Annotated in this window: 101 protein-coding genes and 1 pseudogene (1 of these 102 running past the window's edge); 26 read left to right on the top strand and 76 right to left on the bottom strand. The window is 51.2% G+C overall.

Translation table 11 applies throughout. From position 1 onward, the window contains the following. The 13 genes from mpl to P1U47_RS02535 form a co-directional block, all read right to left on the bottom strand. On the bottom strand, positions 1-474 hold the beginning of the coding sequence (mpl, locus tag P1U47_RS02595) for a UDP-N-acetylmuramate:L-alanyl-gamma-D-glutamyl-meso-diaminopimelate ligase (protein WP_301026987.1). 909 nt of this gene lie to the left of the window's left edge; only the first 474 of its 1383 coding nucleotides appear in the window; the start codon lies at positions 472-474; its stop codon lies beyond the left edge, outside the window. An 88-nt stretch (positions 475-562) separates the two neighbouring features. After that, on the bottom strand, positions 563-1816 hold the full coding sequence (locus P1U47_RS02590) for an alginate export family protein (RefSeq protein ID WP_301026986.1): 1254 nt from the start codon (positions 1814-1816) through the stop codon (positions 563-565). A 523-nt stretch (positions 1817-2339) separates the two neighbouring features. Next, on the bottom strand, positions 2340-2927 hold the full coding sequence (locus tag P1U47_RS02585; RefSeq protein ID WP_301026985.1) for a hypothetical protein: 588 nt from the start codon (positions 2925-2927) through the stop codon (positions 2340-2342). Further along, the gene (locus tag P1U47_RS02580) at positions 2927-3376 is read right to left on the bottom strand and encodes a hypothetical protein (RefSeq protein WP_301026984.1); all 450 of its coding nucleotides are present in this window, start codon (positions 3374-3376) and stop codon (positions 2927-2929) included. Before P1U47_RS02580 ends, P1U47_RS02585 begins: the two co-directional genes overlap by 1 nt. Continuing rightward, positions 3373-3903: a biopolymer transporter ExbD gene (locus P1U47_RS02575; RefSeq protein ID WP_301026983.1), complete on the bottom strand. Its 531-nt coding sequence runs from the start codon at positions 3901-3903 to the stop codon at positions 3373-3375. Before P1U47_RS02575 ends, P1U47_RS02580 begins: the two co-directional genes overlap by 4 nt. After that, positions 3900-4472 (bottom strand): biopolymer transporter ExbD, encoded by a 573-nt coding sequence (locus P1U47_RS02570; protein WP_301026982.1) that lies wholly within the window; start codon positions 4470-4472, stop codon positions 3900-3902. The genes P1U47_RS02575 and P1U47_RS02570 overlap by 4 nt, the downstream gene beginning before the upstream one ends. An 18-nt stretch (positions 4473-4490) precedes the next feature. Continuing rightward, positions 4491-5135, bottom strand: coding sequence for a MotA/TolQ/ExbB proton channel family protein (locus P1U47_RS02565; protein ID WP_301026980.1), 645 nt, complete (start codon positions 5133-5135; stop codon positions 4491-4493). A 64-nt stretch (positions 5136-5199) separates the two neighbouring features. Continuing rightward, a complete protein-coding gene (locus P1U47_RS02560; RefSeq protein WP_301026979.1) occupies positions 5200-5514 on the bottom strand; it encodes a hypothetical protein in 315 nt (104 codons plus the stop codon). Continuing rightward, complete coding sequence (locus tag P1U47_RS02555) at positions 5514-6110, bottom strand: tetratricopeptide repeat protein (protein WP_301026978.1); 597 nt, start codon at positions 6108-6110, stop codon at positions 5514-5516. The genes P1U47_RS02560 and P1U47_RS02555 overlap by 1 nt, the downstream gene beginning before the upstream one ends. Continuing rightward, positions 6094-8985 (bottom strand): tetratricopeptide repeat protein, encoded by a 2892-nt coding sequence (locus P1U47_RS02550; RefSeq protein WP_301026977.1) that lies wholly within the window; start codon positions 8983-8985, stop codon positions 6094-6096. Before P1U47_RS02550 ends, P1U47_RS02555 begins: the two co-directional genes overlap by 17 nt. Beyond that, positions 8982-10862, bottom strand: coding sequence for a hypothetical protein (locus P1U47_RS02545; RefSeq protein WP_301026976.1), 1881 nt, complete (start codon positions 10860-10862; stop codon positions 8982-8984). The genes P1U47_RS02550 and P1U47_RS02545 overlap by 4 nt, the downstream gene beginning before the upstream one ends. A gap of 348 nt (positions 10863-11210) precedes the next feature. Then, positions 11211-12935, bottom strand: coding sequence for a bifunctional protein-serine/threonine kinase/phosphatase (locus tag P1U47_RS02540; RefSeq protein ID WP_301026975.1), 1725 nt, complete (start codon positions 12933-12935; stop codon positions 11211-11213). Positions 12936-12987: 52 nt separating this feature from the next. Beyond that, entirely contained in the window at positions 12988-14460 is a 1473-nt protein-coding gene (locus P1U47_RS02535; protein ID WP_301026974.1) for a NarK family nitrate/nitrite MFS transporter, read from the bottom strand. A gap of 417 nt (positions 14461-14877) precedes the next feature. On the opposite strand from P1U47_RS02535, the gene nirB reads away from it, so the two are divergent. The 3 genes from nirB (at position 14878) to ppa (ending at position 18505) form a co-directional block, all read left to right on the top strand. After that, positions 14878-17427, top strand: a complete 2550-nt coding sequence (gene nirB, locus P1U47_RS02530; protein ID WP_301026972.1) for a nitrite reductase large subunit NirB — start codon at positions 14878-14880, stop codon at positions 17425-17427. Positions 17428-17493: 66 nt separating this feature from the next. Further along, positions 17494-17817 carry a nitrite reductase small subunit NirD gene (nirD, locus tag P1U47_RS02525; protein WP_301026971.1) on the top strand — a complete coding sequence of 108 codons (324 nt, stop codon included), beginning with the start codon at positions 17494-17496 and terminating at the stop codon, positions 17815-17817. Positions 17818-17977: 160 nt separating this feature from the next. Continuing rightward, on the top strand, positions 17978-18505 hold the full coding sequence (ppa, locus tag P1U47_RS02520) for an inorganic diphosphatase (RefSeq protein WP_008251782.1): 528 nt from the start codon (positions 17978-17980) through the stop codon (positions 18503-18505). A 170-nt stretch (positions 18506-18675) separates the two neighbouring features. On the opposite strand, the gene P1U47_RS02515 is transcribed toward ppa, so the two are convergent. The 3 genes from P1U47_RS02515 to P1U47_RS02505 all read right to left on the bottom strand — a co-directional run bounded on the left by P1U47_RS02515 (position 18676) and on the right by P1U47_RS02505 (position 20771). Further along, positions 18676-19152, bottom strand: coding sequence for a hypothetical protein (locus tag P1U47_RS02515; RefSeq protein ID WP_301026970.1), 477 nt, complete (start codon positions 19150-19152; stop codon positions 18676-18678). An 87-nt stretch (positions 19153-19239) separates the two neighbouring features. Further along, positions 19240-20034 carry a serine O-acetyltransferase gene (gene cysE, locus P1U47_RS02510; RefSeq protein WP_301026969.1) on the bottom strand — a complete coding sequence of 265 codons (795 nt, stop codon included), beginning with the start codon at positions 20032-20034 and terminating at the stop codon, positions 19240-19242. Then, positions 20031-20771 (bottom strand): M15 family metallopeptidase, encoded by a 741-nt coding sequence (locus P1U47_RS02505; protein ID WP_301026968.1) that lies wholly within the window; start codon positions 20769-20771, stop codon positions 20031-20033. The genes cysE and P1U47_RS02505 overlap by 4 nt, the downstream gene beginning before the upstream one ends. A gap of 94 nt (positions 20772-20865) precedes the next feature. Here P1U47_RS02505 and P1U47_RS02500 point away from each other — a divergent pair, with 94 nt between their 5' ends. Together P1U47_RS02500 and P1U47_RS02495 are read left to right on the top strand one after the other, a co-directional pair. Next, positions 20866-21906, top strand: coding sequence for a patatin-like phospholipase family protein (locus tag P1U47_RS02500; protein ID WP_301026967.1), 1041 nt, complete (start codon positions 20866-20868; stop codon positions 21904-21906). Positions 21907-21988: 82 nt separating this feature from the next. Beyond that, the gene (locus tag P1U47_RS02495) at positions 21989-22318 is read left to right on the top strand and encodes a Rieske 2Fe-2S domain-containing protein (RefSeq protein WP_301026966.1); all 330 of its coding nucleotides are present in this window, start codon (positions 21989-21991) and stop codon (positions 22316-22318) included. 5 nt (positions 22319-22323) lie between these two features. Here P1U47_RS02495 and sfsA read toward each other — a convergent pair whose 3' ends face one another. Continuing rightward, positions 22324-23031 carry a DNA/RNA nuclease SfsA gene (sfsA, locus tag P1U47_RS02490; RefSeq protein ID WP_301026965.1) on the bottom strand — a complete coding sequence of 236 codons (708 nt, stop codon included), beginning with the start codon at positions 23029-23031 and terminating at the stop codon, positions 22324-22326. Between the two features lie 125 nt (positions 23032-23156). Between sfsA and P1U47_RS02485 the strand changes: the two genes are divergently transcribed. Next, positions 23157-25781 carry an AsmA family protein gene (locus P1U47_RS02485; RefSeq protein WP_301026964.1) on the top strand — a complete coding sequence of 875 codons (2625 nt, stop codon included), beginning with the start codon at positions 23157-23159 and terminating at the stop codon, positions 25779-25781. Between the two features lie 41 nt (positions 25782-25822). On the opposite strand, the gene P1U47_RS02480 is transcribed toward P1U47_RS02485, so the two are convergent. Together P1U47_RS02480 and P1U47_RS02475 are read right to left on the bottom strand one after the other, a co-directional pair. Then, positions 25823-26884: a methyltransferase gene (locus tag P1U47_RS02480; RefSeq protein WP_301026963.1), complete on the bottom strand. Its 1062-nt coding sequence runs from the start codon at positions 26882-26884 to the stop codon at positions 25823-25825. Positions 26885-26931: 47 nt separating this feature from the next. Beyond that, the gene (locus P1U47_RS02475; protein WP_301026962.1) at positions 26932-27651 is read right to left on the bottom strand and encodes a pseudouridine synthase; all 720 of its coding nucleotides are present in this window, start codon (positions 27649-27651) and stop codon (positions 26932-26934) included. A gap of 420 nt (positions 27652-28071) precedes the next feature. Between P1U47_RS02475 and P1U47_RS02470 the strand changes: the two genes are divergently transcribed. Beyond that, a complete protein-coding gene (locus tag P1U47_RS02470; RefSeq protein WP_301026961.1) occupies positions 28072-28554 on the top strand; it encodes a hypothetical protein in 483 nt (160 codons plus the stop codon). 193 nt (positions 28555-28747) lie between these two features. On the opposite strand, the gene P1U47_RS02465 is transcribed toward P1U47_RS02470, so the two are convergent. Both P1U47_RS02465 and P1U47_RS02460 read right to left on the bottom strand, forming a co-directional pair. Beyond that, a complete protein-coding gene (locus tag P1U47_RS02465; protein ID WP_301026960.1) occupies positions 28748-29245 on the bottom strand; it encodes a hypothetical protein in 498 nt (165 codons plus the stop codon). Between the two features lie 164 nt (positions 29246-29409). Beyond that, positions 29410-30996 (bottom strand): peptide chain release factor 3, encoded by a 1587-nt coding sequence (locus P1U47_RS02460; protein WP_301026959.1) that lies wholly within the window; start codon positions 30994-30996, stop codon positions 29410-29412. Between the two features lie 310 nt (positions 30997-31306). On the opposite strand from P1U47_RS02460, the gene P1U47_RS02455 reads away from it, so the two are divergent. Further along, positions 31307-32605, top strand: a complete 1299-nt coding sequence (locus P1U47_RS02455) for a DEAD/DEAH box helicase (RefSeq protein WP_301026958.1) — start codon at positions 31307-31309, stop codon at positions 32603-32605. Positions 32606-32760: 155 nt separating this feature from the next. On the opposite strand, the gene P1U47_RS02450 is transcribed toward P1U47_RS02455, so the two are convergent. The 3 genes from P1U47_RS02450 to P1U47_RS02440 form a co-directional block, all read right to left on the bottom strand. After that, on the bottom strand, positions 32761-33747 hold the full coding sequence (locus P1U47_RS02450; protein ID WP_301026956.1) for a putative metalloprotease CJM1_0395 family protein: 987 nt from the start codon (positions 33745-33747) through the stop codon (positions 32761-32763). Between the two features lie 217 nt (positions 33748-33964). After that, a complete protein-coding gene (locus P1U47_RS02445; RefSeq protein ID WP_301026955.1) occupies positions 33965-34330 on the bottom strand; it encodes a YajD family HNH nuclease in 366 nt (121 codons plus the stop codon). 319 nt (positions 34331-34649) lie between these two features. Next, positions 34650-35501, bottom strand: coding sequence for a transglutaminase family protein (locus P1U47_RS02440; protein WP_301026954.1), 852 nt, complete (start codon positions 35499-35501; stop codon positions 34650-34652). Positions 35502-36225: 724 nt separating this feature from the next. Here P1U47_RS02440 and P1U47_RS02435 point away from each other — a divergent pair. The 4 genes and pseudogenes from P1U47_RS02435 to P1U47_RS02420 all read left to right on the top strand — a co-directional run bounded on the left by P1U47_RS02435 (position 36226) and on the right by P1U47_RS02420 (position 38546). Beyond that, a complete protein-coding gene (locus tag P1U47_RS02435) occupies positions 36226-36567 on the top strand; it encodes a helix-turn-helix domain-containing protein (protein WP_301026953.1) in 342 nt (113 codons plus the stop codon). After that, positions 36557-37801, top strand: coding sequence for a type II toxin-antitoxin system HipA family toxin (locus P1U47_RS02430; RefSeq protein ID WP_301026952.1), 1245 nt, complete (start codon positions 36557-36559; stop codon positions 37799-37801). Before P1U47_RS02435 ends, P1U47_RS02430 begins: the two co-directional genes overlap by 11 nt. Before the next feature lie 84 nt (positions 37802-37885). Continuing rightward, a pseudogene (locus tag P1U47_RS02425) lies at positions 37886-38071 on the top strand (EF-hand domain-containing protein); the annotation flags it as partial. Between the two features lie 169 nt (positions 38072-38240). Next, positions 38241-38546, top strand: coding sequence for a hypothetical protein (locus P1U47_RS02420; protein ID WP_301026951.1), 306 nt, complete (start codon positions 38241-38243; stop codon positions 38544-38546). A 337-nt stretch (positions 38547-38883) separates the two neighbouring features. Here P1U47_RS02420 and P1U47_RS02415 read toward each other — a convergent pair whose 3' ends face one another. The 3 genes from P1U47_RS02415 to P1U47_RS02405 all read right to left on the bottom strand — a co-directional run bounded on the left by P1U47_RS02415 (position 38884) and on the right by P1U47_RS02405 (position 43285). Beyond that, positions 38884-40755, bottom strand: coding sequence for a hypothetical protein (locus P1U47_RS02415; RefSeq protein WP_301026950.1), 1872 nt, complete (start codon positions 40753-40755; stop codon positions 38884-38886). 285 nt (positions 40756-41040) lie between these two features. Then, entirely contained in the window at positions 41041-41532 is a 492-nt protein-coding gene (ilvN, locus tag P1U47_RS02410; RefSeq protein ID WP_008251432.1) for an acetolactate synthase small subunit, read from the bottom strand. 4 nt (positions 41533-41536) lie between these two features. Beyond that, complete coding sequence (locus P1U47_RS02405; RefSeq protein ID WP_301026949.1) at positions 41537-43285, bottom strand: acetolactate synthase 3 large subunit; 1749 nt, start codon at positions 43283-43285, stop codon at positions 41537-41539. Positions 43286-43804: 519 nt separating this feature from the next. Here P1U47_RS02405 and P1U47_RS02400 point away from each other — a divergent pair. Then, on the top strand, positions 43805-44260 hold the full coding sequence (locus P1U47_RS02400; RefSeq protein ID WP_301026948.1) for a DUF4124 domain-containing protein: 456 nt from the start codon (positions 43805-43807) through the stop codon (positions 44258-44260). A gap of 9 nt (positions 44261-44269) precedes the next feature. Here P1U47_RS02400 and P1U47_RS02395 read toward each other — a convergent pair whose 3' ends face one another. The 7 genes from P1U47_RS02395 to rluD form a co-directional block, all read right to left on the bottom strand. Further along, a complete protein-coding gene (locus tag P1U47_RS02395) occupies positions 44270-45376 on the bottom strand; it encodes a HupE/UreJ family protein (protein WP_301026947.1) in 1107 nt (368 codons plus the stop codon). Continuing rightward, positions 45373-46488 carry a hypothetical protein gene (locus tag P1U47_RS02390; protein WP_301026946.1) on the bottom strand — a complete coding sequence of 372 codons (1116 nt, stop codon included), beginning with the start codon at positions 46486-46488 and terminating at the stop codon, positions 45373-45375. Before P1U47_RS02390 ends, P1U47_RS02395 begins: the two co-directional genes overlap by 4 nt. Positions 46489-46510: 22 nt before the next feature. Then, complete coding sequence (locus P1U47_RS02385) at positions 46511-46756, bottom strand: hypothetical protein (protein WP_301026945.1); 246 nt, start codon at positions 46754-46756, stop codon at positions 46511-46513. 12 nt (positions 46757-46768) lie between these two features. Further along, positions 46769-48349 (bottom strand): DUF4331 domain-containing protein, encoded by a 1581-nt coding sequence (locus P1U47_RS02380; RefSeq protein ID WP_301026944.1) that lies wholly within the window; start codon positions 48347-48349, stop codon positions 46769-46771. A 147-nt stretch (positions 48350-48496) separates the two neighbouring features. Continuing rightward, positions 48497-51085 carry an ATP-dependent chaperone ClpB gene (clpB, locus tag P1U47_RS02375; RefSeq protein WP_301026943.1) on the bottom strand — a complete coding sequence of 863 codons (2589 nt, stop codon included), beginning with the start codon at positions 51083-51085 and terminating at the stop codon, positions 48497-48499. 128 nt (positions 51086-51213) lie between these two features. Beyond that, positions 51214-51981: a peptidoglycan editing factor PgeF gene (gene pgeF / locus P1U47_RS02370; protein WP_301026942.1), complete on the bottom strand. Its 768-nt coding sequence runs from the start codon at positions 51979-51981 to the stop codon at positions 51214-51216. Then, positions 51982-52938 (bottom strand): 23S rRNA pseudouridine(1911/1915/1917) synthase RluD, encoded by a 957-nt coding sequence (rluD, locus tag P1U47_RS02365; protein WP_301026941.1) that lies wholly within the window; start codon positions 52936-52938, stop codon positions 51982-51984. A 97-nt stretch (positions 52939-53035) separates the two neighbouring features. On the opposite strand from rluD, the gene P1U47_RS02360 reads away from it, so the two are divergent. Further along, positions 53036-53908 (top strand): outer membrane protein assembly factor BamD, encoded by an 873-nt coding sequence (locus P1U47_RS02360; protein ID WP_301026940.1) that lies wholly within the window; start codon positions 53036-53038, stop codon positions 53906-53908. A gap of 208 nt (positions 53909-54116) precedes the next feature. On the opposite strand, the gene P1U47_RS02355 is transcribed toward P1U47_RS02360, so the two are convergent. Together P1U47_RS02355 and P1U47_RS02350 are read right to left on the bottom strand one after the other, a co-directional pair. Beyond that, entirely contained in the window at positions 54117-55724 is a 1608-nt protein-coding gene (locus tag P1U47_RS02355) for an FAD-dependent oxidoreductase (protein WP_301026939.1), read from the bottom strand. A gap of 103 nt (positions 55725-55827) precedes the next feature. Further along, positions 55828-57456 carry an NAD+ synthase gene (locus P1U47_RS02350; protein ID WP_301026938.1) on the bottom strand — a complete coding sequence of 543 codons (1629 nt, stop codon included), beginning with the start codon at positions 57454-57456 and terminating at the stop codon, positions 55828-55830. A gap of 158 nt (positions 57457-57614) precedes the next feature. On the opposite strand from P1U47_RS02350, the gene P1U47_RS02345 reads away from it, so the two are divergent. Both P1U47_RS02345 and P1U47_RS02340 read left to right on the top strand, forming a co-directional pair. Next, positions 57615-59204 carry an ATP-binding protein gene (locus P1U47_RS02345; RefSeq protein ID WP_301026937.1) on the top strand — a complete coding sequence of 530 codons (1590 nt, stop codon included), beginning with the start codon at positions 57615-57617 and terminating at the stop codon, positions 59202-59204. Positions 59205-59263: 59 nt separating this feature from the next. Continuing rightward, complete coding sequence (locus P1U47_RS02340) at positions 59264-60634, top strand: sigma-54 dependent transcriptional regulator (RefSeq protein WP_301026936.1); 1371 nt, start codon at positions 59264-59266, stop codon at positions 60632-60634. A 42-nt stretch (positions 60635-60676) separates the two neighbouring features. Here P1U47_RS02340 and P1U47_RS02335 read toward each other — a convergent pair whose 3' ends face one another. The 12 genes from P1U47_RS02335 to P1U47_RS02280 all read right to left on the bottom strand — a co-directional run bounded on the left by P1U47_RS02335 (position 60677) and on the right by P1U47_RS02280 (position 74702). Further along, on the bottom strand, positions 60677-64591 hold the full coding sequence (locus tag P1U47_RS02335; RefSeq protein ID WP_301026935.1) for a PilC/PilY family type IV pilus protein: 3915 nt from the start codon (positions 64589-64591) through the stop codon (positions 60677-60679). 40 nt (positions 64592-64631) lie between these two features. Beyond that, on the bottom strand, positions 64632-65195 hold the full coding sequence (locus P1U47_RS02330; protein WP_301026934.1) for a PilX N-terminal domain-containing pilus assembly protein: 564 nt from the start codon (positions 65193-65195) through the stop codon (positions 64632-64634). Next, the gene (locus P1U47_RS02325) at positions 65188-66219 is read right to left on the bottom strand and encodes a PilW family protein (RefSeq protein WP_301026933.1); all 1032 of its coding nucleotides are present in this window, start codon (positions 66217-66219) and stop codon (positions 65188-65190) included. Before P1U47_RS02325 ends, P1U47_RS02330 begins: the two co-directional genes overlap by 8 nt. Positions 66220-66227: 8 nt before the next feature. Then, complete coding sequence (pilV, locus tag P1U47_RS02320; protein WP_301026932.1) at positions 66228-66803, bottom strand: type IV pilus modification protein PilV; 576 nt, start codon at positions 66801-66803, stop codon at positions 66228-66230. Continuing rightward, positions 66803-67270 (bottom strand): GspH/FimT family pseudopilin, encoded by a 468-nt coding sequence (locus P1U47_RS02315; protein ID WP_301026931.1) that lies wholly within the window; start codon positions 67268-67270, stop codon positions 66803-66805. The genes pilV (P1U47_RS02320) and P1U47_RS02315 overlap by 1 nt, the downstream gene beginning before the upstream one ends. Continuing rightward, the gene (locus tag P1U47_RS02310) at positions 67258-67677 is read right to left on the bottom strand and encodes a type IV pilin protein (protein ID WP_301026930.1); all 420 of its coding nucleotides are present in this window, start codon (positions 67675-67677) and stop codon (positions 67258-67260) included. Before P1U47_RS02310 ends, P1U47_RS02315 begins: the two co-directional genes overlap by 13 nt. Positions 67678-67844: 167 nt before the next feature. Then, on the bottom strand, positions 67845-68297 hold the full coding sequence (locus P1U47_RS02305) for a type IV pilin protein (RefSeq protein WP_301026928.1): 453 nt from the start codon (positions 68295-68297) through the stop codon (positions 67845-67847). Then, on the bottom strand, positions 68294-72109 hold the full coding sequence (locus P1U47_RS02300; RefSeq protein WP_301026926.1) for a PilC/PilY family type IV pilus protein: 3816 nt from the start codon (positions 72107-72109) through the stop codon (positions 68294-68296). The genes P1U47_RS02305 and P1U47_RS02300 overlap by 4 nt, the downstream gene beginning before the upstream one ends. 58 nt (positions 72110-72167) lie before the next feature. Further along, the gene (locus P1U47_RS02295) at positions 72168-72716 is read right to left on the bottom strand and encodes a PilX N-terminal domain-containing pilus assembly protein (RefSeq protein ID WP_301026925.1); all 549 of its coding nucleotides are present in this window, start codon (positions 72714-72716) and stop codon (positions 72168-72170) included. Beyond that, entirely contained in the window at positions 72713-73750 is a 1038-nt protein-coding gene (locus P1U47_RS02290; protein WP_301026924.1) for a PilW family protein, read from the bottom strand. Before P1U47_RS02290 ends, P1U47_RS02295 begins: the two co-directional genes overlap by 4 nt. A 2-nt stretch (positions 73751-73752) precedes the next feature. Further along, positions 73753-74193: a type IV pilus modification protein PilV gene (gene pilV / locus P1U47_RS02285; RefSeq protein ID WP_301026923.1), complete on the bottom strand. Its 441-nt coding sequence runs from the start codon at positions 74191-74193 to the stop codon at positions 73753-73755. Further along, positions 74190-74702, bottom strand: a complete 513-nt coding sequence (locus P1U47_RS02280; RefSeq protein ID WP_301026921.1) for a GspH/FimT family pseudopilin — start codon at positions 74700-74702, stop codon at positions 74190-74192. Before P1U47_RS02280 ends, pilV (P1U47_RS02285) begins: the two co-directional genes overlap by 4 nt. 169 nt (positions 74703-74871) lie before the next feature. Between P1U47_RS02280 and P1U47_RS02275 the strand changes: the two genes are divergently transcribed. Beyond that, positions 74872-75378: a GspH/FimT family pseudopilin gene (locus P1U47_RS02275; protein ID WP_301026920.1), complete on the top strand. Its 507-nt coding sequence runs from the start codon at positions 74872-74874 to the stop codon at positions 75376-75378. Between the two features lie 32 nt (positions 75379-75410). Here the strand turns inward: P1U47_RS02275 and ispH are convergent, their stop codons facing one another. The 13 genes from ispH to P1U47_RS02210 form a co-directional block, all read right to left on the bottom strand. Further along, on the bottom strand, positions 75411-76358 hold the full coding sequence (gene ispH, locus P1U47_RS02270; RefSeq protein ID WP_301026919.1) for a 4-hydroxy-3-methylbut-2-enyl diphosphate reductase: 948 nt from the start codon (positions 76356-76358) through the stop codon (positions 75411-75413). 46 nt (positions 76359-76404) lie between these two features. Then, positions 76405-76857 (bottom strand): FKBP-type peptidyl-prolyl cis-trans isomerase, encoded by a 453-nt coding sequence (fkpB, locus tag P1U47_RS02265; RefSeq protein WP_301026918.1) that lies wholly within the window; start codon positions 76855-76857, stop codon positions 76405-76407. A 21-nt stretch (positions 76858-76878) separates the two neighbouring features. After that, positions 76879-77400 carry a signal peptidase II gene (lspA, locus tag P1U47_RS02260; RefSeq protein WP_301027297.1) on the bottom strand — a complete coding sequence of 174 codons (522 nt, stop codon included), beginning with the start codon at positions 77398-77400 and terminating at the stop codon, positions 76879-76881. After that, complete coding sequence (ileS, locus tag P1U47_RS02255; protein ID WP_301026916.1) at positions 77393-80215, bottom strand: isoleucine--tRNA ligase; 2823 nt, start codon at positions 80213-80215, stop codon at positions 77393-77395. Before ileS ends, lspA begins: the two co-directional genes overlap by 8 nt. 26 nt (positions 80216-80241) lie before the next feature. Then, positions 80242-81171 carry a bifunctional riboflavin kinase/FAD synthetase gene (gene ribF, locus P1U47_RS02250; protein WP_301026915.1) on the bottom strand — a complete coding sequence of 310 codons (930 nt, stop codon included), beginning with the start codon at positions 81169-81171 and terminating at the stop codon, positions 80242-80244. Positions 81172-81291: 120 nt separating this feature from the next. After that, entirely contained in the window at positions 81292-82887 is a 1596-nt protein-coding gene (murJ, locus tag P1U47_RS02245; RefSeq protein ID WP_301026914.1) for a murein biosynthesis integral membrane protein MurJ, read from the bottom strand. Further along, the gene (locus P1U47_RS02240; protein ID WP_301026913.1) at positions 82884-83498 is read right to left on the bottom strand and encodes an NUDIX domain-containing protein; all 615 of its coding nucleotides are present in this window, start codon (positions 83496-83498) and stop codon (positions 82884-82886) included. The genes murJ and P1U47_RS02240 overlap by 4 nt, the downstream gene beginning before the upstream one ends. A gap of 18 nt (positions 83499-83516) precedes the next feature. After that, positions 83517-84533 carry an aspartate carbamoyltransferase gene (locus tag P1U47_RS02235; RefSeq protein WP_301026912.1) on the bottom strand — a complete coding sequence of 339 codons (1017 nt, stop codon included), beginning with the start codon at positions 84531-84533 and terminating at the stop codon, positions 83517-83519. Positions 84534-84551: 18 nt separating this feature from the next. Beyond that, a complete protein-coding gene (locus P1U47_RS02230) occupies positions 84552-86357 on the bottom strand; it encodes an ABC transporter transmembrane domain-containing protein (protein ID WP_301026911.1) in 1806 nt (601 codons plus the stop codon). 38 nt (positions 86358-86395) lie between these two features. Continuing rightward, positions 86396-86677: a GIY-YIG nuclease family protein gene (locus P1U47_RS02225; RefSeq protein ID WP_301026910.1), complete on the bottom strand. Its 282-nt coding sequence runs from the start codon at positions 86675-86677 to the stop codon at positions 86396-86398. Further along, a complete protein-coding gene (gene sbcB, locus P1U47_RS02220) occupies positions 86674-88113 on the bottom strand; it encodes an exodeoxyribonuclease I (RefSeq protein WP_301026909.1) in 1440 nt (479 codons plus the stop codon). Before sbcB ends, P1U47_RS02225 begins: the two co-directional genes overlap by 4 nt. A 98-nt stretch (positions 88114-88211) precedes the next feature. Further along, positions 88212-89726, bottom strand: coding sequence for a fumarate hydratase (locus tag P1U47_RS02215; RefSeq protein WP_301026908.1), 1515 nt, complete (start codon positions 89724-89726; stop codon positions 88212-88214). Positions 89727-89845: 119 nt separating this feature from the next. Continuing rightward, complete coding sequence (locus P1U47_RS02210; protein WP_301026907.1) at positions 89846-90637, bottom strand: hypothetical protein; 792 nt, start codon at positions 90635-90637, stop codon at positions 89846-89848. Positions 90638-90870: 233 nt separating this feature from the next. Between P1U47_RS02210 and P1U47_RS02205 the strand changes: the two genes are divergently transcribed. Continuing rightward, positions 90871-91524 carry a urate hydroxylase PuuD gene (locus tag P1U47_RS02205; RefSeq protein ID WP_301026906.1) on the top strand — a complete coding sequence of 218 codons (654 nt, stop codon included), beginning with the start codon at positions 90871-90873 and terminating at the stop codon, positions 91522-91524. Positions 91525-91600: 76 nt separating this feature from the next. On the opposite strand, the gene P1U47_RS02200 is transcribed toward P1U47_RS02205, so the two are convergent. The 5 genes from P1U47_RS02200 to P1U47_RS02180 all read right to left on the bottom strand — a co-directional run bounded on the left by P1U47_RS02200 (position 91601) and on the right by P1U47_RS02180 (position 97030). Next, complete coding sequence (locus P1U47_RS02200) at positions 91601-91993, bottom strand: CoA-binding protein (RefSeq protein WP_301026905.1); 393 nt, start codon at positions 91991-91993, stop codon at positions 91601-91603. Positions 91994-92060: 67 nt separating this feature from the next. After that, on the bottom strand, positions 92061-92606 hold the full coding sequence (locus P1U47_RS02195; protein WP_301026904.1) for a hypothetical protein: 546 nt from the start codon (positions 92604-92606) through the stop codon (positions 92061-92063). Positions 92607-92809: 203 nt separating this feature from the next. After that, positions 92810-93709: a D-hexose-6-phosphate mutarotase gene (locus P1U47_RS02190; RefSeq protein ID WP_301026903.1), complete on the bottom strand. Its 900-nt coding sequence runs from the start codon at positions 93707-93709 to the stop codon at positions 92810-92812. Positions 93710-93760: 51 nt separating this feature from the next. Next, the gene (locus P1U47_RS02185) at positions 93761-94459 is read right to left on the bottom strand and encodes a class I SAM-dependent methyltransferase (RefSeq protein ID WP_301026902.1); all 699 of its coding nucleotides are present in this window, start codon (positions 94457-94459) and stop codon (positions 93761-93763) included. Positions 94460-94681: 222 nt separating this feature from the next. Then, the gene (locus P1U47_RS02180; protein WP_301026901.1) at positions 94682-97030 is read right to left on the bottom strand and encodes a thrombospondin type 3 repeat-containing protein; all 2349 of its coding nucleotides are present in this window, start codon (positions 97028-97030) and stop codon (positions 94682-94684) included. Positions 97031-97285: 255 nt separating this feature from the next. Between P1U47_RS02180 and P1U47_RS02175 the strand changes: the two genes are divergently transcribed. Continuing rightward, entirely contained in the window at positions 97286-98008 is a 723-nt protein-coding gene (locus P1U47_RS02175) for a DapH/DapD/GlmU-related protein (protein WP_301026900.1), read from the top strand. A gap of 98 nt (positions 98009-98106) precedes the next feature. On the opposite strand, the gene groL is transcribed toward P1U47_RS02175, so the two are convergent. The 3 genes from groL to P1U47_RS02160 all read right to left on the bottom strand — a co-directional run bounded on the left by groL (position 98107) and on the right by P1U47_RS02160 (position 100822). After that, positions 98107-99756 carry a chaperonin GroEL gene (gene groL, locus P1U47_RS02170; RefSeq protein ID WP_301026899.1) on the bottom strand — a complete coding sequence of 550 codons (1650 nt, stop codon included), beginning with the start codon at positions 99754-99756 and terminating at the stop codon, positions 98107-98109. Positions 99757-99811: 55 nt separating this feature from the next. Continuing rightward, positions 99812-100102, bottom strand: coding sequence for a co-chaperone GroES (locus P1U47_RS02165; protein ID WP_301026897.1), 291 nt, complete (start codon positions 100100-100102; stop codon positions 99812-99814). A gap of 222 nt (positions 100103-100324) precedes the next feature. Next, positions 100325-100822: an FxsA family protein gene (locus tag P1U47_RS02160; protein WP_301026895.1), complete on the bottom strand. Its 498-nt coding sequence runs from the start codon at positions 100820-100822 to the stop codon at positions 100325-100327. Positions 100823-100983: 161 nt separating this feature from the next. On the opposite strand from P1U47_RS02160, the gene P1U47_RS02155 reads away from it, so the two are divergent. From P1U47_RS02155 to P1U47_RS02145, 3 genes are read left to right on the top strand one after another with little or no spacing between them, the layout of a single operon-like run. Beyond that, entirely contained in the window at positions 100984-102003 is a 1020-nt protein-coding gene (locus P1U47_RS02155; RefSeq protein WP_301026894.1) for a phospholipase A, read from the top strand. A gap of 27 nt (positions 102004-102030) precedes the next feature. Next, the gene (locus P1U47_RS02150) at positions 102031-102681 is read left to right on the top strand and encodes a carbonic anhydrase (protein ID WP_301026893.1); all 651 of its coding nucleotides are present in this window, start codon (positions 102031-102033) and stop codon (positions 102679-102681) included. Further along, positions 102678-102980, top strand: a complete 303-nt coding sequence (locus P1U47_RS02145) for an MGMT family protein (protein WP_301026892.1) — start codon at positions 102678-102680, stop codon at positions 102978-102980. Before P1U47_RS02150 ends, P1U47_RS02145 begins: the two co-directional genes overlap by 4 nt. 204 nt (positions 102981-103184) lie before the next feature. On the opposite strand, the gene P1U47_RS02140 is transcribed toward P1U47_RS02145, so the two are convergent. Beyond that, positions 103185-104498, bottom strand: a complete 1314-nt coding sequence (locus tag P1U47_RS02140) for an NADH:flavin oxidoreductase/NADH oxidase family protein (protein WP_301026891.1) — start codon at positions 104496-104498, stop codon at positions 103185-103187. Positions 104499-104504: 6 nt separating this feature from the next. After that, positions 104505-104906, bottom strand: coding sequence for a nuclear transport factor 2 family protein (locus P1U47_RS02135; RefSeq protein WP_301026890.1), 402 nt, complete (start codon positions 104904-104906; stop codon positions 104505-104507). Positions 104907-105151: 245 nt separating this feature from the next. On the opposite strand from P1U47_RS02135, the gene P1U47_RS02130 reads away from it, so the two are divergent. Next, positions 105152-106120, top strand: a complete 969-nt coding sequence (locus P1U47_RS02130) for an IS30 family transposase (protein WP_301026889.1) — start codon at positions 105152-105154, stop codon at positions 106118-106120. A 103-nt stretch (positions 106121-106223) separates the two neighbouring features. Here the strand turns inward: P1U47_RS02130 and P1U47_RS02125 are convergent, their stop codons facing one another. Further along, positions 106224-107150 (bottom strand): AraC family transcriptional regulator, encoded by a 927-nt coding sequence (locus P1U47_RS02125; RefSeq protein WP_301026888.1) that lies wholly within the window; start codon positions 107148-107150, stop codon positions 106224-106226. A 184-nt stretch (positions 107151-107334) separates the two neighbouring features. On the opposite strand from P1U47_RS02125, the gene P1U47_RS02120 reads away from it, so the two are divergent. The 3 genes from P1U47_RS02120 to P1U47_RS02110 are packed head-to-tail and all read left to right on the top strand — an operon-like array spanning position 107335 to position 110533. Next, positions 107335-108528, top strand: coding sequence for a sulfotransferase (locus P1U47_RS02120; protein ID WP_301026887.1), 1194 nt, complete (start codon positions 107335-107337; stop codon positions 108526-108528). A 27-nt stretch (positions 108529-108555) separates the two neighbouring features. After that, complete coding sequence (locus tag P1U47_RS02115; RefSeq protein ID WP_301026885.1) at positions 108556-109743, top strand: DUF1214 domain-containing protein; 1188 nt, start codon at positions 108556-108558, stop codon at positions 109741-109743. A 13-nt stretch (positions 109744-109756) separates the two neighbouring features. After that, the gene (locus P1U47_RS02110; protein WP_301026883.1) at positions 109757-110533 is read left to right on the top strand and encodes an SDR family oxidoreductase; all 777 of its coding nucleotides are present in this window, start codon (positions 109757-109759) and stop codon (positions 110531-110533) included. Between the two features lie 316 nt (positions 110534-110849). Here the strand turns inward: P1U47_RS02110 and P1U47_RS02105 are convergent, their stop codons facing one another. The 4 genes from P1U47_RS02105 to P1U47_RS02090 all read right to left on the bottom strand — a co-directional run bounded on the left by P1U47_RS02105 (position 110850) and on the right by P1U47_RS02090 (position 115031). Beyond that, on the bottom strand, positions 110850-111767 hold the full coding sequence (locus tag P1U47_RS02105) for an SDR family NAD(P)-dependent oxidoreductase (protein WP_301026882.1): 918 nt from the start codon (positions 111765-111767) through the stop codon (positions 110850-110852). Between the two features lie 10 nt (positions 111768-111777). Beyond that, positions 111778-112239, bottom strand: a complete 462-nt coding sequence (locus tag P1U47_RS02100) for a MaoC family dehydratase (protein ID WP_301026881.1) — start codon at positions 112237-112239, stop codon at positions 111778-111780. 30 nt (positions 112240-112269) lie between these two features. Further along, positions 112270-114075: an acyl-CoA dehydrogenase gene (locus P1U47_RS02095; protein WP_301026880.1), complete on the bottom strand. Its 1806-nt coding sequence runs from the start codon at positions 114073-114075 to the stop codon at positions 112270-112272. Positions 114076-114197: 122 nt separating this feature from the next. Further along, positions 114198-115031 (bottom strand): helix-turn-helix transcriptional regulator, encoded by an 834-nt coding sequence (locus P1U47_RS02090; RefSeq protein WP_301026879.1) that lies wholly within the window; start codon positions 115029-115031, stop codon positions 114198-114200. Between the last annotated feature and the right edge of the window lie 312 nt (positions 115032-115343).

Raw genomic sequence — 115343 nt, 5'->3', positions numbered from 1 at the left:
TTCTATTACAAAGAAATCTGACGCTCCCAGCCGCGCCGACAAGCCAAAATCAGCGGGCACGCCGCCAATTAAGAAACCAGGCTGGTAACCGCAATCTTCTAAAACCCACGCCAACATACTACTGGTGGTGGTTTTACCGTGAGTGCCCGCACAGGCCAGTACCCAGCGACTTTGCAGCACATGATCGCTCAACCACTGGGGACCTGATGTGTAGGGAATACCGCGATTCAATACGTGTTCAACCGCGGGATTGCCTCGCGACATGGCATTGCCAATAATCACAAGGTCTGGCTCGGGCGACAGGTGCGCAGCCTCATAGCCTTCCATCAAGGTAATCCCTTGGGATTCCAGCTGAGTGCTCATTGGCGGGTAAACATTGGCATCAGAGCCGGTCACGGTATGGCCAAGCTCGCGGGCAAGAATGGCCAAGCCACCCATAAAGGTGCCGCAAATACCTAATATATGAAGGTGCATAAATATACAAACGCCACGCAGAAAAGTCTGTGTGGCATGGTATCACTGCTATGGCGCCAGCTCTACGCTGGCGCACCGCTTTGCGCGATTAGAAGTTAGCGCTTAAGGTCAGCCACACTTTTTCAGTGTCCATCAAGCTCAAGCCGCCACCATTAAAGCCTGTGCTATCGCCCGCACTGTAACTGGCGTAACGCAACTCTGCAGAATAAGGTCCCCAGCTTTTGGTGACCATACCGCCGAGCTCCGAACCGAGGTCGCTATCACCAGCGCTATTATCTTGCTCTGATTCAAAGTTGTGATAGGCCAGCAACCAATTCACGCCCAATGCCGCCCCACCAACTGTGAAGTAAGTGTCGTTAATGCCATCGCTGATATTACCCAAACCTTTGTTTAAGAACATATCGGTCCAGCCTTGAAATTTAAACAAGGTGGCCAGCGGCGTAATAAAGAAACCGTCTTTGTCGGCGCCCAGCGCTTCGTAGCCAAGACCAAGCGTTACTGGTGCGAGCTTATAAGTCGCCTCAGCAAGCATGTAGTCTGAGCTGTAATCGGCGGGATTTTTACCGGCACTGTCCTGCGTGGCATATTCAAGATTATACGCCAAGTCACCCGCCACGCCCTGCCAGCGAATACCGTAGGTATCGGTATCCATACGTTTAAAACCGGCGAAATTATCATCGGTCTCGAGCAAATAGGCGTAACCCGTCACAGTACCTGCTGGCAGAGTGTAACTCGCGTTCAATAAGTGGGAATCCATCTCGGTGTCGCCCACCGCGCTGGCTTCACCAAAAATACGGTTTACATTAGAAATGTGCGCGTAGTTCAGCTTAAGATTTTCGACACTGCTATTGGCGGCGGTAAACGCATCGTAAGTCTGCTCATTTTGACGCCAGCCAACGTGACCAACAAAGCGATGATTATCGTAGGTTAAGCGCTGACGACCATATTTAAATTCGCTACTCCAATTGCTATAGGCAATAAAAGCTTGGTTTACTTCGGTGCCTGCCGGATCGGCAATCAGTGAATCAGCAACATTGCCATTAACACTGTCATTTGAGTCACCCGCAAAATTACTCACGTCATCTAATTCCACAAAACCACTAAAGCCCTTAAGGCTATCCGTTTTGTAGTTCAACCGCGTTTTCAAGGTGAGGGCGTCACCCGTTTTGTTGCCACCCGCAGCCACGTCCTCAGCAACAGACTCATAACGCATACGCAAATTTAAGTGGGCTTCGCCCTTACTGAGGGCTTCGGTAATATTCTCTGCAGCAAATGTTGTTTGCGCCGCAGCACCTAGTAGGCCGATAGAAATAGCTAAGGGAAGTGCTTTCATTTTCAACATGAGGTCTCTCTTTTGGTAGGTATCGATAAGGTAAAGCAACAACACCGCAAACAGTGTTCCTTGCAAAGGAATTGCGATAACCAGCAAAAGCAAAACATAAGCCAAAAATGATAAATCAATTGACCAAATAAAAAAAAGCTTATTATTCATAAAGTTAAAAATAAATTAAAATCTGGAAATTATTGGAATTACACCGTCACACCAAATAGTGACATGAAATATTTCTGCAACAAATCTAAAATGATGCAATATTGCACCATGATGAAACCAAGCATTACAGCTCCGAAAAACTTATGCCCTAAATAGATGCGACAAGCAGTAATATTGATATGCGCAGATACGCCACCAATATTCGGCCAGCAGTTTAATAAAAGGAAAGCGTAACGACGAGGGCGTCGTAAATACGTGACAGTGATAATGTGGCGACGCAAGCACAGGGGTGCTAAAACCGAGGAAATATCTTAGTTCGCCACGCCTAGCTACCTATGCGAGCGAAACCGATATAGCCCATACTGAAAAATCGCTAAGGCATATAACTAATGGGGTAGTTAGGATAGGTGTAACGGGGAACAGCCTTCGCCTCAAACTTAAGCATAGCAATGCGCTGCAATAGTTTTTCTTTTAAATCCGGATTAAAAAAGCTCGACGAAACAATTTTACTGCCACTTACCGAACCGTCTGGTTCAATCGTTAAACTTACCACCACGGTGCCAGCTCGAATCGTGGTGTCTTTGCGCGCAGCCCGACTAAAAATGGCGTAGAACGCTGTTTTACTGCGATCAAAGGCAAGCTGAATTTCTTCCAAACTGCGCGATGGTTTAGCACCGCCCGCCGCTGCGCCGCCACTCCCGCCGACGGCCGCCGAGCGCGCCGCAATCGCGGCTAGCTTGGCTGTACTATGGCTACCAACTACCGTGCTGCTCTGTTCGCCACTAACACTGTGTGTACCGTAGTCGCCATGACCAGCACTTAACTTACTTGCCGAAAGCGAGTCGGTACTGGGCGCCGCAAGCTCACTTTTTACCGCGCCACGTTCTCTAAGATTCTTTTCACTGATCACCACATCGCTACTGGTATCACGCAATTGCGCTAATTGTTCACTAAAGGCCATTACCCCAGCTTAGCGGCCGCGGCTTTTGCTGCAGCTTGGCGCTGCGCGGCAGCCGCGGCTGCGGCCTGAGCCCGCTCTTGGGCACTTACGGAAGGAGTCGGTTTTGCCGGTCTAGGTTGGGGCATTACTTTTTTAACCACCGTTTTCGGCTTACTCACGGCGACAGGCTTTGACACCGCCGCGGCTTTAAGCACCGGCTTTGGCTTTGCAACCTCTTTTGGTAGAGGCTTTGCTTTTGGTACGGGCAAGAGTTCAAGAGCGTAACTGGTCGCAGGCTCTATTGGCGGCGCCTCGGGAACATCAAGTACCCAGAAGGGGGCAGCAACAAGCAGTAATAGCAGCAAGCTCACTACATTGAGCAAGATGCGCTTAAAATGCCGGTCGGCGGCTAAGGTAATTCCCCAGTAATCGCTTCCCAATGTGGCTTGGGCTAGTAGCGCACTATTCATGCTCCACCTCCCTGAGTAATTTCCCGCACGGCGAGGGAAACATGATCAAAGTTCGCATCAACACAGGTTGCGAGAATTTTCTTGAGCAAACGGTAGGGCGTATCGCGATCTGCAACTATATTCACATCTTTGCCGCTGCCCAATTTTTTCGAATCGGGCTCGCTTTTACCGCCGAACTCGTCAGCGCCAGCCACCGCAATGAGGGGCGCCAGCGCTGCCGCCAATAATGCCAATACCCGCTGCTCTGATTGCAGGGCGTCTTCAACACTCATTATGCGCTGTTCTTCCAGCAGTATATCGCTGGCACTTACCGCAACCGTTACGGTGCGTTGCGCCTTTTCACTGGCTAGCGAAGTGGGCAATTTTAAATTCTGATATTCTGGAATCACTTCTACTACTACGGCATTCACCAGCAAGTAAAAAACCAAAATAGCAAATATATCAATAAGCGAAACCACATTAATAGCAACATCGCGGCCAGCTCGCTTTACCTCGCGATTAAGTTTTCGCTCCTGACGTTTGCTCATGGTTTTGACTCCACTTCAGCGCTGTCTTGCGGTGCATCACCCATGGAAATTAACGGGAACAGCGCAGCGCTGCCATTAACACCCGCACTACCCGCTGGGTACTCTCGGCTGCTGTCCATAACCGCGACAATATCTTCGTAGGCAATATCTTCTGCAATAAACAAACTAATACTAGATTCGTCTGGATGGTCTTCTTTCAGGGCCACCAGCAGCTCAGCTAGCGCTTTAGTGTCGTATTTGCCGGATACTTTCGGCATAGCCTTGTCTAAACCCTCGCTATTGCTAATTTCTAAATGATCTTCAAATAGGCTGATTGCTAAATGCAATGCTGGCTTGTCATTCACCACCTGCTCAGCGTTAATCGAGGGCAAATTTAATTTTAGCGCATGTAATTTACTGGCCGAAATCGACGAACCAACCAATAAGAAAAAAACCAGTACTGCAAACACATCGATCATCGAGACAATATTCAGCTCGCCATCGGGGCGATGGCGCAACTTCCGTTTAAGACGACGTATTCGTCTTGAGCTGCGCGGCCCCTCATCGACATCTGGCTCTATATCAAACATGGCGCTCATCTTTAGACCTCAGTGCTGCAGCGCTTTACTGCGATTTATTACTGTTACAAACCGCGAGCAGGCCGACTCCAGCGTATCAACTAACTCCCCTGCCTGACTTTGCAAATAGGCATGTGCAAAGAGTGAGGGAATCGCCACCATCAAGCCAAATGCGGTACAGCTCATGGCCTCGGAAATACCCGCCGACAGCAAATTTGCTTTTTCAACAGGGTCGGCAGTCCCCAGCGCGCCAAAGGCGCCAATCAAACCCAACACCGTTCCGAGCAAGCCCAGCAAGGTCGCGGCGTTAGAAAACGTCGCTAAATAATGGGTCCGACGCTCAATGGCTGGCAGCAGTGCCATTAGGCCATCTTCAGTCGCAATTTCTACGTCGCTGCGGCGACTGTCGATTCGCGCTTGCTCAAGCCCACAATTCAAAATATGCGCAACGGCGAGCTTTGATTTACCAATTAACGCTTCGGCTTCGCTGATTTCGCCTGCGCTCAGCATTGGCCAAATCTTGGCCCAGAAGCGGCGGTTATCGCTAAGGGATTTAGTTAAAAAAACAAAGCGCTCAATGCTAATAGCGATGGCAAAAGCGAGCACCAGCGCTATTGGATACATAAAGTGGCCGCCGTTATTAAAAAACGTAATGAACGTCGAAATGGCTTCCATAATTCACCTCAAAAAATATCAAATTAAATTTCGTTATACGTTGGTATTGCCGCCAAAATTTTAACTACCAGTTATTGCGCTGCAGACGCCAATAACGATACGAGCGGTGCGCCTGATACCATTCGGCATAACGCTGAAACTCCTCAGCATTAACAGTTTGCGGGCCTTCGTCTATTAATTGCGGCGGGCGATCTAAATCACTCATTGGCTCTTCACCCCAAGGCATTAAGTACAAACCGACCGCCGCCTCGTCACTGCCGTGGATGGTTACGCCCATTGCTGGCTCGGCACTGGTCTCGACGCCATCCGCCAACTCTGCGCTAGCGGGCAGAGCCAGCCCCAAAGAAAACCCCAAAACAATAAGCAATAATGATTTCATTAGTTCACCTGCGACACATTCACCGCCACGTAGTCCGCGCTGGATTCCAAATTGTGGATCCAAGCGCTAACTAAAATATTGTCACCGCCGGTAAGCGCCTGATAGCGGCGGTAGTGCGTTAGCGCCTGGGCGCTTTGTTTAAACGCCGTCTCATAGAGAATACCCATATTCAAATGTGCCGGAGCGTAGTCATCGCGAACCGCCAGCGCCTTGCTATACCAGCCTAAGGCGGCGTCGAAACTGCCATTTTTGCTGGTGATATAACCCATCCAGTTAAGCGCTGCGACGTTCTTAGGTTCCCGCTGTAGCGCGGCTAAAAAATACTTGGCCGCTAATTCATACTGTTGTTGCCGCGCTGCAAGAATACCTAAATTTGTCCACGGCCCAGTCGAGCGCGGATGACTTTCGCTGAGCTTTAAAAAAGCGTGAGTCGCGCCGTCGCTGTCTCCACTTTTCATTAGCGCCAGCGCAGTATCAAATTCTGCCGACGACACCTTGCTTGTCTGCCGCGCAGATTTCATGGTCTGCGGACCAGAACTGCACGCGGCAACACTGAGTAATACAAGCGCGACGAGCACCTTAGTAAAGTGAATCATAGCTGTCCTCCAGTTGAGGCTGTTTACCGTATTTGGCGGGCGCCAATTCAATTAAGGCAAAAAGGCTTTGCCGCATGCCAGCAGTCCAAACCCCGTCGCGAACACGCGCAACATTGGCTTCAAAGGCACTAATTGCCTTTTCCTCAAAGGGATACGCCTGCTCCTCTAATAGCAGGGCGTACGCTTCCAGCACTTCGCCGCGCAATTCTCGTGGCTTTTCAGATGCCATTAATGCTTTAGCAAAGTCTCGGTATAAATTGCCCAGCTCATAGCTCGCTTTAGTGGTGATATCAGAAAATCCGTAAGCTGAAGCCTGCGCCAAACTGTCGATGGCGGTTTGCATAGCCCGCTGCCGCAGCGGCAAACTTTTTGCGATAGGCAAGCGCAGCTTGGCGCTATTGGCGCGGCGCACGTCAATCATCGCCAATTGCAAACTGGCATCTGCCGCCAGTAGTTGCGAGGCCGCGATAGGTTGTGCAGCAAGTTTGTCGGCAGTGATAATTTCTTTTAACCAGCGGTGATGAAGCTCGCTGTTTGCCGGTGCCATTTCAGCCAGGCGCTGCCGAAATTGCTGGGCCTCTAGCAAGGGCGCGGGAAACTGCGCAATATGATTTTCTATCGCCACTCGCGCCTGTTCGCGCAGCCCCGCTTGGTCGTAAAGCTTTGCCGCCATGAGGCTCGCTTGGCGACGCGTTTCAAGGGTTTCGCTAGCGACTAATGCTATGCGGGCATACACCCCAGCTGCCAAAGCGGGTTGCGCTGATTTTTGATAGGTTTCGGCAAGTAGTTTATCCGCATCGCCGGCCATTTCGTGATTTGGAAATTCGCTGCGAAAGCGCTGTAAAACATCGGCCGTTTGCTTCCAATTATTAACTGCATATAACTGCCCAGCGGCGTCAAAACTTGCATTAGCCCGCAGCACTGGATCAGGGCTTAAGTCGGCGGCACGCAAAAATAAATTTGCCGCCAGCGCGCTGTCACCGTCGGCTCTAAGCCCCTCCGCTCGGCGATAAACAGATACCGCCAAACGATCTTTAGCTATCCGCTGCAGCTCTGGCTCCCCAGCAATCATCGGCAATAACTTGGCGTAATACATCTCCGCTTTGTCAAAACTATTTTGTGCAAAGTAAGCGTCGGCAGTAATACTCAAAGCCTTGCTTTGCAAACTCGGCTCGGTCCACTGCGCATTTACAAGCAAGGGTTCGGCAATCGCTATCGCTTCTTGGTGGCGTTGCAATACGTATAGGTCTTCGGCACTGGCCAACAGTACTCGGCTGCGCTCTGGGTGCTGAGGGAAGGCCGCAGCCATTCGAGTACTGGCGGCGATCACCGCCTGCTGGGCCGCGTCACGCTCAGCCTCAGGCGCATTTTTCAGCCACGCGCGGTAGGATTTTACCGACGCCAACGCCGCATCGGCTGGCTTGCTATAGCTTGGCAGATCATAGGCCACCGCCATGTATTGGTCGGCCGCGGCTTTAACTTCGCCGCCATCAAATAAGGCGTCAGCGTAGCGCATACTGGTCGTGGCAAAATCGCTGTCGTTCGGAAACATCGCCAGCGCTTTGCGATAGCTTGCTGCCACTGCAGCAAAACGCTGCAGCCGTAAATCAGCTTCACTCACAGGCGTTTGCTGAGCCTCGGCATGGCGAAACGCTAATATCTCCATTGTATAGTCACGCAGCAAGCTACTAAGTTTGGGCAACTCCGCATCCGCCGCTCCACTGGCCTGTGCGGCGAGTAAATCCGCTGCGTAACGTTCAACATAGGCCTCTTGTGCGCTGATTTTTAAGCCAGTGAAACCACCTTGCTGATAAGCAGCAATCGCTTTTTCGCTGTGACTCATTGCCAATTCGTGCTGCGGGTAAGCGCTGGCAAAAGCATCAAAGACACTGGCGGCGTCGGTATACCGCTTTTTGCTCAATAGTAGTTCGCCGAGGCTGTTATAAACCAAGGGATAAAAATGATTGCCAGGCAGTTTGGCAAAATAAGCAGCAATATTGTGGCCGTCGGCCTTGGCCGCCAGTGCTAAACTCAAGCCCCGCACCGTATCGCGCACCAACTCTGCGCTGGCTTCCGGCACATAAGTTAGGAGCTGATCTACACTCGTCACTTCGCGGAGTGTCTTGAGCTGACTTAAAATCGCGGTAAAACTACCCACCGCAAGTTCAGGTTTGCTCAGCTGATACTGACTCCAGGCGTATTTATACTGCGCCATCTGCCAATAAGGCATAGCTGGGTTTTGGCTAATTAAACGTCCGTACTCGTCGGCAGCTTCTTGATAGCGCTTGCGCAAATACAACATTTCTGCCGAGCGAAATAAGGCGTCATTGGCACGCTGCGACTGTGGATAATCGTGCGCCAAATCCCGCAAGGTGTTGATTGCCAGTTCACTGCGACCGGATAATTCATAGGCCCGCGCCAACTGGTAAATTACGTGATCTTTATTGGGATAATCTGGAAACTCGGCAATAAGCCGTTTATACATTGCGGTTGCCGCAGCCACCTCCTGCATATTAACGTCGCCATCTCGCCCTGCCGCTTCAATGCGGAGGTCTGCAGATCGGCGCATAGCCTCGGCGCGAACACCCGGCGCGGAATCTAAACTTAAAACTTGCTGATAGTGGTTTAAAGCCTCCATTTCAACTCGCCGCCCCTCAGCGTCGGCGTCGGCAATTTTCTTTGGAGGCAGCTTCTTCATAAATAAGCGATCGGGATTCTGGCCATTGCGCTCCAGCAAACTGCCAATCGTCTGGGTCTCTCCGCGTGGCTTTAGTGCGGGCTGGCAGCCGGCAACCAGCACACTCAAACCAAGCAATGCCGGTAAGGCACAAGCCAATTGCAAAGCATGTAGTTTTTTAGCGGCAACACACTTCATCTGTTCGCCTCCCCGTCCCACACCACCTCAGTCATTTGGCGGCGCGTATTTTCATGGTTGCGCGCCATGGCAAAATTCGCCTCTGCCAAATAGCGCTCGGTGCGCAGGCGATATTTATTAATTTCAGCTAGGGCGGTTTGATCTAAATTAAGCCCCCACTGCGCGCTTAATTCGTCAATATTCTGAATAAGTGCGGCGCGCCGACCGGCCAAGGCAGCAACCGAATCGCCCCGTTCATCGCCTGTTAGTACACTGCGAATACGACCTAACTGACGAAACTCCCGCAGCGCAATATGAAAGCGCGCGCTGTCTAACAATAAATCTAAATACGCACCCTGCCGGTCTGCAGAGAGGTCACATAGCCAAATATCCCAACCGCTAAGATCCGCTTTGTCGGCTGCACTCACTGACTCGCGCAAGCCACCGCTGTGGATATCTGCCGCCGCCGAGTCTAAAAGCATTAATGATTCCTGCAATCTGCTGACCGCCGACACATAATAAGTTTCGGCCCGCGGCCCCTGCCCAGCCCAATGCGACATCGCGTATGGCAGAATTAATAAGCCTTCTTGCACAGCGGGGTCGAGGGGGTCGCGATTAATTAACTCCATCCACGGCACCATCGCCGCCTGTAGGTCTTCTTCTTTTGCGCCCGAGGCAATCGCCCATGCTCGGCGAAACGGAGTATGACGACGCGCCCAGGCGATATCGTCTTCTGAGCCTGACCACAAATACGCCATGCCTTTAGCGTTACTACCCGGCGCCATGGTGTCTTTTTCTGGCAGGGAATTGACCGCTGTCTGGCGAGGACTTAACAACGCCCAGCCCAACCCCACTAGGGCCTTATTCGCATAAGGGCCCAAACGCCGGACCTTGCTAAAATAGCTCACGGATTGCTCGCTATCGCCCTGCTGCAAAAAGTGAAATCCGAGCGCCAAATTAATTTTATCGCGAAGAATAATTTCATCATTACGCTGCGACTCGCCATTACTTAAGGCGGTGAGAATGGCAAGTCCTTCGCTATGCTGACCACGATTAAGGAGTTCGACGCCGCTATTATATTTGCGGTATATATCGTCATTGGTATGCTCTGCAGTTAGGCCACTCATACCCGCTAACTCACTGGGCACTGCTGGCAAACCCAGCTCAAACACACTTTGCCGCAATGCCTGCTGCAAGCGCGGCGAGAACTGGGCAACGCTACCGCCTTGTTTAACAAAATACATTGCGTCGGCAAGCGCTTCGAAGGCGTAGTGCCGCTGTGCATTAAAATACACAGCGCGCAGTAGAGGGTTGCTATCGCTATTTTCTGTGACGTTTTCAACGCCTCGGTCATGAACTGTAATACTGGGTTTTTCCAACCACTTTACTAAGCCATCGCTGATTAATTCCAATTCCAGTTGCTTATTGGCCGTCAGCGTAAATTCTTGGGTAATACTCGGCGAAAGCCGGTCGGCATTCGGCCCAGCCTCACGATTCAACACCACAAATTTGGCAGCGAGTTGGTGGCGCCCCGCCGATAAGTTAAGGGCAAGCAAGGGGTGCACACCACCATCAAATAAAATTTTTGATTCTTGCTCACTGTAGTTGTATTTAGCAATCTCACGACCGTCGATACTAAGCCTAACCGACTGTAGCGCTAAGTTTTCTGCGCGATGCGCAATATAAAAATGAAGTTTGTGAGCGCCTTCATCGGCGTTATTACGTGCGGCCAATCGCGACTGGCTATAAAAGTTTAAAGCCTCGGCTTTCACCACTGCGAGATCCGCGGCATGCGCGGTCACGGGCAGTAGCAATACCGCCACAAACCAGCAAATTCCCGATAAATTTCGCGTTAAAATTTTCACAAACGCCACCGATTCGTTGTGTTTTAACTGCATGATAATACCGCGCCTTAAGCACTCATTATCGCCATGATCTTAATGCTTGTACCGCAATAGCCGCGCCAACGAAATCGTATTTTTTGTATATGGCGAATTCACTTAGTTTTTACACCGAATTCACATCTGCTATGTGCTCTACACCACAAAAAATCCAAGAGCTAGAACCCGCGCAGCATAGAGCAAAACATTAATTTGCCCGAAATAAATTAAGAACGCACCACGAACAAGCGCGGCCATATAGGTGATTTCCACAATTTTGCACCATAAAGATGCTGGCAAAAAAGTCGTTATAAGGAGGGCTTTAAAAAGGACATGAGCGGCGCTGTGCAGGTAATACAAGGGGGCTTAACGCCCCAGACTCCACAACAAGGCTAATAACAAGATAAATGAAATCCCCTGCCACACTCGTAAAGGATTGCGGGTAAGCAGCGGCTGAAAATTATCTTTGTTATAAACCGGATTAGGGTGCTGAAGGTCGTGAACAAATTCGGCTATATCGTTATAACGTAATTCTGGACTAATACTTAGCGCTCGCCCCAAGGCGCCATCTAGCCATAAAGGAACATGCGGATTGTAATGACGGGCCGGAATATACGCTAAACGAGTAAAAGCCGCCGTGGTGGTACAGCTCTCTAGCCGCCCTTGAAATGGTTGATGGCCAGTCAATATTTCAAAAACAATCACCGCCAGCGAAAACTGGTCTGCCTTAACACCTGGGCGGCGCCCTAAAACATGTTCTGGGGCAGAATACTGCGCGGTACCCAATACCCGATCACGACTTATTGGCACCGCAATCTCGGCGAGACCTGCCACATAGCAAGAACCAAAATCTATGATTTTAATTTGCCCATCATCACCCACCAAAATATTGTCTGGTTTCACATCTTGATGAATGGTGTCGCGGCGGTGCATAGCCTGCAAACCCTTAGCCGCCGGCAAAATAATATCTAACATCTGCTGACTAGAGGGCTGGGGATTCTCACGCATCCACTGCCCCAAAGTTCGGCCCGGTGCAAACGCCGACAAATAGTAAAGACACGTCGGCGCCACCGGTGGGTCGATCACCGCTACAACATTCTCACTTTGAATCCGACGCCCCACCCAACTCTCAAGAATAAAACGTTCGATATAGGCCGGATCGTCATTAAAGTTTGCCGACGGCGTTTTCATTACGTAATGTTGGTTTGCCGTGGCATCAAAAACTTTATATAACTGACTGCGCGGACTGGCGTGAATCTCTTCTTCAATAACCAATCCGTCTAACACCATGCCCACAGCCAGCGGCGGCGGAAACGGCAGCGCAGTTAATTTGCGGTAAACATCACCGGCATCTTCCAATGGCAGCGCATCGACTCGCAGTAACTGACAACTGAGATTGTCGTCACTACCCGCCGCCAGCGCCTCATCAATCATCTGCTGACACGCGGCGTCGAGATCAGCCTCCTCGACTGTCGCGCCGATAATTTCCTGCAAGCGCGCACTGCTCAATACGTCGTGAATACCATCGGTACTCAGTAAAAATATATCGCCTACCGCCACGTCTGCGGCGCGATAGTCGACATCCAAATTAATATCCAAGCCCATAGCGCGGGTTAAATACGACTTGCCACGACTGATAGGCATGGCGTGATCGCGGGTTAGCTGCTCAAGGCAACCGTCCCGCAAACGGTAAATTCGGCTGTCGCCAACATGAAATAAATGCGCTGTTTGCGATTTAAAGATTGCAATGCTGAGGGTGGAAACATAGCCTTTTTCAGCTTGCAGGTAATGCTGCCCCTGGCCGTACAGCCAGCGATTCAAGGCATTTAAAACCTGCTGGGCCGACCGCTTTACCGACCAGGAATCTGGAGTTGAAAAATAATCACTTAGAAAACCGGTTACGCAGGTTTCAGCCGCTTCCTTTCCAGCCTCTGCCGCAGACACGCCATCGGCAATGACCGCCACCGCGCCCTTGGTGGTAATTTGCTCGTCCTTGGGTATGCAAATACCCAAGCTATCTTCGTTAACCGGCTTTTGCCCAGCGCTGCTGCGCTGGCCAATTGCCAGTTTTAAACCACCATCAAAGTGCATGTAACGTTCTCGAGGTATGAACCACAGTTATGCGCTTAACATACACTGTACTTTAGCTAACTTCGATCAGCGCAACACTGCCATCGTCATTCACTTCGGCGGTGTGACCCTGAGGCTCTTCCATAAACTGCACCGCAACAAACACAACGGCGGCACAAGCGGCTATTACAAGGAAGAAGTCCGAGGCGCTAACAAAAGACAGCACCGTTAAAAAGATAACCGCGCCCACATTACCGTAAGCGCCTGTCATACCCGCAATTTGGCCAGTCATGCTGCGCTTAACCAAGGGCACAATCGCAAACACCGCGCCCTCACCAGCCTGCACAAAGAAGGAACAGCACATGGTCGCAACCACTGCCACCCAAATTGTCCACGTTGCGTCGATATTACTAAGCACCATATACCCTGCCGCCAAACCAGCTACCAGAATAGAGAGCGATTTACGACGACCAAACTTATCTGACAAGTAACCGCCGCCAGGGCGCGCGGCCAAATTCATAAACGCAAAGCCAGAGGCCAACATGCCGGCGGTTACTGCGCTCAGTTCGAACGTTTCCATAAAGAACAAGGGCAGCATTGACACCACCGCCAACTCGGAGCCAAAGGTCACGAAGTACGCCACATTTAAGATAGCAACCTGCTTAAACTTATACTGCTGCATTTCCGGAATAGCGATATTGTTCAGCACATCGCTATTCACTCGCAAAATCTGACTAATCTGCACTACAAACAGAACCGCTAGCACCACATATAGGGCCAGTGACGTTGTGCTGTTTAACATACCCAAATTCACTGGAGACAATTTCCAGGTTAGTGTTGCCAGCGCCAAATACATGGGCACGCACATCACAATGTAAAAAATCAGGTCACGCTTATTGCTAACAACCAAGCCCCCAGATTTTTTGGGCTTAAAGTAGGTTGAACCCTTTGGCGTATTACGAGCGCGCCAGTAAAAGAACACCCCGTAAATTGAGGCAATGACACCGGTCGAGGCAATAGCGTAACGCCAACCGTCTGGGCCACCAAAATACAAGGCCAGAGTTGGCAGCGCCATCGCCGCCGCTGACGAACCAAAATTCCCCCAGCCGCCGTAAACGCCCTCGGCTAAACCCACCTGCCGCGCCGGAAACCACTCGCCAACTAAGCGTATACCTATAACAAAACCGGCACCGATAAAGCCCATCAAGAAGCGCAATAAGGCAATTGCTTCATAACTATTAGCAAAGGCGAAAGCGACACATACTATGCCGCCAAGCACCAAAAGAGCGCTGTATACAATGCGCGGACCAAAACGGTCAACCAACATACCTATAATGACGCGAGCCGGAATGGTGAGGGCCACATTCAAAATCATCAGCGCTTTAACTTGCTGATTAGTAAGATCAAAAGCCTCTTTGATCGATGACAGCATTGGCGCAAAGTTAAACCACACTACAAAGCTAAGGAAAAAGGCAAACCAACTTAAGTGAAGTAATCGTATTTTCTCTTGCTTGAGATCAAGCACATTTAAGGTCGAGGAAGACATTAATAGCTCCATAATGGCCATTTGAAAGTATTGCCACCATGAGAGCAAAGCCTGTGCCAAGCATGTACACCAAATTTTGATGCTCGCGTAAGACACTGTTTAAAAAGATTTATTTTTTATTTTGTACTATCACACAGCTATTTACGCACCATTACGAAGCACGCAACCCTCTTGCGGCGTCGCGCATTTATGCACCATTAACGAACGTCGTGCCCCAACAAGCCCCCCATCAAACTTTCCCGTCACAGCAAAAATCGCCCCACAACAATGCAAAACACAAAATAATATTTACAAATCAACACCTTAATTACCAACAAAGACAATGGCACAGCTTTTGCTAATAATTTACGTAATATCCACCTGCAGCACCGGCCGCCAAATAGATAGCCATCGCGCAAAGTATTAAAGGAAGTAACCATGACAGACAAACAACGCCTGCTTATTATTGGTAACGGCCCGGTTGGCCACCAATTTATCGAGTCTATTATTGAAAGCGGTCGAGGCGAGCAATTTGCGATCACGGTTATTGGCGAAGAACCTCGCCCGGCCTATGACCGCGTGCACCTCACCGCGTGGTTTGAAACCCGCGAAGCCGCCTCGCTAAATATGGTTAAAGACGGCTTCTACAGCGACAACAATATTACCGCCCTCACCCACGAAAAAGTCATTGCTATAGATCGCGCGGCGCAAATCGTGAGCACCGACAAGGGCGAACAATACCCCTACGATAAATTGATTCTGGCGACCGGCTCCTTCCCCTTTGTGCCGCCAGTACCAGGCCACGACCGCAAAAACTGCTTTGTTTACCGCACCATTGAGGATTTAGAAGCGATTACTGCCGCTGCGGCGAATGCCAAAGTCGGCGCCGTTGTTGGTGGCGGCTTACTTGGCCTCGAGGCCGCTAAAGCAATTATGGACTTAGGGCTAAAAACCCACGTTATCGAATTTGCCCCCCGCCTCATGGCCGTACAGGTCGATGAAGGCGGCGGCGCCCTATTGCGCCGTAAAATTGAAGACCTGGGCGTATCAGTCCACACCCAAAAGAACACCCAGCAAATTATTGATGGCGATGACTGCGTTCACAAGCTCCAATTCGCTGACGGCGCCGAGCTAGAAACCGATATCCTGGTTTTCTCAGCAGGTATTCGCCCCCAAGACGCTCTTGCCCGACAGTGTGAACTCGCGGTTGGCGAGCGCGGCGGCATTGTTATTGATAACGCCTGTTTAACCTCAGACCCAGCCATTTACGCCATTGGCGAGTGTGCGCTGTGGGGCGGCCGCATTTACGGCTTGATTGCACCGGGCTGGGATATGGCACGAGTAGCCGCCGACCACGTACTGGGCGGCGTCGAAGAAAAAGCTTTTACTGGCGCCGACATGAGCACCAAGCTCAAACTCATGGGTGTTGACGTTGCCTCGATTGGCGACGCCCACGCCACCACCCCCGACGCCAAGTGCTACACTTTTATCGACGAGAAAGCCGAAGTCTATAAAAAGATTGTGGTCAGCAGCGACGGCCAACACCTGCTGGGCTGCGTACTGATTGGCGAGGCCAATGACTACGGCACCCTACTTCAGTTTGCCTTAAACAAAATCACTCTGCCTGAACAACCCGAGAGCATGATTTTGCCAAGCCTAGACGGCAGTGCTGGGGTGGGCTTGGGTGTTGACGCCCTGCCCGATGTTGCACAAATTTGCTCGTGTAATAATGTGAGCAAAGGCGATTTATGCGCGGCAGTTCAGGGCGGCGCGATGACGGTTGGCGATCTTAAGGCCTGCACCAAAGCGGCAACCACCTGCGGCGGCTGTACTGCCCTCGTCGGCCAAGTGCTGAACGCCGAATTGACTAAAATGGGCGTTGAGGTGAACACCGACCTCTGCGAGCATTTCCCTTACACTCGCCAAGAAATATTCCACCTCGTTAAAGTTGGCCAAATCAAATCCTTTGCCGAACTTTTAGAGAAGCATGGCAGCGGCCACGGCTGTGAAATATGCAAGCCTACCGCCGCCTCTGTCATGGCATCGTGCTGGAACGACTATATTCTTGAGCCCAAACTCGCCGGCCTGCAAGACACCAACGACCGCTACTTGGCTAATATGCAGAAAAACGGCACCTACTCGGTAGTGCCGCGCATGGCCGGCGGTGAAGTCACCCCAGACGGCTTGATTGCGGTTGGCCAAGTAGCCAAAAAGTACAATCTCTACACCAAGATTACCGGCGGCCAGCGCGTAGATTTGTTCGGCGCCACCCTCGACCAGCTACCCAAAATTTGGAGCGAATTAATCGACGCCGGCTTTGAATCTGGCCACGCCTACGGTAAATCTTTGCGTACCGTAAAATCCTGTGTAGGTTCCACTTGGTGCCGTTACGGCGTGCAAGACAGCGTTGGCAAAGCCATTGATTTAGAGAACCGCTACAAAGGCCTGCGCTCGCCACACAAACTCAAAATGGCGGTATCGGGCTGTACGCGCGAATGCGCCGAGGCGCAAAGCAAAGACGTGGGCGTGATCGCCACCGAGAAAGGCTGGAACCTCTACCTCTGCGGTAACGGTGGCATGAAGCCCCGCCACGCCGATTTATTTGCCTCAGATATCGACACCGACACCATGGTGAAATACATCGACCGTTTCCTAATGTTCTACGTGCGCACTGCCGATCGCTTGCAGCGCACCTCGGTGTGGATGGAAAACCTCGAAGGCGGTTTAAACTACCTGCGCAAAGTCATTATTGACGACTCACTGGGCATTTGCGCCGAGCTAGAGGCCGACATGGCCAACATTGTTGACACCTATCAGTGCGAGTGGAAAACCACCATCGAGAACCCCGAGAAGGTGAAGCAGTTCCGCAGCTTTATTAATGCCGACAAAACCGACAAAGAAATTGTCTTTATTCAAGAGCGCGGCCAAATTCGTCCCGCCACTGAGGCCGAAAAAATTGCCGACAAAGACTTAATTGCCGTCGCCTAAACACACTATACCTGAGCCGCACCGCGCGTGCGGTTCAGCACAATAGATTTATACGAGGAACACCCAATGTCTTGGACTACTGTTTGCCGTCTTGACGAAATTCTACCCAATGCCGGCGTAGCTGCACTCATTGACGAAACCCAAGTAGCAATATTTCGAGTCGACGATAAAGTTTACGCACTGGCCAACAAAGACCCCTTCAGCAATGCCAATGTGCTGTCGCGGGGCATTGTCGGCAGCATTCAAGGCACCCTAGTCGTCGCCTCGCCCATTTACAAACAGCACTTTAGCCTCGAGGCCGGCAACTGCCTAGAAGACGACGGCGTATCAATCCCCTGCTACCAAGCACGCACCGAAGGCGAATTGGTTCAGGTTCAAGTCAATAGTTGAGCGCCGTATCTGCGCGCCCAGCAACATCAGTTAGTCTCCCCCCCTCGTCGGTTGCTACCTTGGTAGTAGCCGACCTTTTTCCTCTTTGGTAATCAGTCTCTACAGGGTTTATAATCGGCACAGATTTATCAACCCCAACCTTAAGAAATGGAAGCCCGTCATGAGCTACACGCAAATTCCGGCCGGTAAAGACCTGCCTAACGACATCTTCGTTGCCATCGAAATTCCTGCTAACAGCAGCCCGATTAAATACGAAATCGACAAAGACTATGATGCGCTGATGGTCGATCGTTTTATGGCGACCCCCATGTTTTACCCTGCCAACTACGGCTATATCCCCAACACCCTGTCTGAAGACGGCGATGCGCTAGACGTACTGGTTGTTACCCCTTACCCAGTAGTGCCCGGCTCAGTCATTCGCGCCCGTCCTATCGGCATCCTCAATATGAGCGATGAAGCGGGTAAAGACGCCAAGCTGCTGGCCGTACCCCACGACAAGCTCTCTGTTCTCTACAAAGATGTGAAAGAGCCTTCCGATCTTCCACCACTGCTGATTCAGCAAATCGAGCATTTCTTTGAAAACTACAAAGATCTGGAAAAAGGCAAGTGGGTTAAAATTGATGGCTGGGCAGGCAGTGAAGAAGCCCGCGCAGAAGTAATGAAAGCCGCTGCTGCCTACAAAGGCTAAGCTGGGCAACGGGGCCGCTAGGCCCCGTTATTCCCTTTTAACAAATTCCCGTTTTCCTAAATGCCCCAACGCAAAATACAAACCCAATACCCAGAAACAAAAACAGAGCCATAAGGCTCCGTTTACGTGCAAAAGCAAAACTTTTAAAAGCCCTGCAAATTCGTTAATTATTAACCTACCTTTGGCATCGCCTTTAATAAGCGATGATAAAGTTTAGAATTCTTATGTATGGATTTATGCTTAGAATAGGCTTCAACTGCTTTGTGCCAAGCATCATCACTGCCGTGGGCATTGAGCGAAAAACTGGTACACACGGTTTTCTTCTCAACTTTTGACGCCACACCAACCTGAAAAATCGGTGTTAAATTGCCGCTTTTTTCAGTTTTTAATAAATAACTGATGCCACGCACCGTGCCATCGCTTTTAAAGCAGCGGTCTTCTTTAGTTTCTTCAAGATAACGACGTTGCTCAGCAGCCAAAACCGAATCGCGATCCATGGCCTGCTTTTCAATTTCATTCTTTTGTTTACCGTCCAGCCGCGCACCCTCGTTTTTCAGCGAGAAATACTCTTGATACAACTTCCCCGCAACCGTACGGCGCACTCGAAAGCCGTAAAACGCCTTATTATCTAATAGTTTAACGCTCACAAGCACCTCGCTTAATTTAGTTGTGCAACCCCTATCACTCACAATATAACAGATGTAATCTAATAATACTGAGTGGATTAAGCCGCATTATAAGACTTCATCATTGATATATTGATCCATGTTTAACGCTGGCAGGTCAGCAGACAACACCCCAACCTGCTTCGCTGGCACCCCCGCCACGGTTGAGTGTGGCGCAACATTTTTCAGCACCACACTACCCGCCGCAATTTTCGCGCCCTCGCCCACCACAATATTACCCAATACCTTAGCACCAGCGCTAATCAACACGCCATTTTGTATACGCGGGTGCCGCGGCCCTGGACCACTACCACACCCCCCCAAGGTTACCGAGTGCAGCATAGACACATTGTTACCAACAACCGCGGTTTCACCAATAACAAGACCAGTGGCGTGATCGACCATCACCCCGCACCCAATCACCGCAGCAGGATGAATGTCTACATCGAAGATACTGGCGATCCTATTTTGCAAAAACAATGCCAGCGACTCTCGGCCCTGTGTCCACAACCAATGGGCAATACGGTAGGCTTGGATCGCTTGGAAACCTTTAAAATACAAAAAAGGCATAGCGTAATGATCACAGGCGGGATCGCGATCATAATGGGCACGAATATCCATTGCCGCCGAATTGACAATAGTCGGATCGCTGATAAAAGCGTCATCAAATACGTCGCGAATCAACATTGCAGGAACCGAATCGCAACCCAATTTAGAGGCAATATGAAAACTCAGGGCGTCGGCGAAACTGGCGTGGTTTAAAATACTGGCATGATAAAAGCTGGCCAAAACTGGTTCGCTGCGGCCATATTCTCGCGCCTCTTTGGTCATAGTTAGCCATAAATCGCTCAACGCCCCACTCATATCACCTTTCCACCCCTTAATTCTGTCGCATACTCTGCCGGATAACATAAATTCGGCACCGCCACATAGCGCGAATAAATTGTCTCTAATTCTGCCAACACCGTGTCTTGCAAGGCCAAATCTGACTCTGCAGCCAAGGCCTCTGCCAGCAAATCAACACTGTGTACCAGCTCGCATCTTACGGCCAATGGCGCGTAACTTAAATGCCAGCGCTCGGGCGCAATACCCCCGCGATCAACATCATAGGGGCGAAAAAAACCGTGGCCGCGGCCCGTCGCAAATTGCCGGTCTAACCACTGATGCATCGCGCCAAACACGCCGTCGTCAGCAACTTCTCCGGGTGTTAATTGCACCGCGTAATCAGCGGCAACCGCGGCGCCATCGTAAACATCAATATCGCAGCCCCAATGGTGCCGCGACGCGCCAGGTAAGGCCGACCAACGCAAAATAGCATGTACCAGCGCCGTGCTGCTCAGCTGGCTAATATCCAGGGCGCAACCCCCACTATCCAGCACGGCTCGCTCGCCTCTGGCTTTAGCATTCCAAATAGCCCGCTGGCGTTCAAAGCCGCGATAGCCGCTTATTACCCGCAGATCAAAGCCTGCCGCCGCCGCATCGGCCTGCAGCGCCAACAACGGCGCAATAATGTCGCGGTGCACCGCCGCACCGGCAAACGAAGTGATCGCAGAATTATCACGCCCTAAAACTAAATCGGCGCTTACCGTTGGGTTCTTCATGGGCGCATACTATTCAAGCAGTGTAAGGTGTTGGAACTTCATGGCATCATACTAACGCCTATTGGTCTGAGTTGAAATTCTGGAGTAGTAATACGTGGACGAGTCCTCACCGCACGAAAAAAAAATTGCCCTTGCCCTCGGCAGTGGCTCCGCACGGGGTATGGCCCATATCGGCGTAATTCAGCGCCTGAGCGAACTGGGTATTGAACCAGACATTCTCTGCGGCACCTCGGTAGGCTCCATTATTGCCGCGTGTTATCTCACGGGAAAACTCGATCATTTCGAACATTGGATCCAGTCACTTAGCACCACTCAAGTACTGCACTATATGAGCGTTAGCTTGGGTGCCACTGGGGGCGTAGCCCATGCCACTCGCCTCATTGATTTTTTTGAGAAAGAGTACGGCAACCCTAACATTGAAGATTTAAGCCAGCCCTTCGCAGCAGTGGCAACCGACTTATTGCGCGGCCGCGAAGTTTGGCTACAGCGCGGCCCACTGTGGAGCGCGGTACGCGCCTCTATGGCCCTACCGGGCATCTTAACCCCCGTTCCCTTTCGCAATTCATGGCTGGTTGATGGCGGGCTCGTAAATCCGGTACCGGTATCGGTGTGCCGCGCACTGGGCGCCGATATTATCATTGGGGTCGACCTCAATAGCGATTTAGTCGGCCGCCAAAAAGTGATGAGTAATGCTAAAGCAGCCAGTGTAGAAGAAGCCGCCGAAGAGGAAGAAGCCGAAGAGGAACTGCCCATTTTCGAAGAGAATGAGGCAGACGAACAAGACCCCTTCCTCGGCGCAGCCTTTAGCCGCTTTGCAGCATCAGTAAAAGAAGCCGCCAGTAATTTTCGCGCCAATGAGGGCGAGAAAAAGCCCGAGCCACCCGGCACGATTGCGGTAATGATGAGCGCCATTAACATTATGCAGGACCGCATCACCCGCAGCCGACTGGCCGGTGAACCCGCCGACATCATGCTGTGGCCCCGCCTTGGCCATATTGGCTTAATGGAGTTTAGCAGCGCCGCCGAAGCCATTCAGGAGGGCCGCGACGCCGTTGACCGCATGCTACCCGCCATTCGCCACGCCTTTAAAAGCGAAGGTGACAACCGCATTATAGAGCCGCCCGCCGTGGGCTAATCAGCAGCACTCTGCCCAATGCCGCCCTAGCGTCATTCAAGTGGCTGGGGCTTCTACCAACAGATAACGAACACCACAATTTATGCGCACTCTCGGCCACATTAATGAAATTACCGACCCTGGCTCCAAGGGCTTTAAGTTTAGCGACCAAAGCTTTTTCGCCGTGCGCCTGCACGGCAAGGTTTATGTTTATCGCAATCGCTGCCCACACCTGGGTATTGAACTCAACTGGCAGGAAGATCAATTCCTCGATTACGACAACTCGCTCATTCAGTGCGCAACCCACGGCGCGCTATTTATTATTGAAAATGGCAGTTGCGTCGCCGGTCCCTGCGTAGGAAAAACATTAGAGGCCGTCCCATTTACAATAAACAATGGCGTACTTACGCTCACCGAGCAAAACCCAGAATAGCAGTTTCACACATAGACCGGTACGACGGCGCTAAGGGCCATATGCACGGCGCTGATCTCTGCCTTATAGGCGAACACCTCTAGCCCAGCCGCTACCGCCTCACGTAAATTGCGCGCATACGCTGGATCGATTGCCGCCGCTGGGGTCACCCGCGCGATCCCTTCATGTAATACCGCAAACAACAGTACCACGCGGGCACCACACTCGCGCAGAACAAGCAGATCGTCAATATGCCGACTCGCTCGCTTACTCACCGCGTCGGGAAACGCCCCCAAGCCATCACCACAATCTAAGGTGACCGACTTCACCTCAAGGTAGCACTCTGGTAAATCCGCGGTCGCGGCCGCGTAAAAATCCATACGGCTCCCGCTAGCCAGCTTCTTTTCTCGCTGCCACAGGGGGTAGCTAGCCAAGGGGCTAATCCGCGCATCGCCTAGCGCTTCGGCCACCAAGGTATTGGCGAGCGCCGAGTGAATACACACTTTGTTCCCTGCTGCGGTTTCTAGCAGCTCCCAGGTCATGCTGTATTTACGTTTGGGATTTTCACTCACCGACAACCACACCCTACTACCAGGCTCCGCACAGCCGGTCATGGCACCGGTATTTGGGCAGTGCACCGTAATTTCTGTGCCATTATCCAGCACCACGTCAGCCAAAAATCGCTTATAACGCTTAAGCAAATACCCACTTTGCAATTCACCCGACCACTGCACTATCAGCCCCTTTTATTACCTTTGATTGCCTCGCTACGAGCCTATTCTAGCCCCAGCACGCGCCTTAAACATGGTATCGTAGCTCCACTGACATTTGCGCCAGCACAGGATTATTCACCGCTACCATGATTAAAAAATCGCTACTCGCCCTGGGCGTACTTATTTTTCTTGCCATTGCCACCGTTGCTACAGTGTTGATTCAACCGCAATTGCTGCGAGGACTCATTAACAGCAGTGCCCAGCGCTATGCCGGACTCGACGTTGAAATCAGCGATATTCGCTCCAAGCTCAACCCGCTGCGCTTTGAGGTAGACGGCCTCAATATTCGCAATCCCCAGTGGCCGCGGCCAGCATTGCTCAGTTTGGCAAACATCAGTATTAGCCTCACCGAAAACCCCTTTGGCAAGGAGCCATTTTGGACGTTAAATGCCGACTCGTTAAGTGTTCAAGTAGAGCAAAATGATGCTGGCGAGTTTAACTGGATTAGCCCCGAACTTATTGCCAACACCTCGTCGCAAAATTCCGAACCTGAAGTGGCTACCCACCAGTCAATCCTACCCGGCGACTTCAATTTTAATCGCATCAACATCCACAAGGTAAATCTGTTGTGGCGTGACAAAACCGGCAATGAACGCCGCATATACCTACCCAGAGTCAGTGGCGAACGCATCGAAGCCGGCAACGGCGATTTCTATATTGGCCTAGATTACCAAAAGCAGCACTTTGAACTCAGCAGCGGCATCACCCTATTCGACCCCAATAGTGGCGTGCTCGTATACACCCTCGCCCTCAAGCATAAAGACATCGACCTCAGCAGCGAAGGCAAGCTGGTGCTCACCCCAAATTTGGCCGGCAGCGAGCTGAAATTCGTCGTAGACGTGCGCGAAGCCGCCAATCTCGCCAGCCTCGCTGGCACGGAAGTACCAGCCATTCCCAAAATCCACCTCACCAGCAAGCTCGCTATAAGCCCCAACTACGAATTTAGCAATATCATACTCAAACTTAACGACAACGAAATTCGCGGTAAAGTCAGCGTCAACGCGAGCACTTCTGCGGTGGTCGCCAGCGTCTTTGCCAAACAGCTCGATGTGGATCAATTACTGCCCAGCAAGCCTACCCAGAATGAATCGCCAAACACTGCCCCCGCTATTGCAGCACAAACGTCTGAAGAGCCCCCAATCGACTGGCAGTGGCTAGCCGACACCGATCTTAAACTCGATTTAAAAATTGACACTCTGAACGCCGCTGGCTGGCAGCTAAACGCCCTAAAGAGCCAACTTGCGATCAAAGACAATATCAAACTCACCCTAAAAGCCGACAAAATTACCGAGCTGGCCACACAGCGCGAGATCAATCAATTCAACGCCGACGTCGCGCTACAGGCCCTCGCACAGACCACCGACGCCGCAGATTTGGCCCTGCAACTAAACCTCAGCCAGCAAGACCTTACGGCCAAGGCCGCGGGTAAGATCAATGTAAATGGCATCGTCGGCACCGAGCTCGACATTCAAGCCGAGGCCGAAAACAGCAAGGCGCTCTGGCTGCTAGCCCAGCTACCATGGCAGGAAGCTGGCGCAGTAACAGTCAAGGCAAAACTACAAGCCCATGCTACACACTACATCGCCAAAGGCGATGCCAGCATGGGTAACCAAATTGCCGACTTTGAGCTGCACTATAGTCCCGCCGCCAACAAGCAGCTAGCCGAGCTTAAGGGCAGTCTTGGCCTAAAACGAATCGACCTCGCCTTTCTTACACCGAGCCAAAGCGATGCAAGCAGCCCCGCCGCAACACCCGCGGTGAAGAACAAAAAACTTTTCAGCAAAGAGCCCATCGATCTTAGCACCCTCAAATCGATGAATGCCGATGTAAGTATTGCGCTAGAAGATATCGACACCGGCTACGCCTTTATTCGCAGAGCCAATCTCAAGCCAAGCCTGCAGGGTGGCGTTTTGAATTTAAAAAACACCACCATTAATTTTGCTGGCGGCGACGCCAAACTACGCCTCAAACTCGACAGCAGCAAAACCATTCCCAGCCTCGCACTCAAACTCAGCGTTGATGCGCAGGACTACGGTAAGCTCGGCCTCGACAAGGCGGCGGGCATCACCAGTGGCAACGGCGGTATTCGCTTAAATATTAATAGCCAAGGCGCCAGCCCCCATCTCTTAGCCGCCAATATGAACGGCAAGCTAGACGTTAAAATTACCAACTTAGTCGCCCAAGGCAATGCTCTCAATCTTATCGGCTCCGACGTACTTAGCGAAACCATAGACAAGCTCAACCCGTTTTCAGAAAAGAAAACGAGTACCGACATAGAATGTATTGCAGTTCATTTTGATGGCAAAAGCGGCAAATTCATCAGCGACGATGGCGTTGCCTTAGAAACCGCGCAAACCAAAATTATTGGCACTGGGAATATCGATCTTGGCAAGGAGCAGCTGCTATTTGGCGTATCACCCATTGCCCGCACCGGCGTGGGAATAAATGTTGGCGCCGCGGCAGGCTTGGTTAGGCTTGGCGGCACATTTAGCAAACCCAAAATTGTCGCCGATCCATCGGGTATGTTCACCTCGGGCCTCACCACCGGCGCCGCGATTTACACAGGCGGTTTATCGCTATTAGCCCAAGGCTTGCTCAAGCGCGCCATTTACGCAGGTAGCTCCTGCGATGGCGCCATCGATGAAATACCCACCGCAGATGAATTGCCCGAGGAATTACTAAATCCACAACTATCGGCACCGGCAAGCTAAGCTGTCGGCCCCTAAAATGCGCGCAGCCAGATTTAGCCGCGCTATTTGCTAAGGCACACCACCTTAAACCCGTCGACCTCAATTAACACCTCGGCCTTGGCAAACGAGGCCGCGGCCTTGCGCTCCAATGGAATAAACTGATTCACCACAAACAGCGCCCGCCCATTGCGGCCCAGCAAGCGGTGGGCCGCGGCAATAAATTGATCGGTTAACGATCCCGCAACCGCAAACCCTTTATGAAAGGGCGGGTTACACAATACCGCAGCAAAGGGGCCTTTTAGCCCCGCCGCGCAATCGGCTAACTCAATTTCCGCGCTAATACCGTTTACCTCACAATTTTTACGCGCCGCCAATAGTGCCGTGGCATTATTGTCGGTGAGCAGCCAGCGGCTTTCTGGCAACTGCGCCGCCGCCATCACCGCGATAAAACCATAGCCGCAACCAAGATCCACCAAGCTTGTCGGCGGCTGCTTAAAACCGGCCAAAAACACCGGCAACTGCTCTACGAGCAACGCGCTACCACGATCAATTTTCTGCCAGCCAAACACCCCAGGCTTGCTATACAAACTCGGCGACTGGGCAATCTCTTGAATTTGGGTGTAATCGCTATCGGCCAGTGTGCCGCTAGGTTCATTACGCTTGGTAATGGTAGCGATATACGCCGCACCCCCGTGCTTTTTAATCTCGGCGGTGGCGCCAACCAGCGCGGCGGCCTTTTTGGCGTAGCTGTGCAGACCATCATTTTTGTGCCCAGCCAATAGTAAACTGCCGCCCACACCAAGCACTGCAAGGGCCTGATTAATTAAATAGTGAACAAGGGCCTTTTCTTTCGACACCCGATAGCACACCGTACTCGGTGGCGGCGCGTCTGACGGCATGACAAAATCGCCAAGCTCCACGGGGTAGGCAGCTGCGCTTAACTGCGCAGCAATATCACAGCGATTGCTAAAACTGCGCCAATCGGCGCGCACCGCAGGCAAGGGCATCGCCGCCACATGCTCGTCAGCAAACCACCACAGCGGAGTTTGCACAGCGGGAAACTGCTGATACAAGGCCATCAAGGCCGTGTCTTGCGTCGCGGTATTGGTTTGATCGGTGCTCATTCGTTTTGATATCTCTTGGAGAGGGAGGCAGACTTCATCACGCCACCTTAGGTTTGCACGCTCGCAACTTCATCTGCCGTTAAATAACGGTACTCACCTTCGGCCAAATCGGCGTCTAGACTAATCTCGCCAATCGCCTCGCGGTGCAAGCGAGTAACCGCATTGCCCTCGGCGCCAAACATCCGCTTAACCTGATGATAACGACCTTCGCAGATTTTTAGCCTCGCCACACGTTCGCCCAAAATACTTAACTCTGCAGGCAATGTGCGGGCTTTGTCGTCTTTCAAGAAGACGCCGCGACTAAAATGCACCTGCGTCTGCTCGCTAATGACCTCGGCGGTTTCCACGTAATAGCTTTTCCAACACTGCCGCTGAGGAGAGGTTACCGCATGCGACCACGCGCCGTCGTCGGTAAGTAAAACCAAGCCCGTGGTGTCAATATCAAGGCGACCAGCCACGTGCAAGCGCTCGGGGTTGTCCTCGTCCATTAAATCTAAGACAGTCTGATGGCGGCGATCCCGCGCGGCACAAATAAACCCCTGGGGCTTGTTCAGCATAATGTAGCGAGGGCCAACGGGCCGCAGTGAATGACCGCTTAAACGCACCTCGGCGTCCGCCGCAATTCCTTGCGCGGGGTCACGCACCACAATTGCGTCAACCGTAATCTCGCCGGATTTAATCAGTTTCTTGGCATCGCTGCGGGAATAATCCGTGACGCTAGCCAAATAGCGGTCTAACCGCAGCGATTTACTACTATTTTTACTCACAAATACGGCCACCCATCAACAAGGCTGGTATTGTCGGGCAAGTACCGCTAGGCATCAAGTAAGCGTTAAGTCGGAATCAAATAAGCATCAAGTAGCGGAAAACCTGCCGCCTACGCAAGCACATAAGCAATGTCAATTGAACTATCGCACTTCAAAAAGCCAGCCTTTAGCTAAGCCTGCGCACACGCCAGAAACCACAACTAGTACACGCATTAAATTTAAAATACACATAACTGAAATAATTTTTAATTATAAGACACTAATTTATATCAATATTATAATACTAATTCACATATTATTACTCAATTACACATAGTACTGGATTTTAACAAAGCTTTTGGGGTACAAATTAGCGACGGCAGCACGAATCGAATCCGAGCTGCCGCGAGGGTAATATCTAAAACTATGGAGAAAAAAGAAATGAGAAAAAATATTTCAACTATCGCTAAAGTAATTATTGGTAGCGCAACATTAATGTCGGGTATGGCCAGTGCAGGTTTGCTCAGCACTGTAGCGGGCGCACTCAGCAACCCACAAGTTGATCGCACAATTAGCGTAGAGAAATGCGTTGAATTGCCAGCATCAGACAGCTTCTTTGCTGGGGTAGCCACCCCATTAACAGGCCCGATTGGCATTGACCTGCCTAGCACCGGCGCTGTTACCGTGTGTGCAGTTACCACCTGCGACGTCTCTGGCGGCGTAGAAATAGCCCCCATGGCACCGTCATTTAGCGACTGCGACCTCGGCTATTCAGTGTCTGGTAGCGGAGAAGGATCTTGCGTAACCACTGTTAGCGTTAAAACCATACTTGGCGAGAAAACCCTGCACGCCAGCCGCAGTGCATCCGAAGACGGTTACCCGCTGTTTCCGCTGGAAGTCTGCTTAGCAAAAACCTCAGACTAATCCCACATGGCCTTCGCACACGCGAAGGCCATTGGCTGCAGCCGCTCATTGCTAAAGCCCGCTGCAGAGCTAAAACCTAGGTGCTCGAATAAACCTTTAGCAAATCAACCTAGGCGGGGAAAATACTTTATAACCGCCCACAAAAAGGGAGCCACGCAGGCTCCCCTTTTATTAATGCTTGTGAAAAGCAGTATTATTCTGCTTCTGCACCTGCATTTACGCTGGCATCGACCTTAATATTGGTCAGGCTACGCAGCGCGCTCTTCTTCTCTTCAACATTTGCCTTCATATTCGCTTTGGCTTCAGCACGAGCTTCGGCGCGAGCTTGGGCATCGGCTTCGGCTTGAGCTTCACGCTCTGCTTTACGCGCTTTTGCAGCAGCTTTTTCTTCTTCACGTTTTGCTTTTGCTTCTTCGCGCTTAGCTGCTGCGGCTGCTTTCTTTTCTTCGGCAGCGGTCATCATCGCTTCACTTTTTGCCGAACCTTCAGCCTTCATCTTGTCCGCTTTTGCGCCAAGATTAGTATCAACATTAACATTGGCCTCTACTTTCGCTTCCGATTTTGCATCAGATTTCTCTTCTGCTTTAGCGCTTGCACCCAAACCCAATTTGCTGAAAAAACCGCCGTCAGCCAATACGCCGCCGCTTAAACCAATCATGCTTACAGCCAGAACTAATGCTTTGATTTTCATTGTTGTTAATCTCCAAATTCACGTAGTCGTGCTTATGTGCTACTCGATGTGTGCCCCTATTGTAGGGCAGCACCGTATTCAAACAAGCCCCAGATAGCGTAATTTTCACCGCAACTTTTTGCCGCTACCTAGGTCGCCATTCAGCTTAGAGCAAGCATATGACATTAGTGTTCACGGGTGGCGCGGAAGCGAACTTCTGGATGTCGCTCCTCGGTTAACGCCAAATTCACCCGCGTTGGCGCCAAATACGTTAAATGGCCACCACCATCAATAGCGAGGTTTTCAGCGCACTTGCGTTTAAACTCCTCAAACTTTTTAGGGTCCTCACAATCTACCCAGCGGGCGGTATAGACATTGATAGGCTCGTACATCGCCTCGACCTTATATTCATCTTTCAGGCGATAGCTCACCACTTCAAATTGCAAATTACCTACCGCACCCACGATCAGATCACTATTGCGCTGGGGCATAAACACTTGGGTCGAACCCTCTTCTGACAACTGCTGCAAACCTTTCTGCAATTGTTTGGCCTTCATGGGGTCTTTCAGGCGAATACGACGAAACAGCTCCGGCGCAAAATGGGGAATACCCGTAAACTTAAAATCTTCGCCAGACGAGAAAGTGTCACCAATCTGAATAGTACCGTGATTGTGCAGACCGATAATATCGCCGGACACCGCCTCTTCCACCAACTCGCGATCACCTGCTAAAAAGCTCACCGCATCCACAATTTTCACATCTTTACCAAGACGCACATGGCGCATTTTCATACCCTTGGTATAAGTACCCGAGCAAATACGCATAAAGGCAATACGGTCGCGGTGTTTGGGATCCATATTGGCTTGAATCTTAAACACAAAGCCCGAGAAGGTGTCTTCTTTGGCGCTAACCTCGCGGGTATCAGTAGGCCGATCTAGCGGTTCCGGTGACCACTCCACAAAACCGTCGAGCATCTCGCGCACACCGAAATTAGACAGCGCCGTTCCAAAAAACACCGGCGTCTGCTTGCCCGCCAAGTAGGCCTCGCGATCAAAGAAGTGACTAGCGCCCCGCACCAGTTCGATTTCCTCGAGGAAATTCTCATATTCATCGTCGAGCAAGGTGCGTGCAGCGTCTGTGTCCAAGCCATCGATACGAATATCCTCGGCGACCACCGAGCCCTTACCTGGCTGAAAAACATGAATGGTGTCGGTATACATATTGTATACCCCCTTAAAATCCCGCCCCATGCCAATGGGCCAGTTGATCGGCGCCGCGGCAATACCCAATACACTCTCAACTTCATCCAACAATTCGATCGGATCGCGAATATCGCGGTCCATCTTGTTAACAAAGCCCAAAATAGGCGTGTCGCGCAGGCGGCAAACATTCATTAATTTTATGGTTCGGTCTTCGACACCCTTGGCGCCGTCAATAATCATTAGCGCCGAATCCACCGCCGTTAGGGTGCGGTAGGTATCTTCAGAGAAATCTTCGTGCCCAGGGGTATCAAGCAAATTGACGATGCGGCCTTTATAGGGAAACTGCATCACCGAGGACGTAACCGATATGCCCCGCTCCTTTTCCAGACTCATCCAGTCCGAGGTTGCCGCGCGATCATTCTTCTTGCCCTTCACGGTACCCGCCACCTGAATCAACTGCCCCAATAGGATCAGCTTCTCGGTAATGGTGGTTTTACCGGCATCGGGGTGGGAGATGATGGCGAAGGTGCGACGTTTGGCCACTTCCTGCTGAAAGGTGATATCTGACATGGAATTCGGTCTTCTGGCTGAACAGGTTTGGGACAATACACAGACAAAAAAATCGGCCGCATATATAAGAGGCGAGAGTTTAAAGGACTTGGGCAGGGCTTGCACTATTCTGCGCATCAACAAGCTCTAATTAGGCAAGCCAGGAAATACCACAAATTGGCACCAAAACCCCGCCAGTAGTGGCATTCCGTCGCAGCTAGGGTATACCGCTATAGCGCAAAACAGGCTTTTCCCGTAAGCTGCACGCCCGCTGTCATCACGACACCGGCCATCACGCCGCGACGCGCGACATTATGAGATGATAGATTTTATGAGCTTTACCTCCCTGGGCTTATCCGCCCCGATACTTTCCGCGGTAACCGAAAAAGGTTACGACACCCCTTCAGCCATTCAAGCCCAAGCCATTCCCGCCGTATTGGAAGGCCGAGATGTAATGGCTGCTGCGCAAACCGGCACCGGCAAAACCGCCGGATTCACCTTGCCAATACTGGAATTACTGTCTCGTGGTCAGCGCGCCAATGCCAACCAGGCCCGCGCCCTTATTCTCACGCCAACCCGGGAGCTCGCTGCTCAGATTGGCGAAAGTGTGGCCACCTACGGCAAGAACCTGCCACTGCGCTCCACCGTGGTATTTGGTGGCGTTAAAATCAACCCACAAATGATTAAGCTGCGCCGTGGTGTCGACATTCTGGTAGCCACCCCTGGTCGCCTATTAGATTTATACAATCAGAATGCCGTGAAATTTGATCAGCTCGAAATACTGGTGCTAGACGAAGCCGACCGCATGCTCGACATGGGCTTTATTCACGACATCCGTAAAATTCTCGCGGTATTGCCCAAGCGCCGCCAGAACCTAATGTTTTCTGCGACCTTCTCCGGTGAAATTCGCACCTTAGCCAAAGGCTTAGTGAATAACCCCGTCGAGATTTCGGTAAGCCCAGAGGTCACCACCGCCAAATCGGTTACCCAGAGCATTTACCCAGTAGACAAAAAGCAAAAGCCCTCCCTGCTAACTCACTTGATTAACACCAATGACTGGCAGCAGGTGCTAATTTTCTCCAAGACCAAGCACGGTGCCAACCGCCTTGCGGCTCACCTAGAAAGCGCTGGCATCAAAGCCGCCGCCATTCACGGCAATAAAAGTCAGGGCGCACGTACCCGCGCACTTGCCGAGTTTAAAAATGGTGACGTGCGAGCACTGGTCGCCACCGACATAGCCGCGCGAGGCCTAGACATCGACCAGCTGCCACAGGTCGTCAACTTCGACCTGCCCAATGTGCCCGAAGACTATGTGCACCGCATTGGCCGTACTGGCCGCGCCGGCGCGACTGGTCACGCCGTATCACTGGTTAGCTCGGATGAATTTAAATTATTGTCTGATATTGAGCGCTTGATTAAAGAGATTCTGCCACGGGAAATTCTCGCTGGTTTTGAACCCACTCATCCGCTCCAGGAGTCGCGCCTAGGCAATAGCGCGCCCGCCCGCAGCCATCGCCCAAGAGTAGAACACCGCGATGGCCAACGGCCTTCTGCAAAACCTGCAGCCCGTCGCGGCGGCCGCCCCAGCGGCAACGGTAATCGCGGACGCTCTTCGGCGCCCAAGGTATAAACTTTTGCCAGATAGAAACCCCTCAATAACGCTTTGCAAATAACGCAAAAAGCCCACTACATTCAGTGGGCTTTTTGCATTCAAGACTGCGCATTAAACGACTTTTCACTGAGACATGGAAAACAACTGCGGTAGGTGGGGTCGCTAGAGAGAACTTAAGCGCGACTATCTAACAAAGTAAGCGGCTGGCGCTCAACCGAACTACTGTGGGCGGAGTAGAGGCTACTCAAGCGCTGTGCTTTAATATCTGCTGGCACAGCCGTGTCGATATCGCTGTTCGAGGCCAAACTGCGATCTATTGCCGATGCTAACTTCTGGCCTTTAGTCTGTTCAGCACCCTCTTCTGACGACCCTGTCGCTAATTCCCGGCGCGCCTCCGCCTCAATACGCGAAGCTTCAGCGGCTACTTGGCGATCTTGGCTACTTGGCTTAGCCGGCGCGAGCGCCGCCTGCTTAACAACCTGCATCTTATCGATGGTGGCCTGAGGACTTGCCGCGCGCGCAATATCAATACTCACCTCGCCATTCACCGCATAGGTATTGCCGTCTGGCCCACGCTTAAACTCATAGCTTGGCGAACCCGCATAGCGCCCACCCGCCGCAGAGTGCGCCAGCTCATGACTGTGAACTTCGCGATCCCGCGCCGCCAACGCCTGAATTTCGGCCTGAATCTGCTGTTGCTCCGCTTTGCTAAGCGATGCCTCTAGCCCCGTCTTTGCGGCAAAGTCAGCTTGTGCGGCTTCAGCGTCAGCCGACTCATCCAGCACAGCACCGGTTTCCGACGCTTGTGCATCTGAGCCCCTTAGCAAGCCATTGAATACCGCATCTTTAACTCGATACACCACACCTTCATCACCTTGTTCAGCTTCGGCAATATACAAGCGCGGTGCCGACAAAATCGCCAAACGAGCGGGCGAAACCCCACTCTCGGCAAATATCGACAGATTGGGATCAGATTTAATCAGACCACGACTACGGCTTTCACCCTCGGCTGGGGCATTAATTGGGCGGGATTCGGGATTTTTAAGCGGCGCAAGAGCTTGCGCGCCGGCCACTGGTGACGCGCGCAGCCGAACAGCGTCCACCGCACTAGCTTGCGGACGGCTGATCGAAGCAATCGAAGAAGTGGAAATAGGGTCCACTGCGGCGCACCGTGGTTTGATTAAAATTTGATCTAATTTTAGCTGATCTCACCGAATAAGCCAGCAATACAGCCCTGCAGCGAAAACAACAGGCGCTTTACCGGCACAAAACGTGACGAATCAAAATTAAGCGCCTAACTATGTTCTAAGACAACGCCTAGCAAAGCCGCTGGCGGAATATACGACGTCTGAATTCCAAGCTACTACCGAGGCCCTATCACTTATCATTACTTTCCATCTTCGCCTTTAAATCAGCAAAGGGGTTAAACGTGGCGGCTTTTACTTTCTTTTCGGTGCTACTGCCATAGCGCACTAGGTTCTCGTGCTTGGTATGTTCTTCGTCGTGGCAATAAATACACAGTAACTCCCAGTTACTGCCGTCGGCGGGATTATTGTCGTGATTGTGGTCAACATGGTGAACCGTCAACTCAGACAAACCCTTGCGCTCAAAGTCGCGAGCGCACCGCCCGCACGTCCATGGGTATAGTTTTAAGGCCTTTTCTCGGTAACCGCTCGCGCGCTTGGCATTGTATTCCCGCTGCTCGGCGAGCACCTGATCGAGGGTTTTCTTCTGGACAGTCATGAGTACACCTACACTATTTTATATTTAGATTATCTATTTCTGAGGAAACGACCGCATATACAGCTTAGAACGGGCGGCGCCTATAATGCATAGCCCTAACCATAAGGGCAATTACGGCAATGTTAATGACAAGTAGTACGCGCCACCCCAACTGGGCTTGCACACCAAACCAACACACTCAAACGGGACATATACGGCGCCACCCATGGCGATGAGCTGTGCTGCATCGTTGTCCACTCCTTGTGAGCGAGCGACAATATGCCTGTCGCTGTGCATTTAAATTAACCTGCGCATACTAGACCCTGAATAGCGACCCTCGCTAGAGTAGCTTACTCACCCACACCCCCACATCCAATGAAGATTCCGGCTCGCCGGTAAACGAACCTTCGATAGGTGGAACTGATTTAGACAGCCGCGCAACCGCCACCGGAATATGATCCGTGCCGGCCATTTCGCCAATAGTCGGGTCGAAGCCCTTCCAGCCTGCACCTGGCAAATAAACCTCTGCCCAGGCATGAGTGGCGCCAGCAGCATCGAGCCCAGGGGCGTGCAAGTAACCGGTAACAAAGCGCGCAGCAAGTCCCATGCATTTTGCCGCGTCCATAAACAACTGAGCAAAATCGCGGCACGAACCAGTATTGCAGGCCAGTGTTTCTTTAGCCGTTTGCACACCAGGTTCCTCTCTTACTTTATAACTGAGGTTTTGAAATATCTGACTGGCGATTCGCTGTAGCGCGGTGTAAGTCTGAATTTTTTCACCTGCCTGCCAAAGCTGGCCCGTCCACTGCTTAAGCTGTTGCTGGGTATCTAGGTCTGGCAATTGCATATAGGGGCTTAGTAGCACTTGATCATCTTGAGTGTAACTAAAGGGGTAGTTGATGGCGTAATCGGCAACCATAAAATTTAAGGGCGATTCATTGTATTGCTCTATGATCAGCTCACTTTCAAATACCAACTGCTGGGCAGGCGCATCGAAGGTGGCAGTGGCGACAGAATTTCCCTCGGCGTCGCGGTGCCAGCGCAGGTTTGCACTTGGCGTAATAGTGAGCGAAAAAGATTCTATGCGTAATTCGTAGTCTTCCCGCGGACGCAGGCGCAGATAATGCGGCCCAAGCTGCACCTTATCGGAAAAATTATAGTATGTGCGGTGAAGAATTTTATAGCGCTGCATATTGCTACCAGTGGGAAATCGTAATAGTCGAGGCTAAATACTGCTCAAAAGTTTGCGTTACAACGAAAGTGCTTTTGAGCCTTTACAATCCCATTAACGGTGGAGCAATGCAATCTGAAGTAGTTCCTACGGCGGCCGGTGTCAGGTTAGTTGTCGTCGCTAATTTTCAGGAAGCAAGCTTAGGGCCGGCACTTTTACACCCCCTTTATGTAAACTTACTAAAACATTAGCTATGGCTTTCCGTTAATTACCGCGACCCCACCATCATATCCAACAAGACTGATGGGCTTACAACAATTCAAGACCGCATACTTTTCCCAAGGTATATCCACTGCACGGATTCACGGGCTCTGTTGCGACGCAGACATATTCGCCAAAGTAGTTTCTGGATAGAGCCAGCCGCAATTTTTGTAATTCCTAGTTTAAGCGTGTCGATAAAAAGGATCTTTTCCCCCAATTTTGAAATTTGAAGCTCAACACCTCAACGACGGCCCTACCCTGAAACTAAGTAAGCTGACTCGCGCTTGTGCCTAAAGTAGGCAGCAGAATGTCGGTGGCCAAACCTACCCTTTAGCAGACACCTAGCGAGGAGCCACCTCATAAGAATAATGTACTAAGCATGGTATATTATCGACTTAATGTACTTCATGCGGTACACGTCAGCTTATTCAAAACAGGTTTAGATGCTATGCTGGAGATAATACCGTCATTCTCGGAGGTGGCCGTGAACCAAAAGGCAAATACACAACATATTCGCACCTATTCGCCAATGACCAAAGAAGCACTTGAGCTAATGGGCTTAGAGATTGCAGCCGCACGCAAGGCCCGAAAGTGGTCCGAGGGCAAGTTAGCGGAGCACGCTGGCGTCTCCCGCGGTACCGTTCGACGTATTGAAAAAGGTCACCCGAAGGCCGAAGTCGGCCTAGTCTTCGAAATGGCTAGCCTAGTCGGTGTCTCGTTGTTTGGCGACAAGCGCCGAGAGCGCCTGACGAGCGCGCGCGAAAAGGCGCCGCTGCTGCCAAAGCGCATTCATGACACTACACCGGTGATGAACGATGATTTCTAAATCGAGCGTATTATATGTGTGGATCTGGCTGCCCAAAGAGGTAAAGCCAGTGGTGGCCGGCGTAATTCAGCAATCGGGTGACAGCTTGGTTTTTGCCTATGGTAAAAGTTACCTTAACCGAAAAGAAGCAGTTCCCATCTTTATCGACGAGTTGCCATTGGTATCAGGCCCCCAAGAACCTAAGCCACCAAAACGCCTCGCCGGCTGTCTGCGCGACGGGGCCCCAGATTCTTGGGGGCGCCATGTTATTTTGAATCGTCTATACGGCGATGACTCACGGGAGATGGATACAGGTGACGAATCTGAGCTAGTATTTCTTCGCGAATCGGGTTCCGACCGCATCGGGCGCCTTGATTTCCAAGACTCGCCAACAGAGTACGTTGCGCGGCAAAACAGCGCCACTCTAGATGAATTGCACAGCGCCGTTCAGATGCTGCAGAACAACATTCCACTGCCCGCTGGCTTGGCCGAGGCACTGCAGCACGGCACAGCCATTGGCGGTGCGCGGCCCAAGTCACTGCTGAACGGCCGCGACAAAAAATATATTGCCAAGTTCTCTTCTAGCACTGACACATACCCCTTGGTGAAGTATGAGTTCCTCAGTATGCGCCTAGCCGCCGCTTGCGGGCTCAATGTGGCCGAGGTGTCACTCACGCAAAGCATCGGCAGAGACGTATTGCTGGTTGAAAGATTCGACCGTCACTGGCACAACGGCGGCTGGTGCCGGCGCGGCGTGGTGTCTGCGCTAACGGTACTCGACTTGGATGAAATGGAGGCACCCTATGCTAGTTACAGCAATTTTGCTCAGTGGTTAAGGGCCAACAGCGATCAGCCCAAAGTGGATTTGCGTGAGCTGTTTTCAAGGCTGATATTCAATATATTGTGCGGCAACACAGACGATCACGCGCGTAATCACGCTGTATTCTGCGAGCAGGGATACGTACGCTTAACGCCGGCGTATGATATCTGTCCGCAGCTTCGCACTGGTGGTGAAGCCACCCAAGGCATGAGCATCTATGAAGGGCAACGACTCAGCCAATTGGTGCACTGCATAGGGGCCGCGAATTACTTTCTATTATCTGCCCCTGAGGCGAGAGCGATTGCCGAGCAGCAGATTCAGGTAATCGAAACTGAGTGGCATACGATAGCCGATGAGGCCGCCCTGTCAAAGACCGATCGCTCGATGCTATGGCGCCGGCAGCTGCTGAACCCTTTCGCGATGGAAGGATTTTAGCGATGGGCGGCAATCAGCGCCATTGCATGCGCTGAGCCCCGTGCACGCGGAGATGAAAATTAGGGACGTCGTGGGCCACCACCCTTCGCAGAATTAGATTTGAATCAAGACGGCGCTATAACGCTAGAAGAATTTAAGCAAAAAGAAGTGCCACACGGTGATCACGAAGTTATTTTTAAGTCTATTGATACCGACGGCGATGGACTTATCAGCGAAACAGAGCTAGCCGAGCACAAACCACCGCGTCGCGATGGAAAAAGACCCGACTAATTTTCCCTAGTTACCCAATCAGCCAAGAGAGCGATACGATGATAAATTCCCTATCAAGCGCACCACCGCCACCCCGTCAAGACCAAAGTATAGCGTCGACGTTAAGCGATGAACAAAGGATATTGATTAACGACACCCTAGGAAAGATCTATGCCGACAAGCTCAAGCATTGGAAATTGTCGAGACATTCACCGCGGCTGGTATTAACCCTAGCAAAGAGCTGGCTAGCACGCTTGCCGATGCCGGTTTCGACGCTCGTGCAATAGGCGGCCTCGCCAGAAGCGCGCCACCAGCGCAAACTCAAACCAATGGAACGCAAGTTGACTTCATTGAACTGGTAGATTACTTAGATTCATTATTAGAGCAGTTTAGTGGCAGTTCGCTCAGCAACGCTGACAAAAGCAATGTCTATGATGGCCTACGTGAGCGATTTGGTTTAAACGAGGGCGAGTCAATTCTGAAGATAACGGCCTAACTACTTAAATCCACGGGCAGTTATACAGTTTTATCTACAGTCCCCAGTCTCATTTTGGACTTCCCGAGTAAAGTAGACGACTCAGCGCTATTCTTTGGACTCAGCGAGAATCTGATCGAGTGTTTTTCCTAGCGGATCATGTCACACCAATAAGATTTAGTATTTTGCATAGATGATTGACTATTTGTAGAGTAAACCCCTTGCAATTTCGCATTCCAAGTCTAGCCAACCACCATATCAATTTAGCTTCAAATACGCATTTTTAATAAAGAGCTATCAAAAAAAGGGCGGTGATTAACCGCCCTTTTTACGCATCATCATATTATTACGTATCCGACTACAATGCCGTACCGGCTGTACCTGTAGCGCCAGTTCCACCCGTGGTTGTGATACATGTTTGACTACCGAGCACTAACCGAACACCATTTTCACTCACTTGTGCGGGTGTAAAAGTCGGCGTTGAATTTGTGCTTCCGCCTGCCGTCGCAGAAAAAATAAAGTCCACATTAGAACTTAAATTTACGATACCTGTGCCTGTCGACGCGCCCAAAGGAACATTTACTACACTGCTGTCACCACCTGTTACAAATCCCGTGGCATCTGAAACTGCAATGAATTCACCAGGAACATCACTACACGAATTAACTACCGTAAAATCAACGGGAATATTTGTCGGGGCGCCGGGGTTAGTTTTGTTTAACTTTATCGTCCCACCGTCCAATTCACAGATATTACTCAGCGAAAGCTTACCATTTTGAGACAGTATCGGGTCGCCAGCGGCGGGCTCAAAAGTCGCAATTAGGCTCTCACTGCCTTCTTTAAGCTCAAACACCACTGGGAAGTTCGGTGCTCGGTACACATCAACCGAAGAGAATGTATCCAAAGAATATGCGCGTTTAGTCCGCGCCCAACCACCGCTACTTTGGTAGTACGACAGAGAAAACTGCCGCGCATTTGGCTGACCAGCGGCATCAATGACATTAAAACTCGCCGGAGCATAAACACTAGAGTTACAGTAGTTATACCAGTAATCCAGATTAAAATACGTTAGATGATCGGTTTCAAAAGAAACAAATAAGGTGTTGTCGGACTTACTCTCAACCGTCGCGATGATAGGCAAACCTGTATCTGGATCTAATTGCGGCTTCCATTTTCCCGTCAATTCGTTGTAGGTCCATACGGGTACCGTATCGCCAGCGTTTACAGTGCCAACAGGTGCTGTATCAACCAATCCCGCTCCAGTTGCACCTGCAGGAAATGGAGTGCCTGCGGGTATAGTAATTTCAATTGAAACGGGATTACCGCTGAATTCAGTAATTAAATCACCGTTTGAATCCCGCAATTCAATTGCCGCAAAACCTGCCGATGAAAATGAACCTGATTCGGGCGTACTCGGGTCATCGTCCTCTATTGTTGTATCCAAACCACCGGGAAACAGTGCCAAGGAGCCGTTCGACGGCACAAAGTCGGGATCAACATCGGCACCGGTATCATTATCAAAATGCACCACCGTTAACGTGAGTTCGCCAGGAGCCGCCGGCGCGCCAGTGCTTGTTTTTAATTGCGTACCAGCGGGAACGGTTACCGACGTCGTGCCTTTTACAGCGGCAGTATTGCTAACACTATCAGCGGCTCGCGTAATCGTACTACTGGAAATATCGGCTACCGTATTAGTCACACCGCCAGCTGACGTTGCACTGCCAGTAGCAGATTGACTTGCAACAGGAACAGACGCTGGAGAATTTATTGCGGTCAGGGTGATAGTTATAAGGTAATCACCCGGAGCCGTAATACTTTGTAAAGAGCTGCTGGATACAAAATTTGGCGCTGAACCGACAAAAACGACATCTAATGGATCATCGCTAATAAGTGGCGAAGTAGACAACAAATTAAGGTCAACTACCCCACCCGTCCCAGCAACGGCATCGTCAACAACGCTGTAATCCGTTTTAGAATTATCATCTGATGCTAGGGAAAAACGTGGTGCATCGCCATCGCCACCCACGGCATCAACGATTCTGATGCTGCCCGTACTTAAGCGTGCACCGCTTTGGTCAACCATTTGCACTCTAAAGGAACTGGTTTCTACTACTGCAGGCGATTTCGCTTTGCTGTCGTTAAAACACCCCGGTAGTATGCTAGCCGACACAAGGCCAACAACAAGCGATTTAAACCGCAAAACATTCACATTCTTCATTTGAAGATCCATTTCCCTTCCCTTTCATTTTAAAATTGACGCAAGTGTACAAAGTAATAACTGCGCGGAACCGCCAACTAGATTAATTTCGCACTTCAATTAAAATGATATCGAAATCTAGAACTTATGCCTCAATTGCTGGCCTACTAACTTCTAAAACTCAATAATCAGCGTTAAATAACTTAACCAATATAAGCAGCAAAATAAACCCAAGTGCATTAATTAATCAGCTTAATCACCAATATCCAGCCAAAAAAAAGGCGCCCGAAGGCGCCTCATCAATCACTCAAGCCCTATTTAAAGACTCAATATTTTCTCACCCCGAGCAATACCAGAAACACCGCTGCGCACGACTTCCATGATCGCCGCTTCACCAACGGCCTCTAGGAAGGAGTCGAGCTTGTCTGCTGCGCCAGTCACTTGAATGGTGTACACGCTGGGGCCAACGTCGACGATTTGGCCGCGAAAGATATCGGTGCAGCGCTTAATTTCTGCGCGCTGAGCGCCGGTGGCACGCACTTTAACCAACATCAGTTCACGCTCAATGTGAGCACCTTCAGACAAATCTACCAATTTCACCACGTCAATCAGGCGATTGAGGTGTTTGGTGATCTGTTCAATTTTGTGGTCGTCGCCAATTGTGGTTAGGGTTAAACGCGATAGGGTTGGGTCTTCTGTAGGCGCAACGTTGAGGGTCTCAATGTTGTAACCGCGCTGAGAGAACAAACCTACTACCCGCGACAGGGCACCCGGCTCATTTTCCAACAATACCGAAATTATGTGTCGCATCATGTCAGGTCCGCTCCGTTTTGCTCAGCCACATATCGCGCATGCTGCCGTTGGGGGCAATATGCATTGGGTATACATGCTCGTGTGGGTCTACGTGAATATCCATAAACACCAGATCATTCTTACGGGCAAAGGCCTCTTTCATGGCATCTTCCAAATCACTTAACTTGGTGACTTGAATACCGACGTGGCCATAGGCTTCAGCCAGTTTGATAAAATCAGGCAGCGAGTTTTCGTAAACGCTTTCTGAGTAGCGGCCGTCGTACTGCATATCTTGCCACTGCTTAACCATACCCAAATAGCCGTTATACAAACTGATGATTTTCACCGGAATCTTGTATTGGGCGCAGGTCGACAGCTCCTGAATATTCATTTGAATGCTGCCTTCGCCGGTCACACAGGCTACATCCGCGTCGGGGAAGGCCAGTTTGGCGCCCATCGCAGCCGGTAGACCAAAGCCCATGGTGCCAAGACCACCGGAGTTCAACCAGCGACGTGGCTCGTCAAACTTGTAGTACTGAGCGGCAAACATTTGGTGCTGACCAACGTCGGAGGCCACATAGGCTTTACCGTGAGTCACCTTGCACAGGGTTTCAATAACCTGCTGGGGCTTAATAAACGGCGTGCTGGTGTCGTACTGGGGGCGCACCCACAGGCCATGAGTGTCGCGCCACTCGTCGATTTGATTCCACCAGTGCTTAAGCGCGTCTTTGTCGGGCAGGCTAGTATCCGCCGCACGCATTTCGTGAATAACGGCCAGCAAATCATTCAGTACTGAATCGACGGGGCCAACAATCGGCACGTCGGCAGCAATGGTTTTTGAGATCGCGGCGGGGTCGATATCGATATGCACAATTTTGGCACCGGGACAGAATTTGCCGGTAGTATTGGTTACGCGGTCGTCAAAACGCGCGCCAACCGCCAAGATCACATCGCTGTGGTGCATGGCGTTATTGGCTTCGTAAAAGCCGTGCATACCCAGCATACCCACAAACTGGCGATCGCTGGCGGGGAATGCCCCCAAACCCATCAAGGTGTGGGTTACGGGGAAATTCAGTTCCCGCGCTAATACCCGCAATTGTTCAGAAGCATTGCCCTGCACTACGCCACCACCGGCATAGATGATCGGACGCTTGGCCGACAGCAGTAAGCTTGCCGCCTTTTTAATTTGCCCAGAATGACCGCGGGTTGCTGGCGTGTAAGAGCGCAGCTTTACCTTTTTAGGGTAGCTGTACTCAAACTTGTCGTGAGGATTGGTTAAATCCTTAGGCAGATCGATAACCACGGGGCCGGGGCGGCCAGTAGTGGCAATGTAAAAGGCCTTTTTAATGATCTCCGGAATATCTTCGGTGCGACGCACCTGAAAGCTGTGCTTAACGATGGGCCGAGAAATACCCAGCATATCAGTTTCCTGAAAGGCGTCTTCGCCAATCAGGTGGCTGGCCACCTGACCTGACAAGACCACCATAGGAATGGAGTCCATATAGGCGGTGGCGATACCGGTTATCGCATTGGTTGCGCCGGGGCCAGAGGTGACTAGCACCACACCGGGCTTGCCGGTGGCACGAGCATAGCCGTCTGCGGCATGAGTGGCCGCTTGTTCGTGACGCACTAAAATATGCGGCACCTTGCAGCTTTTAAATAAAGCATCGTATATATGCAGTACGGCACCACCGGGATAGCCAAAGATGAATTCTACACCCTCGTCTTCCATGGCCCGTGCGATCATTTCGCCGCCAGATAACAATTCCACTGAAATACCCTCGATTCAGTTTGAATACGCAAAAACTTGTAAAAAAATAGCCCGAGCCACAAGCCCGAAACCTGATTAACAAGAACAAAGATGTCGAAACACATTACCACCGGTTGCTCAGCCGACACGGCTGAATTCCGGGCGAAACGCCAAAATGCTGCAGGGCAGCGCTTATATGCAACGCGGGATAACGCGGTGCGGGCAATCTCGCAACACAGGTCATGTGTCTGCAGAGTGAATGGAACTACTGATGTAGCCGTGCAACACGATGAGTCGCACTCTGTACTTTGGCCGCAGGTAAGCGGCGCGGAAAACAGCCATTTGCTATCGCAAAGATAGACTGCGTATTTTTTAACCTATGGCCGCTTATGTCAATACTAAATTTCCCGTAAATTCACAGGATTACCAAGTATTCCGCTTAATTCGGCGCAGTCGGCCACAGAATCCGACAGCAGTTTTTCTTCCTCGCAGATTATCTGCCATAATCCTTGTAACTTATCTTTACGGCAGCACCACGCTATGAATAAGACCCTACTAATCTCCAGCCTTTGCGCCGCGCTACTCATTGCCAGCTTCAATAGCTATGCAGACAAAAGCGGCTACTACCGCTGGACCGACGGCGAAGGCAAAATCCACTTCACCCAGCAGCCACCTAATGGCCGCGCGTCGGTTTTTATTAAAACGTCGAGCGGCGCAAGCTTAGACAGCGATGTGAGCCTAAACCAAAGCGGCGCGGAAAATAGTGCCGATAAGATCGCCGCAGGCGACGACGCTCTGCCAGAAAAAATGGAAATACTGCCGCCAAAAAACCCCGAGCTTTGCGCCAAGGCTAAGGCGAATATGCAATCGCTAGCTGCAAACGGCACTCGCATTCGGATTAGCAATGCCGATGGCAGCAGCCGGTTTTTAAATAGCGAAGAAATTGCCGAGCAGAGAAATCGCGCCCAAGACGTCATTAACGTGCACTGCAATTAAGCCTGCCAACTAAAAGCGCTGCCACGCCATAAACACCCCGCTCGCCACTAAGCCAATGGCCATTAGCGGGAGCAGCTGGCGCTGATAAAACGGCCTCGCCGCCAAGTAATACAACAGTGGCAACACCGCCACCACCACCGCCAACTGAGCTAACTCAATACCAAGATTAAAGCTCCCCAGCGCGACAAGCTTCATAGGGCTGGCCGACAGCATGCCCGCCAATACCCCCGCAAAACCAAAACCGTGCAGCAGCCCCACCGTCATCGCCAAGCGCCGCTGAAACACCACGCTTACATTGAGCAGCACCAGCAACGCAGCGAGACTGATCGACAGGGCAATACCAATCTCCACAGGCCGCGAGGGCAGACTAAACCAACCCAAGCTTGCACTGACCAAGGTTAGGCTGTGCGCTAAGGTAAACATGGTGACGATACCCACTACCTCAGCAAACACCGTTCGCAGTGGCGTTTTGCCGCGCTGTCGCGTTACCGGTAGCAGCAGCGCCAGCAGAAACATCAGATGGTCATAACCTAGCGCTAAATGAATTGCACCCTCTTTGGTAAATTTAAGGGCGGTGGTCCACGCCGTGACATTGCCCAACACCAGCTGCGGGCTGGCCGGCGACAGCACACTTAATTGCACCTGTTCATCGCGTTGCACTAAATCTGAAGACAACAAGGTTTTTCCCTCGCCAACATTCACCGCAACTAAGGCGCGATGCAGAGGGTCGATATCAAATAATAGCGAGTACGATAGCGTTAGTTCGTCGGTTTCGTGCAAGCAGGCGGCATCGAGCGACCAAGCGGCGTAACTGCCATCACTGTGTTCACTTAGGCCGTCGAGGCGAAATAGAATAGGGCAATCGCCGTAGCGATGACTGAGGCGAACGGTTTCCCGAAGCAAGGCTCGGAACTGCGACTCCCCCGCCAGCAACTCGCCCCAAGTAAGCAGACTATCGCCATTAAGGTCAAAACGCTGCAGGCGCTGCATATCTTCCAGCGCAATATCTAAGCGGATCTTGTCTGCATACACATAAATAAAGCTATCACTGGCTTTGTGGGCGTGGGCGCTCAGCGAAAACCACAGACTAAAAACCAACAGCAACAATCGTATCACTGGCTATTTTCCGCTTGCGCTACGGCGCGTTTGGCCCGTGCCAACAACTGAGTGTCTGGCCATTCTCGCTGCTCCTGCCAATTGTTTTTCGCCCACATCAATGCCGCAGCGGGTTTAGATTCTATATCCAGTAAAAACTGCGCGTAGGCACGTTTGTGCAATACCTCACCACGCCACAACGCCTCATTAAAGCGTTCGCGCAGCAGACTAATAATTTGCTCGCCGCCACCTTGGCGCCGCGCGGCAATGGCATTTAATACCGCGAGTGAATCCACCGCCAAATACGCCTTCGTTAAGATCAAAACGGCGGCATCGTCGTTGGCTGCCAATTTTAACGCTGCCAAACGCGCCCTAGCATACACGTCATCGGGGTTCATGCTGAGCACCAATTGCCACAGCTGCGCGGCATCATCACGACCAGCGCGTTCCGCAATATCGGCCAAGCTGCCGCTCGCCCAACTTAAGGCTTGGCGGTCGGCCAAGGGCCCCGCCTTGGCCATGGCGGTTTTTAGTGTACGATACGCCGCCTCAATTTCGCCAAGCTCCTCAGCATGCGCTGCGCGCAGCAATTGGCGACAGCTCGCTGCATAAAGGTCATCATTCACCTTTGCTAAGGTCTGGCAGGCCAGTTCAGCACCCGCCTCATCACCGCTAACAAAGGCGATGGTAAAGCGCATCATGTGTGCATGAAAATTATTTGGCTGCAATTTGCCTAACACTGCAAGGTCGGCACTAGCCGCTGAAAATTGATGCAGGCTTTGCCGCAGAGAGGCGCGGTAAAGATAGAAGTCAGCGCTGTAATCTGCGGCTAAAACACCAGCCAATTCACGCTGAGCATTCCCTAGAAAGCGAGGATTAGCACTGCGCTGAAAATCCAGCAAGGCCTGCTTGGCGCGGGCAATGTGCTGCTCTGGAGTCGTCGCTAACAACGAGTTCTGTAGGGTATTTTGGGGAGTCGCTTGCTTGGTAATAGTAAAAACAGTCTGTTCATCGCGAGTAGGATGAGTGACCGCAGGCCCCGTTAACGCACTTGCTACTAGCGATAAACCAGGCCCAAGAATAAACCCCATTAACAGGGGGAGTATGGCGCGAGTATTATTTGTAAACCGCAAAGTATTCACTCGCGCCATGGTCTTAATTAGCTACTGATAAATCGGCAATCGCCTGAGGATCGAAATCCTCAGTGACATTCGCGTCATTAATCGCAACGGGGGCGGCATTGGCATCACGCAAAAACACCGACGTTAGCAATTGGCTAAAACTCTGCTCTGTATTACCACCGGCTTGCGCCCTGCCATCGTATTTGCTGTCGCTGTCGTTGCAAGCGGCAAGGCCAGCAACAACAGCAAGAGCGAGACTGCATTTCAGTATCGTCTTCATCGCTAGCTCCTTTTAATTGGCAGAGACTGCGCCAGCAATAGGCGTAGCCAAATACGGGAAGCTGGTAGAGTATTCAGCCGGATTAGGCTTGGCACCGTCGTTTACCACTGCACCAGGGTTAGCCACGGTTGGCGCGCTACCACTAAGGTCGCAGGTCTGTAAGTTGTTCTCACCCAGCAGAGCACCCTCGGCGACTGTTAGGGCAATATCCACCACGTCATCGGTTACTCGACGACCGTTGGGAAAGCCCGCCAAATCACAGCCCAAGAAACCCAAATCGCTATAGCCCTCAGCGCCCGGCACCACCGCGCCAATAGCGGTATTCATGCGCAGCATTTCACCTGGTGTGGTTAAATTTGCTGGGGTGGTAAATTTAAAATTAGCGGGCGTATCAGTGGCACCCGTAGTCACACCTGTAACAAAGGCCGCTAGCAAGTCAGTCCGACCGCCTTCTGGCATTGGGGCCGGCACGCCAAACAGCACTTCGACCAAGGTTGGCAGCGTTGGGTACAGCACATAGCTGGCAAAATTCGCCACGTCATCTTTCGGCTCGCTGGCATTGAATTTGTCTTTGTCGGTAATACCGATTACCACTTCGTTTACCAGTGGGCTACCGAGACGCGACACCTGAGTCCATGCGCCACCTTCAACACTTGGGCCTTGACCCGCATCGCCAGCCACGGGCCCCGTTGGATCAGGATTTAAAATACGACCCTGACGCTTGCTCGCCGTAGTCCATGCGCCAATAACCGGATCACCGCCAGCTGTTAGGCAGCTAATGGGCAGCTCTAAAGCCAAGGAGGTTACATTTTTATTGGCAATGGTATTGCTGCGGGAATCACGCGCACCCAGCGGATTCAGGCTTACTTGGTCAAAAATCTCGCCTAAATTCACCACAAAGCCTTCGCGGCGCTGACCAACAAACACACGACCTTGGCCGCTGCAACCTGGCACGCTAATGTCGTAAACATACTGCGCGGCGTAGCCGGCGTAATCGGGAATTGTTTTATTACCAATATTATCAACTGGCTTGGTGAAGGTAGTGCCACCGCCCGCCATGCTCACTGCGCTGCTCATTCCGCTGCGGCGATCACCGCTAACCACATTCACCGAATAGGTTTCGACCACATTCAAATAACCAGGCGTACTGCCACTGCCGCCGCCCACTGCGGCCAACGGCACTTGCACCCCACCGTTACCAGTTTCAATTTCACCATTGGTGATTAAACCCGCGGCATTGGCCTGGCCGTAGGCATTGTTAAATTTAAATTGAAACGTAAGGTCTTCTACCGCATCGCCATTATTGTCGATGTGTATTTCGTAAAGGGCGGTCGGGTCCATAGTAAAGTAGTTGGGGCCGCCGTAGGCGTCTTGCAGGGGCTGGTAGTTGGCGATTAGGGTTACATAATCACTGCGATCCGCTTCATAGCTGCGGAACATATAGAAATCGGTGCCATCGACCTTAGGCGAACCGGCGATGAATGGTGCTTCACGGTGGCTGGATGCCATCGCATACTGGCTGAGAATGGCTGCGCTGAGAACAGATAGAGCCAGCAGCCCTCGCTGCGGGAATCGCTGAGTTTGGTATTTCATTGTGGCACCTCGGTTATTAGTGGTTGTGCCCGGTCTTTACGACACAGGCACCGCCACAGATCACCTTAAATACCAAATCAATACGAATTTTTACTTACAACCCACCGTTAACATCCGCTTGGGCACGCATTTAACCGGGGCAAACGTTCACTGCAAGCGCGGCGCTTTAAACACAATTTTTCCCTCATCGACCGTGGCATTGATTACCTGCCCCGCAACAAACTCACCTTTCAATAAGCTTTGCGCTAGCGGGTTTTCAAATTGCTGCTGAATCGCCCGCTTGAGCGGCCGTGCGCCGTAAACCGGATCAAAGCCAATATCGGCCAAGCGATCCATGGCTTCGTCGCTCACCTCAAGGCGCAGCTCCCGCTCAGCCAAACGGCTGTTGAGAATGCCCAACTGGATACCGGCAATGGCCTGTACCTGAGTGCGATCTAAGGGCTCAAACACCACCAGTTCATCAATCCGGTTAATGAATTCTGGACGGAAATGCCCAGACACCACATTGAGCACCGCATCGCGAATTTTGGGGTACTCGCTACCGGCAACGGTCATTTCCTGAATAACATCGGAGCCAAGATTCGAGGTCATTACAATCACGGTATTGCGAAAATCGACGGTGCGACCTTGGCCGTCGGTGAGGCGCCCGTCATCCAGAACCTGCAACAAAATATTAAACACATCGGGGTGCGCTTTCTCGACCTCATCCAATAACAGCAATGAGTATGGACGACGGCGCACCGCCTCAGTGAGATAGCCGCCTTCTTCGTAGCCAACATAGCCCGGAGGCGCGCCAATTAAGCGAGCCACCGAGTGCTTCTCCATAAACTCCGACATATCAATGCGCACCATGGCGTCTTCGCTGTCGTAAAGGAACATCGACAGTGCTTTGCACAGTTCGGTTTTACCCACGCCGGTTGGCCCCAAAAACAGGAAGGAACCGTTTGGCCGATTAGGATCACTTAAGCCGGCGCGGCTGCGACGCACGGCATTAGACACTGCTTCTACCGCCTCGCTCTGGCCAATTACCCGCTGGTGCAGTTCATCTTCCATGCGCAGTAATTTATCGCGCTCACCTTCCAGCATTTTGCTAATGGGAATACCGGTCCAGCGCGACACAACCTCGGCGACCTCTTCTTCCGACACTTTATTGCGCAGCAATTGCATGGTGCCGTGATCCACCGCGTCGGCGCTGGCTAATTTCTTTTCCAGCTCGGGAATTTTGCCGTATTGAAGCTCAGACATACGGGTTAAATCACCGGCGCGGCGGGCGGTTTCCAGCTCAAGTTTGGCTTGTTCTAAATCCACTTTAATTTGCGCCGAGCCTTGCAGCGCGGCCTTCTCACCTTTCCAAATTTCATTCAGATCAGAAAATTCTTTTTCGACCTTGGTGATATCGGCGTTAAGAATGTCTAGCTGTTTACGAGCGGCAAGGTCGTCGTCTTTTTTAACCGCCTCGCGCTGAATTTTTAATTGAATCAAACGCCGTTCAAGCTTGTCCATGACCTCGGGCTTGGAATCAATTTCCATACGAATGCGGCTGGCAGCTTCGTCGATTAAATCAATGGCCTTGTCTGGTAGTTGACGGTCGGTGATATAGCGCTGCGACAATTTGGTGGCGGCGATAATCGCCGAGTCGGTGATGTCCACGCCGTGATGCACTTCGTAGCGCTCTTTCAGACCACGCAAAATTGCGATGGTGTCTTCTTCTGAAGGTTCCTCCACCAAAACTTTTTGGAAGCGCCGCTCCAGCGCCGCGTCTTTCTCAATCGATTGGCGATACTCGTTTAAGGTGGTAGCGCCCACGCAGTGCAGCTCACCCCGCGCCAAGGCGGGTTTGAGCATATTGCCCGCGTCCATAGCGCCCTCGGCTTTACCGGCGCCAACCATAGTGTGCAATTCGTCTATGAACAGAATCACCCGGCCCTCTTCCTTAGACAATTCATTGAGCACCGCCTTTAAGCGCTCTTCAAAATCACCACGGAATTTTGCACCGGCCAATAAGGCGCCCAAGTCTAAAGACAATACTCGTTTGTTTTTTAAGCCCTCGGGCACTTCGCCATTCACAATACGCTGGGCCAAACCTTCAACAATGGCGGTTTTACCTACACCAGGCTCACCAATTAGCACTGGGTTATTTTTTGTTCTGCGCTGCAAAACCTGAATAGTGCGGCGAATTTCATCGTCGCGACCAATCACGGGGTCTAATTTGCCAGACTCAGCGCGCTCGGTTAAATCAATGGTGTATTTGTCTAAGGCTTGGCGCGACTCTTCGGCAGAGGCATCATCGACCGCTTGGCCACCGCGCACTTTATCAATTGCCGCATTGAGCGCACCTTTTTTAACGCCGCAATCGGCGAGGAGCTTGGCGGCTTCATCGCTGGACTCTAATATTGCCAACAACACCAGTTCGCTGGAAATATAGCTGTCCTTGCGCTGCTGGGAGAGCTTGTCTGTTACATTAAAAATACGCGCCAAAGCCGGTGAAATATGCACATCACCGCCCGCGCCTTGCACCGTAGGCATACGCTCCAACGCCGCCGCAATACTCTGCTCTAGCAGAGGAATATTGGCGCCCGCTTGCGTTAACAAGGGCCTAGCACTACCGCCCTGCTGTTTAACTAGGGCACCAAGTAAATGTACCGCTTCGATGTATTGATGGTCTTTGCCCAGCGCCAGTGACTGGGCATCTGCAACCGCGGTTTGCAAAGAAGTAGTAAAACGATCTATTCGCATTTTGAGCTCTCCGACAACAGTAACTAGAAGGCGAATGCCCTCACTTGTCATGCTCTATAAATGGGGGAGGAGCGTGTAAATTTCAAGATGAGATAGGAGTAAACCCAAGCGAAGGAGCGAATAAGAGCCTAGGGCTTGATATAGATCAAACTTAATTGACGACCGGTGATTCCGTCGCGCCGAAAGGAATAAAACTCATCTGCCTCTGCAAACGTGCAGCGCTGCGCGCCGCCCACCCAGCCCACCCCAACAGCGAGCAATTGCGCTTTAGCGAGGGCATAAAGATCGGCATGGTAATGACCCGACTTTGCCCCAACAGATTTAAAGGCAGAATCGATCTCGGCCGAGGCCGGCCCCGCAAAATCAGCCTTAAACGCGCGGTAAACCTCTGCGCCAACTTCAAAGTGAGCTTGGGAAATTGCGGGGCCAATCCACGCCAACACGTCGCTGGCCGAGCAATTAAAGGCTTGCACGGTATTTGTCAAAACGCCGGCACACAGCCCCCGCCAACCGGCGTGAGCAGCGGCGACTTGCGTTCCATCGCGACAGCAAAACAGCACCGGCACGCAGTCGGCGGTTAGCACCCCACAACCCAAACCCGCCACCTTGGAAATACTGGCGTCAGCACTCGGCACAGTAACTGGCGATTGCGCCAGCGTGACAACGTCGGTGCCGTGCACCTGGTTTAGCCAGCCAATACTCGCTAAACCGGCGCAGGCGCCAAGTAACTGATCGCGATTTTCTGCCACCGCTTCAGGGCTATCGGCAACGTGGTCGCCAAGGTTAAAGCCTTCATACGGGCCCGTACTCGCGCCCTTAAACCCCGCAAAACCACTTCGGGTGGTCGACAGCGCGACCACCGAAGCCGGTGCCGGCCAATCTGGCGTCAGCCACACTCAGCGTACGTCCTCGGTAGACAACACTGCCAACAGCGCCTTCATGTCTTCTGGCAGCGGCACTTCCCAAGACATGGTATCGCCAGATATGGGGTGTTCCAGCTCTAAACGGCGGGCGTGCAGGGCCTGACGGCCAAAACCACGCAGCGCGGTAATTAGCACTTCGCTGGCGCCCTTGGGCAGACGCGGCCGACCAGCGTAGAGCGGGTCGCCAATTAGGGGGTATTTAATATGCGCCATGTGCACCCGAATTTGATGGGTGCGACCGGTTTCTAAAAAGCAGCGAATATGGGTGTGATTTAAAAAACGCCGCGTAACGCGATAATGGGTAATCGCCTCTTTGCCACCAATTTGGCTCACCGCCATTTTGGTACGTTGGCGTGGGTGACGCCCCATGGGCTCATCTACCGTGCCGCCGCCGGTCATGGTGCCAAAGACCACCGCATCGTATTCGCGGTGTACTTCACGCGCCTGAAGCTGAGCAACCAAGCTGGTGTGAGCTTCTAAGGTTTTGGCGGCAATCATCAAGCCCGTAGTGTCGCGATCGAGACGATGAACAATCCCCGCACGCGGGACAGTAGCAATATCGGGAAAGTGATTTAGCAGGGCATTCAACAAAGTACCGTCGGGATTACCTGCGCCAGGGTGTACAACTAAACCTGCCGGTTTATTAATAACAAGAACATGTTCGTCTTCAAAGACGATATCAAGCTCAATTTCCTCAGCTTCCCAGCGCACTTCGGACTGTAATTCGGCGTGTAAATTTAGCTTATCGTCTTCGTAAACCTTGTCGCGGGTGCGCTGAACCTCACCATTGACGGTGAGTTCACCGCTTTTTATCCACGTTTGGAGGCGCGAGCGTGAATACTCTGGGAACAACTGGGCAGCCACTTGGTCAAAACGGTCGCCATTGAAGCCCGCGGGAACAATTTCCTGTCGATCTATAATCTCGGTCATAGCTGATTCTTTATACCATCTTCGCGCTGTGTTTAAATAGCAGGCCCTCGCTAAGGCAAGGGGTCTTTGGGGATATTCCGCTATTTGGAAAAATTACATGAAAGCTGTCGTTAAGGTCTTTGCACTTCTCTTTATAAGCATACTGGTGGTTGGCTGTGCCAGCGATCCAGATCGGCCCGAATTTTCGGAGCGAGAAATCTACGAAGCTGCGCAAGGCTACCTGAAAAGCAAAAACTTTTCATTGGCCGTGGAGAATTTACAGCTCCTAGAAAGCCGCTATCCTTTCGGCCCGTACGCCGAACAGGCGCAATTAGAGATTATTTACGGTTATTATCGCGGTGGCGACAACGAAGCTGCGGTGGCTGCCGCTGATCGCTTTGTTCGTTTGCACCCCCAGCACCCGAAAGTTGACTATGCCTACTATATGCGCGGGCTAGCCAACTACACCGACGGTGAGGGCTTTTTGGAGCGTTTTATCCCCACGGATATGACCCAGCGCGACCCCGGTTCGACGATTAAGTCATTTGATGACTTCCGGCAGTTGCTGCAGCGCTTCCCAGACAGCGAATACGCACCCGACGCCAAGGCGCGGATGGTGCAGTTGCGCAACCGTCTGGCGCGCTACGAAATTAACGTTGCCAATTACTATTTCAAGCGTAAAGCCTACTTAGCCGCCGCCAACCGTGGTCGCTATGTAATTGAAAACCTGCCGCAAACCCCCGCTATACCAGACGCCCTCGCGGTAATGGTACAGGCATATTTGCTGCTGGGAATGAACGACCTAGCCGATCAATCGCTAATGGTGCTGCGCAAAAACTACCCCAACCACCCCTCGCTAGACAAAAATGGCAATTTTGTTAGCCAAGTTGGTTTAGATCAGGAAGGTTCGGTTATCAATAAAGCGACCCTAGGCTTGTTTGATCGCTATGAGCCACCGAAGTTTGATAATCGGGAAGAGACGGAGCAGTAGGACTGCAAGACGCTTTACGGGAGATGGGAGACGCTTTTGGCGTTAAGCCTAATCTCCAGCAAGTAACATAGTTTGTAATAAGGCCGCCGATTGCGGCCTTTTTTTGTGGATGCCGTCTTAGTTGCTATACGCTAGACGGGAGACGCTAAGATAAGCTCCGAGGTTCAAAGCCTTTGCGTCTCCCGTCTCCCGTCCGGCATCCAGCGAATCACCCAGCAGTCGCCGCCACATACTCTGCCAACTTCGCTTCCGCTTCGTCGCCAAACAAAATTTCGCAGGCTTCATGCAGACCTGGGGCATTGATAATGTCTTCTCTGCGCACTACCAGTGCTATTTTTGAGCGACGGCGCAGGAAGTCGTCGAGTTTGGTGATCATTTCCCGCCTTGCGGCGTGCTCTATCTCACAGCGCAGGTACTCGGCGTTTTCAATAAGCAACTCCGCGCTGCTGGGGTCTTCGCGAATCATTTCTAGCATTTCGATGGCGCTGCGCCCGTAGCGGCGCCACAAGCGCTGGGTTAGCGGTTCTGATGAGCTGGGGTCAGTTAAAGCATCGAGATCCATCAGCGCGGCTTGATGGAGGTATTCGCGCTTTACGCTATTACCTGGCTCGCCGTACCAGCGCTGTTTGGCGTAAGGCAGATTTATACCCAAATCTGCCACCAACTCGGCCACTTCGTCGCCAACGTTGATGCAGTCGGTGAGCTTGCCGCCAAAAATACTGAGATGCTGGTCTTGCGCATTAACATCGATCGCGTGCTTGCGAGACAGCTTCACCCAATCGGCCACGCCATCTTCGCCTTTTAGTGCCAAGGGCCGCACACCACAGCGCTCAGAGATAATGTCGGCAGTGGTCAGCGGCTTTTCAAGCTTGAGCAAGGCGTTAACATTGTCCAACACAAACTGGCGGTCGGCCTCGGTCACTTCAACCTCGGCGCTTTCAACTTGGGTATCAGTGGTGCCAATACAGGTTTTGGGGCCCATTGGAATCACAAAAAACAGGCGACCGTCACTGGCAAAAAAAGTCAGTATTCGGTGACTTTCAGTGATTTGATCAACAATTAGGTGTATGCCTTTGGAAAACAAGTGGCGGTGCGCGGTGTGCTGACCGCTCAACTGATTATGAGTATCAACATAGGGACCACAGGCGTTTATGAGTACTTTGGCGCGAATAGTAAATTGCTCGCCACTGATATTGTCGCGCACACGGCTATGCCACAGACCATCTCGGCGTTCGGCGCCGAGGGACTCAACGTAGTTAGCAACGATGCCGCCGTAATTCAGGCTGGTGCGCACAAAATTAAATACAAAGCGGGCATCGTTGTCGTAAAGGTAGCAATCCGAGTATTCAAATCCTCCTTCGGCATTGCTGGTATCAATAACCCCCTCAGCGTTAGCCAGCGCCGCGCGGCTCATGTAACGCGGTGCGCGGGTCACAAACCGGCCAAAGAGCCAATACACAATGGTACCTAAATAAACGAAAAAAGCCGGAAACCGAAAGCCTTTTTGAATAGTGGTAAGAAAGCGAATTTCTTTTACGGTTGAAGGGTAGCTGCGCATCAAATGATTGCGGCTACGGCAAAGCTTGTTCACCAAAAAATACTCGTGATTCTCTAAGTATTTAATGCCCCCCCACGCCAAATTTGAGGAGTTAGAACTGGTTAGCCCCGCAAAATCGCCGCGGTCAATCAGCGCGACTTTCGCGCCCTTTGCCGCTAACGCGGCAGCGGATACCGCGCCGTTAATGCCACCACCAAGTATTAATACATCGAAAGTTCCGTCCTTGAGCTTTCGTACATTGCTTGCCCGTAATTCCATGCTGCCCTATTCCCTGATTGTCTGATGCGGAAATACATCGGCTGTGAAACACAGCCGTAAGTCTTAGCAGCCTTATTAAGCTATCTTGTTGAAAAACACCCTATTAATCGCCAATCGGCCATTTTTGGGTGATGGGGTAGCGACGATCGCGACCAAAGCCACGCTCGGTAATCCGCGTGCCGATTGGGGCTTGGCGGCGCTTGTACTCATTGATATCGATCAGTCGCAAAATCCGATAAACCATCTCGCGCTCAAAACCCGCGGCAATAATCGTCTCGGCGCTCTCATCGTGTTCAATATACCGCTCAATGACCTGATCGAGAATATCGTAGGGAGGTAAACTATCTTCATCTTTTTGGTCTGGCGCTAGTTCCGCCGACGGTGGCCGGTCGATAACCCGCTGCGGAATCGCTGGCGACAAGCTATTACGGTAGCGCGCCAATTCAAAAACTCGAATCTTCGAAACGTCTTTGAGCACATCAAAGCCGCCGGCCATATCACCGTACAAGGTGGAGTAACCCACCGCCACTTCACTCTTATTGCCGGTGGTTAGTACCAGTGAACCCTTTTTATTGGAGATCGCCATCAGCAACACACCGCGACAGCGGGCCTGTAAATTCTCTTCGGTTTTGTCGGTACTTAGGCCTTCAAACTCGTCATTTAGGGCCAGCATAAAAGCATCGTAAACCGACTCGATAGAAATTACCTGATAACGCACTTTAAGAATAGCCGCCTGGGCCTGGGCATCTTCCATGCTCATCGAGGCGGTATAGCGGAAGGGCATCATTACCGCCTCCACTCGATCCGCGCCCAGCGCATCTACAGCTATCGCCAAGGTTACCGCCGAATCGATACCACCCGACAAACCCAAGACCACACTCTTAAAACCATTTTTATTAACGTAATCCCGCACGCCCAGCACAAGAGTCTCGTAAATATCCTCTAACACCGGACGTAAATCGCTGACTTCGCCCTCGTCAAAACGCAGGCGGCGACCATCCCAGTTCGCAGTAACGCAGCTGATATATTCAATATAAGCAGGGCTGCGGGAGATTAATTCGCCTTCCGCCGACACCACCATCGAGGCGCCATCAAAAACTAATTCATCTTGGCCGCCCACCAAATTGCAGTACACCACCGGCATACCACCCTGCCATGCACGCTGGGCCAGCAATGCCTCGCGCTCAATTTGCTTGCCCGCGTGGAATGGTGAGGCACTGAGGTTAAGCATTAGCTGGGCACCTTCGGCCTTGGCGCCAGCGGTGGGCGCGTCTTCCCACACGTCTTCGCAGATACTGATCGCGGTTGGCACCCCAAAGATATCCATTACTAGGGTGTGCTTACCTTCTTTAAAGTAACGCTTTTCATCAAATACCCGATAATTGGGCAGGCACTGCTTGTGATATTCGTTGACCAATTTGCCGCCAAAAAACACCCCAGCGGCATTGTATAGATTGCCATCTAAGGACCGTGGATAGCCCACCACCACATAGCACTTAGGAGCTTGGCTGGCGATTTTTTGCAGCGCCCGCTCAATGCGATGCACCAAGCTGTCGCGCAGCAGCAAATCCTCTGGGGGGTAGCCGGTCACTACCAGCTCGGGAAATAAGATTAACTGAGGATCGTGACGAGAAACCGCCGTCTCTATGGTGGCAATAATCTTGTTAGTGTTGCCTTCAATATCCCCAACCACAGGATTAATTTGAGCCAGCACAATACGCAGTGAAGTCATTAAACGGTTTCCATCTACAAAAACGGGGGCTAAATTCGGCTTATTTACGGCAGCTCGAGCCTAGCACTCAATTAGGACGCATTATTCTATCAAATAAGCGAGAGTGCATCCCCCACTATGGACGTATAAACTGAGACTAGAACCCACTAAGGTATATTATGGCCATCGCCCAAGATCATATCCAGCAGCGCGCAATAATGCGCGTGTACAGTGCTTACCGCTTTGCGCTGGCTGGCGCCTTTTTTGTGGCGCTCATATTTGGCCCCGCTAAGTCGACATTGGGCACCAGCGCCCCCCGATTATTTGCGGTGGTGGCTTCAGCCTACGCCATTTTTGCCCTAGGCCTGTTAGTACGCCACTATTTCATGACGGGCCGCTACAGCCCTACCCAGCTGTTTTTCGAGTTTTTCGTCGATATTGGCGCCATTATCTTTATGAGCTATTGCTCAGGCAGCGCCGATTCCGGCTTGCCGCTGTTGCTCATTGTGTCGATTAGCGCCGCCAGCATCACCTTATCTAGCCAGCTGAGTTTGGCCATTGCCGCCCTCGCCACGATCACCGCCATCAGCGAAGTTACGGTACACACGCTTTACGAGCGGGTTGGCACCCAGCAATTTATTGTTGCCGGCATCACCGGCATGGCCTATTTTTCGGCCGCCATCGCCATTCGCTACCTCAGCGCCCGCATTGTTAAAACCCAGCAATTAGCTGAGCGACGACGCACCGACATTGAAAAGCTGTCGGCAATCAATCAGCGCATTGTGCAAAGAATGCAGACCGGTATTATTGTGATGTCGCAAACTGGCCACATCAAACTCATCAATGCCGCCGCCCAAGAGTTGCTCGATATTCGCCCCGCGGCGACCGATCAAAACCAATACGCTCCAGCAATGCTTATTGAAATGGCCAAAGAAGGGGTAAATCATTCACGTATTATCGGCGTCGGCCCCCAGCACCTCGATGTTCACGTTAATATGACCAACCTCGAAGCCCACGATCACAGCGACTGCCTGCTTTATATTGAGAACATCAGCAAAATTACCCAGCGCGCACAAAACCTGAAGCTCGCCTCGCTGGGTCGCTTCACCGCCAGCATCGCCCATGAAATTCGCAATCCCTTGAGCGCCATTAGCCACGCGGCACAATTGCTCGCCGAAAGTCCCAATCTCGACAGCAGCGACACCCGTTTTGCCGACATTATTCAAAGTCACGCGCTGCGCATGAATGACATTATCAAAAACATTCTCGAACTGTCGCGGGGCCGCAGCCCGCAGCCACAGCGCTTTTCTTTAAGCGAGTGGTTGCAAAACTTCATTGACGACTGGCGCCCCACCGAACATTGCGGGCTCAGCATGAGTCTCGAAAAGCAAGGCGAGTTCGACACCGTTAATGTTGACCGCAGCCAGCTCAGCCAAATTATCTCGAATATCGCCGACAATGGCGCACGCCATGGTGCAGCCAAACACGGCAAAGCCGAATTATTATTTCGCTGCCACAACTCGCCCCGTTCGGGCGCCGTAATACTGGACATTATCGACAACGGCGCGGGTATAAATCCGGAAGACGAAGATAAAATATTTGAACCCTTTTTCACCACTCAATCGCAAGGCAACGGCCTAGGACTCTATTTATGTCGAGAATTATGTTTAGCTAATCAAATCCATATTTATTACCAGCGCACCGCACTTGCGCAAAGTTGTTTTCGATTACAATTCTCGCATCCCGACCGCGGCACCTTGCTTGATTAAAAGCCAAACGTGCCAATTAAAACAGCACTAAACCAGCAATAATGAAAGAGCGATCCAGCATGCAGCAAACCGTTTTAATCATTGATGATGAGCCAGATATTCGCGAATTACTGGATATCACCATTAGTCGAATGGGTTTAAACACCATTGCGGTAGGCAATGTGCGCGACGCAATTCAGGCGCTAAATAGCACCGCCAATATCAGCCTTTGTCTTACCGATATAAAACTGCCCGATGGCTCCGGACTGGAAATAGTTCGCCATATTCAAAATAGCTCGCTGTGCACTGCCGTGGCCGTGCTCACTGCCTATGGCAGTACCGAGCTCGCCGTAGAAGCACTGAAATCTGGCGCCTTCGACTTTATCAGCAAGCCGGTATCCGTTGAGCAATTGCGGGGGCTAGTAAAAACTGCCTTAAAGCTCGACCGCCGCGAGCCCCAGTTCGACGGCAGCAGCAATACGCGCTTGCTCGGTGAAACCCAAAGTATTATCAATCTGCGCGAACAAATTTTAAAACTGTCGCGGAGTCAGGCGCCGGTTTATATCAGCGGCGAATCCGGAAGCGGCAAAGAAGTGGTTGCCAGACTTATTCACGCCAACGGCCCCCGCAGCGATGCTCCCTTTGTGCCGGTTAACTGCGGCGCGATCCCCAGCGAGCTAGTAGAGAGCGAATTTTTTGGCCACAGCAAAGGCAGTTTTACCGGCGCTTATGACCATAAAGAGGGCCTATTTGAAGCGGCCAATGGTGGCACGCTCTTCCTAGATGAAGTCGCGGACCTTCCCCTGAACATGCAGGTTAAATTACTGCGCGCCATTCAAGAAAAAGCCGTGCGCCGCATTGGCTCCACCCAAGAGATCCCTGTCGACGTGCGCATTCTTAGTGCCACCCACCGCGACTTAGCCAAAGCGGTTGCCGCCGAGCGTTTTCGCAGCGACTTGTTTTATCGCATAAATGTTATTGAAGTGCAGGTGCCCAGCCTCCGCGACCGCGCCAGTGACATTCCCTTATTAGCCAAATTCATGCTAGAGAAAATTGGTAAGGAATGGGGAGTGAGACCGCCTACCTTAGATAAAACGGCACTAAGCAGCCTGTGCCAATACAGTTTTCCCGGCAATGTTCGCGAGCTAGAAAACATTATTGAACGCGCCGCCACCTTGTGCGAAAACGACACCATCACAGCCAGTGACCTGTCGCTGCCCAGTATCACTCAGCAAACAAATATAACAACCAACGCCCAAGATAGCGGCAAGCATTTCAGCGCCGCAACGGGACAGCTCGAGGAATACATCGCCGGTATTGAAAAAGAGATTATTGCCGATGCCCTAGAGGCTAATCGCTGGAACAAAACTGAATCAGCCAAAACCTTGGGCCTCACCTTTAGGCAGTTTCGCTATAAGCTTAAGAAATATCAGCTAGACGAGAAAAGCTAACTAAAGCAGCAAGAAAAATATCTTGCTGCGTTTATTTATTCACTACCTATAAAAATAGTACATCCGTTTACGACCACTATTGATTACCTTGCCATTGCTTGGTTTATAAATTGAGTCGCCGTCGCCGCCCATAATAAAGAAACGAATTTCATCGTTTAAATTAACTAGTCCAGAAATTGGGCTAGGCGGTAAACCGCCGCCACTGTATTCGGTAGTAGTACGGCTGCCGTCAAACAGATTAACTTTATAGGCAAAGGCACGGCCTAAGCCACTTTTACACGACGTAGTATTAGTACGAGTATCGGGCTGATTGGTAGCAAAATACACCGTACCCGCCTCTGTTAGCGGCGCATTTACACCTTTTTCACCTGTACTCAAATTAAAGTAATAACCTTTATAGGTGGTATTGCGCCCGTCAAAAACGTAGCGTTCAGAATTTGTACCGGTGCATGCGGTCGCATTGTTATCTGCGCTATCTACAGTTAATTTATCATAACCACTTGTTGCCGCATCGAAGCAATTTGTAATGTCATTATTACTGTCAACGGCTTGATTCAGTAAATTACTATTCACTATCGCCGCCGTAGAACCAGCCGATGCGCCAATATTACTATCAATAAGCATATAAAAGCGGTTTTGCACATTTTGCGCCGTTCCTAGGGTCGCGGCGCTAGTATACAAAGGGTGTTCGCGATCGCCGCTAACGGCAACAACCAAGTCACGGGTCGCGGTTGGAATAATATCAACACCGAATAAAAACTTGCGCTTGTCATTGCCAGTACCGGCTAGCGCCGCAAATTTACTGATCGCTATTTGCGTGCTCGGAACACTGGTGCCCGTCCCCGTATAGGACGTTAGCGGATCCAGATCAACGCGCCAAATATTACCGCCCACATCGCTGGCATATAAGCGATCGGTATAACCGTCTGCACGACGATCCAAGAAGGTGATGTCTGCCGCAAAGGCACTGGTCAAATTAGTATTGGCACTACAACTACCCGCCACGCCCTCGGTGGTGAGCGATGCATAATTACTAGCGCCAATACCTGTGCAACTGTACAGCGACGCCCAAATAATCTTGCCGGTAATACCGTCAAGAATAATCACTCCTCGGCCCATGTTATCTGCCGTAGTCACCGGATCTGCATCTTGCGTTGTTGAATAGCCTGCACCGAAAATTAATACCGGACGATCACGGCCACCAATTTTTGTCACCTTAGGCTGCGACCACGTGTAACCCAGCTCATTTATAATACTGTTATCTATTTTCCACATTAGCGATGGTGCCAAGGGATTAGTCACGTCCATGGCATAGATGAATCGGCCACCTCGGCGGGAGCTTAAATAAAGGTACTTATGGCCCGACGTGGCACTGCTCGCTCTGTCGTCTTGGAAAAAAGTAGTTGTACCGTCAAAGAAATACTGGCGGCGCTCCTTGTTTGAACTTACTGGCGTATCGGGAAAGCGGATTGCCGGATCGTCGCGGAACAAACGCGGAAATTGATTAAGAAAATCCTTGGCCACAAAACTCCACAGTTCACCGCCGGGTCGAACTGTTACCGTACCGTTAGTAATTGAGGCGGTTTGATTGCCGTTAATGGCGCGAAAATGACCGTCATTTGATCCGTAGTAAACCACCACGCCGGTACCGCTGCCATAGTTGACTACCGCAGGCCTTGAGTGCAAAACGTCGCCGTGAACAGAACCGCGAATAGAAATGGGGCAACTGGCGTTCCGAGAGCCCTGCGGGCATGGCCCAGTCATGGCCTCGTTACCAGCAATATCGTCGCCACGAATCCAGTTAATTAAATTGGCGGCGGTAAGGGTGTCGCCGCTGCTGCCACATTGCACGCTAGCAGACGGCGCGATAAATACGGCACTTTCAAATACACCAGTGTAATTATCCGTATCGACCGTATTAACACTACTCAAAACAACGTCGCCAGACGTTACCGCTGTGCCATTGAATATATCGTCACTGCCCGACTCACCATTCCTCACACAGCTTTTAAGCGTTTGCGTACCGCTTATACCATGACTACTCTGGTTAACCTTAATGAATTTACTCACCTTAGTTATTGTGCCGGCACTGAAGCTACCAGAAATATTGCTGCCCATATTATACAAAGTGAAACTAGTTGCAGAGCCAGCAGTAATTGCGCAGGGACTCGAACTGCATTGACTGCTACCAGGAATGCCACTACCTAGGAGTACAGAGTCATACGTGGCATTAAAGTCGAATGCACTACCACCGCTAGTGATGCTAACGCTAGTCGGTGTTAAGGAATAATTGCAATTCCATTTTCCCTTAACCTTTTCGCACGACACGCTTCCATCTGCGGTACCGTAAGCACCCGCCGTAATCGACGACAACGTGCTGCTACTGCTAGCCGACAACAATGTATCGAAATAACCTGTTAAATCACTGTTGCTGGCATCAAAATTTGCTAAGCCAGCGGCATTGCAATTGCCCGCTGAGCATTTATTGGTATACACTCGTCGCGCACTACTGCTAGTTAAATAGTCCACCCGCAGCATTTGCGCGGCGCCACCTTTTTGCACCAAGTCACCGTCTGGCGCATCCTGTGAACCGCCATCACCTTCTGGGCTGTTTCGCCAAAATCCGTCGGGCGACGCTGGCCTGTCGGCCACACTACTAAAGTCATTCGCCGTCCAAAAGCTCAGCGCGTCATCCACCAAACCACCGGTTATTGCGTTGACAATTGAATTGGAGCCTGTGGTGCTATCGTCGGCATCAGTTAACACGATAGAACCCGCGTCGTTCACCCCAAACTGAAACTGCTTAACATTGCCTACCCAGCGGGGGCCACCCGACGGGTCAGGCCGGAACATGGCGATGTAAATTTGGTTTTCATAGGTGCCCTGGGTATTTGCACTCACCGGCAAGGTGGCGGACGAAAACACACTATTTACGTCCTGAACCTCGTCAAAAATCTCCAGCAATATACGCGTCAATGCATCCGCTTCAGTACTCTTAACCAAGTAAGATTCACCGCCGCCAACCGCGGCCATTTCCTGATAGAACGTAAGTGTGTTTGCGACTTTATCAAACCGTAGAAAGTCTTCATCAAAAACCGCGACGGTATAAGTGGTCACATTGCGGTCAGCTTGGGCGCTCACATCAACATCCGCATAGCGCATAAACCGCGTCCACTCATCGGCCCAATATTTGTCTGCTGGCGTTAAATTACCGCTGCGAATAGTGGCGAACTCATTGTATTTATTGCTACCAGGGGTATAAAATTTTCCTAATTCCGTTAGCAGTTCCCCACCTGGATCATCAGTACCATCACTCGGATTAGCCGTTGTCTTTACTGCATTACCAATATAAATCATCACTGCATTACTGCAGTTGGTAGACGTAGTCGCAAATTCGGAATAGTCCCTACCCGAGCATGAGGTCGGTAAGCCATTCAACGCGGCCCAAACTTCTGCCACAGTCTCGCCTACCTTGCTTGTATTGCCAGGAAGCCCAGTCAATTCCTTCATCGTTGTAATAAAACTATCGAGGCCAGCAATGTCTAAAAGGCGGGGGGTCACCATCAAATACCCGCAATTTCCGCCGCCCACCCCAGTTTTATTATCGTTATAAGTCATTAATCCGACTCTTAACGTACCATGCAATTCAGGGCTATTTCGAATAGTTTGCAGGGCATTAACAATAGCGCACTGCTCCATTCCTCCAACCGTATCTGCCCCTAGTGAAGGATCCACCGAAGTAACATTGCCGCTACCGTCAATATATCGACAATTATGTCTCTTGTTAGCCGCAGTGTTAGAAGGCGATTCCCAGGTCAGCATTACCGTAGGCGGGTCAACTGAGGCGCTGCGGCCAACAAATAAATCTATATCTTCAGCAAGCACTGGCGTTAAAAATAACGTACAGCTGAGTGCGACGAGTATTTTTTTATACAATTTTACTGGCTTTATATTCATCGTATCTCAACTCCAGAGTTCACTGAGTTTGCTAGGTATATTAGCGGCACGTGGTGCCCTCGCCTGCTCGCAAATAGACACCTTGATGCATTTCAACTGCCGCACCAGTAACATTGTCGTTAACCGTGGCAAGAGTGTCCCAAGTCATTTTTACGCAGCCCGACTTCAACACCGCCGCAGTGCCAGAGGTATCACTAAAAATATTACCCCCCACGGTTTGCACAGATTTAAAACAGTCGCGATCTTTTACATTACGCTCTTTTAATTCCGACCGCATAACCGGCGCGGTGCGCAAGCATGTTGGCGGCGGAACCGCGGCGGACATATCGGCAACACCATCACCATTAAAATCGACATCAATAGCGCTAGTGCCAGTTGGCAGCGGCAAGGCAAAATTATTCGGATTACTCACATACGTTTCCAAGGCGTGGCGGGCGGCTAACTTTGCCTCCATTCGGTATTGCTGATTACCGGCAATTTTAAAATTAATATTGCTACCGCCAATCATGCTCACCACAATGACACTGAACACCCCCAACATAATTAACACCACAACAAGCACCACACCCCGCTGTGAATTTTGCCCAGCCAGTACTCTATTCACTTTCCCGCACTCCCCCAACATTAGGCACGCTAATCACCGAGGAATACACTTGGCGCTTATAACCATCACTAAAGGGCCCGCTGCGGCTGGCGCGCCCAAGATCAAAAGTTTTTGCCGTATCACCACCCGTGGCAACTGCGCCTCGCACCAGCAAACTCACGCGTATCGACACTACATTTGCCCAATTTTTCCAATCGTCCACCTCCCATCCGCCGCTGCATCCCGTGGGCGCGGCATCGGCGGTCGGGTCGCTCGTATAACAATCTGGGCTACCATTCAAATCGAGATCCATTCCGTAACTAAAGTGCATGTCTTCTACGCCGGCCACTAAGGCCCTAGTCGCCAGCACACCACCACTAAATTCGTGTACTTTTAAGGTAGGCTTACCGTCACCCCCGCCACTGCAGTCTTCGCACGGGCTAATGAAATAGCTGCGCACCACATAGGGCCACGCTGCGGCCAATGTGCTGCAGTCTTTAATTTGCAAAATTAAATCCGCTGCGTTAGCAGACATTATAAAAGGAGTGCCAGTTTCGCAGTCGGCGGTTTGCAGATATGGAACATCGTTTGTGGTAATGGTACTGGTATCGACTTGCCTAGGTTCAACACGGTGCACAACTAAGGCCTCTGAATCACTCACGGCATCAGCGGCAAAGCATGTGGGTAAGGTGCTCGTTGCGGGGTAGCCAACTAAGGGGGCGGGCATTTGCATTGGCGACGCAGCAAAGCCTAGGTCTGATATATTTGTCGTGTCGGCGCAAGGATCTGGCAAGGTGTATGTGGCCACGCCCACACCGGGGTGATACATCCCATAAAAGCCCGCCAAGGCCAAATCTTCGCTCAATAACTGCAGGGCATAACGACCATTTTCAATTTGATCTGAGGTATTCGCGAGGGCCGACCGAGTCGAGCTAACCGAGGCCATTAGGCTGATAATGCCCAACAGCATAAAAGCGCCCAGCCCGAGTGAAATCATTATTTCAACAAGCGACATACCTTGCTGCGTGGCCGGCGATTTTGGCATTATTATTCTCATGACAGCCAACCTATACGCACAATTGCGCTGACTATTCGCCGCTGTTTTTCATCACTATAGGCATTGTAGCCGCAGGTATTATCGGCGGGTGGCGCCACCGTTTTATTCATTCCCTGCCATGCCACTGTGATACGATAAGTGCGTTCAGCCGCGCTAATTTGAACGATGCAACCCCGCGCGCCCACCATCGCCCCGCTATTATTGCCACCAGACTGCTCAGAAACACCGTTCAATGAATTATTCCACGCGCTTAAGTCTGCCGTGACCATGGCCTTTTCACCAGCAGAACCACTAGTGCAGGCCGTAAACGTAGACACACTATAACCGAGCGTAGCGCCGCTACTTCCATAGGAATAGCACTCAGCAACCCCACGATTCGCGTTCATGCGATCTGTCATATCTTGCAGTAAATTGAGCGCCTGTAAACGTTGATAAGCCTCTACTTCTTGCTGCACCGTGCGAACCATTAAACCCGCTGCGCCCATCACGCCCACTAACAGCACAACCAAGGCTACGAGCACTTCAATAAGGGTAAAGCCCCGCGTCTTACTCAGCATCACATAGCGAATCATTAACAGCTCCCCGAATCGCTGCTGGGTTTACCACTTAAGGAGATCGAAACACATTTACTGCGATCGTTACCACCCGAGCTCGGCGCAACAGTAAATTCAATCGCCGCGCTGGCGCGACCATTACTGCCATAAATAACACTGCTTATTGCGCTGCTTACCGCGATACCAGTAACGCTATCAACTGCCCGCAACACCGTTGTACCGTTGTTTACCGTCCAGCCGGAGGTCCAACCACCACTGGCTTGTGTCACGCTAATATCTGTATTGCGGGTTACTGCCTCACTTCTCGCAAAATTGAGCGACGATATCAAATCATTGCTGGCACTGCGCACCCGCTGACTCTCGATTAATCCTTTAAATGATGGTGCCGCGATTGACGCCAAAATCGCCGCGATGGCCAAGGTAACCATTAGCTCGAGTAGGGTAAAACCACGCGCGGAGTTTTGTTTCGTTATTAGTTCCAGCATCGGTTTGCTCCGCTGGCGTGACCCTTTTCACCTTTACTATTCAAGGTAAGGATACCGCAACTGTCGTTGCTTTGCGGTGCAGTAGATATAGGAGTGGCAGTAACCGTATAACTTGGCGGCGCGGTAGTATTATCCCCCACCGTAGTAACCGTGTAATTGGCAGCAACTTCATTTGGGGGCGAAACCCCGAGGGCGGTCATATCAGCGGCATAGGCGCGAGCATCTAAAAAATTACGTTCTTGCAAACTGGCCACTTCCAGCAAATAGCTGGCCGCCGCGGTGCGGTTGGCGCGCATAACATAGTCGCGATAGGCCGGTAGTGCGACCATGGCAAGAATTGCAATTATCGCGACCGCAATCATTAACTCGATCAAGGTAAAGCCGCGCTGACGAGTGGCGTCGTTCATGAGCCGCTAGCATCCTGTAAACTTTGGGTAGTTACAGGCTAATCGCGGTGCTGAGCTATGTCAGTGAGCTTCCGATAATTGGTCGATTTTTGCTGACCAATGGCGGGCAAAGCGCCTAATCTGTGTTGTTAGCACTCACCCTATATAACAGCCAACTCGCTGCGCGCTTAACGCCGCCAGCAATCGGCAACGGTTTTACTCGAACCAGAAGGTTTATCAAGCAAGGCCAACTGCCCCGTTTCATCCAAACTAAAGTTTCCGCAGGCGTCACCCAGCATAACACCGCTGCGCGTTGCTTTAAGGGTAAACGTATTATTAGCTGCAGCCGTTGCGGCAATCGTATAGTAAGTGGCGCCATTGTCTGGCACCTTAGTAACAAAGACCGCTGGCAGCGTAGTGCCGCCGCTCGCAGCAGTATAGCGGCCATTGGCGGAATAAAACCGTTCAAGTGCCTGCGCGCTGCTAAACAGCGCATTAGTAGCTTCGTTGCGCCGAGACTTGGCAATTTGCTCTTGATAGCTTGGGTAAGCAATAGCAGCAAGAATTCCGATAATGGCCACTGTTATCATTAACTCAACCAAGCTAAATCCCAAACCCCTGTGCAGGTATGTACGCCTCATTGAAACTGTCTCCAAGACTGACGTCCTAATAATTCGCCGCCACCCGCAGACTCAGTCACCACGCCAATGGTGCCACTACTGCCGGAGGTATATTTATATTCAAGATCACCCGCGCCAATAATACCTGGGGTTTTTATCATTTCGTCGCTACCGCGACCATTAATGGGGTAGTACTTGCCTTCAAATAATATTTTATCAAGCTCGTCGACCTTGCCATCGGAGTTCACATCCAAGGCTGGGCTACTTAAGCGGCCGCCATTTTGAGCATCTAATTCCATCAACCAACTATTGCCACCATAACCACATACATTTGTGTTTGGAATAATACTGGTAAAAATAATACGGTTATTCCGCAAGATGGGTTTTGATACCGCTCGCTCGCCGTTTGCCACGCCAGATGGCGACAGTAATTGCAGGTGCCAACCGTATACTGGTGGAGTAGTTGGGCTATTGTTGCTAACTAGGCGCACAGGAAAAGCACTTTTACCGCCTTCTACGAGGGTGCCAAAATCCTCAAACACAACGGTTTGAGTAACTAAATCACTGCGATTCAAAACCCGTGCACTAACATCCCGAATACCGTAAAAATCTTGTACTTGTGGGCTACTACCCACCACCGCATCGCCGTATTCAAAATATTTACCGGTACCAAAATAAACCATATAGCCGCTTTCCGCATGGGAGCCCACCGTGGGTCGCACAGTAATTGGCTGCGCCACGCCATTATTGTCTACCGCTTGAAACAAGGGCTTGGGAACGCTGCCGTCTTTAAAGGCAACATCCCACGTTGCTATTGAGTTACCGGTAAAGTCAAACTTCCACAAATTGCCCTTTAAATCACCGGCATAAACGTAATCGGTTATGCGGTCGCTGTCTACATCAACTGGCACGGGCGTTCCCAAACCATTGCCTACGCCACTCACACCGGTATCAATGGCTTTTAGTACAGCGCCAGTAGCCAGATCAACAACAAACAATTTTACGTTATCGCCAGAATTGTAGCCGTTACCAAAAATAGCCACCCATTTGCTACCGGAACTTAACCGAGCAATAACTGGCTCGCTCATAGCAACGCCAAGCTTGTGAGTGTCTAATAAGGATGTTGATTTTTCCCAAAGAAGACTGGTCTTGGTTAACGACGCGGGGTCGGTAACATCTAGCGCAAACACCGAATTTCCGCCAGCACCCATAGAACCCAGCAAAACCGTTCGCCACTTACCATTGATATAGGCGTCGCTCGCACGCGGCGAGCCATCAACGGTATAGCTGTGTACATAATCTGGGTCTGTCAAGGCCGCTAATTTTGAAAAACTTGCCACAGGTAAGTAGGCAAATTTTTCTTTGCCATTTAGCGCATCAAAGCCGTGAAGCATACCGTCGTTCGCGCCGACGTAAATCATGGCGCGTCGAGATTTCTTATCACTAAGAAAATCTTTGTAACTACTCCCTTCCGTACCCGTTAAAACACTAAAACCATAATCGGCTAGATTATCGACAAAATAAGGATCTGAATTCACGATATCGCCTAGCGTAGTCGACCGCTCACGCAGACTAATACCTTCTTGGCTTTTATCACCGCGTAGCCACGCAAGGCGATTCAAAGCATTAGTAGCGGTACCACCGGCAAGGAGAGCAGTTTGCAGGCTCAACGGCAGGTCAGCGTAATTACTGGCGGTAAAACTAATGGCCGAAGTGACCAAGGTTTCTGGTGCCCCTAAACCCACAACAATATTGCGCGTTGCAGCACTTCCATAGCTGTCGGTATTGGTGTCCCACGCCACCCCTTTTAAACTGCCGTCGGTATTTAGGTTATAGGCCACAATCCGGCCAGACCAATCCAAGCTATTAAAACTGGCTTGATACACCAATGTACCAGAATCTAAACGTGTTGAGTTAGCCGCAATTGACGAAGCCGACGACTTGCTTTCACTAGAAATAGTTTCCAATACATTGGCCAAATCATTAGCAAATTTATCTGGCTCGGCGGCGCTAAAGAAGCCGCCACGACTATTTACACTAGCATGTAATAAATCGTCAATTTTATATAAATCAGCGCTAGTCGGATTTGGCCAATCAATATTAGCGCCGGTTTTTATCGCCGCAAACGCTGCATCGGGGTCAATCGTGCCCACCACTCCCAAGCCAACACCATAGGTAACCATATGCTGCCAAAACGCTGGATCAGTCTTAGATTCCGCTAGGCTGTTGGGCATATCAGTACGCAAGTCATTCTTCCAATAATACATCGCGACGTCGGCAAGGGTATCACTGCGACTGTCTTTAAACGGCGAAACCGCTTTGTATTTATAGCTCTGTGCCGCGGTACCGGTATGGGTCGGATTATCGGTTCCGTCGTTATTATCACCACCACCACCCGACACCGAGCTACCAGACCAATAGCCATCAGTCATCAGAACCGTATAATTGCGACGGCAGGATAACTGGGCACTGGTATCATTCGTGCCCGGTGTATTGCCCCACGGACCTTTATTATCTGTGCGTTTATAGTAAGTACCAACTGCATCAATTGCGCGCCGCAATGGCGTACCTGCACTAGGAATATCACGGCCATACAACGCATCAAAAAACGCGTCGCGATCGCTACCTTCAAACGCACGCACGCCTTTTACAACAACCTCAGAGTTAACACCATCCACAGACGTGCTGGCTTGATTTATACTGCCAAATCCAATTCGCAAACCACTACTTTGGCCCACAAAGGCAAAACCAGAACCGGCTCTGGCCATCGATACTCGCGAGCGGTAGTAGGTATACCAATTGGCAAAATTCTGAATTTCCTCGGCATAGGAACATTTCCCAAGGGCTGCATCTTCACAGTCGTCACGCGATTCGCGACCGTGACCAGTAAAAGTCTGACCAGATTTAATTTCAACCTTGTCATAACTATACCAATCCCAGTAACTACCACTGCCCTTGTACCAAAAATAAATGGCTGGCCAAAAGTTTTTATTACTATTTGTAGACGTGCAATTTCCATCGCTTTTGCAACTAAACCAATAATTGCTATTATAATTCTTATTTGAAACCGTCAAATTTCGGCAATACGCTTCATTAAATGTCGAAGTGGTGCGGGTAGGATTATGCAGCGCACAGCTTGTACTTGCATCGGGATAACTACTACCGTCTGATTTTACCCAAGGGTAATAAGTTGACGATGGGTTGTAGTAAATAGTATTAATTTGCGGCGAGCGCGAGCGCGCATTGTAAGGATCTTTGTCATCAACCGTCGGCACATAATTTGAGTAATCGCTTCCTCCGTAAATACCATTGGCGCGGGGATAAATATAGCGGCTACTGCCAGCTATAATATCATCTGGCATTAACTCAAATTGCATTGAACCCGAGTCATCAAGCACATACATCACATTAGGTGGTATAGATTGTGTCAAAAACAAGGGGGACTGAGCTATGCCGTCTGCCGCCGTCGGCACTGTGCTAGTACAGCCCTTTTTCTGTCCCTCAACCGTTACTTGAGCAATACAGGTATACAAAGAAAATTTGTAGTTACGAACAGTTAAAATATTACCGCTAACGCTAAACGCGGAACTAGGACAGCTATACCAACTTTTTTTCAAGCTAAAGCTAACGACTCGATCTATTTTCGACAAAGTAGAAAAAGCTTTGCTGTCATTTTTATTTTTCTTGCCAATGTAACCGCTGGACGTTTCAGTGATGGTACAGGAAGATTGCGCGAATGCGCTCGAGGAAAACCCCACAACCGCCATACACAACAGACATATCAAGCCTATAGCATTGCGCAAACGTTTTGCTAAGCCATATTGCTGTTTCATGAGATTTCCCCTGCGCCAATAGCGCGCTGCCTTCATTTTGTAAGGGCCGATAGCCCGTTTACAATTCTTGTCGCTTAAAAGTAGTGGCAAGCACCACCATACTTCGATCACTGTAACCAAAACCGCGGGCGATAACGCGGTAAAATCCATCCCGCGAAACTGGACGGTCGGAGTCTAGCACTTCATTTTTATTACCAGCACGGTTCAGCTGCTGAATAATATATTCTGGCTGCTTAGCCACATCGGGTATTTTGTCGCTCAGGCTCAACCAGCCTGCAGAGTCGTAATCGGCCCACGCCGGATATTTACAGGCGTCCCGAGTATCTGCAGGATCAGGACAAGATTGATAAAACCCACCCGTGCCGTCAAAGCCCGGCAATATACCGCTGCGCAACACGGCCTCTGCTGTGCGCAGCGCGGCTTCAGCCGACTGAAAGGCGATAGTATTTTCTTTCATATTGCCGGCCATGCGTTCTTGCAAGGTGGCAGTTTGCATTGAAGCAATACTAATAATCGTCAAAATCAACATGAACACCAAACTCACAATCAAGACCGCTCCCCGCTGCGAATCGCGGTTCCGGCTTGTTCTGTGCGCGAATGAATTCATTGCAATCTATTCCTGATGGTAAATACATTGGTGAAAACTTTCCGCAAGCGACCATCATTATTCGCGACCAAATCGCCAGAGGCGTCATTCAGTAACTGGGCGTTAACGCTTCCGGTTTTACCCACTACATTGTCTTCTGAGCCATACATAATCAGCTCTATACGTACACTCAGAACTTTCGCCCAATCAGCGACCTCAGCGGCGGTTTGGTAAACTTCAACAGCGCGGTCGTCATTGGTGTCAACGCCATAGCTCAGCTGCATATTTTCAATTCCTTCTACCAACTCAGTGCGCGGCGATACCACACCACCTGAGCCTAATGTGAGTTTTTGAAAATACAGCGCATTAATTGGGTTGCCTGCAGAACTTTTACGCCCGGTATCCCCGATAAAAAATTCAATTTCCTCAAAGCCAAACACTTCTGCTTCACCGGTATAAATTTTACTCAGGCGATTATCAGTATTGCTACCATTTGCATGGGTCAAGGTTGTTTGCCCCTCGCCCTTATTCTTCGGATTATTGGTTATTCGAAACATATCGCCGTTTAAACAATCGGTGATTATTACAAAATCATTTTTAACAAAACCAATAGAATTATCTTCAATTTTGATATTGGCATTGTCTGGCGACAAATTTCCAGTAATCGTAATAAACTGATCTGTAGCGCGCTTAATTGTAATGCGATCAGTACCTATGACTGCGGAAAGAGCGTCACTACTACCCACATTATCGACCCCAACCAGTGCAGTGTCTGGTGTAAAGGTCGTAGTCACTGGTTTCGCAATATTATTAAAGTCTGCGGCACTAATTGAGCTGCAACCAATATAGCCCGCCATACGAATTTCACGGGACAAAAAGCGCATAGCAAACCGAGCATTCTCTTGAATTTGCGCCATTGAATCTAACATTCTAGAGCTGCTACTGGTGGCGAGAAACACTTGCACAACAGCGGTGCTCAGCAAAATCCCTAGGGTTACTGCAATCATCAATTCAACGAGGCCAAAACCCCGTTGTTTTTTCGGTACTCGGTTCATGGTCAGAACTCCGTCACAAATACAAAGCTCTGGATATTACTATCGCCAGCTAATCGCGATTTACTCAAACGCCCTTCATCCCATTGCACCGTTACGGTAATAACATTGTCGTCGCGGCTAATCGAACCATCCCCCTCTGGTAAACGCAGGGCCAGCTCGGCCAGCCACTCTTGCAAATCGATATCGACAATGGTGTCGCCCTCCGGCGCCTCGTCTTCTATGGCTATTTCGTAGCTGCCCGCCAACGCCAACACTCTATTTGCCCTCATGCGATCGGTGATGTCATTAGACAAAAATACCGCTGCCGAGCGTACATTCGCCATCTGATTAAACTTTACCGAATTTAATTGCAGTGCCGCGGCGCCCAAAACGCCTGTTGCGGTGATAAGTACCGCAACCAACACTTCAATCAGCGAGGTACCTCGCTGGCAATGACGCTTCATGGACAAACCCTATCGGAAATTGTTACCTGACCGCTCGCGGTGATATTAATATCGCGATCGTGGCTGCATTTTTCCGGTGAACTACGGTAGCTTAATACCACTGCTTTTGAATCCTGAATAAAGCCCTGATTGTCAAAGGTCACACTCGTTACTGCGGTAGTGCCTATTTTGGCACTGATTACTGCGCTGGTTTTAATACTTGGCGTTTCTTTAAATGCCTCGCCGGCATCGTAACTGCCGTTGTCATTAAGATCGACCCAGCTGCGCCAACCTTTCGCCCAGCCACCTGTATTGGCGGTTAAAGTTACCGGACGCGCCCTAACCACCGCTTCGGAACGAGCAGCCACAAGTGCTTTTAACATCGACTGCACATCGGCCCGCTCCCGCGATTTACTGATAAAGGCGCTGAAATTAGGGATTGCTACCGTTGCCAGTATCGCCACTATCGAAACTGTCACCATCAGTTCAATTAGCGTATACCCAGAAACTGACTTTTTGTGACACAACATGTTTAAACCCTTGTCACCCTTGACTTTAACGTTGCAATACGTAAATTAATAACAATGCGATCCCAATTGTGGAAATCGCGCAAAGGCGCCAATATCTCTCTGAATATAGAACCTAATACGCATTAGCGCCAATACCACTAGTGTAGGCTACTATGGAAAGGATTCCATAATGGATAACCGAGGGGTCACTCTAATAGAACTTTTGGCGGGCCTCGCCATTAGTGCGATTTTAGGCCTCGTTGCCATCCCCGCGTTCAGCGCCCTTATTCAGCAACAACAACTACGCGGCGCCGCCAATGATGTGTTTCGAATACTCACCACGGCCCGCGCGACTGCCATTACCCAGCAAAATCGAATCAGCGTTTGGAATCAAGATGGCGAATGGAACCGAGGGGTAGAGCTCTTTATAGACAGCAATGGCAATGGCCAGCGGGAAAGTAGTGAAATTATCTTATCGCGGCCAGCAGACCACCCCAGCGTTCACATTAGCGGCAACTCAAAGGTGGCAAACTACGTATCTTACCTACCGAATGGTCGCGCAGAGCGCGCCAGCGGTGCTTTTCAGGTGGGTACTATAAGGCTGTGCAAAACCGGCATAACCGAGCAATACAAAATCGTTATAAGCATCGGCGGCCGGCTTCGCCTCGAAAAAACCAATAGCGCCAGCTGCCCATGACCCCGCCAAACCGAAACTATGCCGCTTAAAACTCAAGAAACCTCGATTAAACGCAATTCCTTAGGCAGCGAGAACGTAATATTTTCAGGCCGGCCAGAAAGCTCTACTGGGGCCTGCGCGCCCAGTTCGCACAGCCGCTGCACTACCGCATGCACCAATACCTCTGGCGCAGACGCCCCAGCAGTAATGCCGATACGTGGATTACCCGCTAGCCACTCAGTGCGAATATCGCTCTCGCTGTCGATCAAATAGGCCTTGCAACCAATGCGCTCGGCAAGCTCGCGAAGTCGATTAGAATTAGAGCTGTTGGGCGAGCCCACCACTAGCACCAAATCCACCTGCTGCGCCAAGGTTTTCACCGCGTCTTGCCGGTTTTGGGTGGCGTAGCAAATATCGTCTTTGCGCGGGCCTTCAATTTTAGGGAATTTACTGCGCAGTGCGTCGATCACCGCTGCGGTATCGTCCATCGACAAGGTGGTCTGGGTGACGAAAGACAGGCGATCGGGATTTTGCACTTCTAGCGCTAGGGCCTGTTCTACGTCTTCAACCAAATAGATTTCGCCACCCTGTGCGCCGCTGTACTGGCCCATGGTGCCCTCTACTTCGGGATGCCCCTTGTGGCCAATTAGCACACACTCGCGGCCGTCGCCACTAAAGTGAACCACTTCCATATGGACCTTGGTCACTAAGGGGCAAGTGGCATCAAATACTTTTAAGCCGCGGGTTTCAGCTTCTTTGCGCACCGCTTGAGAGACGCCGTGGGCACTGAAGATCACGATTTTGTCGTCTGGCACTTCAACGAGTTCATCAACGAATACCGCGCCGCGCTGGCGAAGGTTTTCGACCACAAACTTATTATGAACAACCTCGTGGCGAACATAGATGGGCGCGCCGAACACGTCTAAGGCCCGATTCACAATTTCAATGGCGCGATCAACCCCAGCGCAAAAGCCCCGCGGATTAGCCATCATAATCGGCATGTTTTTCTCTGTGCCCGCCACTACATCACCTGCTTATCAATTGCGTTTAACTCGCTTCAGCCTGCGCGCTTACACTTAGAATTTCAACTCGAAAGGCGAGGCTACGACCCGCCAAAGGGTGGTTAAAATCGACCATAACCGATTCATCGCTCACCTCACTCACAACGCCAGGCAACTCCGCTCTAGCGGCATCGGCGAAGGAAATTACCACGCCTTCTTCCAGCACCATGTCGGCGGCAAACTGGCTGCGCGGAAAACGCTGAATATTCGCTGGGTTGCGCTGCCCAAAGGCATCTTCTGGCCCAAGGGTAAAGGTTTCGCTGGCACCGGCACGCAGGCCAAGTAATTTAGCCTCTACACCAGGCAGCAAGCTGCCATCACCGTAGTTAAAGGTGGCGGGCTTGCGGCCAAAGGTCGAATCCACTTCGTCGCCATCAATAATAGCGAGGGCGAAGTGCAGGGTTATTTCAGTGCCGGGAGCAATTTGCATATCAGTCATTCAGTAGAATCCACTCATCCCTCAGGACGATTTTTCAGTTTCGGGATTTAAAAACATATCGAGCAGAAGTAGCACCGCGCCCACGCTAATGCCTGCATCGGCAATATTAAAAGTGGGAAAATAATGCTGGCCCCAGTGTACCGAGATAAAGTCGATTACATGGCCCAACCACAAGCGGTCCCACAAATTACCCAAGGCGCCGCCCAGCACTAAAGCCAATGCCAAGGACAACAACCACTGTTCGCGCTTAAGACGCTGCAGCCAGATGCCAATATAAATACTTACGGCCAGCGCAATGGCGGTAAAAAACCAGCGCTGCCAGCCGCCGGCGTCGCTCAAAAAGCTAAACGCCGCGCCGCGATTATAGTGCAGGGTAATATCCAAAACCGGCAGCACGGCGTGAGGCTGGGCATAGCCCAGCATGGTGTTGGCAAAGTATTTACTGATTTGATCTGCGGCGATAACCGCCACCACTACCAACAGCCATAACACACGGCTGCGCCGCTGGGCCGCCTGTTCAAAGCTCACCCCAGACTCAAGCATAAAACCGCACTTCGCCGTTGCCGTCGACATTATCAATACAGCGGAAGCACAACTCGGGGTGCTCCAAAGACTGCCCAACTTCTTCGCGATGATGCCAGCAGCGGCTGCACTTTTCACCGTCACTGGCAGCAACCCGCACCTGCAAACCTTCTACATCGGTAGCCACCGCCTCATTGGCGGTGGACAGCGGCGCTAAACGTGCCGCAGAGCTAATCAATACAAAGCGCAGCTCGTCGCCCAGCTTCATTAAGTTGTTTAGCAAGGCTTCGTCGCAGAACAAGGTAACTTCGGTCGCCAAGCTGCCGCCCACCAAACCTTCTTTTTTGGCGCCTTCTAGCACTTTGTTGACCGCTGATTTAACGGTCTGCACGGTTTCCCAGAAATCGCCGTCCATTTCTGCACCAGCGTCCATACGGCTCAAGCCTTGATACCACTCCGCCGCAAACACGGTGCCGCTATGCTCGCCAGGTAGATGCTCCCATAACTCGTCGGCAGTAAAACTTAAGATCGGTGCAATCCAGCGGGTCAGCGCTTCCGCGATGTGGTACATCGCGGTTTGCGCAGAGCGCCGTGGCAAACTATTGGCCTTGGTGGTGTACTGGCGATCTTTGATGATATCCAGATAAAAGCCGCCCAACTCCAACACACAAAAGTTGTGCAATTTCTGGTAGATCAAATGGAATTGATACGCCTCATAAGCCGCGACGATCTCGTCTTGCAGCTCGGCGGCGCGGTGCAGTATCCAGCGATCCATGGCCAGCATTTCGCCAAGTTCAACCGCGTGTTCTTGGGGCTCAAAACCGGCCATATTGGCCAATAAGAACCGCGCAGTGTTGCGAATACGGCGGTAAGAATCGGCGGTGCGTTTAAAGATTTCGTCGGAGACGGTCATCTCATTGCGGTAATCGGTTGCCGCCACCCACAGGCGCAATATATCGGCGCCCAAGGTGTTCATCACTTTTTGCGGCGCAACCACATTGCCGACCGATTTAGACATTTTGCGGCCCTGGGCGTCAACCGCAAAACCGTGGGTTAACACGCCTTTATAGGGCGCGCAGCCATTGGTGGCCACCGAGGTGAGCATAGACGACTGGAACCAACCGCGATGCTGATCCGAGCCCTCCAAATAAAGATCGGCAGGAAACTGCAAATCATCGCGCTGAGCCAATACCGCATAGTGGGTAACGCCGGAGTCGAACCACACATCGAGGGTGTCGCTCACTTTAACGTAGTCGCTGGCGTCGTCGCCCAATAGCTCGCTGACCTCAAGGTCGAACCAGCCTTGAATGCCGGTTTTCTCAACCCGCTTAGCAATTTCTTCGATCAGCGCCGGCGTATTGGGGTGCAGTTCGGCGGTGTCTTTGTGGACTAACAGAGCAATTGGCGCGCCCCAGGTGCGCTGCCGCGACACACACCAGTCGGGACGCTCTTGCATCATCGATTCGATACGCGCGCGGCCCCAGCTGGGCATCCAGCTGACTTTATCTACTTCCGCCATGGCGGTGTCCAGCAGCCCGTTTTGGCTCATGCTGACAAACCACTGCGGTGTGGCGCGGAAAATAATCGGGCTTTTATGGCGCCAGCAATGCGGGTAGCTGTGTTCCAAAGGCTTATGCAGCAACAGACGACCGCGTTCGCTTAGCGCGGCAATCACACTTTCGTTGGCCTTAAACACATGCTGACCAGCAAAGAGTTCGGTGTCCGGCAAAAAGGTGCCGTTAGCGGCAACGGGGTTATATACTTCTAGGCCGTAGGCTTTGCCCACCACAAAATCGTCTTGGCCGTGCGCAGGCGCGGTGTGAACGGCGCCGGTACCGGCATCGGTTGTCACATGTTCGCCGAGAATCACCGGCACCTGGCGGCTGTACAGCGGGTGTTGCAGCAGCAGATTTTCTAGCGCGGCGCCCTTGCAGCGCCCGATTACTGCAAAGTCGTCAACGCCATAGCGCGCCATGGTCGATTCGTGCAGGGCATCGGCGAGCAAGATTACAATCGTCTCGCCGCTGCTGCGAGTGTATGACACCCACACATAATCCAGCTCGGGGTGCAGGCTCACCGCCATATTGGCGGGAATAGTCCACGGCGTGGTGGTCCAAATGACTAAATTCAGCTCGCCCTCGGTATCGGCTGGCAGGCCGCCCGCCGCGAGCATGGCTGCGCGATCAACAGCGGCAAAGGCCACGTCAATCGCTGGCGAGGTTTTGTCTTTGTATTCCACTTCGGCTTCGGCCAAGGCCGAGCCACAGTCCATGCACCAGTGCACGGGCTTAAAGCCTTTGTGCAAATGGCCGTTGTCGACAATTTTGCCAAGGGCGCGAATGATATTGGCCTCGAAGCCAAAATCCATGGTCAGATAGGGATTATCCCAGTCGCCAAACACGCCTAGGCGTTTAAAGTCTTCACGCTGACCATTCACCTGCTTATAGGCGTATTCGCGGCATTTTTCTCTAAATGTAGCAGCGTCAACCTTATGGCCAGCCTTGCCTACTTTCTTTTCAACATTAAGTTCAATCGGCAGGCCGTGGCAATCCCAACCGGGCACGTAGGGCGCGTCAAAACCGCTGAGGGTTTTCGACTTAACAATCATGTCTTTGAGAATTTTATTTACCGCGTGACCAATATGAATATCGCCATTGGCATACGGCGGGCCATCGTGAAGTACAAACTTTTGCCGCCCCACGCGGGCGTCGCGAATTTGCTGATAAACGTCCTCGTCCTGCCAGCGCTTTAGCATACCGGGTTCACGTTGGGCCAAATTTGCCTTCATGGCAAAACTGGTCTCGGGCAGGTTCAAGGTGTGCTTGTATTCACTCATAGTGGCTTCTTACACATTCCAAAGGTTTATAAATTAAAAAAGGACCGCGCCTGGTCAATATCAACGGCAATTTGTGCCTGCAGGGCATCTAGTCCGTCAAACTTCGCTTCATCTCGCAATTTTTTGCGAAATACCACGCGAATTTTGCGGCCGTATATATTCTGATTAAAGTTCAACAAGTGAACTTCCAAAATGGCTTTTGATAAATCACCAATGGTTGGTCGCACGCCAACATTGGCGACACCGAGACACATACCATCTGCTGCGCCATACACCTCTACTGCGAACACGCCAGAAAGCGGGGCCCGCAGGCGATGCAACTCCACATTTGCCGTTGGGGTGCCAATAGTGCGACCCAATTGCTGGCCAACAATTACGCGGCCAAAAATACTATAAGGCCGACCAAGCAAACGCTCGGCTAGGGCAAAATCTGCCTCGGCCAGCACTTCGCGAATACGGGTACTGCTCACCCGCTCATCGGTAATTTTTAGGGTAGAGGTATCTACCACCTCAAAGCCGTCAACCTTGCCGAATTTGCGCAGCAGCTCAAAATCACCACTGCGATTGCGGCCAAAGCGCAAATCGTCGCCCACTACAATGTATTTCACGCCCAAGCCAGCAACGAACAAGGTATGAATGAATTCGTTGGCCGTCATATCCCGAAACTCAGGAGTGAAGCGAATGCGCAATACACGGTCTATTCCGAGATCCCGCAGGGCATCAAACTTCTCGCGAAAACTCATTAAACGCGCGGGCGCATCATTTGGCGAAAAGAACTCCCGTGGCAGAGGCTCAAACAAAACCACGGTCGACGGCAGGCCCATTTCCACACCCTTGGCAATTAACTGGCGCAACACCGCCTGATGCCCTAAATGGACACCGTCAAAAGCGCCAATCGTGGCTACGCAGCCGCGATGCTCGGGGCGAAAATGTCTAATTCCGCGAATTAACTCCATGCCTACCATCGTTGTATTTTACAAAGCGGGTGATTATAGCCTAGGAAGGGGCTGGACTAAACGCTGGTGTTACGCTAATCGCGCCACCTTCCTTTCATGATTTGATTAATGTAGCCCTATTTAATGGGGCACAGAGCCGCGCAGGTCTTTAAGACGCAAACCGCAAACGACCATTACCGCAATATAAGCGCCACTGCCCGCCACACATAAGCCGCCCAAATGCAGCGCGCGCTGCATTGCGCCCCACTGCTGCCAGCCATCAAACCACTGCAGGCCATACCAGAGGCAAGCGCTCATGGCCGCCACGGCTAAGCCCAACTGCAGGCAGTAGCGCCCCCAACCAGGCAGGGTTTTAAATCCCGCTTTTTTGCCGAGACCGCGATATAACAAACCCGCGTTAAGCCAAGCGGACGCCGCCGTTGCCAAGGCTAAGCCGGCATGGCCAATTTGCCAGTAGTGGTGCAGGGGTATTACCAACGCAATATTCATCACCATATTGGCGACCATGGCGATAATGCCTATTCGCACGGGAGTTTTGGTGTCTTGCCGCGCATAAAAGCCCGGCGCCAAAACTTTGATTAACATAAAGGGGATTAAGCCCAAGGTGTATGCCCGCAAACTCAAGGCCGACATGGTCACGTCGCTAAGCTTCATTTCGCCGTATTGAAACAGGGTAGTCAAAATAGGCTCGGCCAATAACATCAGCGCGGCGGTGGCTGGCACGGCCATCAGTAGCACACTGCGCAGCCCCCAATCCAAGGTTGCGCCAAAGGCCAGCTCATTGCCGCCGGCTCGCAGGCGCGACAAATTAGGCAAGACCACCGTCGCGATGGCAATGGCAAACACCCCTAGCGGCAGCTCAACCAAACGGTCTGAGTAGTACAGCCACGAGATACTGCCAGTGGGTAAAAACGAGGCCAGTATGGTGTCGAGCAGTAAATTGATTTGACTAATAGACACCCCGAACAAGGCGGGAATCATCAGGGTGATGATTTTTTGTACGCCCTCGTCCTGCCATGCCCAGCGCGGCCGTGGCAGCATTTGAATACGCTGCAAAAATGGCAACTGGAATACCATCTGTACTGCGCCCGCCATCAACACGCCCCAAGCCAGCGCCATTGCCGGTTCGGCAAAATACTGAGACATATAAACGGCAGCAACAATCATGCAGACATTGAGTAATACTGGGGTAAACGCGGGTACGGCGTAGCGGCCAAAGGTATTGAGTATGCCGCCAGCAAAGCCAGTCATGGAGATCAAAAATAAATAGGGAAAGGTGATGCGAATCATATCTGAGGTGAGCTGGAACTTGGCTGGGTCATCCCTAAAGCCCGGTGCAAACAATGTTGCCACTAGGGGTGAAGCCACCACGCACACCGAGGTAACAATCAGTAAAACACCGCCTAAGGCGCCAGCAACGCGATCGATTAATAACTTGATCGACGCCGTGCTGCCATTCTCTCGATACTCCGACAAGACCGGCACAAAGGCTTGAGAAAATGCGCCCTCGGCAAACAGGCGTCGTAAAAAATTGGGGATTTTAAAGGCGACAAAGAAACAGTCGGCATTGCTGCTGGCACCGAGAAAGTTGGCGATCACCACATCGCGAATCAAACCCAAGACCCGCGACAACAAGGTCATCACGCTAACCAGCAAGCTTGAGCGCAGCAAACCGCGCTGCTTAGCGGGGCCTTTTACTGCAGCGGCATCACTCATGCCAACCACCGCTGGCGCAGCGCTTCGCGATTTAAACGCAGCCACTGCAGGGCAATTAAGCTGTGGGCATTGTCGATCTGACCAGCATCTAACATGGCCATGGCCTCGGCAAAGGGAATCACTTTGGCGTGAATATCCTCGCCCTCCTCAGCCAAACCATAAAAGCCACCGGCGGTGCTTAAATCTGCACGGCCGCAGAACAAGTAAAAATACTCGTCACTGCCACCGGGCGATGAATAGTATTCGGCAATAGATTCCATGTCGGTAATGTCTAAACCGGCTTCTTCTAAAGCTTCGCGACGGGCGACGTCTTCGGGATTTTCATCGGGCTTATCAATAATCCCCGCCACTAATTCCAACAGCCAAGGACTGGCCGCTCGGCTCATGGCGCCAACCCGAAATTGCTCGACCTGCAAAATACAGTCGGTGACTGGATCGTAAGGCAGCAAGCCCACCGCGGGGCCGCGCATAAATAATTCGCGACTCAGCCAGCGGCCCCAGCCGCCTTTATACAAGCGGTGACGCAAGCGGTAGGCCCGCACTTGAAAAAAACCGCGCCAAGCGGCGCGGTCTTCATCTATTTCTATATCACTGCGTTTGAAATCAGCCATTGCCTATTTGCATCACCCTTAAAAACGACGCTCGGTATACCAGTTTACGTCTCTGGCGTTTTTGTCGACTTGCTCTACCACATCTAAAATCAGGGCAAACAGCGCCATACGCACCAATACCCCATTATCTGCCTGCCGGAAAATCGCCAAATTCGGATTATCATTGAGGTCGTTGTCGAGCTCATTGGCCTCGGAGCGAGAATCCCGAGGCAACGGATGCATAATAACGGTATTGGGTTCGCAGTTGCGGGTGTAAATCGCCTGATTAAGGCGGTAGCGGCCCCGATACAGATCGGCCTCGGCGCGATCGGCAAAGCGCTCTTCCTGAATCCGCGTAGAGTAAGCAATATCGACCTTGGAGATACTGCCTTCCATCACGTCCGACTCCAGCACGGTGTGACCGGCGCTGCGCAGCTGCTCAACAATCGCCGGCGGCATTTGCAATTCGGTCGGGGCAATTAAGACCACCGTCACATTGCGATACAGGCACAGCAATTTACACAGCGAATGCACGGTGCGACCGTATTTTAAATCGCCGATCATGGCGATTCGCAGGCCGTCGAGATCAGTTCGGCCCTGATGCTGCAATTCTTTGCGAATAGTGTACAGGTCTAACAAAGCCTGACTGGGGTGTTCGTTGGCGCCGTCGCCGCCGTTCATTACCGGCACCCGACTCGCGGCGGCAAATTCCGCCACCGAACCAGATACAGGGTGGCGCATCACAATCACATCGCTGTAACCACTCAATACCCGCGCGGTGTCGTAAAGCGACTCGCCCTTGGCAATCGCCGAGGTTTCAAAGCCGGTGGTTTCCCGCACTTCGCCGCCCAGTAAATTAAAGGCGCAACCAAAGCTCACCCGCGTTCGGGTAGAGGGTTCAAAAAACATATTGCCAAGGATCGCGCCGTCCAGCACCTTGGTCACTCGCTGGCGGTGCGCATAGGGCGCCATGCGATCGGCCACTTCAAACACCCGTTCAATATCGGAGCGGTCAAACTGACTAATAGAGAGGATATGGCTACCTGAAAATTTCAAAGGGTCTCTCCGCGTTAATTACACTGTCGCCAATTCATCGGCACTGCTGCTGCCTTCGTCAAACTGTAAACTCGCCCACCTAGCGTAGAGCGGCGAGCTTTGTAAAAGTTCGGCGTGATTACCGGTATCCACCAATTTACCGTGGTCGAGCACGGCAATAATATCCACGTCCACCACGGTGGCAAGGCGGTGGGCAATCACAATGGTAGTGCGGCCTTTCATTAACAGCGCTAGGGCTTGCTGCACTTGGTACTCGCTTTCCGCATCCAGCGCGCTAGTCGCTTCGTCGAGTAGCAATAAAGTTGGATCTGCCAAGATAGCGCGGGCAATCGCCACCCGCTGGCGCTGGCCGCCAGACAAGCGAATTCCACCCTCGCCCACAAAGCTGTCGTAACCCTCGCTCAGACGCTCAATAAATTCATGGGCGTAGGCCTTGCGCGCTGCTTCTTCAATTTCGGCCAGCGTTGCATCGGGTTTACCGTAGCGAATATTATCGGCAACGGTACCGGTAAACAAAACCGGCTGCTGGGGCACAATCGCAATTTGCGAACGCAAATCATCTAAACTCAAATCCCGAATATCGATGCCGTCAAAGCGAATCGCGCCGCCCTGTACATCGTAAAAGCGCAGCACCAAATCAACCAAGGTCGATTTACCCGCACCCGAGCTGCCCACCAAGGCAACACTGCTACCAGGCTTAATATCTAAAGAAAGATCGGCTATCGCCTGCTGCTCTGGGCGCGACGGGTAACTAAAACAAACTTGCTCAAATTCCAAATGCCCTTTGGGCTCGGCTGGCAATGGCACAGGGGTATTTGATGAGGGCACGAGGTTTTCGGCAGCGAGCAATTCTAGCAGTCGCTCAGTAGCGCCGGCGGCACGCTGCAAATCACCATAGACCTCGGATATCGCACCCACCGATGCCGCGACCATCACCGCATAAAAAATAAAGGCCGCTAATTCACCGCCAGTAATTTTACCCGCCAATACGTCGAGGCCGCCAACCCACAACATGCCGGTGACCGCCCCCAGCACCAAGGTAATAACAAAAGTGGTCAACCATGAGCGCTGCTTAATGCGACCAATAGCTACCTGAAACGCCGATTCAACATGGCCATCAAAGGCCTTGCGATCAAGCTCTTGGTGGTTAAACGCCTGCACCATCTTAATATTTTTAACCGACTCACCAACAAAGGTGCCTACCCCAGCGATTTTATCTTGGCTGGTGCGCGACAAGCTGCGCACGCGGCGACCAAACACAATAATGGGCACCACCACCAAGGGCACGCTGAGCATAACGAGGGCCGTTAACTTAGGATTGGTCACAAACAACCAAATCACTCCGCCAATAAACATCAGCAAATGGCGCAGCGCGATGGATACCGATGAACCGATAACGGTTTGCAGCAAGGTGGTGTCGGTGGTGATGCGAGACTGAATTTCGCCACTGAGATTGGTTTCAAAGTAACCGGGATGCAGGTGTACCACATGGGCAAAAACAGCTTTACGTAAATCGGCGCTAACCCGCTCACCAATCCACGACACCAAATAAAAGCGAGTAAATGTACCTGCGGCAAGCAGCAAAATCATCGCCATGAACAGCAGTAGCGCATCGTTCAGCGCCGCTTCGGTGGCATTACTTGAGAAGCCCTGATCGACTAACATCCGCAAACCCTGACCGATAGACAAGGTAATCGCGGCGGTACACACAAGAGCGATACTGGCGCCAATCATTTGCCAGTAATAGGGCCGCAAAAACTGCATCATGGCCTTTAATACGCCGACGTTTGTGCTTTTTTCTCGTTCCGGACCGCTAACTGCCATCACCTTCCCCTGTTTATCGGCGGGCATTATCGCTTGTATCAAGCTAACGGGAAAGCGGCGTTTGCTTCATTAATCAGGCTGTTTTTAGCGCAGCGCTTCATTTTTTTGATTGCCGCCTCGCGCTGGGATGCCACCGAGCGATTTTCAGCGGCCTCGCGGTAGACAATCGCCTCGGCGGGATCACCGCGAAAGAACCGCGCGCCGCGGCCACCCTCGCCGCAATGTTCACGAAAGCGACGCTCGGGATCGGTGCTAATGCCGGTATACAGCTTACCGCTGCGACTGCGCACCATATACACCCACCACGGGGAGGAACTCACAAACCTTCGTGTTCCAGCGCGTCGGCGTAGTCACTCAGCTCAGCGAGAATCATGCTATCGGCCGAGGAAGTGCGCTCTAAAGCCAGTTCGCCGAGGCGACGACGAAACTCAACAAACCCCAGTTGGCCGTCTTCTGGTTGACGCAGGCGCCGGCGACAAAACTCCAGCCACTGCTGACGCTCGGCGCCAGTCAAGGTCATGGGGTAATTCCGCGCGCGATAACGCCACAGCAGTTCCGGCAAGCGCTGATCTCGAAAGGGAAACGACTGCCCCGCCAAAGACTCAGGATCACTGCTGCGCACCGAATCCATCAAGTGGCGATCTTCGCCACTGAAAAATCCGCCGCCGTAGAGCATCACATCGGGGTCATTACTGTCGGCAAACTTGCGACCACCAAACAGCTTTTGTAGCTTGGCCTTGAGATCACCGCTTTTACGAATACGCTGCCAATTGCGACGACACTGAGCCATGTCGAGCTGTAAGCGCTCGCACACGGTGTCGTCCAGCAATTTCGCGGTCGCGACAATGGGGGCGCGATTGATATGAATCTCTTTGAGGGGGATACGCTCTGCGCCCTCGGGCAAATCGGCGGTGGCACTGAATACCCGCGCCGAAATTTCTTCTACCGACAAATCAATTAGCGGCTGGGGATCAACACTCAGATCGTAGACGATTACGCTGTTTTTGTTATCGGGGTGCAGAGCCAAGGGCATCATTAGCGCCGAGCAAAACTTAGCCGCTGGCAAGCGACCCGACACATGCAACACCGGCACCTGGGTAACGGTGTCTAGCATCGCCGCGACCGTGCGTTTATCGCGCAAGCTCAGGGCGTAATCAAATAATTTTGGCTGGCGCTGTTTGAGCAATTTAGCAAGATCGATGGTGGCGTACACATCTGACAAGGCGTCGTGCGCGGATTCATGGCTTAGGCCATTGGCCGCCGACAATTCTTCAAGCCGAAAACTCGGGGTGCCGTCTTCACGCACCGGCCACTCGATGCCGTCTGGGCGCAGCGCTCTGCACAAGCGCGCCACATCAATCAGGTCCCAGCGCGAATTGCCGTTTTGCCACTCCCGCGCATAGGGATCAAAAAAATTGCGGTATAAGGTGTAGCGAGTGACTTCGTCGTCGAAGCGAATACTGTTATAGCCAACACCACAGGTGCCTGGCTGCGCCAGCTCGGCGTGAACAATGGCGATAAATTCTGCCTCAGACACACCATCATGCAGCGCCTGCTGGGGCGTGATGCCGGTAATTAAACAGGCCTCTGGATGGGGAAGGTAATCTGGGCTGGGCCGACTGAACACCATTAGGGGTTCGTCGATAATATTCAAATCTGCGTCGGTGCGCACCCCGGCAAACTGCACCGGCCGATCACGAGCGGGATTAGCGCCCCAAGTTTCGTAATCGTGCCAATAGAAAGTTTGTTTTGCCAAGGTGTGCTCCTATACGCGAAAAGCGCTTACTCGTCGGACGTCGGATGTCTGGCGTCGGACGTATCTCTCGCTCTGCGTCAGACGTCCGACCCCCGACGTCAGATTACTTCTATCGCCTGCGCTTCGATTTTAGCCTTCCAAACCTGCGGTCCGATTTTATGTACCGATTCGCCGCGAACATCCACCGCTACGGTAACGGGCATGTCTTCGATGGTGAATTCGTAGATCGCTTCCATCCCTAATTCGGGGAAGCCGACTACTTCGGACTTTTTAATCGCCTGGGCAACTAAATACGCCGCGCCGCCAACTGCCATTAGGTAGGTCGCACCGAATTCTTTAATGGCATCGATCGCAACATCGCCGCGCTCGGATTTACCGATCATGCCCATCAAGCCGGTTTCGGCGAGCATGGTGCGGGTGAATTTATCCATACGGGTAGCGGTGGTTGGGCCTGCGGGGCCAACGACTTCGTCGCGCACTGGGTCAACGGGGCCAACGTAATAGATAAAGCGACCTTTCAGGTCTACGGGAAGCTCTTCGCCCTTGGCCAGCATATCGACCATTTTCTTGTGGGCAGCATCGCGACCCGTCAGCATTTTTCCGCTGAGTAGAATGGTGTCGCCTGGCTTCCAAGTGGCCATTTCTTCTTGGGTAACGGTGTCTAAATTAACACGCTTGGCATCGCCTGCTTCGCGGGTTACTTCTGGCCATTCATCCAATGATGGTGGGGTGAGCGCAGCTGGGCCGCTGCCATCAAGTGTGAAGTGGGCGTGGCGAGTCGCCGCGCAGTTAGGAATCATGGCCACGGCTTTATTGGCGGCGTGAGTTGGGAAGTCTTTTACCTTCACATCCAGAACCGTGGTTAAACCACCCAAGCCCTGAGCGCCAATACCAAGCTTATTTACTTTATCAAACAGCTCTAAACGAAGTTCTTCAGCGCGATTGCTGGCGCCGCGCTTCTGCAGATCGTGAATATCAATCGGGTCGAGCAGCGCTTCTTTGGCGATAATCATCGCTTTTTCAGCAGTGCCGCCAATACCGATACCCAGCATGCCCGGCGGGCACCAGCCCGCGCCCATGGTAGGCACCATCTTCAATACCCAATCTACCACTGAGTCTGAAGGGTTGAGCATGGCAAATTTTGATTTGGCTTCGGAACCGCCGCCCTTGGCCGCAACGTGTACTTCTACGGTGTCGCCAGGCACGATTTGGTAGTGAATAACCGCGGGGGTATTGTCTTTGGTATTGCTGCGAGCACCGTCGGGATCATCAAGGATAGAGGCGCGTAAAACGTTGTCTGGCAGATTATAAGCGCGGCGCACACCTTCATTAACCATGTCGCTCACGCCCATGGTGCCTTCCCACTGCACGTTCATGCCCACCGTTAAGAAGACGGTAACAATACCGGTGTCTTGGCAAATCGGCCGTTTGCCCTCGGCACACATCCGCGAGTTGATCAGAATCTGCGCCATGGCGTCTTTGGCAGCGGGATTTTCTTCACGCTGATAAGCTTCATCCATAGCGCGGATAAAATCAACGGGGTGGTAGTAAGAGATATATTGTAGCGCGTCGGCCACACTCTGAATGAGATCGTCTTGACGGATTACGGTCATCGGAGGACTCCTGAAATGATGGCGACAGCGGCCAGAATGGCGGCAGAGTATACACTAGCTAGATGGCCGTGGTGTATACACCACGGCCATCTAATACTTAGCTGCCTAGCAAAAAACCCTCACCGAGGCGCTGGGCTGCCCGAGTGGTATTGGGACATAGTCTGGCGCATCGACTCAATATCGCGATTTACCTGCTTGCGGAAGGCATTAATCGAATCCAGCCACTCGTCATTTTGAGTAACCCTGCGCTCCAAGTCTTTAACCCGTGCATCCAAGGCGCCACCAGAGGCCACTTGCTTACCCATGTCCAATAATTGCTTGCGATTTACTTCTGCCTGAGCAATAACGCGATCCAACTTACCGGCCATTGAGGTCAGTGATTCACGCTCAGAATTATACGACTTCACAATTTTGGCAACTTGCTCATCGCTGGTCCGCAATTTGGTTTCCAGCGCGGCGATACGCTTCTCCGCTTTGTCTAAATCTGCTTTTTGCTTTGCCAAGCTCACATCGTGCTGGGCGAGCTCTTCTTTTTGTTTCTTCCAAACATTGTCCCACAGCTTGCGCACTTCAACGTCTAACTCCTTGAGCTTAACCTGAGTGCTGACACTGCTTTCAGTAATACTTTCATCGGCAACCGACAAGCGCTGCTCAAGTAAATCAATACGACCTTGGCCAAGCAGCAGCTGCTGCTGGGTAGTCGTCAATTGGTCGTAGAGGTAATAAGAGGCTGCCGCCAATGCCAAGATTAAAACCGTTAGCATAAACATTACGAAGCCACCACTGCCGCCATTTCCTGCGGGCGTGGGAGCCGGTGCCGCAGGCTGGGGCTTTTTGGGCGCCGCGGGACGGACGATATCGTCCTCGTCAATAGAGAGTGAAATTTTAGGTTCCTGTCTTTCCGTACTCACGCGTAATAACTCACTCTAATTAGGGGCAGAAAAAAATCATTATGACACTGACGCGGCGGAGCATAAAGCACCACACTCGCCATTTGAGCAGCAATTGCTACCCAAGTTCAGCGGCTTTGTTATACTTTAGCGGTTTTACACTCACTCAGCGCAGCTTCTGATTGCTACAGTGGCAACAAAGCTGCGACCATCCCAAAAATAGTTCACAACAAATGCCAAACGAGGGTTCTTTAATGGAAGCATTTATCTCACCAGATCTGCTATTACGCTGGCTGCACGTCTTATTCGGTGTCACTTGGATTGGCTTACTCTACTACTTTAATTTTATACAAACCGAGTATTTTAAAGAAGCCGAACCTGCCGCCAAAGCCGATGCCGTTAAAAAACTCGCGCCTCGTGCGCTGTGGTGGTTTCGTTGGGGTGCAATGTTTACCTTCCTCACCGGCCTCGGTTTGCTGCATTTCACCATGACCCGCGGCCTGAATGGCTACATTATTATTGGCGCGCTAATGGGCACCCTGATGTTCCTTAACGTATGGCTGATTATTTGGCCAAACCAGAAAATTGTGTGCGGCATTAAACCAGGCGACGCCTCTAAGGCAGCACCTAAAGCTGGCCTAGCCTCACGCACCAATACCTTGTTCTCTGCGCCCATGCTTATCGGCATGCTCGGCTCTTTTCACGGCACTGGCGCTGCTGGTGCAGTCGCGGTAAGCAAGACCGGCATCGATATCAGCTTGGGCCTGTGGATTTGCATCGGTTTAATCGCATTAATCCAGCTCAATGCCCTGTTCGGCAAAACCGGCCCAATGACAACCGTAAAAGGCGTTGTGCATTGCAGCATCGCGCTAGCGGTGGCCATGGTTGCACTAATGCAGTTTGTGTAAGTAAACGCTGCACCACAAAAAAGGGGAGCCATATGGCTCCCCTTTTTTATTACTAAACTTACTGCCACTTATCGCTTCAAAACTGGCCAGTGCGCAATAAAACCAAGGTGCAAGCCTCTTCGCAAGCAATCCCAGCCTCAGCCAAGGCCGCCATCATTTCATCTGACTCGGTACCAGGGTTAAAAATAACCCGCCGCGGCGCCAGCGCAATCAGTTTAGCGAGGTCATTTACCAGTAAATTGGCGCGTACGTACACGCTAACGGTATCGACTTTTTCATTGAGCTGATCAAGCCCCGCTACGCAGGTAATCCCCGCCACTTCGCGGTGATAGGGGTTCACCGGCAACACTCGATGTCCGTATTCCGCCAACAATTTCACTGCCTTAAACGAATAGCGCTCAGGTTTTGGACTCGCCCCCAAGACCACCACTACTTCCTGTTCAGACTGATGATTACTGCGCTCTGCCAACACCTTGTGACCTCACAAAAAAAACCGGGTGACTAGCACCCGGTTGGAGCAAAAAGAAGCGATATGCTTACTTCGACTTTTGACCAATCCAGCGACGTAAAGTAGACGCTAATTCTTGGGCATTATAGGCCTCCGCGTCATCTGGCATAGGGTTTTTACCCATTTTAATTTCCAGCGAGGCTTGGTAGTTGGTGCGGGTAGTTGACGTTGACACGCCACCGCTCAACCGTGAAGGCGTTTGCGTTACTACGGTGTCGCAGCTCACTAAACCACAGCGCTGATAAACTGCAGTGTGACCACCAAAGTCATTAATGGCTGAAATACCACCAGTGGTGCGGGTTTTACCTTCGGTATCGCGATTAACCAAGTGGAACCAATTATAGCCATTTTGCAGGGTCAGTTCCGCGGCACGCAACATGGCGTAATCGTTTACGGTTTCTTTATCAGTCCGGCTGTTACCGGTAAAGGTTACACGGTAGCGATCACTGCCTAATTCCGTTTCCGTATAGCCGTAGGCGCCGCGCTCATCCGCCGGTTTATACACTGTTCCACTGCTGCTACAGCCTACTAGCACTACCGACAACACAGCAGTCATAACTAAAAGTAAACGCATAATTTTCCCCTCGTAATTTACCACTCACCGCAGATACCAATGTAAATGCAGTACTCTTCAAATCGTGTACGCAATAATACCTAGCTGAGATTAACTGAAACTGAACAGAATTATTTTTATGTGAATTAGAAGCCTTTAACGGGCCGGAATTTTGGTCTCTGGCTAAAACAAACCACCCAAAACACTCTGCTTAAAGCATAGCATCAACATGCCTTCGCCACCGTCATTATCGCAACATGCTGCTGACCAGGGGCGAGCTGCAACTCATCCGCAAAAGCCATACCCCGCTCCACACAGAGGTATTCCGAGAAATACTCGCCAACGTCGGCCATTTTCTGCGCGAGCGCCGCGCCTGGATTCCACACCACCACCGTATCGCAGCCACTGCCGGTCACGGTAATTGTTCGCGCGGTATCACAAAGCTGCTGCTCACCGCCCAAACCTTCGTATACCCGATCTATTTCGGTATTAAACTGCAGCGTTTCATCCTGCCGAAAGCGCTGCAGCTGGCGGCAATTATCAAGATAGTCCGCGCCAGACACGCCCTTGAGCGCCAACTTATCCAATGCCGCCACCGCAAAATAACTGTGCATTGCAAAGCTCAGCGGCATTGTTTCTACACCCTCGTTATTCAGTTTTAGGGTCAGTTGCAGGGACTCCCCCAAGCTCACTTCAAGATGCGCTGAAAATAGCCACGGGAACAGCGCCAAATTTGCCGCGCTGGGCTGGAAGCTAAAATTTAACACCAAATTACCGTCATCGGCCTCGGCCACATTCTCCAAGACCCACGACTGGTCACGCGCAAAGCCGTGTTTGGGTAATTCGGGTTCGCGGCGATTCACCCCAAACCAAGGTAAACACAGCGGAATACCCCCGCGAATAGCCTTGCCCGCCACAAAGGATTCCAGCGGACTCAACCACAACAGATCATCTTCGCCCTGCGGACAAAAAGACAAGACCTGCGCACCTTGCAAGGCAATTAACGCCCGACATTTAGCGGTAATGCATTCCAGCAGAGGCAGGTCACCCGCCCCAGCAAACACGTCGCTGGCCGGCAGCAAACTCAGCTTGGCACTGGGTAATTCGAGAGCATCTAAAACCATTGTTTATCCTAGCCGCAAGTTTCTAATTACTAAGTTATTTACATCGAACATCTAGCAAATAATTTTCCGAAGGGTAAGCATATCGCTAGCGCCTTTTTGAAATTGATAGGGCACGGCCTTTAACTCGGCCTGGTAATCCCGCTCGTTAAAATAGCGCATCACCCCAGGAAGGTGCTGCGACAAACGACCATCGAGACTGAGTAGTGGATAAACTCGCACTTCTTTGGCAACGCGACACATTTCCGTTAAAGCTTGAATATGCTGGGCGGCGTCAATTTGCTCGCTGTATAAAAATAGCAGGTGAGAGCACAGGCCAAGGTCAAATTCATTATCAAAAAAGGGCAATTCAGGCAGGCTGGTTTCAACATAACGCCCCGCCGCTAGGCCGGCCTCAAAATCGTCTAAAAACCGATTCATCGCCGACATGCGCACTGAGCCAAGGTGGCCGGGGTCTTTAAAGCTGCTCCAGTAATATTTGTCGGCGTGGCGGGCAAGCTCGGCAATCATACCAGGGTAGACGCGCTGAATTCGGCCGCTTATTTCGGCCTTGGTGAACTGATAAATGGGATCGACCGACATAATCCGGCCACCGTTTTGGCTAAGCTCGGCATTAAAGCTGGCGGGGCCATCACCACAGCCGAGAATATGTCCCTCTAAATCCCTTTCGCTAAGGGCAAACATACGGCAATACTCTGCGTACGAACGCCCCCACGGAACAATTGACGACAGCTCCAAATCACCCTCACTCACTCGACGGCCTAATTAGCCTGGCAATAGAAAAGACCCCAGCACGAGGGTCTTGTCAGACTATAACCGACAAGACCCAAGTAAAGAATGGGCTTAAGTATAGAGAGGAGCGCGCCTTCGACACAAATTCTTATCTGGGCGAGGCGGTAAAGATTTTAGCGCAGCAACGCTCACAAGCAGTGACCGGATGCGGGAAAAGCGCAAATTGTGGGCCCAACTGCAATGTTACGGGGCCGACGCCGTAATAGCAGCCGTAGCAGCTGCGCTAAAATCAGGCTTGCCAGCTGCGTCCACTGCAAACAGGGGCAGCCGCGCATTGGCCGCGATATTTACCACTGGTATTGTGGCATCACGAGAAAATGCTTCTAAATATTGTGGGTGATAGCCGCTCACCCACAAGCCCAGTTCGTCACCCATCGCCAAGCGCTCGGCAATCCCCACCAAGTCAATATCGGCATGGCTACCAAGGCCACGTACTGGCATGATTTGATCGTCTAGCAAGCGCCACTCACCGCCAGCATTACGGATCGCGACACCCACAAACAGAATGCTATCGCAGCCGCTGCGAATGGTTGGCACACCGCCCAGCGCGCACGCTGCATCGTTAAGTATTTGCGGGGTAGTGACGGTAATATCAAGCTGAGGGATACCGGCAATAATTAAGCCTTTGCTGTCACTTACGCTAAGTAGTGGCACAATATTTACATCCTGCCCCAAAACGTGAGCCGCCTGCGCGGCCACCCCATTTGGGACATTGGCAAGCGCCAAGTTATTAAACGCACTAAACGCCGGCACCGTCGCGTCGTTGGCAGATCGGCGTGCTTTAAATTCCGCTACCGGAATATTCACTGCGTCGTCGTCGGCCAGAGAAACACAAATCTCATTAGGACCGCTGAGATCAGCGGCCGGAGCCTGCCCCCGCAATTTGTCGTTAAACCAATCAATGGTGGCACTGCGCTGGGTCCTAGCGCCGCAGGCAAACTTGCCCGCCAAGGCTTGGAAGTAAACTGGCTCGGGAGTTTCACCAATAAAATTGGGAATAATATGACCGCTTTCATGGGTTAGCAGGCGCACTTCATGGCCACTGCCGGCTGCGCGCTCACTTAAACACTGAAAATTCCACCAAGCATCATTGAAATTAAACAACGTGTCGCGAATGCCTTGAGTTAGCAAAATATCCACCCCAGGCTGCCCAGTGTAGCTATTGCTGCCCGGCGCCTCGTTAAATTCACTGCTGATATTATTGTTTATCTCGCTGGCTGAAAAACTGTAGGGCATAGTGGCCTGCCCGTTCTGCTCACACCAATACTGGGGGCTGTGGTAGGCAAACCACGCCAGCGCATCGCGCGGAAATTCATTGCTAGCAATACCGCGCAATAGGGTTTCTTTCACAAAGGGATCAAGCCCCCGCGCCAACGGCGATTCTTGATTTTCAAAACCAGGCTGATAGCTCCCCGCCTCGCCACCGCCCACTAGCAATAAACTCCACGCCGATTTCACCACGTCGCCGGGGTTTAGGCTAAAGGGTAAATAGTGCCAAGTAATATCTGGCACCATCGCGTCCATACGCTGTTTCTCGTCTACGCCGTGGATCAGTAGTTGGTAACCGCCACCATAGCTTGAGCCCACTGCACCACTGAGCAGATTAACACCGCCAGCAACACTCACCGCCGGATCTGGCCGCGCCGCCAGCTCACCATTTGCTTCATTGCGCCACGCCAAATAATCCAAATTGGCTTCGGCCCAATCCAGTATCTGCAATAAATCCAAACCCTCTACATCGGGGTCCATCACCCGCACAGTGCCGCTGCTGTCGCCAAAACCGCGCTGGTCGATACTAATCACCGCATAGCCCGCAGCCACTAGGAGGTCCAGGGCATTGCCGCTGTAATCACTCGCAGCAGGATCGCTAACCCGCGCGCCGCCAAAACCATGGCTATGCAACACCAAGGGGTGGGCACCCAGTGCACGCTTGCCGCAATCCAATTTTGCCGGTTCAAACACTTCAAAACTGATGTTTTCACCGCTCGCCGAAGGCAGAATAACTTGATAATGACGATTAGCCGTAACCGCGGCAAAGCTGTCGCCACACGAGGCGTTGGTTTGCGTAGCGGAGCAACCTTGGCTATTTACCGTCGCCTGCGCGATGGAGTTCGCGCAAAGATCCTCTTCATTAGCAACGCCGTCGCCGTCACTATCGCGACTGTCTTCGAGGTCACACACATCACCAACGGAATCGGCATCAAGATCCTGCTGATTAGCATTGCTCGCCGCAGGACAATTATCGTGCTCATCACTAATACCATCATTGTCTGCATCGGCAATGCCATTGCTATTAGCGCTGTCATCGCAAGCATCGCCAATACCATCGCTGTCGGCATCAGCCTGACTGGCATTGGCTAACTGAGGGCAATTATCAGTTTCGTCAGCGACTCCGTCGCCATCGCCGTCTACAGACTGGTTAACGCCGCCAGAATCCGAGTTGCGAGACGAATTAGAGCTTGAACTACTACCACCGCAGGCCGACAGCGCTAGCAGCACAAGGAATAGACAAAGTGCGCGATAATTAACCATAGGATCATTCCAGTATTTATTATTTGTGTTTGTACGCCAGCCACCGAACCAAGATTTATAGCGACCAACTACTACACGGAATTTATTTATTGAGCCATACTAAACCATGTTTTCACTGACCACACAATAATAACTTAGTATATTCGTTAGTGAAAATAGCGATGCACGCACTCATATGAGCTGCGATAATTCGCGCCCAGTAACACGAGCGACCCACTTGCGGTCATTTGGCCAAACCATCAAAGGAAACATCCTGTGCGTCGCAGCAGCACCCCATATGCGCTCCATCGCCTTAGCAAAGCACTAAACCGCTGGTATGTTCGCCGCTATATTGCCCCCCAGTTCGATAGCCTTGGCAATTTGCCAGATGTGGTAAACCCGCGCAGCGTGGTGATCTTTGGCGACAATATTCATATTGGCCGCCACGCCCACATTATCGCCTCACCAGACAATATGATTCGTTTAACCACCTGGCCGAGTCGACTCGGCAAAACCGAAATCCGCATTGGCGACTACTGCTTGCTATCGCCAGGGGTGCGAATATCGGCAGCCAAGTCGATCCGTATTGGCGACAATTGCATGTTTGCCGCCAATGTTTATATCAGCGACAGCGACTGGCATGGCATTTACAACCGCATCCGCCCGTTTCGCAGTGAAAGACCGGTGGTATTAGAGAATAATGTTTGGCTAGGCGAGCGTGTCATTGTCAACAAAGGCGTGCGTATTGGCGAGAACAGCGTGATTGGCGCCGGCAGTATTGTCACCAAAGACATACCTGCCAACGTGGTTGCGGCGGGCAACCCCGCGCGGGTGATAAAAGCCATCAACCCTAAGCGTCGGATGCTAAAACGCGAGGTATTGTTTCAAAATTCTGAGCACTACTACGAAATTCAAGACGAGCTAGCCAAGATGACCATGGCCAATAATAGCTGGCGCAATTGGCTACGGGCATTACTAAAGCCTAATCGCCAAGATTAATAATTACGATCTTCTATAAACAACAAACCCCGACCTAGGCCGGGGTTTGAATGTGGTACAAAACCCCACCAAGGTGAGGTTTTAGCGCAGGGGCCTGCTTACATCATGCCACCCATGCCGCCCATACCACCCATGCCGCCCATGTCTGGCATACCGCCAGCGCCAGACTCAGCTTTAGGTGCGTCGGCAATCATGCACTCGGTAGTAATGATCAGGCCAGCAACAGAACCCGCAGCCTGCAGCGCAGTACGTGTCACTTTGGCGGGATCAAGAATACCCATTTCCATCATATCGCCGTATTCGCCAGTACCTGCGTTGTAACCGAAGTTACCGGTGCCGTTGCGAACTTTGTCCAGAACGACAGAAGCTTCGTCACCCGCGTTGGTCACGATTTGACGCAAAGGTGCTTCCAGTGCGCGCAGCGCAGCATTAATACCTGCAGTCTGATCTTCGTTGTCGCCTTCGATACTGCCGATATTGCAAATAGCACGAACCAGAGCAACACCGCCGCCAGGAACTACGCCTTCTTCTACTGCCGCACGGGTTGCATGCAGTGCATCTTCAACGCGCGCTTTCTTCTCTTTCATTTCCATTTCAGTGGCGGCACCAACCTTGATAACCGCAACACCGCCAGCCAATTTCGCTACGCGCTCTTGCAGTTTTTCACGGTCGTAATCTGAACTGGTGTTTTCGATCTGAGTACGGATTTCAGCAACACGAGACTGAATTGCAGCAGCATCGCCAGCGCCATCAACGATTACAGTGTTTTCTTTGTCCATGGTGACACGCTTAGCAGTACCAAGGTGCTCTAGGGTTGCTTGCTCAAGATCCAAGCCTACTTCTTCAGAAATCACAGTACCGCCAGTCAGAACTGCGAGGTCTTGCAACATGGCTTTACGACGGTCGCCGAAGCCAGGTGCCTTACAAGCAGCCACTTTAACGATACCGCGCATAGTATTAACAACCAATGTTGCAAGGGCTTCGCCTTCAACGTCTTCTGCAACAATAATCAGCGGGCGGCTAGACTTAGCAACTTGCTCAAGCAAAGGCAGCATTTCGCGGATATTAGAGATCTTCTTATCAGCCAATAAAATGTAAGGGCTGTCGTGTTCAACACTCATGTTCTCTGTGTTGTTAACGAAGTAAGGGGACAGGTAACCGCGGTCAAACTGCATACCTTCAACAACGTCTAACTCGTTTTCAAGGCCTTGGCCTTCTTCAACGGTGATAACGCCTTCTTTGCCGACTTTTTCCATTGCTTCAGCAATGATGTCACCAATATTGGCATCGCTGTTTGCAGAGATAGTACCAACCTGTGCAATCGCTTTAGTGTCTGCGCAGGGGCTAGACAGTTTTTTCACTTCTTCAACCGCAGCGGCAATAGCCTTATCGATACCGCGCTTGATATCCATTGGGTTCATGCCAGCAGCAACTGATTTCAAACCTTCGTTCACAATCGCTTGCGCCAGAACAGTCGCAGTGGTGGTACCGTCACCGGCATCGTCAGAGGCGCGTGAAGCGACTTCTTTAACCATTTGCGCGCCCATGTTTTCTAGGCGATCTTCCAATTCAATCTCTTTCGCTACCGATACACCATCTTTAGTGATGGTTGGTGCGCCGTAGGACTTTTCTAGTACCACGTTGCGGCCTTTGGGGCCCAAAGTAACTTTTACTGCGTTAGCTAGGATATTGACACCAGCCACCATGCGCTGACGCGCTTCATTGCCAAATACTACGTCTTTTGCCATGATCTTATAATCCTTTCATTATCTAATTCGTTGATTCAAAAGAAACTTTTCAGAATTAAGCTTCTACCACACCAAAGATTTCTGATTCACTCAAAACGATCAGCTCTTCGCCGTCGAGTTTTACGGTGCTACCGGAGTACTGGCCAAAAATAACCAGATCGCCCGCTTTTACGCCAACCGGACGCAATTCACCGCTCTCCAGCAATTTACCTTCGCCAACCGCAATCACTTCACCTTGGTTTGGCTTTTCTTTAGCAGAACCTGGCAGAACAATACCGCCCGCACTGGTCTTTTCTTCTTCCTTACGACGAACAACAACGCGATCGTATAACGGACGAATTTTCATTTTTATCAATCTCCATTAAATCAATGATTTAGAATTAATTGACCGGTTAAACCGGTGTCAGCCCAAAAGCTAGCGAGCCTTTTGACCTGACCCCCCTTTTATATGGATCGAGAAACTACACGAATCTCAACTGGGAAAACCAGGCGATTCATCACCAAGTCACCGTGGGCTGTCCTGTAAATGGGGCTGCGCAAACACTTTTCAAGAGTTAGCGCTAAAAATTTATTCTTCTTTTTTGTAATCACCTTCAATAACGACTGGATCGCGCCCTGCGGTCTCGCCTGTGGATGAGTCCGCGCCAGAAGTATTAGCAAAACCCGAGCTTGTGGCCTGAAAGCTCGATGCTTGAAAATTGGCGGCGTGTACCTGCATTACCCCGCGCTTTAGTAAAAAAGCGATGAGTCCCTGTCGCAAAGGCGCAATTAGGCAGATAAAACCGAGACTGTCGGTAATAAAACCAGGCGTAAGTAAGAGCGCACCGCCCACCGCCAGCAACAAGCCTTCTAAAATCTCTTTAGCGGGCACTTGGCCAGTATTTAAGCGCTGCTGGGCACGCGTCAACGTCTCCAAGCCCTGCTGTTTTAATAGCGCGGCACCGACCACGGCCGTAAACACCACCATTGCAATAGTAGGCAGACTGCCAATGAGACTGCCAACCTCTATTAACAGCCACATTTCCAATATGGGTAACACCACAAACAAAACGAACAAAAAACGCATGTCATTCTCACTTTAACGAGCTTTATTAAGATGTGGGGGGGAACCAAGGCAAATTCAAGCCAGCCGCTACCGGCACCCACAGTTTGAACGCAAAAATCCCCCAAAATCATAGACTTTGCTTTACAATTCAGTAGCACTAAAAATTGCTTATGGGAATATTAATGAAGCACCTTGCCATCATTGCAGCACTTGTTCTGATCCCTATTGCGAGCCTTGCCCAAACACAGCAAGAACTAGAATGCCTGCAACTTGCCGCGCAATCTGCGGCCGAATCAACCACCGTGGGAGAGCTTCGCAGCCTGTGCAACGCTCCCCTGTGGCCTACCGACCGAGACCCGCAAAGCCAGACTGCAAACGACCCAGCCCAAAATCTAACACCACACCGGGTCAGCGGAATTGTTCGCGAACGGCAAGCACTAGAGCGCTTTACTGTCGACAACCCCTTTGTGCTCACCCCGCACCGCAGCAATTATGTAATGCCAATCTCATACCGAGACAGTATTAGTCATTACAGCAACGTTACTTCCCTAGACAATAGCCAAGCCGACAACATTGAATTGGAGTTCCAACTCAGTATAAAAGTCATGGTATGGGAAAATATTTTTAAGGATAATGGCTTTCTGAGCATTGGTTACACCAATCGCTCATACTGGCAAGCCTATAACGACATAGCCTCGGCGCCGTTTCGAGAGACCAATCACGAACCGGAGCTAATGTTCACCATCACCCACGACTGGGAATGGCTGGGTTTTCACTATGTTGGCGACCAGTTAATATTCAACCATCAGTCAAATGGCCGCAGCGAACCCCAGTCGCGCAGCTGGAACCGACTGATGTTGAATATGATATTTGAACGCGATCGCTTTGCGATGTCGTTCAAGCCGTGGTATCGCTTAAAAGAGTCCGCCAAAGACGATGACAACCCAGATATTGAAAAATACCTTGGGCACTTTGAGTGGATGGGCATTTACCAGTGGCACAATCGCACTCTGAGCCTCATGCTACGCAACAATCTGCGCAGCGACAGCAAAGGCGCGGTAGAAATAGGCTGGAGCTTCCCGATTAACTCTCGGGTGAAAGCCTATGTGAAGTACTTTAATGGCTACGGAGAGAGCCTGATTGAATACAATAATGCCATCGAAAGCATCGGTATCGGTGTACTGATCAGCGACTGGCTATAAACCAAACTGACCAATGGAACCTCTATAATGATTACTGCTCAGGAAGCATTACAACGTTTAAAAGAAGGCAACAAACGCTTTGTAACCAACGTGAATAGCGACTTTGCCACCATCATTCACAACAAACGCCCTGAACTAGTTGAGATTCAGGCGCCATTTGCCATTGTGCTCGGTTGCTCCGACGCCCGAGTACCTGCCGAACTGGTTTTTGACCAAGGCCTAGGTGATCTCTTCGTCATCCGCGTAGCGGGCAATGTGGTAGCGCCCTCTGGGATAGGCAGCGTTGAATTCGCGGCGCTGAGCTTTGGCACGCCGCTGGTAGTGGTGTTGGGGCACTCTAACTGCGGCGCAATTTCGGCCACCGTCGACGTGCTCACCGGCAATAGCAAAATCCCCTCGCAGAACCTGCACTCTATTGTAAAGCGCATCCGCCCAGCGGTAGAAACGCTACTGGCAACCGAGCTGCGTCATGATCACAAGGGCTTGATTGAACAATCCGTGCGCGCCAATGTTCGCACCTCGGTTGAGCACTTAAGCAGCGGCTCACCCACCCTTGAAAAGCTGATCAGCGACGGCAAGCTTATGGTGGTGGGCGCCGAGTACTCGCTAGAAACTGGCGAAGTTGACTTTTTCTACGAAGACTACTGGGAGCGCACCCGCAACCTCGAGCTGGAATGAGCCAATTAGCCGAGCAAGTCTACGCCGCCCTGCTGGCCATTCCAGCTGGGCGCTTATGTAGCTACGGCGACATAGCCAAACTTGCCGGCCTTCCTGGTCGCGCCCGCTGGGTAGGGCGCCTCCTTAGCCAACTCCCGCCTAACAGCCAACTTCCTTGGTTTCGCGTTATTAACAGCCAAGGCAAAATCAGCTTCTCCCCTGCAAACCCAAATTACGAAAGACAATTACGCGAACTGATTCGCGAGGGCAGCGCCGACGCCTCAGGCAAAATTTTGTGGCGCCAGCGCCGCTGGCCCTAGAGCCACAGAGACTTGACTCCAGAGTTACTGCCAACATACCCCACCAACTTCCTAGCCATGACTTGGCAAGTAGCGGCCCAAATCTGCCGAGAAAGCTCACGACGGTAATCCACCGTATTCGGCTGGCATTTCTTTTGAGGGCGGGAGAGTGACTACACATATCCGCTCATAGAAAGCAGCACTTCAATTGAGGCAAAGCCTCAACTATGGTCTGCGCCACGCAGCCAGCGCTGCCGCTTCACTGGCTTTATACTCGAGTAAAGCATCGTATACGCCCAGCCCCATATCAGCACCCTCGCCTTTGGCTACCCGCATCAACTGCAGGCAATACCACGCCAGCAGGCCAAAAGACTCTGCCGTTTTAAAGGTTTGCTCATCCACCCCATCACCAAGGGCGTCGCTGGCCATCGCCAAATCGTGCTCTATTGACGGCAGGGCTGCTGAAAAACGCTCTGTGGTAGCAGATGTCAGAATGGCGCCGCAGTCATCTGGGGCGTAACAAAATGGCCGGCCAACACCAATCAACTCGCATGCACCAGACAACAGCGCATCGCTCATACCTTTTTTACCGCGAAACCCGCCAGTGATCATCAGCGGCATATTTACCAGTGGCCGAACCTTCTCTGCAAACGTTAAAAAGTAGGCCTCGCGAGCAACGGTGCTGGCCAATTTCTGACTACTTGCAGAGCTAGGCTCGCTCGAGTCCACACCCACCATCGACATTTGCTCATAGCTGCCACCGGAGATCTCAAGTAAATCGATACCGGCAGCAGACAGCCATTGCACAACTTGCATGGATTCCTCTTCGCAAAAACCACCGCGCTGAAAGTCTGCCGAATTGAGTTTTACAGAGATGGGAAACGCCGCACCTAATGCCGCTCTCATCGCCGCAACAACCTCAAGTAGTAATCGCGCACGGTTAGCCAAGGATCCGCCATACTCGTCGTCGCGCTTATTGGCCAAGGGACTTAAAAAATTAGACAGCAAATAGCCATGTGCTGCGTGTATCTGAACACCGCTAAACCCCGTTTCTCTGGCTATTTCGGCAACATGCACAAAGCGTTTAATAACATCCGCTATATCGGCCTTTGTCATTGCCCTTGCATCGCCGCAGTCAGCGGCCTTCAGTGGCAGGGGGATCGCAGACGGCGCCAGCGGCTCAGCATGGATGCCCGCGGGTGTCTGGCGTCCAGGATGGTTAATCTGCATCCAGAAATGTGCTTGATTTTGAGTGCCCAGCGCCGCCAACTGCTTTAAACCTTGAAAACCGCCATTGCCATCAATGGCGATATTGCCTGGCCGCTCCAAAAACCGGCGATCGATTTGTACATTACCGGATATCATCAAGCCGTAATCATTTGTCGCCCAGCGCTTATATAAATTAAGATGGGCGTCCGACACGCAATTATTCGCATCGGCCAAACCTTCACTCATCGCGGCTTTCACCATACGGTTTTTTAAAACGACCCCACAAGGCAGGCGAAGCGCTTGATTCAAAACAAAACCTTCATCAACCATGGCCTTTTACCCTTTCAAAACATCGGCGGTATGCATGGTGTCGAGGTATTCCTTAACTGCGAAAATTTTGCCGTCGCGCACCTCAAGTAAAAAATGGTACTCGTTGTTATATACGCGGCCATTGCCAAGTACAGCGTAAGACTCCGCCTCACACGCCACTTTATTTCCTTCGGCGAGCATGGATTTAGGTGTAATGGCCAAGCCGTCTTCGCTACTCAACACCAAGTCATATAAAATTTTAGCCATCTCCTCCTTGGTCTTTAGGCCGCACATCGGAAATAAATCTGGCTTGCCACCAATCCACCAAGTGGCGTCCTCGCTCATCATCGCTAGCGCTTTATCCACTTCCTTCGTTTTAAAACAGGCCAGAAATTCTGCGACAAGTAACTTATTTTTTTCGGTAGACATTATTATTTTCTCTTAGTGAATTATCGACATAGGCACTTGCCACATCAGCAGCGCTGCCAAGTATATTTATCACTATGAAAATAACGGCACCATCAGAATTATTCGCGGCCACATCAAATTCGTCCGCGACGATCATTTATTATTTCGTGGTTTCAAATCTGAAGTGCATCATCTGATGCAGTAGAAGAAAGGGTCAGCTGAAGGTAAGCTCATCATTTTTTTCTCCGGCAAGAGATGAAATCACAATGAGTTATTACCAGCAGCTAACTTATGAGCAACGATGCCAGATATCAGTCCTAAATAAAACAGGTTGTTCACAAAGAGAGATAGCTAAGAACGTCGGCACAAGTCAGTCAACAATCAGTAGAGAGTTAGCTCGTAATACAGGTGGCCGAGGCTACCGGCACAAACAAGCTCAGGCTAAGTCGTCCTTACGTCGCAAGGCGGCAGCTAGGCGCTCTAAAATGACGTTGACTATGATCGCACTGATTGAGTCCAAGCTTCGGCAGGAATGGAGTCCGGAGCAAATATCGGGGTGGCTACTTGATGATCTAGAGCTTCTGATTAGCCATGAGACGATCTATCTACATGTTTGGTCGGATAAGCGATCTAACGGAGATTTGTATACGTACTTGCGACGTCAAGGCAAGAAATACGACAAGCGCCGTAATGGCAAATCCACACGAGGACATATTAAGAACCGTGTAAGCATTGATGACCGCCCTGAGGCTGTGGACAACAAATCTCGAATTGGTGACTGGGAAATAGACACAATGATAGGGAAAGGCCATAGAGGTGCGCTGGTCACCATAGTGGAGAGGGTCACCAAATTCACCTTGTCTGCGCAAGTTGATAACAAAAGTGCTGCGGCTGTCACAAAAGCCACGATCAGTTTGTTAAAGCCATTTAAAGATGTGGTTCACAGTATTACGGCGGACAACGGGAAAGAATTTGCTTATCATGCTGAGATCAGTAAGGCGCTCTCAACGGATATTTATTTTGCACATCCGTACAGTTCGTGGGAGCGCGGATTAAATGAAAATACGAATGGGCTACTACGGCAGTATTTTCCAAAAAGCACAAATTTGAAGTTGGTGTCTAAGGCAGAGGTAGATAGAGCTGTGAACCGACTAAATACCCGCCCAAGAAAAGATTTAGGTTTTAAAACACCAGGTCAATTAATGGGTGATTACCGGGCTGCGATTGCAGCTTAAACCTTGATGCACTTCGAATTTGAAACCGCGTTTTTATGAATACTTAGCAAGCAATAGCTAAGCGCAGTCAACACGGCCTGAACACCCAGTTATAAAATTGCGATTAAGCCCCTAGCTTTTGATTGAGCTGAAACTCCCTTGGCGTCATGCCGGTTGTCGATTTAAAACTCGCCGAAAAATGCGAGGCGCTGCTAAAGCCGAGTTCATACGCGATGTCTGTGATATTAAAACTGGATTCCCTTAACAACTGTTTAGCTTTACTGATTCGCTGTTCGACGATATAGCGATGGGGTGATTTTCCAAAATACTTGGTAAATTGCTCGCAAAATGCAGTTCGCCCCATGCCGGCAACATCGGCCAAATCACCTATTTTTAATTGCTGATCGAGGCGGAGCTGAATTTCAGCAACAACCATCGAGAACCGCCTTGCCTCGTTTCGGCTTGGCATGCCAGAGCTCTGATCAGGCAATAAAACCGGCTCAAATGCTTCTTCAGAAACCCGCCGCAATAAATGCCACGACAAGGACTCCAACGCCGAGCGTGCACTACGCTTGCTGAGTAGCGACGGTGAATTCACCAGATTAAACAGTGATTTTACACTCGCGATCACATAATCGTCCCGCACCGCAAACAGGCAATGCCGCAGCTTTAAAAGATCGTCGCCAAAATTTTTGCCAAAAATATTGGCCGCGCTGGCGGGAAAATGAATAGTCGCAAAATCTACCGAGCCATCAATTAAATATTTTATCGGCTGCCCACTCGGTACAAGGGTGATGTCACCAGGCCGAGAATACTGTTCGCTAATGCCATTTTCGGTAAAGACCCGCACTCGGCTATCACCCCCTAGGTGAACTGCCACCGTAACCTCACCATTGCGGGGAATCCGCACCTCTTTGATGGGCTTTAGATCCCAGCGATAAAGGCTGATACCCGTACTGGGTTTATCTCGGTGTTCCAGCATGGGGCTGGTGCGGCAGGCATTGGTATACACCTCAAATGCCGAGTTACTGCAAACCGGTATTGCATTCATTTCGCCGTCCTCGATGGACTCTTTGCTATTGATATTATTGTGATTTTACCTAGCTGATCACGACGCCCACACGGACGATTTCATCATTGTGGCAACGTATTATTTCGATATTGTTTGCCACCGCTTGTTGCTATAAATCGCACTCAGCTCCTAAACCATAAAAAGAATACTCTCTGGAGGACCAATGACGCAAACATCTCAGTTACCAAGCTCGACAACACCCAAAACGGTTGCCGATTTAATGGCCACCGCCGAGCAGGCCACTGGGCTCTCGGATTTTGGTGACACCCAGTTTTTAGAAGGCCTAGAAATACTGGTGAGTGGCTTTAACAAGGAAGCGAAATTATCGCCACTGGGCGAGGAGTTGGCCTTTGGCGGCTTGCTAAACTCGCTAATAAACCGCCTGCGTTATGTGCGAGATGTGCACGCCCATCCCGAAATTCTACAAGAGAAAATCGAAAAGCCCATTGTGGTGCTTGGCCTGCCCCGTACGGGTACCACCAAATTGCAGAGAGTTTTGTCGGCGGCTCCGCAAACTCAGGGCATGATTTATTGGAAAATGATGAACCCCGCGCCCTTCCCTAGTGAGCAAGCGGGTAATCCAAAAGAGCGCATCGCGGCCGCCCAAGAAGTAGTAGAAATGTTTGCACACAATTTCCCTGGGTTTATGGCCCGCCACCCCACCGAAGCGCTTCAAGCCGACGAAGAAGTGCTGCTAATGCAGGGTTCATTTCAATGCGTGGTTACCTGGATGTTTGCCCGCATGCCGTCGTTCTATAAATTTGCTATGAGCATTGATCAGCGGCCTAGCTATCAGTTTCTCTTTGAACAAATGCAGTATCTCCAGTGGCAGGATGGTGGCCGTCGAGGCCGCCCCTGGGTATTAAAATCGCCCTGCCATACAGGGCTGCTCGACACTCTGCTGAGCGTTTTTCCTGATGCGGTACTAGTGAACTGCCACCGCGATGTCACCAGTATTATTCCGTCAATGTCGGGCTTAATGGAGGAAATGCGCCGCATCCACAGCGACTCGGTAGACAGCCAAGTCATCGGCCCCGAGTTACTCGATTATTTCGGTTGCTCAATGGACCGCTATTTAAAAATTCGCAGCCAGCTTCCGCCCGGCAGAATTATGGATGTGCGCTACGAAGATGTGCTCTCTAAGGCGCCTGAGCTGGTGCAGCAAATATTTGCCGCCGCCGACATTGAATTTAATCAGGATTCGCTGGCAGCTATCCACGCCTTTGAGGCCGAGCGACCACAGCACCAGTTTGGCACCTACAGCTATTCCTGCGCCGACTACGGTGTAAGCCCTGACATGATCAACACCCGATTCGCAGAATATCAACGCCAGTTTTCGGCGTTTATCACTCACTAAATTCACATAGTAAAGAAGGATTACAAAATGACCGACAGAACCTCTTTCAAAGATTTAAGCTTCGCAAACCCAAATATTTGGCGGCAAGTGGTCAAGGTAATGGCCGAGATGGAGTCCCTCGTTTGGGACGACCCAAGCATAGACGATGATTTAAGCCGCGCCGAAGGCGTTAGGCAATTAACCCGCCTAATTTCCGGTGGTCAGCCCATTACCCTAGAAAACATCAACCCCGACTATCCCCATTTTATGCAGCTGCTGGGCACCAAGGTGCAGTGGGGTTTGCCGTCAGCCGACTGCCATTACACTTGGGCGCCGGCCCACGGTGATAACAGTTACCGCATAGTTGGTGATCGCGGCACGGCAAAAGTTATTGATTTAGAAGTGAGAGAAGACCACATCGCCCACCTTGGGGACTGGAAACTCTTTCATCGCTTACAAGACCTCGAAGTAGGCCCAAACAATCAAGTGGAGATCCATGTCAGTAAGGAGCGCCCCGCCAATGCCACTAACTGGTTAAAGCTTCCTGATGGCCCCTGTAATTTGGTGTTTCGGCAGTACTTTAGCGATTGGGATACTGAGCAGCCCGCGCGTTTAACAATCATCACCAAAGACAAGCCCCTGCCGCCGCCACCGCTGCAAGAGGACGATATTCGTCGCAACTTAGAATTGTACTGCGACCTTTTGAAAGAAATGCCTGCGGGATTTCGCAAAACCGTGGGCAGCTACTACAACGGCAAAGATAACGAGCTGTCTTTCGACGGCATTGACTACGGCTTCGCCTCTTTGCGTTACGGCAAAGCGGTATACCACTGCGGTCCCGATGAAGCAGTGCTCCTAGAAATAGAATTGCCGAAAACCAAATTTTGGAATATTCAGATTGGCAGTCAATTTTGGGAGGCACGAGACTACCATTTACGCCAAACCTCATTGAACGACCATCAAGCATGGGTAGATGACGACGGTATATTTCGCGCGGTAATTGCTCACGACGACCCCAGCATTGGCAATTGGTTGGATGCCGGCGGACACCAGAAAGGGTTGGTTACCGTGCGTTACTACGAAGCCGATGCCATTCTACCAACGCGTATGAAACGCGTGAAACTGCACGAGGTGGTGGACTTATTACCCACATCAACACCGCGGGTTTCGGGAGAGCAGCGCCAAGTGCTATTGCAAAAACGCGCGTGGTCTTTCCCACGTCTCGGTCGCGATTAAGCAGGGGTCGGAAATGCAAAACATAGAAACGCTATTTTCGATGAAGTCTAAAATCGCGGTGGTGACCGGCGCGGGCACCGGCATCGGCCGCCAATTTGCCCACACCCTCGCGAGGGCCGGTGCTAAAACAGTCTGTGTGGCCCGTGACGCCACGCGCTTAGAGAGTGTGGCTGACGCGATTCGTGCCGACGGCGGCGATGCTATAGCAATAGCCGGCGACATTAGCAGCGTAAAATCCATAGCGGAGATATTTGCGCAAATAGAAGAAATTTACGGACGCGCCAATGTTTTGGTGCACTGCGCCGCGCAGGCGGATTTTGGTCTGTTTCCAGATGTGCAAGACGAAAGCTGGGACAGCCTGATCAACGTAAACCTATCTGGCACCATGCGCCTGTGCCGACGTTTTGCCAGTGCATTACTAGCAGCCAATGAAACAGGGGCCATCGTCAACATCACCTCAATTACCGGCGACCGAGTGATGCCCGGCATGCCCGCCTACTGCGCGCTTAAGGCGGCAGTAAATCAATTGACCAAGGCGATGGCCCGCGACCTATTTGGCAAAAATATTCGCGTCAATGCGCTTGCGCCTGGCTATTTTAAAACCGAAATGTCGTCAACGCTGTTTGATTCTGACGAAGGTCGGGCGCTCATTCAAATGCATCCCTTAAAACGCCTAGGTAATGTCGAGGAGTTAGACGGGCCCTTGCTACTGCTCGCCAGTGACGCCTCCTGCCATATGAACGGCTCAATATTAACTGTGGACGCGGGGCATTCTATTTCTTTGGCGTAAAGAAATACTCTTAATCGTCAACTGCTACTCTAGGCACAGTAAGCACTCAATTTGCTTGAATGCTTACTGTCGCCGAACAGTCATTTGCACGACACCCTGCCCAAGCTGACGAAAAATATTACGCCATCGCCAAGAAAAAATTGGGCTTTCCCCATAGCTGTAGTTATACCCTTGGGGTCGGTTGCACGTCACAAGGCCGCAATGGTCGCCGCTCGCGAAGCGACTGTAACAAGCGGATACGCCTTACTGCCAATCACTTGAATTAGCGACTAGTATTTAGAAAATGCCTGCGAATAATTCCAACCCATCAAATGCATTACGCCTTAGTTTGAAGATTAGCCATGGCCTTACTTAGAAACTTCTCACTCTGTTTTAATCCCGACGCGAGTTCTTGCTGGGTATTAATATCGTTGACGGTCTGCCACTGGGCTGCGATATTTTCTGGAGTTTGCTCCTCCGCAGACAAGAAAATTCCGTCTGTTTCAACGAGCCTAGCGCTGGCATAACCGCCCGCACCCGCGCACAGAATTTGCCGCGTTGGGGCATCGTTATGGCAAAGTAACAAAGCACCTGCGGTCACCGCCTCTGGTGTCAACAAACCCATAAACTCTTCCGGCATAATGTCTTCGGTCATACGTGTGCCAGCAGTTGGTGCCAGCGCATTCACCCTAATATTGTTCTTGGCGCCTTCCAAAACTAGAGTGTTCATTAAGCCTAAAACAGCCATTTTTGCCGCGCCGTAATTACTCTGACCAAAGTTACCGTACATACCGCTCGACGATGTGGTCATCACGATACGCCCGTAGTTTTGCTCGCGCATAATGTCCCACACCGCTTTGCAGCAATTCACCGACCCCATCAGATGAACGTCCATGACTAATTTGAAATCATCCAAGCTCATTTTAGCGAAAGATTTATCCCGTAATATTCCTGCATTATTAATGAGAATATCAACTCGCCCCCACTTGGCCATGGCTTGCCCGACCATGTCTTCAACTTCTGCGAAATTGGCAACATTGGCACCGTGAGCAATCGCATCACCACCGCCTTGTTTTATTAATTCAACCACTTCAGCGGCCGCAGCAGAGGAGGCACCACTGCCATCGCGTGCGCCGCCCAAATCATTAACGACCACTTTTGCGCCGCGAGCAGCCAAAGCCAGTGCGTGGCTGCGGCCCAAACCATTGCCCGCGCCAGTAACTATAGCCACTTGGCCATCAAATCGAATTGTCATTACATTCTCCTTAAGCAATCATTTGCACGGTTAGCCATTCAGCCACACAGGCGGGTTTATCTTCGTTTTCTATTTCAATGGTAACCTGAGTCTTAAACAGGTACTGACCTGGCTTACTGGTACTTATATCTAGAATTTTCGGCACCGCGCGTATACGGCTATTCACTTTTACCGGCGAGATAAAGCGCACTTTATCGAAGCCATAATTCACACCCATATAGTAGCCATTAATCAATACACTGTATTGTTCGGCAAAATGGGAGAGCATCGACAAACTCAAAAAGCCGTGTGCAATCGTAGTACCAAACGGCGTAGCCTTGGCTTTATTGGGATCTACGTGAATAAACTGGCGATCTAAAGTGCAATCTGCAAATTTATTAATGGTTTCTTGGTCAACGGTAAACCACGAAGTTGGCTCCGGCTCAAACCCGATTTTTTCAGCAACATTTTCTTTATTAACAAAAGTAACCAAGGCAATACCCTCTCTTATTAGTATTAGATGTTAAAACCATGCTGCCTGCATATCATAGGCACTGCGATCCAAATCCGTCAGAATTTTTGACCATACTTGGATTTGTGGTAGCTCAAAGCTATAGAAGTATCGAGCAGCTTGTAGCTTGCCACGGTAAAAATTCTCATCGCTTTCATGCGGCTTTTTAGCGAGAGCATCGGTCGCGACAACACCTTGTTTCAGCCACAGCCATGCAATAACTACGTTGCCGAACAGTTCAAGATACTTAACCGAGTTTGACAGCGCCATGTCGATATTCTCGGTCATCATCGCCGCTAATAACGAGTTTGTCGTCGTCTTCAATATTCCTACTGCCTCACTCAGTTGCTCGGCGAGGTCAGCCAACTCCGCTCGCGAATGAGCCGCATCGATACCGCTTTGAAACTCTTCTAACAATAGCTGGTAGCCCACCATATTATTCATTGGTACTTTACGCGCGAGTAAATCCAGTGACTGAATACCGGTGGTGCCCTCGTGAATTGGGTTTAAGCGATTGTCCCGATAAAACATCTCCACCGGATGATCGTTTGTATAACCCGCTCCGCCCAGTACCTGAATAGCAAGATCATTGGACTTTGGTCCGTATTCCGACGGCCAGCTTTTAATAACCGGTATGAGAATATCTAGCAAGGTTTTAGCCCGAGCGCGAGCGGCCTCAGTTTCGGCGGTGTGACTGTCATCAACCAGCTGTGAGCCTAGCAAACACAGCGCCATGGCCCCTTCAGAATACGCTTTTTGGGCCAGCAACATCCGCCGCACATCTGCATGTTCAATAATGTTTACCGGTGCCGAGAGCGGGTCTTTACACGAGGGTAATCGGCCTTGCGGGCGCTCTTTAGCGTAGTGCAGCGAGTACTGGTAGCCAGTGAGTGCGGTGGTTGCTGCGCCAGTGCCGACCATAATGCGGGCTTCATTCATCATATGAAACATATAGCTGAGGCCACGATGTTCCTCGCCGACCAAATAGCCCACAGCACCACCCTGCTCGCCAAAATTAAGCGCACAGGAGGTGTGGCCACGACCACCCATTTTGTGGAATAAGCCGGCTAATGCCACATCATTGCGCTCACCAATGGAGCCATCTTCGTTAAGTAAAAACTTAGGCACAATAAACAGCGAGATTCCCTTGGTGCCTTTGGGCGCGCCCTTTATCCGCGCTAAAACCAAATGCACAATATTCTCGCTAAGATCGTGATCACCGCCCGATATATAAATTTTGTTGCCTGTAATACGATAGGTGCCGTCATCCGCCTTTACCGCGCTGCTGGTAAGGTCGGCTAAACCTGAGCCCGCGCTGGGCTCAGTCATTGCCATGGTCCCAGCGAAGCGCCCGATCCGCATAGGTTCTACCCAAGTTTTAATTTGCTCGGGGGTACCGTATGCGGAAATTAAGCTGGCATTGGCAGAGGTCAACATCAAGTAACCCATGGCAGTACTGCCAGTAGCTGACAAATAAGCACTGGCAACCGAGGCCACTATCGGCGGTAACTGCATGCCGCCTAATTCAAAATCAGCAGTAGTCGAACCCAAGCCTGCAGCCAATGTTGCGTCTAAAGCGACTTTTATTTCAGGTATCATCGCCACCTTTCTACCATCAAAAGTCGGCTGATGAAGGTCCATTTTTTGACGGATTGGTAAGAAATAACGCTCCGCAACCGTTTTAGCGGTTGCAATAGATGCTAGAAAGGTTTCCCGACTATGCTCGACGTAACGCGATCGGCGTGTAAGGCTTTCTGAATCGAATAACTCAAAGAGCATAAACTCCAAGTCTCTATCGCATAAAATAGGCGCAGACATTATCTAACCTCAGCTGAGTAATTTTTTTTATAAAGAAGCATTGTCATACCGCTGGCTCGGCATCACCACGACATTCGATGTCCTGTTTCCAGAAATAAAGCTTAAGAAAGAACCTGCACAGCTCAATAAAACAACAAGGGGTGTTTTTTTTTGTCATCGACTAGACCCGACAAGTCTAGGGCGTCGTCTTCAGGGTAAAGGGTGCAGATGGTAAGTCGAGGTTCAGAGGCATATGCCGTCGGACCGAGTGCGCCGACAGTCGTACTTACACTAAAGAAAGTTGCTAAATCGTCATCGAGATTAACCTGCACCCGATAACTCGCCATCGGCTCTAATCCCGCCGCCCGCTGACGCCAGTCAGCAGGAACGCTTGGCGCCGCGCTCAATCTTGCTAAGGTCGCGCGATCGGAGTCTTTATTATTGAATAAGGCCACCTGTTGTAAGCTCATTAGTATCACAGACAAGGTGTTTTCGAGATTACTTACCCCCCCGCTGACCCCGCGGCTGAACAGATAATCATAGAAATTACCTGTTTTTTGCAGTTCGTCACTCGACAATAATTTACTGTAAAACCCCAGCCAGCCACGATTGACCATCAATATATTAGCTGACGTGTCCATTAAAGAAGTCGGATATGGATCAAGAGCACGCAAGGTTAAAATCATTGCCTTACGCAACCATTTTAGCTCCGGCGCATTAAAATCTATTATCTCTTCCGAAGCCGCATAGCCCGCCGAAATCCGTAGATGATTTAAGTCCCGCTTACCTAAATTCAACGCAAGCGCGATTTCGCTAATAATTGCCTCGCTAGGACGACTGCTGCCATTTTCTAAGCGGCTAATATGGCGCGGGGAACACTGCAGACGAAAAGCGAGCTCCTCTTGGCTGAGTCCATGTACAGCTCGCCAAAACCTCAAAAACCGAGCAAACGCGAATTCTTCTAGTGAGTCTGGCATAGGGGTTTAACTTTGCATCAATTGGTATGCGGAGTTTTAGTATGGTCTCGGATGATAGCAGACTACCTTGATTGATGCTTTGCAGGGGGAGACGCTTGACGCCAGAGCGAACACGTAGACTTTATCTTTTGCGTTCACCGTCTCCCGTCTAGCGTGGCGCTGTTAGGCGTGCTGCGGGTTTTAAAAAGGCTTAGGGCGGACTGCGGTTCGTAACCGTCCGGCAAACCCACCTTCCCATCCTATTTAAAGATAGTAGTCTTGGTGTCCACCTAATACTAAGTGGACACCAGTTATGGATGCTCAAGGATTACT

It is taken from the genome of Zhongshania sp., from assembly GCF_029212375.1.
In the GTDB taxonomy this organism is placed as follows: Bacteria; Pseudomonadota; Gammaproteobacteria; order Pseudomonadales; family Spongiibacteraceae; genus Spongiibacter.
The sequence above is the reverse complement of the archived record's forward strand: the minus strand, read 5'-3'. Positions and strand labels throughout refer to the sequence as shown.

What these genes read in the sequence shown, in the direction of transcription:
- P1U47_RS02590 (WP_301026986.1), bottom strand. Translation starts at nt 1,816, where the DNA reads ATGTTGAAAATGAAAGCACTTCCCTTAGCTATTTCTATCGGCCTACTA.
- P1U47_RS02585 (WP_301026985.1), bottom strand. Translation starts at nt 2,927, where the DNA reads ATGGCCTTTAGTGAACAATTAGCGCAATTGCGTGATACCAGTAGCGAT.
- P1U47_RS02580 (WP_301026984.1), bottom strand. Translation starts at nt 3,376, where the DNA reads ATGAATAGTGCGCTACTAGCCCAAGCCACATTGGGAAGCGATTACTGG.
- P1U47_RS02575 (WP_301026983.1), bottom strand. Translation starts at nt 3,903, where the DNA reads ATGAGCAAACGTCAGGAGCGAAAACTTAATCGCGAGGTAAAGCGAGCT.
- P1U47_RS02570 (WP_301026982.1), bottom strand. Translation starts at nt 4,472, where the DNA reads ATGTTTGATATAGAGCCAGATGTCGATGAGGGGCCGCGCAGCTCAAGA.
- P1U47_RS02565 (WP_301026980.1), bottom strand. Translation starts at nt 5,135, where the DNA reads ATGGAAGCCATTTCGACGTTCATTACGTTTTTTAATAACGGCGGCCAC.
- P1U47_RS02560 (WP_301026979.1), bottom strand. Translation starts at nt 5,514, where the DNA reads ATGAAATCATTATTGCTTATTGTTTTGGGGTTTTCTTTGGGGCTGGCT.
- P1U47_RS02555 (WP_301026978.1), bottom strand. Translation starts at nt 6,110, where the DNA reads ATGATTCACTTTACTAAGGTGCTCGTCGCGCTTGTATTACTCAGTGTT.
- P1U47_RS02550 (WP_301026977.1), bottom strand. Translation starts at nt 8,985, where the DNA reads ATGAAGTGTGTTGCCGCTAAAAAACTACATGCTTTGCAATTGGCTTGT.
- P1U47_RS02545 (WP_301026976.1), bottom strand. Translation starts at nt 10,862, where the DNA reads ATGCAGTTAAAACACAACGAATCGGTGGCGTTTGTGAAAATTTTAACG.
- P1U47_RS02540 (WP_301026975.1), bottom strand. Translation starts at nt 12,935, where the DNA reads ATGCACTTTGATGGTGGTTTAAAACTGGCAATTGGCCAGCGCAGCAGC.
- P1U47_RS02535 (WP_301026974.1), bottom strand. Translation starts at nt 14,460, where the DNA reads ATGTCTTCCTCGACCTTAAATGTGCTTGATCTCAAGCAAGAGAAAATA.
- nirB (WP_301026972.1), top strand. Translation starts at nt 14,878, where the DNA reads ATGACAGACAAACAACGCCTGCTTATTATTGGTAACGGCCCGGTTGGC.
- nirD (WP_301026971.1), top strand. Translation starts at nt 17,494, where the DNA reads ATGTCTTGGACTACTGTTTGCCGTCTTGACGAAATTCTACCCAATGCC.
- ppa (WP_008251782.1), top strand. Translation starts at nt 17,978, where the DNA reads ATGAGCTACACGCAAATTCCGGCCGGTAAAGACCTGCCTAACGACATC.
- cysE (WP_301026969.1), bottom strand. Translation starts at nt 20,034, where the DNA reads ATGAGTGGGGCGTTGAGCGATTTATGGCTAACTATGACCAAAGAGGCG.
- P1U47_RS02505 (WP_301026968.1), bottom strand. Translation starts at nt 20,771, where the DNA reads ATGAAGAACCCAACGGTAAGCGCCGATTTAGTTTTAGGGCGTGATAAT.
- P1U47_RS02495 (WP_301026966.1), top strand. Translation starts at nt 21,989, where the DNA reads ATGCGCACTCTCGGCCACATTAATGAAATTACCGACCCTGGCTCCAAG.
- P1U47_RS02485 (WP_301026964.1), top strand. Translation starts at nt 23,157, where the DNA reads ATGATTAAAAAATCGCTACTCGCCCTGGGCGTACTTATTTTTCTTGCC.
- P1U47_RS02480 (WP_301026963.1), bottom strand. Translation starts at nt 26,884, where the DNA reads ATGAGCACCGATCAAACCAATACCGCGACGCAAGACACGGCCTTGATG.
- P1U47_RS02470 (WP_301026961.1), top strand. Translation starts at nt 28,072, where the DNA reads ATGAGAAAAAATATTTCAACTATCGCTAAAGTAATTATTGGTAGCGCA.
- P1U47_RS02465 (WP_301026960.1), bottom strand. Translation starts at nt 29,245, where the DNA reads ATGAAAATCAAAGCATTAGTTCTGGCTGTAAGCATGATTGGTTTAAGC.
- P1U47_RS02460 (WP_301026959.1), bottom strand. Translation starts at nt 30,996, where the DNA reads ATGTCAGATATCACCTTTCAGCAGGAAGTGGCCAAACGTCGCACCTTC.
- P1U47_RS02455 (WP_301026958.1), top strand. Translation starts at nt 31,307, where the DNA reads ATGAGCTTTACCTCCCTGGGCTTATCCGCCCCGATACTTTCCGCGGTA.
- P1U47_RS02445 (WP_301026955.1), bottom strand. Translation starts at nt 34,330, where the DNA reads ATGACTGTCCAGAAGAAAACCCTCGATCAGGTGCTCGCCGAGCAGCGG.
- P1U47_RS02440 (WP_301026954.1), bottom strand. Translation starts at nt 35,501, where the DNA reads ATGCAGCGCTATAAAATTCTTCACCGCACATACTATAATTTTTCCGAT.
- P1U47_RS02430 (WP_301026952.1), top strand. Translation starts at nt 36,557, where the DNA reads ATGATTTCTAAATCGAGCGTATTATATGTGTGGATCTGGCTGCCCAAA.
- P1U47_RS02415 (WP_301026950.1), bottom strand. Translation starts at nt 40,755, where the DNA reads ATGGATCTTCAAATGAAGAATGTGAATGTTTTGCGGTTTAAATCGCTT.
- ilvN (WP_008251432.1), bottom strand. Translation starts at nt 41,532, where the DNA reads ATGCGACACATAATTTCGGTATTGTTGGAAAATGAGCCGGGTGCCCTG.
- P1U47_RS02400 (WP_301026948.1), top strand. Translation starts at nt 43,805, where the DNA reads ATGAATAAGACCCTACTAATCTCCAGCCTTTGCGCCGCGCTACTCATT.
- P1U47_RS02385 (WP_301026945.1), bottom strand. Translation starts at nt 46,756, where the DNA reads ATGAAGACGATACTGAAATGCAGTCTCGCTCTTGCTGTTGTTGCTGGC.
- P1U47_RS02380 (WP_301026944.1), bottom strand. Translation starts at nt 48,349, where the DNA reads ATGAAATACCAAACTCAGCGATTCCCGCAGCGAGGGCTGCTGGCTCTA.
- clpB (WP_301026943.1), bottom strand. Translation starts at nt 51,085, where the DNA reads ATGCGAATAGATCGTTTTACTACTTCTTTGCAAACCGCGGTTGCAGAT.
- rluD (WP_301026941.1), bottom strand. Translation starts at nt 52,938, where the DNA reads ATGACCGAGATTATAGATCGACAGGAAATTGTTCCCGCGGGCTTCAAT.
- P1U47_RS02360 (WP_301026940.1), top strand. Translation starts at nt 53,036, where the DNA reads ATGAAAGCTGTCGTTAAGGTCTTTGCACTTCTCTTTATAAGCATACTG.
- P1U47_RS02355 (WP_301026939.1), bottom strand. Translation starts at nt 55,724, where the DNA reads ATGGAATTACGGGCAAGCAATGTACGAAAGCTCAAGGACGGAACTTTC.
- P1U47_RS02350 (WP_301026938.1), bottom strand. Translation starts at nt 57,456, where the DNA reads ATGACTTCACTGCGTATTGTGCTGGCTCAAATTAATCCTGTGGTTGGG.
- P1U47_RS02345 (WP_301026937.1), top strand. Translation starts at nt 57,615, where the DNA reads ATGGCCATCGCCCAAGATCATATCCAGCAGCGCGCAATAATGCGCGTG.
- P1U47_RS02340 (WP_301026936.1), top strand. Translation starts at nt 59,264, where the DNA reads ATGCAGCAAACCGTTTTAATCATTGATGATGAGCCAGATATTCGCGAA.
- P1U47_RS02335 (WP_301026935.1), bottom strand. Translation starts at nt 64,591, where the DNA reads ATGAATATAAAGCCAGTAAAATTGTATAAAAAAATACTCGTCGCACTC.
- P1U47_RS02325 (WP_301026933.1), bottom strand. Translation starts at nt 66,219, where the DNA reads ATGCCAAAATCGCCGGCCACGCAGCAAGGTATGTCGCTTGTTGAAATA.
- pilV (WP_301026932.1), bottom strand. Translation starts at nt 66,803, where the DNA reads ATGATTCGCTATGTGATGCTGAGTAAGACGCGGGGCTTTACCCTTATT.
- P1U47_RS02315 (WP_301026931.1), bottom strand. Translation starts at nt 67,270, where the DNA reads ATGCTGGAACTAATAACGAAACAAAACTCCGCGCGTGGTTTTACCCTA.
- P1U47_RS02310 (WP_301026930.1), bottom strand. Translation starts at nt 67,677, where the DNA reads ATGAACGACGCCACTCGTCAGCGCGGCTTTACCTTGATCGAGTTAATG.
- P1U47_RS02305 (WP_301026928.1), bottom strand. Translation starts at nt 68,297, where the DNA reads ATGAGGCGTACATACCTGCACAGGGGTTTGGGATTTAGCTTGGTTGAG.
- P1U47_RS02300 (WP_301026926.1), bottom strand. Translation starts at nt 72,109, where the DNA reads ATGAAACAGCAATATGGCTTAGCAAAACGTTTGCGCAATGCTATAGGC.
- P1U47_RS02295 (WP_301026925.1), bottom strand. Translation starts at nt 72,716, where the DNA reads ATGAATTCATTCGCGCACAGAACAAGCCGGAACCGCGATTCGCAGCGG.
- P1U47_RS02290 (WP_301026924.1), bottom strand. Translation starts at nt 73,750, where the DNA reads ATGAACCGAGTACCGAAAAAACAACGGGGTTTTGGCCTCGTTGAATTG.
- pilV (WP_301026923.1), bottom strand. Translation starts at nt 74,193, where the DNA reads ATGAAGCGTCATTGCCAGCGAGGTACCTCGCTGATTGAAGTGTTGGTT.
- P1U47_RS02280 (WP_301026921.1), bottom strand. Translation starts at nt 74,702, where the DNA reads ATGTTGTGTCACAAAAAGTCAGTTTCTGGGTATACGCTAATTGAACTG.
- P1U47_RS02275 (WP_301026920.1), top strand. Translation starts at nt 74,872, where the DNA reads ATGGATAACCGAGGGGTCACTCTAATAGAACTTTTGGCGGGCCTCGCC.
- ispH (WP_301026919.1), bottom strand. Translation starts at nt 76,358, where the DNA reads ATGCCGATTATGATGGCTAATCCGCGGGGCTTTTGCGCTGGGGTTGAT.
- fkpB (WP_301026918.1), bottom strand. Translation starts at nt 76,857, where the DNA reads ATGACTGATATGCAAATTGCTCCCGGCACTGAAATAACCCTGCACTTC.
- lspA (WP_301027297.1), bottom strand. Translation starts at nt 77,400, where the DNA reads ATGCTTGAGTCTGGGGTGAGCTTTGAACAGGCGGCCCAGCGGCGCAGC.
- ileS (WP_301026916.1), bottom strand. Translation starts at nt 80,215, where the DNA reads ATGAGTGAATACAAGCACACCTTGAACCTGCCCGAGACCAGTTTTGCC.
- ribF (WP_301026915.1), bottom strand. Translation starts at nt 81,171, where the DNA reads ATGGAGTTAATTCGCGGAATTAGACATTTTCGCCCCGAGCATCGCGGC.
- murJ (WP_301026914.1), bottom strand. Translation starts at nt 82,887, where the DNA reads ATGAGTGATGCCGCTGCAGTAAAAGGCCCCGCTAAGCAGCGCGGTTTG.
- P1U47_RS02240 (WP_301026913.1), bottom strand. Translation starts at nt 83,498, where the DNA reads ATGGCTGATTTCAAACGCAGTGATATAGAAATAGATGAAGACCGCGCC.
- P1U47_RS02230 (WP_301026911.1), bottom strand. Translation starts at nt 86,357, where the DNA reads ATGGCAGTTAGCGGTCCGGAACGAGAAAAAAGCACAAACGTCGGCGTA.
- P1U47_RS02215 (WP_301026908.1), bottom strand. Translation starts at nt 89,726, where the DNA reads ATGACCGTAATCCGTCAAGACGATCTCATTCAGAGTGTGGCCGACGCG.
- P1U47_RS02205 (WP_301026906.1), top strand. Translation starts at nt 90,871, where the DNA reads ATGGAAGCATTTATCTCACCAGATCTGCTATTACGCTGGCTGCACGTC.
- P1U47_RS02195 (WP_301026904.1), bottom strand. Translation starts at nt 92,606, where the DNA reads ATGCGTTTACTTTTAGTTATGACTGCTGTGTTGTCGGTAGTGCTAGTA.
- P1U47_RS02190 (WP_301026903.1), bottom strand. Translation starts at nt 93,709, where the DNA reads ATGGTTTTAGATGCTCTCGAATTACCCAGTGCCAAGCTGAGTTTGCTG.
- P1U47_RS02180 (WP_301026901.1), bottom strand. Translation starts at nt 97,030, where the DNA reads ATGGTTAATTATCGCGCACTTTGTCTATTCCTTGTGCTGCTAGCGCTG.
- groL (WP_301026899.1), bottom strand. Translation starts at nt 99,756, where the DNA reads ATGGCAAAAGACGTAGTATTTGGCAATGAAGCGCGTCAGCGCATGGTG.
- P1U47_RS02165 (WP_301026897.1), bottom strand. Translation starts at nt 100,102, where the DNA reads ATGAAAATTCGTCCGTTATACGATCGCGTTGTTGTTCGTCGTAAGGAA.
- P1U47_RS02160 (WP_301026895.1), bottom strand. Translation starts at nt 100,822, where the DNA reads ATGCGTTTTTTGTTCGTTTTGTTTGTGGTGTTACCCATATTGGAAATG.
- P1U47_RS02155 (WP_301026894.1), top strand. Translation starts at nt 100,984, where the DNA reads ATGAAGCACCTTGCCATCATTGCAGCACTTGTTCTGATCCCTATTGCG.
- P1U47_RS02150 (WP_301026893.1), top strand. Translation starts at nt 102,031, where the DNA reads ATGATTACTGCTCAGGAAGCATTACAACGTTTAAAAGAAGGCAACAAA.
- P1U47_RS02145 (WP_301026892.1), top strand. Translation starts at nt 102,678, where the DNA reads ATGAGCCAATTAGCCGAGCAAGTCTACGCCGCCCTGCTGGCCATTCCA.
- P1U47_RS02140 (WP_301026891.1), bottom strand. Translation starts at nt 104,498, where the DNA reads ATGGTTGATGAAGGTTTTGTTTTGAATCAAGCGCTTCGCCTGCCTTGT.
- P1U47_RS02135 (WP_301026890.1), bottom strand. Translation starts at nt 104,906, where the DNA reads ATGTCTACCGAAAAAAATAAGTTACTTGTCGCAGAATTTCTGGCCTGT.
- P1U47_RS02130 (WP_301026889.1), top strand. Translation starts at nt 105,152, where the DNA reads ATGAGTTATTACCAGCAGCTAACTTATGAGCAACGATGCCAGATATCA.
- P1U47_RS02125 (WP_301026888.1), bottom strand. Translation starts at nt 107,150, where the DNA reads ATGAATGCAATACCGGTTTGCAGTAACTCGGCATTTGAGGTGTATACC.
- P1U47_RS02120 (WP_301026887.1), top strand. Translation starts at nt 107,335, where the DNA reads ATGACGCAAACATCTCAGTTACCAAGCTCGACAACACCCAAAACGGTT.
- P1U47_RS02115 (WP_301026885.1), top strand. Translation starts at nt 108,556, where the DNA reads ATGACCGACAGAACCTCTTTCAAAGATTTAAGCTTCGCAAACCCAAAT.
- P1U47_RS02110 (WP_301026883.1), top strand. Translation starts at nt 109,757, where the DNA reads ATGCAAAACATAGAAACGCTATTTTCGATGAAGTCTAAAATCGCGGTG.
- P1U47_RS02105 (WP_301026882.1), bottom strand. Translation starts at nt 111,767, where the DNA reads ATGACAATTCGATTTGATGGCCAAGTGGCTATAGTTACTGGCGCGGGC.
- P1U47_RS02095 (WP_301026880.1), bottom strand. Translation starts at nt 114,075, where the DNA reads ATGTCTGCGCCTATTTTATGCGATAGAGACTTGGAGTTTATGCTCTTT.
- P1U47_RS02090 (WP_301026879.1), bottom strand. Translation starts at nt 115,031, where the DNA reads ATGCCAGACTCACTAGAAGAATTCGCGTTTGCTCGGTTTTTGAGGTTT.